Raw genomic sequence first — 115,343 nt, 5'->3', positions numbered from 1 at the left:
GCGGCCCGGGCCGTGTCTGCGGGCCAGTCGAGAAGGCACAGCATCGCGATGGCGTCCTCGGCCGCCAATCCAGCGGACATGCACGCCTGCGCCGACCCGAGTCCTTCACGCGGCTCCGGTTCGAGGTCGCTGGGACGGAGGTCGGTGGTGTGGAACGCGGGATGGTAGTCGGCCAGCGCGGTGTCGCGTTCGGAGAATCGTTCGGGGTCGTGGAACGCCGAGACGTGGGCGCGGCGGGCCTGGTGCACCGAGCAGAGCAGCCCTTGGGCGCGTTCCTCGTAGACGCAGGTGATCCGCACGGCGTGGGTGATGATCGCCCACGGATCGTTGGCCTCGCGGGTCGAGCGGTACTGCATCGCGTCGAACGCCGCCGTGACCGCTTCCCAGGTGTCGAGCTTGTGCTTCCTCGCGAGAGCGCGGTACTTGTCGGCGGCGAACTCCATCAGGTCGCGGGCCACCGGGTCGTGAACCCAGGCATCCTCGCCGCCCTCGGCGAGACGGTTGAGCAGGGCGCGCAGGCCCTCGCCGGTGGTGAAGTCCTCAGCTCCGTCGGCCGTCGGAGCGGTGCTGGTGCGGGTTGGTGTGGTCATGGTGTCGGCACCTCCTGGCAGGCAGGTGCGCACTCGCTCCCACGAATGCGTCCTTCCTGCCGATGCCGTCGCCACCATGACCTGTCACCACCGTCAACTCATCGAGACCCCGGAGCGGGACACCTGCGAGGCAGGTGCGGTGCTGCGCCCGAACGCCGAGATCGGCGGCAACCGCCGGGCGCGATCTCCGAGACGACGAACGCCGGCACCGATGGGGGTGCGGGTGCGGCGTGCGAGCTCGGCCTGAAAGTCGAGGCCACGACCGGCCGCGTGCGCCGAGTGCCGAGCGATCAAATCGGTCGGGCGCACCCACTCCACGCCGCGCCTGCGAACGAGCGCATGCTGCTTGTCGTCGCGGGCGACCTGCGCGGCCCGCACCGCCTCCGGTGTGCTCGTCACCTCGACGGGCTCGGGGCGCTCCCGGGGCGCCTCGGGCACCAGCCGTGCGGGATCGGGCCTCGCGGGATCGTTGCGCTGGGGGTTCCCAGTGGTGTTCATGGGGTCGTCTCCTCCCGCTCATCGGCGGTGTCAGTGGTGTCAGTGAGGTGCGCGACGGCGAACCAGCGGCCCACGGTCGAGGGATGCACCCCGAGTTCGCGGGCGATCCGCTTGTTCGACCAGCCCGCCTCGCGCAGCTCCCACCCCAGCGCCCGCCGATCCGCCACACCGTCATCTCGACGGGTGACCTCCGTCTCGCCAGACGGCAGCGCAGGCATCGACTTCGCAGGGGCGGCAAGTGCGGTGGCCGGGTCGGTGGTGCGGGTGAGGATCACGGTCAGGTGCGTGATGGCCAGCAGCACGACGGGCGGCACCGCTGCGACCGAGGCCGCGAGCATCCTTGGCACGTCGGCGTCTGCGGAGACGACGGCGTGAATGGCGTTCGCCGTCACCGACACGAGCGCGCCGCCGACCAGCAGCGCCCACGGGTACCAGGCCGAGCGTTGCCCGGCGAGCGCGACGACGGCGACCGTGGCGACGACGATGATGCCGTCCACGATCAGCGGCCACGCCCACGCTTGCCCCGATCCGATCCCGGAGCGAGCGGCCAGATCGGCGAGCGAGGTGAACGACAGCCAGAACGCCCCGGCGGCGATGAACACCGTCCCCGCGACCGCTGTCATGGCGGCCCAGCGCCGCCCGTCCGATTCACGCCTCACAGCCCGGCCCTCCCCAGCGCTGCGGATGGTGGGCTTTCCGCGCGACCGAACCAGCGACCCGCGCTCTGGCTCCGGCCGCCGGGCGTCACTTCGGATGCGGGCTGGGTGGCTCGGTAGGCGGAGCGAACGGTCGTGGTGATCTCGCGATCGCCCAGACCCGCCGACTGTGCCGCAGTCCCCAGAGCATCGAGCGCGTCCGTGGCCGAGACGCCGTTCTCGGCGAGGCGGCAGGCGGCCCAGAACAGGCTGCGGTTCCGCTCGCCCTCACTTCGCCCGGCGACCCACGCCGCCAGCCGCTTCCCATCCACGGCCACTGAGGTGCCCTCGGCGCGTGGTGGGGCGACGGGGCGCGGGTCGAGGAAGTCCCGCAGACGGCCCGCATCGACCGTGCCGACCGAGTGTGCGGCGATGTCGGCGACCTCGTAGAGCCTCACGTTCCCGTCGATGATTCGCCGGGACGGAGGGGCGATGATGTAGCCGCCGTCGCCCCGGAAATCGACGCCCACGTCAGCGGCCTGCCACGATCGCTGCTCCTTGCCCGGTGTCGCCGGGAAGTACACGTGCGTGCCTCCGGTGGGTGTGCGCGCCAGCAGACCCGCGCCGTCGACGAGTCCCGCGTCGGTGGCGCGCTGGTACGCCGCGCGGCCGTCGTGGGGGCCGTGGACATCGACGTCTACGACGACAACGCCCGATGCAGCGCCGGTCGGGATGCCGATGTTCGCGTTCGGTGTGCGCGACCACCATGCGGCAACCTGCTCCGGGTCGCTACTCGCGTCGAGGAACCCGCGGCGGGTCAGCGGACGCTTCCCCTCGACGACGCACGGAAACACGGGCACGCCAGCCCCCGCGAGGCTCCGAGCCGCTACCCCGAGGTTTGGTGAGCGATCCACGCGAATGAGCGCCGCCAGGACATCGAATGCTTCGGTCATCACAGCCCCCGCCCTGCCAGAGCTGGCACCTGCGCAGCACGCGGACGATCGGTCTCCACCGCAGGCGCAGACGTGCGGGAGGTGCGCGGACTGGCGTTGTCGCGTTCGAGGCCGGTCGGGGTGCCGTCGCCGACCTGGAGCGTGTCGAGCTGGTCGAGGATCGCCAGCGCGGTCTTCCGCACCCGCTCGCCGGTGGCCTGCACCACCTGGACGGGATCTTGGCCGTCCACGCGGACGGCCCAGGTCGAGACGTACGGGATCGTGTACCCGGCAGTGTCCATGCCGTGCGCCGCACCGACCATCAGAGCCACGGACTCGGCCTCGACCTCGCGGATGCCGCGATGCTGCCGCGCCTCCTCATCGTCGGGATCGTGCATCAGCACATGCGCCAGCTCGTGCGCGAGCGTCTTGACCTGCGCAGCAGGGTCCATGTTCTCCCGCACCGCCACCGAGCGCGCCTCATAGTCGGTCATGCCGTTCGCGCCGGAGATCATCCCCTCGTGCGGCACCCGCAGCACCTCGAACCCCGCGCCGCGAACCTGCCCCGCCAGCCCCTCCCACAGCCCCGACGGCGCTTCACCTTCCAGCAGCGCCGGAGCGGGCGGGACCGGCAGCGGTTCGCCGTCGGTCTGGGACGCATCCCACACGTAGGCCGGTCGCGCTCCGACCATTCGCGAGCGCACCACCTCGCCGGCCTTCGGCTTCTCCCGCGGACCGAGCCGACGCCACGAACCCGCATCGGCAGGAGTCGCGGTAGCGAACCGGCCCGTCACGGGCGCGAAGATCATGTATCCCGGCTGCCCTTTCATCACCTGCCGTCCCAGCCCCTGCCACTGCCGGTACCCGGCGACGAGGGTGGGGAAGGGTTCGGGCACGCGGCCTGCCTCGAACGCGGCCTCGTGCTGCACCCAGATCAGCATCGTGTTGTTGAATGACCGCGACCTGAACCGTGCTGCGAAGGCCAGCGCCTGCCGCCAGTCGTCACCGGAGACCAGCGACCCGACCGCGCCGGTCAGCTTCTCGTGCAGCTCGTCGAGCTTCGCCTCTCGCGCCGCGCGGGCGTCCTCGTTCGATGCCATGCTCCGGCCTCCTTTTCGGTGGGCCGCGGCGCGGTGGCGCGCGGCGGTACACCTGGCAGGTAGGCGCGAACACCCGCGCCCGGACCGTGAGCTGGACATCGTTCACCTCCTTGAGGCAGCCCGAGCCGAGACCGGGACGCCACGTTGAGCATGCTCAAAGTGTCCCGGAGTCCTGTTCTAACACCGACCGTTGAGCATGCGCAACCCTTGATTTGTGCATGCTCAACGAGTACGGTTGAGCATGCACAACCACCCTCCGGGTGGACTACATCGATGCCTTGCCCGTCGCGAAGGGAAGGGGGTCACCGCCATGACCGAAGACGAGAGCCAGGCTGCGGCCGAAGACCTCGCCAAACGTCTGCGGCTCCTGATGGACGTCGCTGTGGCCGAGTCCGGCACTGAGCCGACCTACTCGCAGATCGCCGACTACCTCCAAGAGCGAGGCACCAACCTGTCGCGGTCGCGCTGGACGTACATGGTCAACGGCCACCGCTACGTCCAAGACCCCGCAGTCTTCGAGGGGCTCGCCGCGTTCTTCGACGTGGACGCGGCGTTCCTGCTCGGCGAGGACGGTGCGGCCACTCCCGAGAAGGTCTCCGCTCAGCTCGATCTGGTTCGGTCCATGCGGGCCGCGAAGGTGAAGTCCTACGCAGCGCGCACCCTCGGCGACATCTCGCCGAAAGCCCTCCACGCCATCACCAAGTTCCTGGACGAGGAAATGACACACATGCCCGAGCACTGACCGGTACCGCGCGACACGGAGCCGCCACCGGTCCTGCTCCCCACAGACAAGGGGCGAACCGTGAATATCGAACAGACCGTATCGGCGGCCGTCGCGGGCCTTCAGCTCGGCAACACCTTCACCTTCGACAACCTCCGCCACACCGTCCAAGACCGCCGGCGCCGCCGGCTCCGCGTCGTCGAACTCGCAGACCTCGACGCCCACGACGGCCTTTGCGCGGCCTTGATCTCCACCGACGCCGAAGACTTCGTGCTCCATGCCCGCAGCGACTCCGCGCTGCACCGTCAGCAGTTCGTGCTCCACGAGCTTGCCCACATGATCCTCGGGCACTGCGACGGCGACGACTGCACCATCGACGAGGCACTACTGCCCAACATCCCGCCCTACACCCGCGCGCGCCTGCTCAGTCGGCAAGACCTCGACAGCGAAACCGAGATCGCCGCCGAGTCCCTCGCGGACCGGCTCGCCGCCGGCATCCGAGGGGCGGTGTTCGCCGAATCGGCCTACTCGGAGGTCTTCGGATGATCCAGACGCTCGTCGCGACGCTCATGTGGGCGCTCGTGGCGAGCCTGCTCATTTTCCGCCGGAAGCGCACCGACAGAAGCATCACCTACGCCGCGATCACCATTGCCATTGCGATGACGTTGAACGTCGATGGCATCTACGCGGTCGTCGATCCGCGCCTCGGCGGCACGAATATCGCGACGCTGATCGCGGACGCCCTGCTGATGACCGGGCTGTTCTTCCTCGGGCGCGGTGTCATGAAGTCCGGCGAGTACCGGCCCCGGCTTGTCCGTGCCGCCGTGAGCGCACCCGTCCTGCTCATCGCGCTGCTCGCAATCACCGCATCGTTCCTGTTCATCGACCGCGGCACCACCACGACACGATTCATGAGCGACCTCGGCGCACAGCCAGCAACAGCGGTCTACTCGATCATCAACTTCAGCTACGGAGCACTCGTCATCGCAACGATGCTCGTCCTCGCCGCACGGCAGTATCGACACAGCACAGGCATCCAGCGCCTCCCCGCCGCGCTGCTCAGCCTCGGATCAACCTTCGGCGTCGCCCTCTGCCTCGCCGTGATCGTCATGGACATCGCCCATGCAGCCGGTCAACTCGACCTCATGCACGCCATCCAGCCCGCCTACGATCCGCTCTCCGTCCTCACCTTCGTGTTCCTCTGCGCCGGGTTCGCGGTCCAGCCCGCCGTCCGCCGGGCGCAGCACCGCGCCCGGCGTCGGCACACGATCTCGTTCACGGCGGAGTTGGAACCACTCTGGCGTCGTGCGACTCACGCACGGCCTGGGCTGAGCCAGGCCGACCCCCTTGCCGCCAACAGCGACGACCCGGAGGGACACCTGCACCGAGTGATCGTGGAAATCCGCGACGCGATGATCGACCCCCGCATCACCTTCGACATCGAGGCCGATGACCGTGACCTGCTCGAACGCGCCGAGAGCCACCTCGTCGGAAACGACACCACCGTCGCAACGACGCTGCCCGTTCCAAACGTCGAGGAGCGTGGAGCGTGATCGGGCGCATCGCTCTCGGTGGTGGGATCGCGGCAGCAGCAGTCGGCGGGCTCGGGTGGGCAATCGCAAGGCGGCTCACCGCACCCGTCGGCCCGCGCACGTTTGACCTCCCCGTCCGAGGAGTCGAGCACGACGACGACGGTGACCTGATCGTGCTCGACCGCACCGACCAGACCACCGCGCACGGCATCTACAACCTCTGGTTCGAGCACGACCGCTGGGCACAGCTCTCCGCAGAGATCACCGATCGCGGACCTACTCGCGTCGCCCGCAGGATCACGGGCACCACATCGGGCTTCACTCCGAAGGTCGGCGACCGCGCCTCGTGGAGCGGCATCTACTACGCCACCCCAGCCGAGGCCGGACTTCATGCCCGCGAAATCGCCATCGCCGCTCCCGCAGGATCGTGCCCGGCCTGGCGCATCGACGGCGACCCTTCGACCTGGGCGATCCACATCCACGGCCTCGGCAGCTCCCGTGCCGGCACGCTTCGAGGCGTCCGCGTCGCGACCGAGCTCGGGTACACCTCACTGGTCGTCAGCTACCGCAACACAGCAGAAGGGCCACACGTTGGCACCGGCCGAGTGACCCTCGGCCGCACCGAGATGAGAGACGTTGACGAAGCCATCGGATGCGCCGTCCGACGCGGAGCCCAACGAATCGTGCTCTTCGGCTGGTCGATGGGTGCCGCGATTGCCCTCCAGCTCGCCGACCGGCCGCGACACGAGGGGTTGATCGCCGCGCTTGTGCTCGACTCACCAGTCCTGAACTGGCGCGAGGTCATCAAGTCCAACTGTGTTCGCAGCGGACTGCCCGCAGCAGCCGGACACCTCGCGATCCCGTGGCTCACCGTCACCCCGCTGGCGCGTGCAGTCGGGTTGCCGGGCAGCATCCCACTTCGCTCCTTCGACTGGACATCCCGAGCCGCAGACCTCGCCACGCCGACCCTGATCCTCCACGGCACCCGAGACGATTCCGCACCGATCCGGCTCTCACAAGGACTCCGAGACGCCCACCCGGACCTCGTCGAGCTGGAGACCTTCGACGCCGGCCACACCCTCTGCTGGAACACCGACCCCGACCGGTGGCACGAAACGGTGACTACCTGGCTAAACGCGCGTGTCCCACGCTGATCGGCAGAACGGAGCGACCACCCTCGGCACCCATCGCGTTCGGCCACGCCCGGAGAAACCCAACTCAAGCCGTACCTCCGCCGGTATCATCGTGAGTGTTGGCCTGCCTAGGCCATGGAGCGAGGGAGGACCAACGTGGCTGAGCCGTGGCTGTCCGCAGACGACATCGCCGCCCACCTCGGGGTCACCAAAGACACCGTCTACACCTGGATCGCCGAGAAGGCCATGCCCGCCCACAAGGTCGGACGCCTCTGGAAGTTCCAAGCCAGCGAGATCGACGACTGGGTGCGACGAGGCGGCGCCGCAGGAGACGACACCCCATGAAGGCTCGAATGTCAGAGGTTTCTGCTGAGATCGAACCTGCGATGAAGCCCATCGTGAGCGAGATTCGCAACGCCCCGCTCCGGGTGCGTGACTCGATGCGCGCGACCGGAAGGAGGACGACCGAGAGATGACGAGTTCACATGTCGCTGGGAGCGACTTCACGCTCGCCACGTTGCGGACGACCGCCAGCCATACGATTGGCATTCCCCACCTGGTGGAGCTCCTCCGCGAAGTGCCATCCGATGCGTCTGCCGACCAGTACCGCCAAGCAGTGGTCGAAGACAACATCCTCGGACGGCCAACTTTGGCCGGGCGGCAGCGTTCGTTCCGCCACCTGCGCGAGCTGTACTTCCTTGATCCGGGGCGCGTGGAATTCGCGGCCTTGCGGTCCCTCTGGGACATCGACCCCGCGGCACAGCCACTCCTTGCGGGGCTGCTGGCTTTCACCCGCGACGAGGTGCTCCGCGCCTCGTTCGCCGCGGTCGCGGACCTCCCAGTGGGATCGGGCGTGACATCGGCAGACCTCACCGCCGCGGTCGCCGCGCAGTTCGGCAACGAGATGTCGGAGTCAACCCTTGGAAAGACTGGGCGCAATACCGGGGCCTGTTGGACCCAGACCGGTCATCTCGCCGGTCGCGCCAAGAAGGTGCGCACTGAGGTGGAGGCCCGCCCGGTTGCCATCGCGTATGCGGCCTACCTCGGTCACCTCGCCGGCGGGCGTGGCCTCGGCGTGCTCGACAACCCCTGGTCGCAGATTCTGGGGCTGGCCCCTGGCCGCACGTTGGAGGCACTGCGTGACGCGCACACCCAAGGCCTCCTTGACTTGCTCGTTGCGGGCAACGTGGTGGATGTGTCCTTCCCGACTTTCGGCGGCGTCGCATGAGCCGCGTCTCCGATCTCGTCGACGCCTACAAGGCCGAGTTGCCGCTGGCGTGGAAGGACAATGTCTCGGGCGGTGAGCGCGTCTGGATGCTCGTCTACCCGCCCGACCTGGAACGCCAAATGCGGCACGCTCTGCCGAGCATCGAGTTGGCGACTACCCAGGCCGGCCGCGTCTGGGCTGTACTCGACGTCACCGACGACTTCGGGCGCTGGCTGTCCGCTCACCGGCATGCGGAAGCGTTCTACGAGGACCCGAGCGACCTCACTCAGTCGATCCTGGATCAGTTTGAGACAGCGCTTGTCGCGCGCATCCGCCAGGCTCTCGAAACGGCACCTGAAAACGCTGTCGTGGCACTCGTTGGCATCGGCTCGATCTTCCCGTTCCTGCGAGCATCGAGCGTAATCAAGTCCGTTGACTCCGCGGTCACCGGACGCCTTCTCGTTCTCTTCCCCGGGCTTCACGACCCGGAGACTCATTCATTCCGCTTGCTCGACGCGCGCGATGGGTTCAACTACCGCGCCCGTGTCATCGATCCACAGAAGGACATCGCGTGACGACCAACAATGACCTCTTCGTCCGGCCTCCACTCAGCTTCGAGATTCCGAACGACGGCGTAACCAATGTGGACCGTCCCGAGGACTCCAACCAGTGGGACGTCCTCAAGTACGAGCTGGAGAGCTTCGTCTGCGAGGGCGAGTACGAGCACGGCCTCCAGCGCATCCTCGATTCCTACACCGGACATCGGAATCGAACGACGCAGCCCGCTGTGTGGGTGTCGGGCTTCTATGGCAGCGGTAAGTCCCACCTCGTTCGAGTACTCCAGCACCTGTGGGCCGATACTAGGTTTCCGAACGGTGCGACCGCGCGCGGTCTGACGAACATCCCCCAGGGCATCCACGACCAGTTGACGGAGCTGACAACTCTCGGCCGCCGCGACGGTGCCGCACCGTGGGCGGCAGCAGGTGCACTCGATCGCAGCGGCGACACCCTCAACTCGGTGTTTCTCTCGATCGTCCTCGGCGCGGCAGGACTGCCGACGCGTGTCGCTCCCGCCCAGGTTGCGCTGTGGCTCGCGGGGAACGGGCACCTCGACGCTGTTCGCGATCACGTCGCGACCAACGGCGGCGACCTCGTCGAGGAACTGGGCGAGTACAACCTCAGCACGCTGCTCGCGAACGCGATCCTTGCAGCCGACCCGCAGTTTGCCGCGTCAGCCAAGGACGTGCGCGCCGCGCTGCGCAGCCAGTTCCCGCCCGATACCCGCTCGTTCTCCACGGACGAGACGATCGCGCTGCTCAAGAAAATTCTTGAGTACGTCGGCAATGGCCAGATCCCGCCGTCGCTGATCGTCCTCGACGAGGTGCAGCAGTACATCAGCAGTGACGGCGGCCGAGCGATGGAGGTGCAGAACCTCGTTGAGTCTGTGTCGCGCGAACTGAACGGTCGGGTGCTGCTTGTAGCTACGGGCCAGCAAGAGTTGACGGCTGATTCGACGCTTCAGAAGATTCAGGACCGTTTCACCGTCAAGGTCGTGCTCAAGAACCAGGACGTCGACGCCGTTGTCCGCCGTGTGCTCCTCAGCAAAGAACCCGCTAAGAAGCCTGCTCTTGACGCCACGTTGGCGTCGGTTTCCGGGCAGATTTCCCGCCAACTCATCGGCAGCAGGATTCAACACACCGCGGCGGATGACAAGGACCTCGCTGAGGACTACCCGTTGCTCCCGTTGCGTCGTCGTTTCTGGGAGAGCGTGCTCCGCCAGGCCGACGCTGGCCGCGCCGGTCAGCTACGCTCCCAGCTCCGCATCGTGCATGAGGCGAACCGCAAAGTCGCTCCCCAGTCGGTCGGCACTGTGGTCGGCGCCGATTTCCTCTACTCGCAGAAGAACGAAGACCTTAACGGCGCGGGCCTTCTTCTTAAGGAGACGCAGACGCTCATCCACGAGCAGGGGCAGAAGGACCCCCTGCGCGGCCGCATCCTCGGCCTGATCCACCTCATTGGTCTGCTCCCTACATCGGGCCACGGCGACATCGGCGTCCGCGCGACGGCAGACCATCTCGTCGACCTCCTCGTCGAGGACCTCGCCCACGACGGGGACCGGCTCCGGCAGCAGGTGCCTGCGGTGCTCGAAGCGCTCGCCGAAGAGGGCGTCATTCAGCAGGATGGCGAGGAGTTCCGCCTTCAAACTAAGGCGGGCCGCGAGTGGGACGAGGCATTCCGCAGGCACCACGCTCAAGTCACGGACAGTGAGGTAAGCACAGATCGTGATTCGCTGTTGCTCACTGAGGTCGGACGGTCGATACCCGCTTCGATCCAGCAGGGTCGTGCCAAGGAATCCCGCAAGCTCGCGCTGCACGCCGACGCCTCGCTTCCGCCGGAATCGGATGCGATCCCGGTGTGGCTGCGCTCCGAGTGGGACGAGGGTATAACCGCGAAGCAGTTCGACGAGGCCGCGCGCAGCCTCGGAGTTGACTCGCCGATCGTGCTCGTCCACCTTCCCCGACTCCAGGCTCCGGCGTTCGTAGCGGCAGTCCGTAACAAGCTCGCCGCGCAGAGAGTGATCGACCAGCAGGGAATCCCGCAGGATGATGAGGGCAAGCAGGCCCGAAGCGCGATGCAAACCCGCCTCAACCGGGCGACGGACCAGGTGAATGCCCATGTTCGTGACGTGATCTCCAAGGCGAACGTGCTCCTCGGGGGCGGCACGGCCCCGAACGGGCTCTCACTGCGCGAACGCATCGAAGCCGGCGCGCAGTCTGCCGCGACCCGCCTGTTCCCGCGGTTCTCCGAGGCTGACGACAACCGGTGGTCGATGGTTAGGGACCGAGTGAAGAACGGGTCGGCAGCTGACGCGCTGAAGGTGCTCCAGTTCGATGCCGACCCAGAGCAGCATCCCGTCGTCAAAGAGATTCTCGGCCACGTCGGCCCGGCAGGCACGTCCGCGAGTGAGGTCGAGAAGGCCGTGACATCGAAGCCGCTCGGCTGGCCGCGCGACGCACTCATGGCCTCCCTCGGCGTGCTCCTAGACACAGGAGTGATCCGTGCGACGCTCAACGGGAGCGACGCGACCACGGCCGATGTACTCAAGCAGACCCGCCTCGGCAACGTCCACCTCCGCCGCGAGGTCACGGTGCTCAAGCCCGCCGAGAAGATCCAAGCCCGCCAGTTGCTGAGCAACCTCGGCTTCCTGACCGACAACGACGGACTCGTCTCGGCCGTCGATCAGGCCGTCCAGTCGCTCGTCGACCGCGCGAAAGGCGTTAGCGGGCCTGCTCCGCTGCCTGACATCACAGTGCCAGGCAGCATCCAGGCGATCGTGGACTCGTCGGGAAACGACCGCGTGCACGCCCTGCTGGCAGCGAAGAGTGACCTCACGAGTTTCAACGACCAACTCGGAGACCTGGAACGTAGGCTCAAGAGTCGCACACCCTCGCTCGAACTGGCGCGTTCGCTTGCATCCTCGGCCACGGAGCTGGAGCCCGCCGCGGCGGCCCGTGAGCGGCTCGACGCACTGGCCGCGAGCCGTGATCTCCTCACCGAGGCCGATCCAGTCGCCCCGATCGTGAAGGAACTCGCCGAGGCGCTCCGCGATGCCATCCACGAAGCGGCAGTTGCGTTGCGCGACGCCCGCGCGACGGCTGTCGCCAGCCTCGAACAGCAGCCAGCATGGACGGCTCTCGACGAAGCGCAGCGCGAGGCGCTCCTCACGGAACATCATCTCGGCATCGAGGCGGAGCCCAACCTTGCAGATGCTGCTGCCGTCCTGAGTGCGGCGCAGACTCGCCCGCTCCAGGGGTGGACCGCTGAACTCGACGCCATCCCGCAACGGGCTTCGCGGGCGCTGGAAGCGGCCATTCACCTCACGACACCTGCGGCCAAGACGGCCACAGTGCGGGTTTCGACGGCGAGCCTGAGCAGCGCCGACGAGGTCGAGCGCTACATCACGGCCCTGCGGATGCAGCTTCTCGACGCCCTGAACAACGGTAGCGACACCGTGGTGGTGAAGGGCTGACATGACGACAGAAACGACGAAAGTCCTCAACTTCGACCAACGACGCTTTCTAGATGCCCAGACGCAGCGCGCCCGCGAGGCTGCACAACGCGCAGCCGAGGATGCTCTGCGCGCTCTCGCGGTTGCCGAGCCGAGCCGTCCGGGCTACCTGAGTGACGAGCAGAACAAGCTCCGGCTCGCGCTCCGCGACAAAGCACGGCAGCTCGGCGATGACACCGCATGCGCAGGTGCACCGCTCACCAACCTGGTGCACGACGTTGCCTACGAGCAGTGGCATCGCTTGCTGTTCGCGCGCTTCCTGGAAGTCAATGGCCTGCTCCGGCATCCGGATTACCGCGATATCCCGTTGTCATTGGAAGACTGCAGCGATCTCGCGTCTGACCTTGGCGAGCCGGATGCCTGGGCCGTTGCCGCGCGGTTCGCCTCAGAGATTCTGCCCGGCGTGTTCCGCCTCACCGACCCCGCGGTACAAGTCCAGTTCGCAGCCGAACACCGTAGTGCGCTGGAGCGCCTCCTTCTTGACATTCCGTCCGAGGTTTTCACGACGGAGGACGCGCTTGGCTGGGTCTACCAGTTCTGGCAGACGGCCGAGAAGAAGCGCGTCAACGAGTCAGGCGCCAAGATCGGCGGGGCCGACCTCTCGCCCGTCACACAGCTCTTCACCGAGAACTACATGGTTCGATTCCTGCTCGAGAACTCGCTCGGAGCATGGTGGGCCGCACGTCACCCCGAATCTGCTCTGCTTGACGGCTGGGAGTATCTCCGCCGCAATGAGGATGGCACTCCTGCCGCCGGTTCGTTCAGCGACTGGCCCGATCGTGCTGCCGACGTGACGGTGATGGACCCCTGCTGCGGCTCCGGTCACTTCCTTGTCGCGATGTTCGGCATGCTCTGGCGCATGCGCGCCGAGGAGGAGGGCCTCACGCCGGCCGAGGCACAAGATGCGGTCCTCCGCGACAACCTCCACGGGCTCGAACTGGACCCGCGCTGCACTCAGATCGCGACTTTCAACGTGGCGCTGGAGGCGTGGAAGCAGGGTGGGTTCCGTGAACTTCCTGCTCCGCAGATTGCATGCTCTGGTGTGCCTGTCCGCGGGGCTTCGCAGGAGTGGGAATCGCTCGCGGGCGATGACGACGAACTACGCAAGGCTATGCGCGGCCTCCATTCGCTGTTCCGTAACGCCGACAGCTTGGGGTCACTGCTTGACCCGCGGCCCACGGAGCAGCGCGATGGGCTATTCGGGCGCGACCTTACTATCGGGGTGTCGGCAGAGCGAGTGCGCAGCCTGCTCGCGACAGCCCTCCGAGTAGAGCGGCAGGACACGACGGTTCTCGGGCATGCTGCCGAGGATGTCATACATGCGGCAGGTCTGCTTGGCCGCGACTACACCCTGGTAGCCACCAATCCTCCATACCTGAGCACACAACGGATGGACGAGGCCACGGCCGAGTTCATCGCTGACCGCTTCCCGCGATCAAGCACGGAGCTTGCGACGGCAATGCTTGAGCGGTACCTCCCCGGAGAGAGCGGCACCATCGCGGCCGTTATGCCGATGAATTGGCTCTTCCTCAAGTCCTTCAGCTCACTTCGCGTGCACCTGCTCAATCACGCCGGATGGAACGTAGTGGCTCCGCTTGGACCGGGCGCATTCCAGACGATCACTGGCCAAGTCGTGCAGTCTGCTCTGGTGCTGCTCTCCGCGCGCCCTCAGAACGACATGATGTTCGTTGATGCACGCCAGCCAAGATCGGTAGATGCCAAAGCCGAAGTGCTCAGGGTTGGTGACTTTGACTTGGTCGCTTTTGCCGAGGTCCGCAAGCACCCGGGATCGGTGCTCGACGCGAGCGCGCTTGGCAAGAGTCTCCTGTCGAGCCGCGCAGCCAGTTGGCATGGCCTCGTGACTCGGGACTCGGGACGCTTCGTCCTCCACTTTTGGGAGGTCTCTGGTTCGCCCGCAGTTTGGGAGCGGTACGTGACATCGCCACTCTCGACCGGCCCGTACACTGGCCGTGAATATCTGCTTCGGTGGAATGGCGGGGGCGCCGAACTTGTCGAAGCCAAGGCGACCAACCTAACGCCTCCACACCTTCGTGGGAAGGTTGGAGTACTGGTAGGTCAGTCAGCGATCCGTGCGACTATCTACCGCGGGGAGATGTTCAACCACGCCACTGCGCCGGTGATCCCGATGAATGAGTCAGACCTCCCGGCTATGTGGGCGTACATGAGTTCTCCTGAGTACGTCGCCGACGTCAGACGAATAAATTCCAAGGTGATGGTTGATTCGGGCTACCTGGTCAAAGTGCCGTTTGACCGCGACCACTGGCAGAAGGTTGCTGAAGAGTCATACCCTCACGGACTCCCGTCTCCTCACTCCGACGACCCAACGCAGTGGCTGTTCGACGGTCAGGTCGCCTCCTCGACCCGACCTCTCCAGGTTGCGGTCGCGCGCCTCCTCGGCTATCGCTGGCCGGACCAGGCCGCCGACGCGCTCGACGCGCATGTCGACGCCGACGGCATCGTTGCCCTGCAATCACTCCCCGGCGAAGCCGACGCGACCACCCGCCTGCGCGCTCTGCTCGCCGATGCCTACGGCGACCGTTGGTCTGCCGCGTTGGAACGGCAACTGGTCACGGCGGCCGGTGGCAAGAACGCGCGCTTGGAGGACTGGCTACGCGACTCGTTCTTTACCCAACACGTCAAGGTCTTCGACAACCGGCCGTTCCTGTGGCACATCTGGGATGGCCGGAAGGACGGGTTCTCGGCAATTGTCAACTACCACCGTCTTGATCGGCCAACGCTTGAGAAGCTCACTTTTACCGTCCTTGGCGCATGGATCGACCGGCAGAAGCATGAGGCCCGCGCAGAGCGTCCAGGTGCCGATGCGCGGCTGGCTGCCGCCGAAGAACTTCAGCGCAGACTCCAGCTGATTCTTGGCGGCGAGCCGCCCTATGACGTGTACGTCCGGTGGAAGGAGATGGCCGAGCAGCCGATCGGGTGGGAGCCTGACGTTGATGACGGGGTTCGTTTGAACATCCGTCCGTTCGTGATCGCCGACGTGCTCCGGTCCAAGGTGAATGTCCACTGGCGAAAGGACCGTGGAACAAATCCCGACGGGTCGGAACGGCACAACGATCTGCACCCGACGCTTGAGGAGCGCCGTGCTGCCCGGCGCGATGCGGGGGACGCCAAATGACGCTTGTCCGTGCCGTCGTCGCGAAAGCCCTCCGTGACGCTGCTGCCTTCAACGCGGGGGCGAACTCTGCCCCAGCCGCTGTTCTGTGGGCCGATCCTGAGCGCACCTGGGAGCCGGTGATTCGCATCTTCCAAGAGGCAGTGCCCATCTTGGTGCTCGGAGAGTACGACCCCGCGGCTGCACGAGGTCCAGCGCTTTGGCTTCGAGCCGTTCTTGCCTCGCCCGAGTCCGTGGAACTCCCAGCTCATCTTGCCGAACGAGACGAGCGCAATCCGTGGGTGATCTACCTGCCGGGTGTCAGTCGAGGCTCCGTGGTAGAGGCAGCGGCGCTCGATGACTCGCTCGCGCCGTTGGCCGAGGTTGCGATCCGCTCGAACTGGTGGCCCTCTGCCCACGGTCAGACGCCCTGGACGCCGCACTCTTTCCTTGCGTCGAAGCAGGGTGCGGGGCTCGACATCGCGAGTGACAGTGCGACGAAGGCGGCCCTCGCTCAGGTGCTGGACAAGTTCCTCTTCGAGGACATCGACGATCTCAAACGTATGGGGCGCCTCGATTCGTCTCGCCTGCACCACCTCGTGCTCGATGACACGGTTCGCACCCTCCTCGAATGGATGAACGAGCCGGACGAGGTGAGGGCTTCGCTCGAAGGTGCGCAGTGGCAGGCCCTTGTCGCCTCCTGCAAGTCCGTCTACGGCATCAGCCCCGACAAGGACGGCGCTCTCACTGCAGCCAGTAAGCTCGGCGGCCGAACGGGTGAGTGGGGAGCTGTCTGGCAACGGTTTGCGGAGAACCCGAGCCGTTATCCGAACCTTCCTGCCTTGCTCGACCAGGCGCGGCCCTCTGTCGTGCCGCTCTTTGGAGACACCGACCCACACCCTGACTCGTGGCCTTCGTGGAACCGCGACCAGGAGGACGCGCTCAGGTCGGCACTCAATGCATTGGGCACTCATCCCGACCCGCGTGGTCGCGTTGAAGAGCTCGCTGCCGCGCACACGCCGCGCGAAGACAACGTATGGGCTGCTCTCGGTCAGGCGCCCCTTGCGAGGGCCGCCGGTCACCTCGCGGAACTGGCAAACCGTGTAGCGACCGCTTCGACAGCAACAGATCTCCAGAGTCAAGTTGCCTGGTACAGCCACGAGGGCCACGTGATTGACGACCTCGCACTGCGGACGATCGCGACGGCCAAGACCGCACAAGACAGGGCCGCTGTCACCCACGCTCTCGGCGCGATCTACGACCCGTGGGTCGATCAGTCGGCACGAGCATTCCAGAAGGCCGCAGTTGGCACCTACCTCGGCCAGACGGGCCTCGACGTAGCCGCCGGAACATGCGTGGTCTACGTCGATGCACTGCGCTACGACCTGGCCACCCGTGTTGCTCGCCGACTGTCGGGTCTCGCGGTAGTTGTGGAGCCGCGCCAGGCGGCTTTCCCCAGCGTCACGCCAACCGGCCAGCCGGCGGTGGCGCCGATCAGGATCAGCATGGCTGGCGGCGCGGCCTTCGACGCGGCCGACGATCAGGGGCGATCTGTGAAGGGTGCAGTGCTGCGATCGGCCCTCGCTGGGGCGGAGGTGCAGTTCCTCGACTGGGACACCGCTCAGGTCGGCGACCCGGCCGGAACAGCGTGGACGCAGACGAACATGATCGACTCGCTGGGCCACTCGCACGGGCATCAGATGGCGGACCTCATCGACCACCACCTCGACCTCATCGCCGAGCGCGTTCGTACGCTGCTTGACGCAGGGTGGCGGAAGGTCGTCGTGGTCACCGATCACGGGTTCCTCTTGCCCGGCCAGGCAGCGCAGAAGGTCACCCTCCCGATACAGGTGACGGAAGGTGATGCTGCCCGCAAACCGCGTGTGGCGCGGTTGAAAGCCGCCGCGGCCCGCCCGGATTTCCCGATCCTGCCCTGGACTTGGGACTCATCTGTCGACATGGTCAGCGCACCCGGAGCTGCCGCATTTGAAGCGGGCTGCCTGTACGAGCACGGCGGATTGAGTCTCCAGGAATGCGTGATTCCCTTCGTCACCGTGACCCGCGGCGACTCGGCCGCTGCGCCCGTCCAGATTGAAGCTGTTCGATGGACAGGACAGCGCTGCCGCATCGACTACGGCCCTGCCGAAGCCGAAGTGGCCGCCGAAGTTCGGCTTCACCCCGCCGACGCATCGAGCGCCGTCGGCGGCCCGAAGGCGCCCACCGAGCCGGGCGAGGTCAAGGTGCTCGTCGATGAGGAACAGGCTCCTGCTGGGGCGAGCGCCTGGGTTGTACTACTCGACCCGAGCGGTGGAATTCTAGCGCAAGCACAAACCACGGTAGGAGGCGTCGAATGACCGAGGCAATCGCGCTCGACGAGATCGACACGATCGCAGCATCCGCCTTCGAGGGGTACGTCGTTCGCAAGGACCTCGCCCAGCAGTTCAAGGGCGCGTATCCCGTCCCGACCTATGTCGGAGAGTTCCTCATCGGACGCTACTGCGCCACAACCGACCCGGAGGAGATCGAAGAAGGGCTCCAGGTCGTACGACGACTGCTCGCTGACCGCACTGTACGGGCAGGCGAAGAAGAGCTCTTCAAGTCACGCGCGCGTGAGCGCATGACTGTCAAGCTCATTGATCTCGTGAAGGCCCGACTCGATGCGAAGTCGAACGCCTACGTTGCCGAGCTGCCGAGCCTTGGGCTCCGAGACGTGCGCATCGACGATGACGTTGTCCGTGACAACGAGCGCATGCTGACCGGTGGCTTTTATGCCGAGGTTGATCTGTTCTACGACGCCGCGATCGCTGATGAGAACAACGGCAAGCCCTTCGCTATCGGGTCGCTCCGCCCTATCCAACTCTCGACCCGCGATTCACTATCGCGTCTAGCCGAAGGTCGCTCACGGTTCACTACGGCGCAGTGGAAGCACCTCCTGCTGCGGTCAGTGGGTTTCGAACCTGCGCAACTCACCGAGCGCGAACAAGACGTGCTGTTGCTCCGCATGGTCCCGTTCGTGCAGCGGAACTTCAACATGGTCGAACTAGGGCCTCGCGGCACCGGCAAGTCCCACCTGTTCCAACAGGTCTCGCCCTACGCGCACTTGATCTCCGGCGGCAAGGCCACCGTCGCCCGGATGTTCGTCAACAACGCCACTGGACAGCGCGGCCTTGTCGCGCAATACGACGTTGTGTGTTTCGACGAAGTCTCCGGCGTCTCCTTCGATCAGAAGGATGGCGTCAACATCATGAAGGGCTACATGGAGTCTGGCGAGTTCTCCCGCGGCCGTGAGTCCATCCGTGCTGACGGTTCGATCATGTTGGTCGGGAACTTCGACGTGGATGTCGCCCACCAGCAGCGGATCGGCCACCTGCTCTCTCCGCTGCCACCGGAGATGCGAGACGATACAGCGTTCATGGACCGTATCCACGCCTACCTGCCCGGCTGGGACGTTCCGAAGCTCAACCCGACCTACTTCACTCACCACTTCGGACTCGTGAGTGACTTCCTCTCCGAGTGCTGGTCGCGCCTTCGCGACCAGTCTCGCCTCACCTCGATCCAGGGGCGGGTCAACTACTCCGATGCACTGTCGGGCAGAGACCTGTCGGCCGTCAACAAGACGGTTGATGGCTTGCTCAAGCTCTTGTATCCCGACGCCGAAGCCACGATCTCCGACGAGGACCTCGAATGGGCGGTGCGCATCGCCCTGGAGTGCCGCCGTCGCGTCAAGGAACAACAGCGCCGCATCGGCGCAGCAGAGTTCCGTAACACCCAGTTCGGCTACCGCCTCGGCGAGGGAGTCGAGCAGTTCGTCTCGACTCCCGAACTCGCGAGCCCCGACTCGATCGGCCTTGATCCGCTGCCTCCCGGCCAGGTGTGGGCGATCTCCGAGGGCGGCGGCGACGTAGGCCCAGGGCTCTACCGAATCGAGGCGGCGGACACGCCCGGCTCTGGTGCACGCGGTCTACTCAACCAGGCCGCCCCCGCCACGCTCCGGGAAAGCTTCAAGGTCGCAGAGCAGAACCTCATCGCCCAGGCGAGGCAACTCGTGGGCGACCGCGACCCGCGCGAGCACAACCTCACCGCTCAGGTACGGGCGCTCGACGCTGCCAAGACCGGTGCCGGCCTAGGACTGCCGATCCTCCTCGCGCTGGCCTCGGCGATGCTCCAGCGGTCAATCCGGGGTGGCCTAATCGCTGTCGGCAATCTGTCGCTCGGCGGCGGCGTCGAGACGATCCTCAACGCGGCGCAACTCGCCGAGCACGCGATGGAGAAGGGAGCGACGGCCCTCTTGCTCCCGGTGTCTGCCCGCCGCCAACTCCTCGATGTCAGCGACGAGGTCGCTACGAAAGTCTCGTTCATTTTCTACAGTGACGCGCAGGACGCCCTCGTGAAAGCACTCGACGAATGAACGAGCAGACAGTCGGAGTATCCATGCGGCCGAACGAGTGGGTGATTTGATGGCCGGCGCTCATTGGGTTCGCGCCGCTCTGCCCTGGACCTGCATCGAATCCCGCAACGAGCTTTGTCGCTATGACCCCTTGCGACACTGTCGTCGCCATGGGGATAAGACCATAGCCTGACCATCCGCCAGTCTGATTGAGAGAAGTCACACCGTATGTCGTTCCAGACCCCGCGCAGCATCGAGGAGATGCTGACCGCTATCCACAAGCGCGAGTACCTGATGCCGGCGATCCAGCGCGAGTTCGTCTGGGGCGCCGACCAGATCACCAAGCTCGTCGACAGCCTCATGCGTGGGTACCCCGTCGGGTCCTTCCTGCTCTGGGACGTCAAGCCCGAGACGGCGCAGTCGTACACGTTCTATGAGTTTCTGACGAACTACCACGAGCGCGATAACCCCTACGCGGGCAAGGCGACTGTTCCCTCGGGGAGCGGCACGACGGCGGTGCTCGATGGGCAGCAGCGGCTCACCTCGCTGAACATCGCGCTGTACGGCAGCTTCGCGGAGAAGAAGAAGTACGCGTGGTGGAACAGCGCGGATGCGTTCCCCGTCATGCGCCTCTATCTCAACCTCGTCGACGACCCCGACGACGAGGAACTCGGCACCAAGTATGACCTGCGGTTCCTCACCGACCGGGAGGCGGCCCCGGCGGACGGCGAGGCCGACAAGTGGTTCCGGGTCGGCGCGGTCCTCGATCTTGCCAACGCCGGCCCTGCGATCATGCGGGAGCTGGAGCAACGGGGCATCGCCGGATCGGCTGACGCATTCCAGCGGCTCTACGACCTGTACGAGGCGGTGCGGGTTCTCAAGCCGATGAACTACTTCCTGGTCACCGATCAGGATGCCGACAAGGTGCTCGAAATCTTCGTCCGCGTCAACAGCGGCGGCACCACGCTCTCCTATTCCGACCTTCTGCTGTCGATGGCAACGAACCAGTGGCAGGAGCTGGACGCTCGTGAGGAGGTCCGCTCGCTGGTCTCCGAGATCAACAGCAACGCCGGCCGCCAGTTCTCGTTCTCCAAGGATGTGGTGCTGAAGACCGCGCTGACGATCGCGGACGTGGATGTGCGGTTCAAGGTCACCAACTTCACCCAGGGGAACATGGCCAGGGTGGAGGCCGCGTGGCCGCAGATCAAGGGAGCCTTGCTGCGTGCCGCTACGTTGCTTCAGCAGTTCGGGTACAACGAGCGCAACCTCACCGCGAACAGCGTGATCGTCCCGGTCGCGCACTACCTGCACCTCCGAGGTGCAGGCGACTCCTACCTCGACTCCACTGCGGACGCGGCCGACAGGCTCGCCCTGCAACGGTGGGTGACGCGCTCGCTGGTCAAGCGTGGCATCTGGGGGTCGGGGCTCGACACGCTCCTCACCCGCATCCGCGATGTCCTCCGCACCAACTCGCCCAATGGCTTCCCGGTCGCTGCGGTCGAGGAGGCGATGGCGGCCGTCGGCAAGAGCCTCGCGTTCGACAACGCCGAGATCGACGAGCTGCTCAACCTCAAGTACGCCGGTCAGCGGACGTTCTCAGTGCTGTCCGTGCTGTACCCGGGGCTGGACCTGAGCAAGAAGTTCCACGAAGACCACATCTTCCCCAAGTCCCGGTTCACCAGGAAGAAGCTCCTCGACGCAGGGATTCCGCTCGACAAGATTGACGACTACCTGGCGGCCGTGAACCTCCTGCCGAACCTCCAGCTGCTCGCCGGGACCGCCAACATCGAGAAGCAGGACAGCCTGCCTGCGGAGTGGATCGACACCGCCTTCCCGAGCGAGGACAAGCGAGCCACCTACCTCGCCGAGAACGACCTCGACGGTCTTCCGCTCGACCTGGCCGACTTCACGTCGTTCTTCGAGGAGCGCAAGCAGCGAATCCGGACCCGCCTACTTGCCGCTCTGGGAACAACACCGGGCGCACCGGAGGACGCGGCTCTCGCGTAGCCGACGTTCACGCGGCGAGCAGCGACAGTGCGGACACCGCCTGGAGAGGTAGCACTCCGTTGCCAAGCGCGGTGATCTGCTGGTTCTGCGTCAGCTCATGGGCATCGGTGACCCATCCAGCGGGCAAGCCCATCAGCCACTCCACGAACGCCGGTGCTGGGCGAGGGCCGTCGGCTTCGTTCAGGAGGGCTGGCGCTGGCGCGGGGCGTCTGGTGACGTGTTCCCAACGGGTGATGGCGTCGGCGTAGCGTCCCCAGCGCTGAACAGCCCGTCGATCAGGGACCACAGCGTTGACGGCGCTCAGCGAAATTCCTCAGAGTTGAAGTTGAAGTGGGGAATTTCAGTGAGCGCCGTCACCACTCGGGCTGGAGCGCGTCGATGGCTGCGGCCACGTGCGCCAAGAGCCCCGAGCGGGTACCCGGAGCGAGGCCGGCGCGCTTGCCTACCGTCGAAACGTCTTGGCACGGGAACCCGCCGATGAGGATGTCCACGGGCTCGACTTGACTCCAGTCGATGGTCGAGATGTCGCCGAGGTTCGGTGCATCTGGCTAGTGGTGGGAGAAGACGCGGGCGATGGGCGCGTTGAGTCCGGAGAACCACACGGTGTTGGCGGTGAAGACGTGCTCGACGGCGAGGTCGAGGCCGCCGTGGCCGCTGAGCAGCGACCCGATCCTGAGTCGCGATTCGCCGCTGACGGTGAGGTCGCACATGAAGTCTGCTCCGGTAACGGTCGCCCCCGGCATCCGTGCCTCACCGAGAACTGATGCCGAGCTGGCCACCTGTCAGGTGCACGACACCCACACGCGCCTACCGCCCGACTCCTCCACCTCCGGCCTTCGTTCCATCCGCCCTCGGAGGTCACACGCCTCTTGCAGGTCGAGGTAGAGCCAGGCGTCACCGCAGCAGAAGTCGCCAGGTGAGGGTGCTCACCTGCCTGACAGGAACGGAGACGAGAATGACGGTTTCGATGCGCGTGATGTCGGCAGGTGACGGCTACAAGTACCTGCTCAGGACCGTCGCGGCGGCCGACGGCAACCGGCCGCTTTCAACGCCGCTGACCCGCTACTACATGGAGGAAGGCACCCCGCCTGGTCGCTGGCTCGGCGCTGGCGTAGCGGCCCTTGGCAAGGGCGAGATTCAGGTGGGCGACCGAGTGTCAGAAGACCAGCTCCAGCTCCTGATGGGCACGGGATGTGATCCGATCACAGGTGACAAGCTCGGCCTGGGCTTCCCGGCGTACAAGAGCCAGGACGAGCGGATCGAGGCGCGGATCGCCGCTCTTGGCCAGACGCTGACGCCTGGGGCCAAGGGCGAGGCTGTCGCGCAGATCGTTGCCGAGGAGACTGCCCGCAGCACACGGCGTGCTGTGGCGGGCTTCGACTTCACCTTCTCCATCCCGAAGTCCACGAGCGTGCTGTGGGCAGTCGCGGACGCCGGGGTCCAAGCGCTCATCGGGGAGGCGCATCATCGAGCGGTTGCGGAGGTGGTTGCGTTCATGGAGCGCGAGGTTGCAGCCACCCGCACGGGCGCAACCGCCGGAGATGGCGCGGTTGCACAGGTCGACGTCACGGGGCTGATCGCGACCGCGTTCGATCACTTCGACTCCCGCGCCGGCGACCCCCACCTCCACACGCACGTGGTCATCAGCAACAAGGTCAAGACCGACTTCGATGGGAAGTGGCGTTCGCTCGACGGCAGGCCGATGCACGCCGCCGTGGTGGCGCTCTCCGAGCTACATGAAGCCGTGTTCGCCGACCATATGACGCGCACCTTCGGCGTCTCGTGGGAGGCCCGAGAGATGGGCCGCGACCACAACCCGGCATGGGCGATCACGGGAGTGCCCGAGGAACTGATCGCAGAGTTCTCGACCCGCGCCCGTCACATCGACGCCGAGACCGATCGCCTCATCGCTGAGTATGTTGCAGCGCACGGACGACGACCGGCACCAGCAGCCATCATGAAACTCCGAGCCCGAGCCACACTCGCGACCCGCCCCGAGAAGCAGGTCCGATCCTTGGCTGACCTCACCGCCGAATGGCGGGAGCGCGCCACGAAAGCGTTGGGGCGGGATGCGACGACATGGGCGCGCGAGGTGACCGACAACGACAAGCCGCTCCTGCTGCGTGCCGACGACGTGCCGCTCGATGTCATCGGTGAGATTGGGCGTTCAGTGGTCGAGGTGGTCGGTGAGAAGCGCTCGACCTGGCGACGCTGGAATCTCATGGCCGAGGCATCCCGGCAGACGATGGGCTGGCGGTTCGCCACCATTCAGGACCGGGAAGCCATCGTCGCGATGGTCGCCGACGCCGCCGAGCTCGTCTCGCTCCGCCTCACGCCACCTGAACTCGCCACCTCGCCCGTTGTGTTCCGTCGCCCCGACGGCACCTCAGTGTTCCGGCCGAAGAGCTCGACCGTGTTCACCTCCGAGTCCCAGCTCGCGGCCGAGGACAGACTCCTCGAACGCGCCGCCAACCTCAGCGCGCCGACTGTGCCGCTCACGACGGTCGAGAAGATCACGCGCAACCCCGACGCGGATGGCCGGATGCTCGGCGACGACCAAGCCGACGCCCTGACCCGCATCGCGGTGTCAGGACGCCTCCTCGATGTTCTCGTCGGCCCCGCCGGGGCGGGCAAGACCACCGCCATGAACGCACTCCGCCGCGCATGGGAAGCCGAACACGGGCCCGGCTCAGTCGTCGGCTTCGCCCCGTCAGCGGTCGCCGCACAGGTCCTCGCCGACGACCTCGGAATCGCGACCGAGAACACGGCGAAGTGGTGGCAGAACCACCTCATCCACGGCACCACCTTCGAAGCGGGCCAGCTCGTCATCATCGACGAAGCCTCCCTCGCCGGCACCCTGTCCCTGGACCGCATCACCCACCTCGCCCAGGACGCGGGCGCGAAGCTGCTGCTGGTCGGCGACTACGCCCAACTGCAATCCGTGGACGCCGGCGGAGCATTCGCGATGATCGCCAGAGACCGAGCCGACACCCCCGAACTCGCCGATGTTCACCGCTTCACCCACACCTGGGAGAAGACCGCCTCACTCGAGCTACGCCACGGACGCACCCGGGCCATCGAGACCTACCTCGCCCACCAGCGCATCACCGACGGCGACGCCGAGGCCATGACCGACACGGCCTACAACGCCTGGCGCGCCGACCGCGACGCCGGACTCACCTCGGTGCTGATCGCCGAAACCCACGAAGACGTGACCGTGCTGAACCGTCGCGCCCGCGCCGACCTGATCCTCAACAAGACATTGATCCCCGACCGCGAAGTCGAACTGCGCGACGGCACCGCCGCAGGCGTCGGCGACACCATCATCACCCGACGCAACAACCGGAACCTCCGCACCATGGCAGGGCGGGACTGGGTACGCAACGGCGACATATGGACCATCACCGCCGTCGGCGACGACGGGACAATCACCATCGCACGCGACTACGGCACCAGCACCACCATTCGCGACGACGGAACCATCAGGGCTCGCAGGCGAGGGCGCAGGTTCGGCGGCAGCATCGTCCTCCCAGCCTCGTACGTGGCCGAGCATGTCGATCTCGGCTACGCGGTCACCGCCTACCGCGCGCAAGGCATCACGACCGACACTGCGCACGTCCTGGTCGAACCGACTTCGACCCGAGAGACCTTCTACGTCGCGATGAGCCGAGGACGGCACGCGAACCATGCCTACGTGACGCTCGACCGCGCCGACGACCATGCCCAGCCGCACCCTGGTGACGACCCACACGCCACCGCGCGAAGCGTGCTCTACGGCGTTCTGCAGCACAGCGGCGCCGAACTCTCCGCGCACGAGACCATCGTGGCTGAGCAGGACCAGTGGGGCTCTATCGCTCAGCTCACCGCCGAGTATGAGACGATCGCCGCCGCCGCTCAGCACGACCGCTGGGCCACCCTCGTCCGTGGCTCCGGGCTCACCGACGAGCAGGCCGAGAGCGCCATAGAGTCCGAGGCGTTCGGCCCGCTCACGGCTGAACTCCGCCGGGCTGAAGCGAACCATCACGATGTCGATGCGTTGCTGCCGCGCCTCGTCACTGCGCGTGGATTCGGCGACGCGGACGACATCGCCGCCGTCCTCCACTACCGAGTCGAGCGGGCGACCGCCCGCCCGGCTGGCTCGGGCCGGACTCGCAAGCCACCGCGGCTCATCGCCGGCCTCATCCCACAGGCGCACGGGGCCATCGGCGCCGAAATGCGAGCAGCCCTCGACGAGCGAGAAGCACTGATCGAGGCACGCGCCGACGCCGTTCTCGAAGCCGCGCTCACGGAGAGCACGCCGTGGACGAACGCTCTTGGAGCAGCGCCCACCGACCGGCGACGAGCCGCGACCTGGCGCAAGGCTGCCCGCGTGGTCGCTGCCTACCGAGACCGCTACCGCGTCACCGACGACGCACCCCTCGGCGCCCCACCCGAGTCTGCGGCCCAGAGGATCGACGCTGCGCGGGCGCGTACAGCCCTGGACAGAACGATGAACCTCGCTCGCGTCGAACAAGATCAAGAACACTCCCGACACTCTCGGACCCAGCGAACCGGGCCGTCGCTGTGAGCCAGAACGAGCTTCGGAGCGCCGCGGCCGCTGTGTCGTCCGGCCCGACCCCCGACTCCTCAGGCATGATGGACAGCACCATGACAGTTCGAGCTGGATCGGCGACACGTATCTCCTGACACCGTTCGCCAGGACGGAGGCAGACGTGGCCGCTGAAGAGGTCTCGGTCAACTTGGGAGACGCGACGCCCCGACGCTTGCTCGTGGGTTGGGCGAACGGGCAGGACGCATGGGTGCGTCAGATCACTGCCGAAACGATCCTCTCTCGCCAGGCGCCGAGCGATGCCCTGCTGGACGCCGCCTACACCACCTTCCTTGCGGAGAAGGGGCTTGGCGATGGTGAGGCCCCGGAAGTTCCGAAGCTTGAACTCGTCGCCACGGATGCGGCGGAAGAGGAGACTCTTGAACTCGTCAGTCTGGCGAGCATCGAAGGCGTCAATGCGCTCGCCGCTGACCAAGAACTTGGCTTCGACCCGGAACTGACCGTGCTCTTTGGGCAGAACGGATCGGGGAAGACCGGGTATGCACGAATACTGAAGCGCATCTCGGCTGTTCGGACCGCTGAAGACATCCTGCCGAACGCGCACACCGCCTATCTCGACAGCCCGCCGTCGCCCAGCGCCACCATCCAGTACCGACTGTCTGGCATGGACTCCTCGGTGATGTGGAAGGACGAATCCGGCCTTGCGCCATTCACCCGCCTCAGCGTCTTCGACGCGAGCGCAGTCTCGTTGCACGTTGACAGCGATCTGGGTTACGTCTACACACCGGCCGAACTCGCACTGTTTGGTCACGTCGCTGCCGGGCTGCAAGGCATTCAGCAGCGGATCGCAACCGAGGTCAAGGCCTTGGCGCCGGGGAGCAACCCGCTGTTGTCGAGGTTCACGCGAGGTACGAAGGTGTATCCCGTGATCGAGACCCTGGGTGCCACCACAGACCTCGCGGAGCTTGACGCACTGGCAACGCTGCCTGACGGTGCCGAGGCCGACCGCGAGCGGCTCGAAGGTGAGATCGCGGCGCTCCGTTCCAACTCGCTCGACGCGATTCTCTCCAGCACACAGGAGACGGTACGTCACCTCAATCGGCTGCACGGCGTGCTTACAACGGCGATGAACTTCGATGCGGTCGTCTACGAGAAAGCCCGGGTGAAACTCCAGGAAGCGGAAGGTCGAAGGACAGAAGCGCGAGAGCAACTCTTCAGTCAGGATGAGCTGCCAGGCCCCGCAGATGGGGAATGGCAGGAGTTCATCGTTGCGGGAGACTCGTACCGCCAACACCTTGACCGCGAGCACTATCCAACTGCCGGAGACAAGTGTCTCTACTGCATGCAGGAGCTCAGCCCGACGGCCTTGAACCTGCTGACTCGCTATCGCACGTTCCTCGATGAAACGCTTGTCCGTCAGGTCGCGGACGCGAACACCGAGGTGCGCAACTCCAGCCTCAGGTTCGACGAAGCCGAGCTCACCCGCGCGAACGAGTTCGCCACAGAACAGCGGGATGGTGAAGACCCACCGGTATGGGCGAGCCAAGCATGTGACGTGCTCGCGGCGGCCCGAGCCGCAGCTCAGGACACCGCGAATGGGAAGCCCGTGACCGCAGGCACCCTCCGAGAGAGCGCGGAAGCAGTGGCCTCCAAAGTCGGAGCCGAACTGGCGACTGCACGGGCGGCCGTTCAGCAGATGTCGGAGGACAAAGCAAATGCGGCGAGCGCGCTCACCGGAAAGCAGAAGGAGCTTTCAGAACTCACGGCACGCATTGAATTGAACCGCAACATCGCCGCAGCCCGCGAGTATGTCCGACGTGCGCGAAGAGCGCAACAACTTGACAAGCTCTCACGGGTCATTTCAAGCGGCGCGTCGAAGCAACTCACGGTCCAGTCCAAGCTTGCCAGTGAAGACCTCGTGAACAAGAACTTCGAGACGCTGTTCGCCGAGGAGTGCGCTCGTCTTCGAGCGCCTCAGGTCGCACTTCGATTTCAGGGGCGTAGCGGACAGGCGCAACGCAAGAAGGCGGTCGCCTCCTACAAGCCCTCTGCGGTGCTCTCGGAAGGTGAGCAGAAGGTGTTGGCGCTGGCCGACTTTCTTGCCGAGAGTCGGATGCGAGGGACCAAAGCACCTCTGATCTTCGATGACCCGGTCACAAGTCTCGACTACCGCAGACTTGATGAGGTTGCTGCACGCATCCAGAATCTCGCCGAGACACATCAGGTTGTTGTCTTGACCCACAACATCATGTTCGCGTCAGCGCTGATGGCCGCCAGGCAGAACAAGAAGCTCAGGACGAAAATCTACGAGGTGCGCGACGGTGGAGAGGCCAAGGGAATCCTGGCTCCGGACGTCGAGCCGAGGCTCGATACGCCGGCCGATCTAGCCAAGCGGATCAACGTCAAACTTCAAGAGATGACCAGCGCGGAGCCCGTGGTCCAGGATGCACTCATCAAAGAGACCTACGACCTCATTCGCGCCTGGTGCGAAGCATTCGTTGAGCAGGAACTCCTGCAGAACGTCACACAGCGATATCGCAAGAACATCATGATGACCCGCCTGTCGAAGATCGACAGTTCTCGGCTCGATGCTGCCATCGCAGTCATTGAACCTCTCTTCGATCGTGCTTGCGAACGGATGACCGGACACTCTCACGCCGCCGAGTACATGAGCACCAAGCCGACTGTGAGCGAAGTGCAGGAGGACTGGGAGAAGGCGAAAGCAGCGCGCTCGGCATACATCGCCACTTGAGCGGCAGATCGTAGAAGCGGCTCGCAGGCAGCTACAGGGCGCGGGTGCTCATCGACTTCGTGGCTGTTGACGGCCGCCCTGAATCGCGGGAAGCCGCAGATGCCCGGATCGCGCTTGCGCCGTCACGTCCGCGTGGAGAGAGCAGGTCCGCGGCATCCGTCACCAGTGACGCGCCATCTCGCAGGAGTTGGTGCGGCCCGGCGCTCGCTGCGCTGGTCACCGGACCGGGAACAGCTCCGACGGTGCGGCCGAGTTCGTGCGCACGCCGGGCGACGGTCATCGATCCAGAGCGAACGCCAGCCTCGACAACGACGGTCGCTGCGGAGAGCGCGGCCATCAGCCGCGTCCGAGCGATGAAGCGATGGCGCGTCGGCACCGCGCCCGGCGGAACCTCACTGACCAGGAGGCCGAGGTCAGCCACCCGCTCAAGCAGTTCACGGTGCCCCATCGGGTAGGGGCGATCAACGCCGTTCGCCACGACCGCGATCGTGTCGCCGCCTGACGCGAGGGCCGCTCGATGAGCAGCACCTTCGATGCCGTACGCACCGCCGGCCACGATGATCCGCTCAGCGCTGGTGAGGTCGGAGGCAAGCTGTCCGGCCACATGCTCGCCGTAGGAGGTCGAGGCCCTCGCGCCGGTGATCGTGACGAGATCGTTGAGCGGTCGCGCGAGAAACGATGTCGTGCCACGAGTCCAGAGGACGTACGGCCGCCGGTCGCCAAGATCGTCGAGCGCGGAAGGCCATTCTTTGTCGCCGGGAATCAGCGCGGCGATACCGGCGCGCTCGGCTCCGACGAGGTTCTGTTCAAGTGTCCGAGTGTCTGAGCGCCGGAACTGGGCACGCCACACTTGAGCGTCAACGGTACTGAGCCCCGGCACCGAGTCTTCACCCTCGGCGAGCCGAAACAGCTCAAGCGCGCCGAGCTCGCCCAGGAGGCGACCGGTCACGGCATCGTCCGGTTCGACGAGTATCGACAGCGCCATCCGCGCCGTGCGTTCGTCCTGGACTACCTGGCTCAGGGTCGTCGTCACGTCGGGTCCTCTCACTCGTATAGAGAGGTGCGCGCGGCGACGCCGGGAGCCCGAGGGTTCCATGAACGCCGACCCCGGCGTACAGTGGATGGCGAGGCAGGTTCTCCTCATATTGCGGGTCCTCCGGGACGGCCTTCGGGCACTCATACACGTTCTGCCTCCTCGACGGAGTAACACGTGTGACGAGAGGCCCGTCATGTTCCGCCTTATCTGGACGCTCAGCGTTCGCACCCGCGACTACCTGCACCGCTACATGCCGAGCAACCGACTGCTCGCTGCCATCCGCACCCGGCGCGGACTCAAGTGGGGGATACCAGCGATGCTGGTCGCGCTTCCGTACATCCTGATCGCCAGCATCTGCTCTGGCTCGGCAGCCGACGGCGGCCCAGGCTGGCTCCACCTCATCGTGCTGTGGGCATGCTGGAACGCGCTCAAGTTCATCATCATGGGACCCGTGAGCGTCGCTCTGCTCATCCGTGCGCGCCTGCGCGAGGCCGCGGTCCGTCGTCACCAGCGCCACGACTCGCGCGGCGAGGCGAGCCTGCGTGAGCCAGCCCTCCGTGTCTAGGCTCAACCGCTCACGGCAGTGGATGCCGTGATGCGAGAACCACAGCGCCCGCCAGGCCGAATCACGACGCCGTGCGAAGCGAGCGCTCGCCGGACAGCCTGAGGCCCCGCCCCAACCTTCACGCCGACCTCTACCAGCGTCAACCCGCTGAGGTAGAGGTCGGCTGCTTCGTGGATGCGGGAGGGATCGAACCGTCCACGGCGGATCGTCACCTCCCGCCGGGTGAGGTGGGTGGCGACTGTGCGGCGGTTCACGCCGAACACGGATGCCAGTTCCACGAGCGTTGCGCCCTCGCGGTACTGCGCCACCAGATCGTCGACCTGCTCCGGGCGAAGGAGGGTTTGAGTCATCCCAAGTGATCGCACCACTCGCCCCCTGGAATCGGTAACGGTAGGCTCAGAGGAGCGCTGGTCGTGGTTGTAGAAGCCCCGTGACCTGCGCAAAGACAAGGTCTTGAGGTGTGGGCAGGGGTTCTCAAACTCTCTACGGAGGTCCACCATTTCAGACGTAGTCGAACCCCTGACATGGGTTTTCAGGCTTGCCGTGACGGCGAAGGGCTCCGCTAAGCGGAGGGTTGCTTCCTGGTCTTCGTTGATGTCGATGCCGGTGGTGAAGGTCTGGTTGGCCACGCGCTTACCCTGGGCGTCGGTGCTCTGCCACGCGTCTTGCACACGAGGTGTGAGCACGTGCGGAGAGAATTGATGCATGGCCTCTCCGCAGACACTTGACGACGCCGACCGGCGCCTTGTGGCGCTGTGGGCGGCCGACTGCGCCGAGCGGGTGCTGCCGATGTTCGAGGGTGAGGCTCCCGGTGACGATCGCGCGAGGGATGGCATCGAACGCACCCGCGCCTACGGCCGTGGTGAACTCAACGCCCGCCGGTGAGATCAAGCGGAGATTCGAAGCCGGACGCGCTGCCAGATCGGTGACGTCACCTGCAGCGGTAGCAGCCGCTCGCGCTGCTGGCCAAGCTTCGGGCGTGGCCCATATGGGAGCCCATGCTCTCGGTGCTGCCGCGTACGCGGCGAAGGCCGCTTCACTCGCAGCGGCCGAGCTACCAAGGACACGGCCGGCTCGCCGGGCGCAAGGCGCTGATCACCGGCGGTGACTCGGGCATTGGCCGTGCGGTTGCCATCGCGTATGCGCGGGAGGGCGCGGACCTTCCCACCGGGGGCCTGGACCGCGTGATACGCACGAACCTCTACGGTCTTTTGTTCGCGGCCCGCGCGGCCGTGCCGCACCTGAAGGCGGGCGCGTCGATCATCGTCACCGCGTCGATCCAAGCCTTTCAGCCCTCAGCCCGCCGAGTTGGCCGGCGCCCATGTCTATCTCGCATCCGAGGACGCGTCGTACGTGTCGGGGTCGGTGTTGGCGGTCACCGGCGGCAAGCCGCTCTGACGCCAGCGGACGGTTCCTGATATCGCCGACCTTGTCAACCCGGTCGCCGCGCGGGGGCAGCGGTGGCTACGGTGCGGGAATGGACGATGACAAGGCCGCGGGGCGCGGCGGGCGGCTTTTCGTGTTCTGGGCGTGGATGACGATCATCTTCGGTGGCCTCGCCGTGATGGTCATCATTCCCTTGGTGGGGCGGTGAGCACGGTGAGGCGATTCCTGCGCGACAACGGACTCAGCCTGTGCATGCTCGCGATCTTTCTGGCAGCGATCGTCGGGCAGTCGTTCGCCGGCTGGGCGGCCAACAACGAAGAGCTGATCGGACACAGCCGTCCGGCGATCGGATACGGCCAGTTCGTGAGTTCGTCGGCATTTCTCGTGGATGTCGCAGAGAACTGGCAATCGGAGTTTCTGCAGTTCTTCGTCTTCATCTTCGCGACGATCTGGCTCATTCAGCGGGGTTCCCCCGAATCCAAGAAGCCGGGAAATGCCGGCGTCGAGACCGATGAGCAGCAACTGGTGGGGGAGTATGCCCGGCCCGATTCGCCGCGATGGGCGAAAATGCGCGGCCTGCGCGGCTGGCTGTACGCCAACTCGCTGCTGATCACGATGGGGGCGATCTTTCTGTTGTCGTGGTTCGCCCAGTCGTTGGGCGGCATGGTCCAGATGAACGAGGAGAACGCCGAGCACGCTGCCGCAGCCGTCGACTGGGTCGGCTACGTGAGCTCGCCGGACTTCTGGAACCGGACGCTGCAGAACTGGCAGTCCGAGTTCCTCGCGGTGGGGGCGATGGTGGCCTTCACCATCTATCTGCGCCAGCGCGGCTCGAGCGAGTCAAAGCCGGTGGGCGTGCCGCACGCGACAAGTTCGGAAGAGGCCGAGTGAGCCCCCGCTGATGCCGCGTACGGTCCGCGGCGTCGGTCATGCGTTGGTGCCGTTAGCGGGCCCGGGCTGGGGGACCAGGCGCAGGCCAGACGGACTGTTGGCCACGCTGGCCAGCGCTTCGAGCCAATCCGGATCGAGCTGTGGCGACCGGCTGCCGTGGTATTTGAAGACGAGTGCAGAGGCAGCGTTGACCCACACTGTCGTGCGGCCGTCGCCGATGCTGGTGTCTTCACGCCAGCTGAAGGCAAACGACTCCGCTCGGCGCAGCTTGTCGAGGATCACCACCTGCAGATGTGCGAGCGCACGGTCTTCGATCTCTACGCTCACTGACTCTTGATAGATGAACTTGCCCATGAACCCTCCTGGATATGCCGGAAGAGGAACCTGCCGAATTGGATCGACGACGGCGCCACGCCTCACCATATCTGGCGGGGAGTCATCTGGCGCGCCATGTCAATCCCCTGGCGGCGCGCCTTGTCGGGGCGGTGTACTGAAAGAGACGAATCCCGTCAGCGCACGCTGCCATCAGTTCAGGGGGAACACATGTCACATCCGACGACCACCCACGCCGAGTGGGGTGCCGGCAATCCGCGACTGATCGTCTCGCGAGAAGATCGGCATCACGAAGAGGAGCTGCGGGGTGAACTCATCACCATCGGCTCAGCGGCCGACGCGGATATTCGCCTCGAGGGTGTCGATCCGATCGCGGGCGAAATCCGACACGACGACCGCGATGAGTTCGTCTTCGTGCCGCATGCGGCAGGCGAGACGAATGCGCGGCTGCAACCCATGTCAACAGCAGAAGGGCAGGACGGCGAGGTCTTGCGCACCGGTGCGCGCTTCACGCTGGGCGACTGGACCTTCGTCTTCATGCGAGAGGAGTTCGCTGATCATGGCCGCCCGTATGGCGGACGGGAGGGCGGCGAGGGACAGACGCAGCCCGAGCAGCCCGAACGCCCCGACTATTCGGATGGGCACCCCGCAGAAGACGCGCCCGAATGAGAAGAATCGAGGCCGCCGGCGCTTTCGTGCTGCGCGACGCCTAGGGTTACCTCATGGGCACTATGTACTACGGCGGGCCAAGCATGCCCATCCATATCGACGACCGCGCGCTGGCGCACCTCAAGGTCGTCATCGCCACGAAACTGCGGCGGGGTGAGAGCTTCACGCTGTCTTGGCAGCATCACGAAGACGAGCCGCGCGGCCGCTCGACCATCTGGCTCCATCCGTCGATTCCGCTGCGATTCGTCTTCAATGATCCCGAACCGCCCGAGCTGAGCCGGGAATGGATCCATGATCTGGCGAACTCGGCGAACACCTCGGGCGGCATTCAGCTGGTGGCCGAGCACATCGACGCAGGGCCGACCAGCGTCGAAGGATCGGCCACGGCGGTGTCGGCGACGACGTGACCCGATCACATCGTGCGTGCCAGCTCCTTGGCCTTGGCCGCCAGTTCTTCGCTGGTGTGCTGCTCCTGTTCGAGGTTGGCGGAGAGCAGATGCACCACCTGGGCCGGGTGCAGCCGCCGGGCGCTGGCGACCAGGCTCTGGTAGGCCGAGATCTCGTGGTGCTCTGCGCGTAGCGCTGCGGCGACGGCGATGTCGTCGCGCAGCTTCTCATCCGCCTTGCGCAGAAGCGCGTTGCCCTCCTTGACGAGCTTTTTCGTGGTGGGCGATCGCGCCTCGGTCATCGTCAGGCCGAGGACACGAAAGATCTCGTGCAGGTTGTCGATCTGGTCGCGTGTCTGGCTTGCGTGGTGTCGGAACATCTCCCTCACGTCTTCGGAGAGCGCCGCCTTCTCAAGGTCGGCGAGCATCTGAAGAGAATCGTTCTCCATCGTCAGGGCCGAACCGAGCCGATAGGCAAAGAGCTCTTCGGGCGTCTCGAAGCGCGCGAACATGGGGCATCCTTTCACTTGCCAGGCGGATACCTTCACACGATGCCACGCGTGGGGTGGGTTGGCTGCCCCCTTGACGACACGGCGTCGCGCACTCTTGCGAACTCAGTCGGCGTAGCTGCCCAACTCAGGACCGGGATGCAGCACGCCGTTCACTATCGCGCGGATGGCGAATTCGCTGGCCTCACCGAGTTCGACGGCGCTCTGGTCGAGGAGCCACTGCAGCTGAATACCGTCCATGACGGCGAGGATGCTGGCGGATGCCGCGGCGACGGTCGCGGGCTCTTTCACTCCGGCGCGCGCGCAGAGAACACGGAATGCGTCGGCCACCTCTCGGCGCAAGGTGGCGTATCGCTTCTCGAAGAACTCGCGCGCGGGGTGGTCGTCGGTCACGGACTCGGCGGAGAGCACCGTGTACACCTGGACGATGCCTGGTCGGTGCGCGTTCGCGAACGCTGTGCGCACGAGATGCAGGAACAACGCGGGGCCGTCGGGGATGTGCTTCTCATCGAGGTCTTCGACGTCGCTGGCATCGCGGTAGGAGAGCACCTCGAGCAGCAGATTCTGTTTCGATCCGAAGTGGTGCAGCACGCCGGCGTGGGTCATTCCCACCTGCTCGGCGATGTCGGCGAGCGTGCCGTTGGTGGATCCTTTCGCGCCGAACGTCTCGATCGCGGCCTTGAGGATCTCGGTGCGCTTGCGCTCGGTCTCGGGACGCGAGCGCACCCCACCGCCATGTGACCCGGGCATTCGGCCCCCTTCAGAAGTCGGACTTGACCACCCAACTTACTCTCCAGTAATCTCTCACCTAACTTACTGGCGAGAAAGTAAGTAACACAGCGGGGCAGCGGTTCGCCCCACCGAAAAAGGAGAAGCAATGAGGCTCAGATTCGCTCTCGCGGCGACGGGGATCGTCGCCGCACTCGCCTTGGCCGGCTGTTCCGGCGGGGGCGGGGGAAATGCGTCGCCCGAAGAGGGTGCCGCTCTCACCATCGCCAAGCCAGACGGCGCCATCACGACCGAGTCGAACAACCCGTTCATCAGCAACGCGTCGGCGATGACGCTCGGGTATGCCAACGCGATCTACGAGCCGCTGGCCATGGTCAATCTCGTGGGCAGCGATACCGAGATCACGCCATGGCTGGCCGAGAAGCTCGACTGGAACGACACGTACACGGCGCTCACGGTCACCGCCCGGTCGGGCGTGAAGTGGAGCGACGGCGAGGACTTCACCGCCGACGACATCGCATACACGTTCCAGCTACTCAAAGACAAGCCTCAACTCGACTTGACCGCGCTGGGGATCAAAGACGTCACTGAAGACGGTGACACCGCCACCATCACCTTCGACAACCCGATGTACGTGAAGCAAGACAAGGTCTTGCACAAGTTCATCGTTCCCAAGCACATCTGGGAGAAGGTCGCCGACCCGACCACCGAGACCAACAAAGATCCGGTGGGAACGGGCCCGTACGTGCTGTCGAAGTTCACCACGCAGAGTGTCGAGCTGACCGCCCGTGACGACTACTGGGGCGGAAAGCTCGCCGTGCCCACGCTGTACTACGTCTCGTACAACGACAACACGGCACTGACGACGGCACTGGCCAGCGGCGACGCCGATTGGGCGCAGGCGTTCATTCCGAACGTGCAGTCGGCCTTCATCGACAAGGATCCCGACCACAACGTGTATTGGGCTGCAGCCGGCCTGGGAATCGACGCGATGTTTGTGAACACGCAGACCAAACCCTTCGATGACGTGGCATTCCGCAAAGCAGTGAACATGGTCATGGATCGCGAGAAGCACGCCTCGATCGCGCGTGAAGGCGGCGTGCCGGTGCTCGACTCTGTCACCGCGCTGCCCAGTCCGGCCGGCGACAGCTGGATCTCGCCGGAGTTCCAGGGCAAGAAACTCACGGTCGATGTGGACGGCGCCAAGCAGGTGCTCACCGACGCTGGCTACACCTGGAAGAACGACAAGCTCGTTGACCCAGACGGTGAGGCCGTGACCTTCGAACTGAAGGTGCCGCAGGGGTGGAACGATTATGTGACCGGAATCAGCCTCATCTCCGACTCGGTGAAGGCTCTGGGTGTCGACGCGAGCGTGCAGACGCCCGATGCGGACAGCTGGCTCGACGCCATCGCCAAGGGCGACTTCCAGGCGATCCTGCACTGGACCGACACGGGGATGACCCCCTACGACCTGTACTCGAACATCATGGATGGGCGCTTCCTCAAGCCGAAGGGCGAAGTGGCCAACTACAACTTCGGCCGCTACGACAACAAGGAAGCCACCGCAGCGCTGCAGGCGTTCGCCACGGCGACCGATGACGCAACGCGCAAGGCCGCCCTGGAGAAGGTCCAGAAGATCTTCGTCGATGACGTGCCGGGCATGGCCGTGGGAACGCGACCGTTCATCGGACAGTACAACACGCGCAACTACGTCGGCTGGCCCAGTGCAGATGACCCGTACATCTCGCCGGACCCGACCCAGCCCACCGCGGCGCTGATCCTCACGAAGCTGAAGCCGGCGTCCTGACCCCCCGGTACGTGGAGGGCGGGCGGCATGCCCGCCCTCCACGTCGACCCCGAGAGAAGACCTGTGAACGACTCTGTGATCGATGATCCCGTGCTGACGGTGGCCGGGTACTCCATCGTCTACGACGTGGAACCGCCCGTCGAGGCGGTCCGCGACGTCTCGTTGACCCTGCGCCGCGGTGAGATCCTGGGCCTGGCCGGCGAGTCCGGCAGCGGCAAGACGACCCTCGCCTACGGCATCCAACGACTGCTGCGCCCTCCGGCCGTCATCACTGCCGGCAGCGTCACGTTCCACGACGCCGACGGTGGCAGCGTCGACATCAACGCCCTCGATGCGAGGGCGCTGCAGCAATTTCGGTGGGACAAGGTGTCGATGGTGTTCCAGGGCGCCATGAACGCCTTGAACCCGGTCGCCAACATCCGCAGCCAGCTTGTAGACGTGTTCGCTGTGCACCGGCCCGGAATGAGCAGGCGCGAACGGGTTGCGGCTGCGGGCGAGCTTCTCGATCTCGTCGGAGTGGGCAGCCAGCGCGCGCGTTCGTTCGCCCACGAGCTGTCGGGCGGGATGCGACAGCGCGTCATGATCGCGATGGCGTTGGCGCTGCGCCCCCAGCTGATGGTCATGGACGAGCCGACGACAGCGCTCGATGTTCTCGTGCAGCGGGAGATCCTGCAGAAGATCTCGGAACTGCGCCACCAGTTCGGCTTCTCGGTCATCTTCATCACGCACGACCTGCCCTTGCTGCTGGAGATCTCCGACCGGATAGCGGTCATGAAAGACGGCGCGATCGTCGAACTCGCCGCGGCCGAAGAGATGTATCGCCGGCCGCAGCATCCCTACACGCAACGACTGCTCTCGTCGTTCCCGAGCCTCACCGGGGCACGCGGCACGTATGCGGGCCGCGTCGGCGCAGGAACGGAGACGCGATGACCACCCTGGAGTTCTCACACGTCACCAAGAAGTATCGGGTCCGTGGGTCGGGGGAGCTTCTCGCCCTGAACGATGTCAGCTTCACACTCAACTCGGGGCAGACGATCGCGCTGGTCGGCCAGAGCGGCAGCGGCAAGTCCACGATCGCGAAGATCCTGACCCAGCTTGAGCGACCCACCAACGGCGACATCTTGATCGACGGCGTGCCGATCCCGCGCAGCGGCAAGGGATTGCGCAGGTACCGTCAGCAGCTGCGCATGGTCTTTCAGGACCCGTTCGCATCGCTGAACCCTGCGCGAACCATTCGCTACCACATTCAGCGGCCCCTGCAATTGGATCGCGTCGTTGCGGCAGACGAGGTCGAAGACGAAGTCATGCGGCTTCTCGAACGTGTGCAGCTCGACGCCCCGGCGGTCATCGATCGCCGTCCGCATGAACTGTCGGGCGGGCAGCGACAGCGGGTCGCGATAGCGCGCGCCCTGGCGTCGCGGCCGGCTCTGCTCGTCGCCGACGAACCGGTGTCGATGCTCGACGTCTCGTTGCGACTGGGTGTGCTCACGCTGCTGGCCGACCTGCAGCGCGAGTCGGGGCTGGGCGTGCTCTACATCACGCACGACCTGGCCACCGCGCGCCACTTCAGCGACGAGATCATGGTGCTGCACCACGGCGAGGTCGTTGAGCGCGGCCCTGCCGACGACGTGATCCTCGACCCGCAGCATCCCTACACCCGCGCCCTGCGCGATGCGTCCCCCGACCCGCACGCGCTGTTCGGTACCGCACAGGAGGGCCGGTCATGAGATTCTTCCTACGCCGCGCAGTGTTCTATTTGTTCACGGCATGGGCCGCCATCACCATCAACTTCTTCCTTCCGCGCATGATGAAGGGCGATCCGGTCAGCGCCTACATCGCCTCCAACCAGGGTCGGATAAGTCCCGAGGCCATCGACTCGCTGAAGATCCTGTTCGGACTCGACAACGACATGACGCTGTGGCAGCAGTACATCCAGTACTGGGGTCTGCTGCTGCACGGCGACCTCGGCAGGTCGTTCTCGCGCGGTCTGGCGCCGGTCACCGACGTCATCGGCGCCGCACTGCCGTGGACCGTGGGCTTGGTGGGCCTGGCGACGATCATCTCGTTCGTTCTGGGCACCGCTTTCGGCGCCATCATCGGCTGGCGGCGCGGCAGCAAGGCCGACCTTGTCGTGCCGTTCGCGACGTTCTTCTCCACGGTGCCGTACTTCTGGATGGGCCTGATTGCGATAGCGGTCTTCGCGTCGTCTCTGGGCTGGTTCCCGGCGTCTCACGCGTACGGAAAAGGGGCCGATCCTGCATTCACATTCCAGTTCATCGGCGATGTCATCGTCCATGGGACGCTTCCGGCGCTGACCATTGTCGTCGCGTCGCTGGGAGGCTGGATCTTGGGCATGCGCAACATGATGATCACCGTTCTCGACGAGGACTTCGTCACCGTCGCCCAGGCCAAGGGCCTGCCCCAAGGGCAGGTGTTGTGGCGATATGCGGCCCGCAATGCGATGCTGCCGCAGTTGTCGAGCTTCGCGCTGTCGCTCGGGTTCATCGTGGGCGGCACCATAGTGATGGAACTGGTGTTCTCGTATCCCGGCGTCGGAAAGCTGCTCCTGGATGCCACGACGGCGAAGGACTACCCGCTGATGCAGGGGCTGTTCCTGGTCATCACGCTGACGGTGCTCGTCGCGAACATCCTCGCAGACGTGGCCTACGCGATCCTCGATCCCCGCACTCGCCAGCTGGAGGGCTGAACCATGGCAGCAACGCAAGCCGCCGCACTGGCGGCATCAGACCGCAAGACGCTTCGCGGGCAGCTCGGGGCTGCCTTCTCGATGTTCCGCAACCCGAAGTCGGTGGTGGGGCTGGGCATTCTCGGCGTGTTCGTGCTCGTGGCGATCTTCCAGGATCTGCTCGCCCCGTACGGTCCGCTGGAGAAGGACTACACGGCGCTGCGGCAACCTCCCTCGTGGCACCACCTGCTGGGGACGACACACATGGGCGAGGACATCTTCAGCCAGATCATCTACGGCACCCGCGGTGTGCTCGTGGTCGGGTTCCTCGCCGGTATCATCGCGACCGCCATCGCGATCATCATCGGAGTGCTCTCGGGATACGTGCGTGGGTGGCGCAGCGAGTCGCTGTCGGCACTGACGAACGTGTTCCTCGTGATCCCCGGTCTGCCGCTGATCATCATCGTGGCCTCGCAGTTCGAGAATCCGCCGCTGCTGCTGATCTCGGCGGTGTTGGCGATCACCGGCTGGGCGTGGGGTGCACGCGTGCTCCGTGCGCAGACGATGTCGCTGCGCAACCGCGACTTCATCCAGGCGGCCCGTGCCAACGGTGAGCCACTTCGGCGCATCATCTTCATCGAGATGCTCCCCAACCTGTTGGCGATCATCGCATCGAGTTTCGTGGGCACCGTGACCGCGGCGGTGTTGAGTCTGACCACCCTCGCGTTCATCGGCGTCATCCCGATCACCAACCTCAACTGGGGCACGATTCTGTTCTGGGCGCAGCAGAACGGCGCATTCCCCGACTACTGGTGGTGGTACATCCCGGCCGGACTGTGCATTGCGCTGCTGGGCATGGCACTCTCGCTCATCAACTTCGGCATCGACGAATACGTGAATCCGCGGCTGCGGTCGGCGGGCGAACGCGCCCGCGCGCTGAAGAAGCGCGGGCTGAACGCGAACTCCGCCGTCACCGCCGTCAAGACATCACCCGGAACTGCAAGAGAAAGTCAGGCATGAGCCTCGTATCCGACACCCTCCCATACCTCGACTCCTCGTTGACGACCGCCGAGCGGGTCACCGACCTGCTCGCACGGATGACGCTCGAGGAGAAGATCGGGCAGATGCTGCAGCTCGACGCCCGCGGCGATCTCGACGACGCCGTGCTGCGCAGGCATGTCGGCTCGATCCTGCACACCTCGCCCGAGCGCATTGTGCAGGCGAACGAGCTGACCGCTCGTACTCGACTGCGGATTCCGCTGCTGGTGGCCGAGGACTGCATCCACGGGCACTCCTTCTGGCCCGGCGCGACGATCTTCCCCACTCAGCTGGGGCTCGCCGCGAGCTGGGACGCAGAACTGCTCGAGCGGGTCGCCCGCGTCACGGCCGTCGAAGTCGCGGCCACCGGCATCCACTGGACCTTCTCACCGGTGTTGTGCATCGCCCGCGATCTGCGCTGGGGTCGGGTGAACGAGACGTTCGGCGAAGACCCGTTTCTCATCGGCGAACTCGCCGCGGCGATGGTGCGCGGTTATCAGGGCTCGGGCCTGGCCGATGAGACCGCGATCCTGGCCACCGCGAAACACTTCGCCGGATACTCCGAGACGCAGGGTGGGCGCGACGCCAGCGAGGCAGACATCTCGCGCCGCAAGCTGCGCAGCTGGTTCCTGCCGCCGTTCGAAAAGGTGGCGCGAGAGGGATGCCGCACGTTCATGCTCGGCTACCAGAGCATGGACGGCGTGCCGATCACCGTCAACGAATGGCTGCTCACCGATGTGCTGAAGGGGGAGTGGGGCTACACCGGCACCCTTGTCACCGATTGGGACAATGTCGGGCGCATGGTGTGGGAACAGCATGTGCAGCCCGACGACACGCACGCGGCGGCCGCGGCCGTGCGTGCCGGCAACGACATGATCATGACGACACCGCGGTTCTTCGAGGGCGCCCTGGAGGCAGTGCGCAGCGGGATGCTGCCGCCCGACGCCTTCGACGATGCCGTGGCGCGCAACCTGACCCTGAAGTTCGATCTGGGCCTGTTCGAGAACCCCCGGCTGCCGCAACCCGGTCTGGAGAAGATCGTGGGTGCACCCGCGCACGCCACGCTCAACCTCGAAGCCGCCCGTCGTTCGATCGTGCTCCTGGAGAATGACGGGACGCTGCCCTTGCCCCCGCGCGCGGCGTCCATCGCGGTGGTGGGACCGCTCGCCGATGACGCCCAGTTCCAGCTGGGCGACTGGGCCGGCGGCTCGGGCCAGGTCGACTGGCTCGACGCACAGCCGCGCGAGCTGATCACCACGGTGCTCGACGGCATTCGCGACCTCGCCCCCGCCGGTTCCACGATCACGCATGTGCGCGGGGCCGACATCCTCACGATGCAGCCCGACCCGGCGGGTGCGACCTTCCCCGACGGGCAGCCGCGTCCGCCCATCGTGCACCCGTGTCTGCCCGACGAGGCGATGATCGCCGAAGCGGTGCAGGCCGCCACTGCCGCCGATGTCGTGGTGGCCGTCGTCGGCGACCACATCGAACTGGTCGGTGAGGGCCGCTCCACGGCCACGCTGGAGCTGATCGGTGGGCAGAACGCCCTGCTCGATGCGTTGATCGCCACCGGTACTCCGGTCGTCGTCGTGCTGCTGGCGTCCAAGCCGCTCGTGCTGCCGACATCGGTGCACGCTGCCGCCGGAGTGCTCTGGATCGCCAACCCCGGGATGCAGGGCGGCCGTGCGCTCGCCGAAATCCTCTTCGGCGAGGTCGAGCCCGCAGGCCGCCTGCCGATCTCGTTCGCGCGGCACGCGGGCCAGCTTCCGGTCTATTACAACCGGGTGCGCGGGCAGCACGGCGACCGCTACGCCGACCTGACGCAGTCGCCGACATGGGCGTTCGGGCAGGGACGCAGCTACACGACCGTCGAATACACAGATCTCGTGCTCGCGCGCACCGAGGTGGCGGTCACCGACGCCCTGGTCGCCGAGGTCACTGTGCGCAACACCGGAACCAGGCCGGTGCGCGAGACCGTGCAGCTGTACGTGCGCGACGAGATCACCTCGGTGAGCTGGGCCGAGAAGGAGCTCAAGGCGTACCGGCAGGTCGATGTCGCACCCGGCGCGAGCGCGCGCGTGCGCATCGAGTTGCCCGTCGCCGAGTGCACGATAGTGGATGCCGCCGGCCGGCGTGTGGTCGAGCCGGGGGCCTTCCACGCCCTGGTGGGCGCGTCATCGCGTGACGAGGACCTGCTGGCCGCGGAGTTCACCGTCACCGGGTGAGCGCGGCCAGCACCGCGGCCGTATCGGTCACCGTGATCTGCGGGGGATACAGGCCGAGCACGTGCAGCGCGGCTGCCTGATTCTCGGCGGTCGAGCCGGCGCAGGCATCGGCGACGATCCGCACGTGCGCGCCGGCATCGGCCGCCGGCAGCGCCGTGGAGATCACGCAGCAGTCGGTGGAGACCCCGCACAGCACAAGATGCGGTGCGGGTCCCGTGATCGCCGCGAGCTCGGGGCCCCACTTGCCGAAGGTGGGCAGGTCCAGCGTCGCGCGCGGTGACAGGCCCGCGGCATCCCGTACCAACCCGTAGAGCGGGTCGTCGGCGGGTACATCCGCGAACGGCCAGGCGGCGAAGTAGTCACCCCACGCCGTCGCGCGGTCGGCGGTGGGCAACCAGCGTGTGACCACGACGCGCGGGCCGAACGCTTCGGCCAGGGAGTGGATCTTCGTCATCGCCTCGGCGAAGAACGGTGATCCCCAGGCGGATTCGGGAGACGCGAAGATGTTCTGCGGGTCGATGACGACGAGCCAGGGCTGCGGCATGGCTCGGTCGCCAGCCGCGCCTCCGCTCAACGCCCCGTTCCCTCCTCTTGCCGCCGGATCGTGCCGGCGCGCGCAAACCAGGTCACGACGAACCCGATGACCAGGGCGAAGAAGACGCCGAGGTTCGCGTAAGCCCAGTCGCCGTCTTTGCCGCCGATGAGGAACAGGAAGTATCCCTGCCAGTTGTTCCAGGCAGCCTCATCGGCGAAGTTGTTGATCACGAAGCCCCAGCCGATGACCGAGCAGACGACCATCGTGATGATCGAGGTCCAGTCCCAGGAGCCGTAGCGGCCCTTGGCGTCGAAGAGGGCATCGTCGTCATAGTCGCGCCGCCGCCGCAGAATGTCAGCGATGAGGATGCCGGCCCAGGCGGCCAGCGGCACGCCCAGGGTGATCAAGAAGCTCTGGAAGGGGCCGAGGAAGCTCTGCGCGAAGAAGACCACCCAGATGGTGCCGAGGGTGAGGATGACGCCGTCGATCGCCGCAGCCGAGGGGCGCGGGATGCGGATGCCGAGGCTGAGCAGCGTGAGTCCCGACGAGTAGATGCCCAGCACCGCTCCCGACACGAGCGCGAGAATCGCCGTGATCAGGAACGGCACCAGCACCCACACCGGCAGGATCTGGGCGAGAGCGCCGATCGGATCGTTCGCGATACCGTCGGCGAGGTCGGCGTCGGAACCGCCCAGCAGCAGACCGAACACCACCAGGATCACCGGCGCTATCGCACCGCCGAAGGTGTTCCAGCCGATGATGGCGCCGTCGGAGGCGGTGCGCTTCTGATAGCGCGACCAGTCGGCGGCGATGTTTATCCAGCCCAGGCCGAAGCCGGTCATCACCATGACCAGAGCGCCGATGACCTGCCCGATGTTGCCGCCGGGCTGGGCGAGCACGGTGGCGAAGTCGATGTGCCCGATGGCGAGGATGATGTACAGGATCGTCACGATGCCGGTGATCCAGGTGAGCACCGACTGCAGCTTCATGATGGTGTGATAGCCCAGCACCGACGCGGTGACGATGAGGGCTGCCACGACCACGATGGCGATGATCTTGACGGCCACGCCACCGTCGCCGCCCAGCTGCGTGATGATCGTCGCGGTGGCCAGCACCGCCATGATCGCCAAGAACGTCTCCCAGCCGATCGAGGTCAGCCACGACACGATTCCGGGCACCTTCTGTCCGTGCACGCCGAAGGCGGCGCGGGAGAGCACCATTGTCGGCGCCGAGCCGCGCTTGCCGGCGATGGCGATCAGGCCGCACAAGAAGAACGAGACGACGATACCGATCACCGAGACGATCGTGGCCTGCCAGAACGAGATGCCGAAGCCGAGCACGAACGACCCGTACGACATGCCGAACACCGACACATTGGCGGCGAACCACGGCCAGAAGAGGTCGCGTGGTTTGGCGGTGCGCTGCGACTCGGGAATGATCTCGATGCCGGTGCGCTCGATGAGGGTGGATGCGGCGGGCAGGGTCTCGTCGGGTGCGGACACGGGTGCCTCCAAGGGCGGGGTCGGTGCGGCCATTCCTATCCTGGCACTTTCCTGTGAGCCAGGGCCAGCATTGCGCGCGGTCGGCGGGCGGGGGATGGTGGATGCGGGGGACCTATGCGCGCACGGATGGTTCGGATTCTTCTCGCGGCGACTCTTGCCGTGGCGCTGGTCGGGTGCGCACCGCAGGCGGCGCCCACGTCCAATGCGCCGTCGGAGACTGCGCCATCATCGACCGAGTCGGGCGGCACGGCGCCGTCGGGCGCCGCGCCCTCGACGATCGTCGACGGCCTCGCAGCGCCGTGGTCGATAGCGCTGCTGCCCGACGGCGGGGCGCTTGTCTCACAACGCGACGACGGCACCATCCTCGAGATCACCGCTGCGCACACCGTGCGCGAGGTGGGCGTCGTTCCGAGCGTGGTCGCCGACGGCGAAGCCGGCTTGAACGGCATCGCTGTGCACACCGACGGCGATACGACGTGGCTGTACGCCTACCACGCCGCGTCTTCCGACAACCGGGTCGTGCGGATGCCGCTGAGAGGCCGGGCCGGGTCGTACCGCCTGGGCGCGGTCGAGGTCGTGCTCAGCGGCATCCACAAGGCCACCTTTCACAACGGAGGCAGGATCGCCTTCGGGCCCGACGGAATGCTCTACGTGACCACCGGGGATGCCGGAAGCTCGACCGACTCGCAGGACACCTCGAGCCTCAACGGCAAGATCCTGCGGGTGACGCCGCAGGGCCAGAGCGCGCCGGGCAATCCGTTCGGCAACGCCGTGTACAGCTATGGGCATCGCAACGTGCAGGGCATTGCATGGACGGCCGACGGCACGATGTGGGCGAGCGAGTTCGGCCAGAACACGTGGGACGAGCTCAACGTGATCGTCCCCGGCGGCAACTATGGGTGGCCGGTCGTGGAAGGCATCGCCCACGACGACCGCTTTCGGGATCCTCTCGTGCAGTGGCCGACCGATCAGGCCAGCCCCAGCGGTCTGGCAGCCCGCGGAAGCGAGCTGTATCTTGCGAGCCTGCGGGGCGAACGACTGTGGCGCGTCGTGACCGACCGTGGCTCCGTGGTGGGTGATCCCTCGCCCGTGCTGTCGGGGTACGGCCGGCTGCGTGACGTCACCGTTGCGGCAGATGGAAGCCTGTGGATTCTGACGAACAACACCGACGGCCGCGGAAGCCCGCGCAGCGGGGATGATCGGCTGCTGCGGTTCGCAGTAGCGTGACGGCATGACCACACTCGGCGCGGCCGCCAGCCCGGCGGCACGCATCTCGTGGAGAACCAGCCCGACTGGCGCGTCGATGTCGACGAGTACGCCCTGAACCTTGCGCTCACACAGGCGGTGGATGCCTTCGGCGGCGGGTGGGCCGATGCCGAACTGCACGAGATCGGCGCACTCGTGGGCAGCGAGGACTTTCAGCGTGACGCGGTGCTCGCCCACCAGCATCCGCCCGTCGCGCACACCTTCGATCGCTGGGGCTTTCGGCTCGACGAGGTGGAGTACGACCCGTCGTATCACCGCGTCATCGCTGCCGCCGTGGCCCACGGTGCGCACACCTCGGCATGGGCCGATCCCCGCCCTGGCGCGGCGGTGGCGCGGGCGGCCGCCTTCATGCTGTTCGCGCAGATCGAGCCCGGTCATGCGTGTCCGATCTCGATGACCCACTCTGCGGTGGCCTCGCTGAAGGCTTCGCCGTGGATCGCCGACGACTGGCTGCCGCGGCTGTATGCGCGCAGCTACGAACACCGACTGCTGCCTGCTGACCAGAAGCCCAGTGCCCTCGTGGGTATGGCGATGACCGAGAAGCAGGGCGGTTCGGACGTGCGGGCCAACACCACGACCGGTGTGCACGTCAGCGGGCACAGCTACCAGCTCACCGGGCACAAGTGGTTCTGCTCGGCGCCGATGTCCGATGCCTTCCTGGTACTCGCCCAGACCCGGCGCGGCGCGACCGACGAGGGACTGTCGTGTCTGCTGGTGCCGCGGGTGATGCCGCACGGCGGGCGGAACGTGTTCCGCATCCAGCGGCTCAAAGACAAAGTCGGCAATCGCTCCAATGCCTCGGCCGAGATCGAATTCGACGGCACGGTCGGGTTGCTGCTGGGCGAGCCCGGTCGTGGGGTGCGCACGATCATCGAGATGGTGCAGCGCACGCGGCTGGACTGCGTGCTGGGAACGTCGGCGGGCATGCGCCAGAGCGTCGCCGAAGCCGTCTGGCATGCCCGTGGGCGGCGCGCGTTCGGTCGGGATCTGATCGATCAGCCCGCGATGACGGCGGTGCTCGCCGATCTCGCGTTGGAGTCAGAGGCGGCGATGCTGACCGGGCTGCGACTGGCGCAGGCGTTCGAAGCCGACGCCTCGGCCGCCGACATCGCCCTTCGGCGGCTGGCCACGCCGGTGGCCAAGTACTGGGTCTGCAAGCGCGGCCCGCAGCACGCATACGAGGCCATGGAGTGCCTCGGCGGCAACGGCTACATCGAGTCGTTCCCGCTGGGGCGGCGCTATCGCGAGCAGCCGGTCATGGCGATCTGGGAGGGCTCGGGCAACGTGATAGCGCTCGACGTGCTGCGGGCGCTGGCACGCGACCCCGACTCGGCGGCGGCGCTGCAGATTGAGCTGGAGAGCACGCACGGCGCGCATCCGCTGCTCGATGCGCACACTTCGCGCACGCTGGCGCTGCTGCGCGAGGTCTCGGGCGCCGATTTGGATGCCGCGGCCGCCGCGGCGCGCCGGCTCACCGAAGATCTCGCCCTGGCCCTGCAGGCCAGCATCATGCTTCGACACGCACCCGATGTCGACGCCGAGGCGTTCATCGGTGCACGACTGGGCGATGACCGCGGCTGGCAGTACGGTGTGCTGCCGCGCGGTACCGATGCCGCGGCCATCGTGGCGCGGCACTGAGACCTCTCGCGGCCCGGTCAGGGCTGGTTGTCAGGGGTACTTGCTGGGCATGCAGCACATCACCAGAAGGGCGATGCTGCCGCCGGGCACCACGCCCAAGAAGATGAATCCCCAGTGGAAGCCGGCGTCACGAAGACGTCGCACGAGCACCGCGAGCCCGGGGACCAGGACGGCGAGTTCCCACAGCACGAGCGCCAGCATCAGCAGTCCGCCGAACACCGACAGGGCGGCGAACCCCGACCGGCCCGAACCCGCGGTGGCGCCGGCGGCCGTGAAGATCAGCACCAACGCGATGACGTAGCACGCGACGGCGATCACGAGGTTCGCCAGCATCCACCACCAGTACTCGGCGCGACTGGCGCGGCCCTCGAAGCGTGCGTACTTGCTGAAGATCGTGCGGACCGCGTCGATGGGGTTCGACACGACGGGGCGGTCGTCGACGGGGGAGCGCCAGATGCCGATCGGTGCGGCGACGGGCGCACCCTGGGCATAGCTGGGGTAGCCCTGCTGGGTGTTGGGGTAGGTCTGCTGGGTTCCGGGGTAGCCCTGCTGGGTGTTCGGGTTGGTCTGCGGGGTGCCGGGGTAGCCCTGCTGGGTGCCGGGGTAGCCCTGCTGGGTGCCGGGGTAGGTCTGCTGGGTGCCGGGGTAGCCCTGTTGCGTAGTGCCGTAGCCCGGCTGTGCCCCCGGGTAGCCAACGGGGGCCGAAGGCTCAGCGGGCTGAGCATTCGGCGCGGCAGCGCGCGTCTCGGTCGACCAGGCCGCGCCGTTCCACCAGCGCTCACCGGTGCCGCCCTGCGGGTCGGGGTACCAGCCGGCGGGGGGCAGCGGGGTGTCGGTGCTCACGGTCGTGCGTCTCCTCTGTGGGATGAAAAAGCCGATATGACTACCGTATCGGGTGCATTCCCGGTGGTTTCGTGCGGTGTCGGGCGGGAGCGCACGTACTCTGCGTTCTTCGCGTGCACGTACTCTGCGCTCTTTGCGCGCACGTACTCTGCGCTCTTCGCGTGCACGTACTCAGTCTGAGCAGTGGGACCGAGAGCAGACAATGCCCACTTCGCGCGCCTGGGTGCCGTGCAGGCGGCCCCACAGACTGAGTTAGTGCTCGGTCGCGGCGAGCAGGCGCTGGCGCAGCGCGTTCGCGCGCGCCGCGAACGCGCGTTGGCGGCGCACATACTCGGCCTTGCCCTCGGCGGTCTCGATGCGCACCGGTTCACCTGCCCACGCGGCCATGTCGTAGGGCGATGCCTGCATATCGAGATAGCGGATGTCACGGGCCAGCTCAAAAGCATCCAGCAGCAGCTCGCCCGGAACGAGGGGACCGAGCTTGACCGCCCACTTGTAGAGGTCCATGTTCGCGTGCAGGCAGCCGGGCTGTTCGCTGGCGGCCTGACCATCGCGGGTGAGCGGTGCGGAATTGCGGGGGACAGCTTCGGAAGTGAAGAACCGGAACGCGTCGAAGTGCGTGCAGCGCAGGTCGTGGTCCTCGACGACGGCGTCGGTCTCGCTCTGGCCGAGGCGCAGGGGAACCGGATGCCGGTGCTCGCGCTGTCGGTAGACCATCGCCCACTCGTGCAGTCCGAAGCAGCCGAACCGGGCGGGGCGATCGACGGTGGCGCGCAGAAGTCGCGTGACAGCGTCGACGAGCGGGGCCTTGGCGGCGCGGTACGCGGCGGCGTCGACGCGGGCGCTGCCCGGCGTCGTCCCCTGTGTATACCAGCGCTTGTGCGCACGCTCCGCCGCATCTTCGAGCTGGATGCCGACGCCGGGATGCCACGTGCGCAGCACCGCCGGCTTGTATGAGTAGTAGGCGAAGAGAAAGTCCTCAACAGGATGCTTCTCGCCGCGTGCTGCTCGTTCACGATGGCCCGCCGTCAGGGCATCGGCGCGGGCGCGGTGTGCGGCCTCGAGCGCGCGCCACTCGACGCCGCTGAGCACGGCGGAAGGGGCGAGGGTCGTCATCCCTCCAGGGTAGGCGCGGTGTCTGGGACGCCGTCGGGGTAGAGCGGCGGCGTGGTGGCAGCGAGATCACGCCACAGTACGTACATGGGCGCGCCATCGTCCTCTTCGAACCAGGCCCCTTCGTCGGGCACGACGTCGGAGGGCACCGGTGCTCGATAGACGAAGACGATCTCGTGGCCGTTCTCGCCCTCAAAGGTGAAGATGTTCTCGGCCACCCCGAGGAACTCCAACTCGGTCACCGTGAACCGCAGCTCCTCGGCGACTTCGCGAATGGCCGCGTCGGCGGCCCTCTCGCCGAGCTCGATTGAGCCGCCCAAGAGTCGATGGAACAGTGCGGGCCCCGCTGCGGGGTCGACGGGATATCGACACACGAGCTCGCGATGCCGCGCGGCATCCACCAGTCGCACCATCGACTTGGTGCGGATGTAGGAGCGGTCAGCCGTACTCACTCGGCCGGCTCGATCAATTCGGGACCGTTGTTACGCACGTTGCCGACGGCCTTGGACACCGCAAAGTCGGTGAGGGTGTCGGCGACGTCGGGCGCCGCATCGATCGCGGCGTCGAGGATGTCGCCGACGTTCTCGGTGGTCGGGTCAAGCCAGGCATCGGCGAAATCGGGGTCGAGGAACAGTGGCATGCGATCGTGGATCGACCCGAGATGCCCGATCGCGTCGCGCGTGAGAATGGTGAAGCTGAGCACCCAGCGCGCGGGGTCATCATCGGGCAGCGCGGGGTTCTTCCACCACTCGTAGAGACTCGCAAAAAACATCGGAGAGTCATCGGCCGGGTGGATGTAGTGCGGGACCTTCAGGCCCTCGGCGGTTTTCCACTCGTAATAACCGGATGCCGGTACCACGGCGCGTCGCTTGATGAGGGCGTTGCGGAACATCGGTTTGTCTTCGACCTCTTCGGCGCGGGCGTTGAAGGCGCGAGAGCCGACTGAGAGGTCTTTGGCCCAGGAGGGGACAAGGCCCCAGCGTGCCGATTCGAGGCGACGGGTCGGCGGCTCGGTCTTGGCGGAGTCGAGCACTATCGCGGCCGGATCGGTCGGGGCGATGTTGTAGGAGGGGGCTGGCAGGTCGTCACCCTCCAGGTCGACGCGAAGCACGCCGACCAGCTCCGACCCGGCATCGGCAACCACGAACCGTCCGCACATGTGGCCAGCCTACGGGTGGGTACCGACATCGTGCGCTCGAGGCCGTGGCAGCGGGCATGAGGAATCGATTGTCGCATCACCTTGCTCCCTTCCGATCGTGAACACGTTCACCGACCCGAAGGACTCCTCGCCGGCAGATCCGTAAACAGCGACCAAAACGCACATCTCAATCAGCAGTCAAGGCGCCCCGGACGGTCGAGCGGCCAGTTCACAGGACCCACCGAAACAGCAATCAAGGTTCAGCCACACCCGACCCTCCCGGGCCACTCAAGAGCTTACGGATCGAGGCTTAGACAGGATCGGAACAACAGTGGTGCCGCGCCACCCGTGACCGGCGACGGGCTCGCCGCAACACGCGAGGAACGAAACCAACGAGTGACCGAGTGGTGGCGGACGACGTACGGTTGACCTAAATTTGTGGAGTGCCCCAAGTCAATCCTCTGGCCCCCGCTGTTCCCGACATCGCCTGGTCCGTGGCCACTGTTCTTGCAGTTGGGCTGGCAGTACTCGCACTCGCATTGCTGGCCAAAGCAGGGAGACGGCTCACCACCATGCAGGCGCTGGGGTGGGTGGTGGTTATCCTCCTCGTTCCTATCGTCGGACCATTGCTTTGGCTGTTGGTGAATCATAAGCCCGTCCGCGAGGGGCGCAGCAGGCAAGAGCAATAGCTCCTGGTGGTACCGAGCCCCGTCCTGAACTACTGCTCGAATATGTGGGCATGCTGGCGGGGTGAATGGTAGTCGGCCTCAATGTGGGAGTCGCGAAGGAAATGTGAGCGCTGCCGTCTACGGCGCAACCACGCCGTTGCTCCTTGCGCCCGATTCCAAACGCAAGGAGCAACGGCCGCGATTGTCAACTCCTAGTCGTCACGAGCTCACTTGAAGCCATTGGCCATCACCCATCCCGTGTTGTCGGCGCGCACACCCTCCAGGTCGACGCGAAGCACGCCGACCAGCTCCGACCCGGCATCGGCAACCACGAACCGTCCGCACATGCGGCCAGCCTACGGGTGGGTACCGACATCGTGCGCTCGAGGCCGTGGCAGCGGCATCCCGCAGCTCATTCGCGTCTGGCGACCCCGGCCTCTTCGAGCCGCTCCAGCAGGGCGGCGCCGTCGTCGCCGCTGACCCACGGCACGCCCGAGGCGGTGTGATCGTTGACCGTGGTGCGCCCGCCGGCCAGCACCGCCTGCGTCGACGACAGGCGCCGGATCGCGACCGCCGTCACGCTGCGCGGGTGCTCGCCGGCGAAGTCGGTGTACACCGCATCGTCGCGCTGCCCGTCGTCGCCGACCAGCAGCCACGACACGTCGGGGAACTCTTCGGCCAGGCGTTCGAGATTCGCGCGCTTGTGCTCGACCCCGCTGCGGAACCATCGATCGTGTGTGGGGCCCCAGTCGGTGAGCAGCAGTGCGCCCGAAGGAAACAGGTGCCTGCTCAGAAACCGCACGAGTGTGGGCCCGACGTTCCAGGCACCGGTGGACAGGTACACCACCGGGGCACCGGGGTGCTCGCGCACAAGGCGTTCGAGCAGCACCGACATGCCCGGAACAGGCTGGCGGGCATGCTCGTCGACGACGAACGAGTTCCACGCCGCCACCAGCGGTCGGGGCAACGCTGTGACCATCACGGTGTCGTCCACATCGCAGACCACGCCGAAGCGCACCTCGGGGCCGACGACGAACACGCGCGTCTCCACCGGGTCGCCGTCTTCGACCGACATCGCTATCGTGTGCCAGCCGGGGGAGAGGTCAGCCGGCAGCACCGTGTCGACGACACCTCCGCGATCGGCGACCACCTCGTGGGCGATGCCGGCGACGTGCACGGTCACCTGGGCGAAGCCGATCGGCACCGACAGAAAGCTGCGCCATCCGCGCACCGAGGCGTATTCGCTCTCGCTGGCCCGGCGTCGGGTCGGAGTGATGAGCACCCGGCCCAGCACCCGCACCCAGCCGGTGCCGCCGTAACCGGGAAAGGCTGCCACGGTAGGCGTGAGTCCGCGCTTGCGCATGCGCCGCTCGCGCCACGCGTGCAGACGGTACTCCAGGCGCGCGAGCCACAGCACATCGGCGCGCCGGGCGGCGGCGGTGTTCTCGGGCATCCGTCTCAGTCTCGCACGTGCGACGGGGCGGTGTCGGTCGACGCGGGCGCCATCGCCTCGGGTGCCGTCGCCGCGGGCGCGTCGGCGACGAGGTGTCGTCGCTCGATACGTTCGATGAGCTTCTTGCTGGCGATGACCACGAGCAGGAAGGCGACGATCACGCCGACGAAGATATAGCCCGCGAAGTGCAGGTTATCGGCGAGGTCGCGATACGTGCCGGCGGCGATGCTGGCGACCGTGACGTAGATGCCCGCCCAGACCACACACGCGGGCACTGTCCATGCCAAGAACCGGCGGTAGCGATACCCGCTCATCCCCACCGTCAGCGGCACGACCGAGTGCAAGACCGGAAGGAACCGCGAGATGAGGATCGCAAGGCCGCCGCGCCGGGCGAGGTAGCGCTCGGCTCGCTGCCAATGCGCCTCGCCGATCCAGCGTCCCAGCCACGAGTGGCGAATGCGGGGCCCGAGTACCCGGCCGAGCCAGAAGCCGATGCTCTCGCCGATCACCGAGCCCACGACGATAGCGGCGACAAGGGCTGCACCCTCCCAGAACGAACCGACCGCCGTGCCGGTCACGATCACTATCGTGTCGCCGGGAACGAACAATCCGACCAGCACGCTCGTCTCCAGCAGCATGGCCAGCCCGGCAAGCAGCACACGCCACACGGGCGCGATACTCTGCACGGCATCGAGCAGCCCGGTGAGCAGGTCGTTCACCTCGCCGAGCATAGAGCCGATTGCTCCCTCTAGCCTGGGAGCATGCCCCAGGTTCTCGAGCCGTCGGCGACGCTGCCGTCGTGCGATCCCGCCGCGGTGTTCGCGGTGCTTGCCGCGCACCATGACGGGGTGTTCTGGCTCGATGCCGGACCCGATGCCGATGCCGGGTTCAGCTGGATCGGCTGGGGTGAGCCCGACGACCCCCAGCACGTGAACGCCGCGCCGGTCACCGGAGCGAGCGCGTTCGAGGGCGGGTGGGTCGGCTGGATCGGGTACGAGCCGGGGGCGGATGCCGCGGGGGCACCGGTCGCGGCACCCGATGCCGATGTGCCCGCCGAACTGTGGCTGGCGGTGCGCGGGTTCGTCGCCTTCGACCATGCCCGACACACCGCTGTCTGCCACGGCGAGATCGATGTGGCCGAGGTGGCGCGACGTCGTGGCGACCTCTCGCCCGGGCCGGGCGGGCGGGACGAGGCATCCATCGCCCGCAGCCGTCACACGCCGATCGAGTACTCCGCGCTCATCGAACGCTGCCGCGAGGCCATTCGGGCCGGCGACGCCTACCAGCTGTGCCTGACGACTCGGTTCGACGTCGATGGCGAGATCGACCCGATCCGGGCGCACCAGGCGCTGCGGTACGCGACGCCCGCCCACCACGGCGGCATCATCCGATCGGGGCCGGTGGCGTTGATAAGCGCAAGCCCCGAGCGATTTCTCGAGGTGCGCGGCCGCACCGTGCGCACGCATCCCATCAAGGGGACCAGGCCCCGCGGAAGGGATGCCGCAGCCGACGCCGCGCTGGCCGCCGAACTCGTGGCAAGCCCCAAGGAGCGCGCCGAGAACGTGATGATCGTCGATCTCATGCGCAACGACCTTTCGCGCGTGTGCATGCCGGGCACCGTGACCGTCGAGCGTCTGCTCGAGGTGGAGAGCTACCCCGCCGTGCATCAGCTTGTCAGCACGGTGTCGGGTCGCCTGCCAGATGCGACCACGGTCGGTGAGCTGCTGGCGGCGGGGTTTCCGGCCGGCAGCATGACCGGCGCGCCCAAGCTGTCTGCGATGACGATCCTGCACGAGCTCGAGCGGGGGCCGCGGGGGGTCTTCTCGGGGTGCTTCGGGTGGATCGGCGCACGCGGCGGACTCGACCTGGCGATGGTGATCCGCTCGATTGTGACGCATCCGGGCGGCGCATACGTGGGCGCCGGCGGCGGCATCACGTGGCTCTCGGATGCCGCGGAGGAGGTCGCCGAGGTCGGGTTGAAGGCCCGCGCGCCGCTGCGCGCTGTGGGCGCGGTGCCGCCCACGGGATGGTGAGATGCCGCTGGTACCCTGAAGGATGCGCGTTTCGCGCGGCATCCCGACATGATCCGATTGGCTCCATCCGTGTCTCAGACCACCGCTACCGACGCCCACACCGAGGGCGGCTACGACCCGCACGCCATTCAGGCGAAGTGGCAGCAGCTCTGGGCCGAGCGCGATCCGTTCCGCGCCGGCGGCGATGACGATGCCCGGCCGCGCAAATACGTGCTGGCGATGTTCCCGTACCCCTCGGGCGATCTGCACATGGGGCACGCCGAGAACTACCTGTACTCCGACATCGTGGCGCGCTATTGGCGGCACCGCGGCCACAACGTGCTCAATCCGATCGGGTGGGACTCGTTCGGGCTGCCGGCCGAGAATGCGGCAATCGTGCGCGGCGCGGACCCGCGAAAGTGGACGTACGCGAATATCGATCAGCAGAAGGCGGGCTTCCGTCAGTACGGCGTCTCGTTCGACTGGAGCCGTGAGCTGCACACCAGCGACCCCGAGTACTACCGGTGGAACCAGTGGCTGTTCCAGCGCCTGTACGAGCGGGGACTGGCTTACCGCAAGTCGAGCCCGGTGAACTGGTGCCCGAACGACCAGACCGTGCTGGCCAACGAGCAGGTGGTCGATGGGCACTGCGAGCGCTGTGGCGCCGAGGTCGTCAAGAAGAAGCTCACGCAGTGGTATTTCCGCATCACCGACTACGCCGATCGGCTGCTCGACGACCTCGACACGCTGGAAGGCCACTGGCCGAGCAAGGTGCTGCAGATGCAGCGCAACTGGATCGGCCGGTCCACGGGAGCCGACATCCACTTCGAGATCGAGGGTCGCGCGGCGAAGGTCTCGGTGTTCTCCACGCGCCCTGACACGCTGTACGGGGCGACGTTCTTCGTCGTGGCGCCCGACTCGGATCTGGCCGCAGAACTCGTCGCCGAGGCATCCGCCGATGTTCGTATGCAGTTTCAGGCATATCTCGAGAAGGTGCAGAAGCAGACCGACATCGAGCGGCAGAGCACCGACCGGCCCAAGACCGGCGTCTTCCTCGGGCGGTACGCCATCAACCCCGTCAACGGTGAGCGGCTGCCGATCTGGGCCGCGGACTACGTGCTCGCCGACTACGGCCACGGCGCCGTCATGGCGGTGCCTGCGCACGACCAGCGCGATCTGGATTTCGCCCGTGCTTTCAACCTGCCGGTGCGGATCGTGGTCGACACGACCGTCGGCGGCGGCCCCACACTCGATGAGCTCGATCCGGTGGCCACCGGCGCTGCCTTGTCCGGCGAAGGGCGCATGATCAACTCCGGTCCGCTCGATGGCCTGGGCAAGAAAGATGCCATCGCCGGCATGATCGCCGAGCTCGAGAAGCGCGAAGCCGGTCACGCCGCCACCACGTTCCGCCTGCGCGACTGGCTCATCTCGCGGCAGCGGTTCTGGGGCACGCCGATTCCGATGATCCACACCGACGCCGGGCAGATCGTGCCCGTGCCCGAGGAGCAGCTGCCCGTGTTGCTGCCGAATGTCGAGGGCCTCGACCTGAAGCCCAAGGGTCAGTCCCCGCTGGGAGCTGCCACCGAGTGGGTCACGACCGCAGATCCGACCACCGGCGCGCCCGCGCGGCGCGACGCCGACACCATGGACACCTTCGTCGACAGTTCGTGGTACTTCCTGCGCTTCCTCTCGCCCAGCTCCGAGGAGCATGCTTTTCCGCCGGAGGCCGCGAAGCAGTGGGCGCCGGTCGACTTCTACATCGGCGGCGTCGAGCACGCGATCCTGCATCTGCTGTACGCGCGCTTCATCACGAAGGTGCTGCACGACATGGGCCTGGTCGACTTCGACGAGCCGTTCTCGAGCCTGATCAACCAGGGCATGGTGATCCTCAACGGCGCGAAGATGTCGAAGTCCAAGGGCAACCTCGTGCTGTTCAACGAAGAGCTCGACGCGCACGGTGCCGACGCGCTGCGCACGGCCCTCGCCTTCGCCGGCCCGGTGGAAGACGACAAGGACTGGGCCGATGTCTCGGCGACGGGTGCGACGAAGTTCTTGGCGCGCGCGCTGCGTGTGGCGCATGACGTGACCAGCGAGCCGGGGACGGATGCCGCAGCCGGCGACGCGGCGCTGCGCCGCGTGACGCACCGCGTGCTGGCGGATGCCCCGGGCCTGGTCGAGCAGACGAAGTTCAACGTGGTCGTCGCTCGGCTCATGGAGCTGGTCAACGCGACCCGCAAGGCGATCGACTCCGGCGCGGGCGCCGGCGACCCCGCCGTGCGCGAAGCGGCCGAGGTCACCGCGCAGGTGCTTGACCTGATCGCCCCGCACACCGCCGAAGAGATGTGGGCGGTCCTCGGGCACGAGCCGTTCGTCGGCCTGGTCGAGTGGCCCGCCGCCGACCCGGCGCTGCTTGTCGATGACACCGTCACTGCCGTCGTGCAGATCGACGGCAAGGTGCGGGCCAAGCTCGAGGTCGCTTCCGACATCACCCCCGATGAGCTCGAGCGCCTGGCGCGTGACGACGACCAGGTCAAGCGCTCGCTCGGCGAGCGCGCCGTCACCCGCGCGATCGTCCGCGCACCGAAGATCGTGAGCTTCTCGACGAAGTGACGATTCGCTCGCGGCAGCGGGGAGCCGGGCGCGGGGACGCATCACGGCGTCGGGGGTAGTGCCGTCCGACTGTGTCGCTTGCGGGTGTGGATGCGGCAGTTTGGGCCGGCGGACGGGTGACGGGGTCGGCGCTGTCGTCGGCTTGGCGTGGTGCCGTCCGGGATGGTCGCTTGCGGGTGCGGATGCGGCGGTTTGGGCCGGCGTACGGCTGAGTGCTCCGGCGTGCCGTCCGAGTGTGTCGCTTGCGGGTGTGGATGCGGCAGTTTGGGCCGGCGGGACGGGTGGCGGGGTCGGCTTCGACCTCGGCTTGGGCGTAGTGCCGTCCGGGATTGTCGCTTGCGCGTGTGGATGCGGCAGTTTGGGCCGGCGGGACGGGTGGCGGGGTCGGCTTCGACCTCGGCTTGGGCGTAGTACCGTCCGGGATTGTCGCTTGCGGGTGCGGATGCGGCAGTTTGGGCCGGCGTACGGGTAACGGGGTCGGCTTCGACCTCGGCTTGGGCGTAGTACCGTCCGAGAGTGTCGCTTGCGGGTGTGGATGCGGCAGTTTGGGCCGGCGGGACGGGTGGCGGGGTCGGCTTCGACCTCGGCTTGGGCGTAGTGCCGTCCGGGAATGTCGCTTGCGCGTGTGGATGCGGCAGTTTGGGACGGCGTGCGCGGCGACACCGCGTCTCCTCCCCAACCGCGGAGGCGCGGTGAGTTGTCCACCGATCGCACGCAACAGCCCCGCGTGGCCCGCCCCCGCGCCTAGCGTGGTGCGGTGTCACCTGCCGCATCCGATCAGCGCGCACCGGCCCGTCACAGGCTTGGGCTGGGCGCGGTGGTCGTGGTCGTGCTGGTGGCGTTGGCGGTCACCGTCGGCATCGGCATCTTCCGTGGCCAGTCGGCACCCACCCAGGCGGTGACCATCGACGAGTCGCCGGCGGCCACACCCGGCACCGGCGACATGTACGTGCACGTGGCCGGGGCGGTACGCCAGCCCGGCCTGTATCTGCTGCCCGACGGATCGAGGCTCGTCGACGCGGTCGCCGCCGCCGGAGGGTTCGCGAAAGACGCCGCGCGTGACGGCGTGAACCTGGCGCGACCGGTCTCCGACGGCGAGCAGGTCGTCGTGCCTCGGGAGGGAGAAGAACCTGAGGATGCGGCATCCGGCACCGCCCCCGATGGAACCGTGAACCTGAACACCGCCGATCAGGCTGCGCTGGAAACGCTGCCGCGCATCGGCCCAGCCCTGGCGCAGCGGATCATCCAATGGCGCGAGCAGAACGGGCGTTTCACAAGCGTCGATGATCTGCTGGCGGTCTCGGGCATCGGCGAGAAGCTGCTGGCGGGCATTCGCGATCAGGTGACGATCTGACATGCGGGTGCGCGATCTGCGGCTCGTGCCGGTCGCCGCTGCCGCCTGGGGCGGGGCAGCCGCCGCGGTGATGCTGCCGGATGCCACGCCGTGGATAGCGCTGGGGCTGTGGGCGGGCGGCCTGGCATTCGTCGCTGTCACCGCGCATCGGCGGCGTACGGCATGGGCGCTGGTGGCCATCAGTCTCGCAGTCGCCGCGGCTGCGGCATCCCACGTCGCGCTGGTCCAGCCTGCTCGCCAGGCGGCAGCCAACCTGGCGATCGGTGGAGGACGCGCCATCGCCGTGCACGCCACCGTCGTCGGCAAAGCAGACCGCACGGCGTCGGGCGATGTCGCCTTCGATGCACGCGCCGACCAGATCGACATCGGTGCGCGCGCCGTGCGCGTCGAGGTGCCGGTGGTCATCCGGGCAGAGGAGGGGGCGGATGTCGGAGCCCGCGTGATCGCGGAAGGAACGGCGTTCGCCGCAGATCCGGGGGAACGCGCGGTTCTGGTCGTGCGCGCCGCACGCGGGCTGGAGATCGTTGCCCAGCCCTCCGGCCCCGAGGCTGTGGCCGCCCGGCTTCGACACGACCTCGCCTCGGCCACCGAGGGGTTGCCGCAGCCGGCCGCGGGACTCATTCCCGGGCTGGCAGTCGGCGACACCGGTGGGGGTGACGAGCGAGTTGGATGCCGCGATGAAGGCGAGTTCGCTGTCGCATCTGACGGCGGTGTCGGGGGCGAACTGCGCGATAGTGGTGGGTCTCGCATTCGGTGCGGCAGCCCTGTGCCGGGCGCGGAGGAGTGTGCGGGTGGCCGCCGGCGTGGGGGCGCTGGCGGGCTTCGTGCTGCTGGTCACTCCCGAGCCGAGTGTCGTTCGGGCGGCGGCGATGGCCGGCATCGCGATGCTCGGCGTGCTGTTGGGCCGGGTCGGGGCCGGCGTGTCGCTGCTGGCGCTGGCGGTGGTGGCGGTGCTGGTGGCCGATCCGTGGCTGGCGGTGTCGATGGGGTTCGCGCTGTCGGCGGCGGCCACCGGGGCGCTGCTCGTGCTGGCTGCCCCGCTGGCGCGCGGCATGGCGCGGATGCTGCCCGAGGCCATCGCCCTGGGGCTGGCCGTGCCGCTGGCTGCGCAGCTGGTGTGCGGGCCGCTGCTCATCCTCATCAACCCCACAGTGCCGTTGTACGGTGTCGCCGCAAACCTGCTTGCGGCACCGGCTGCGCCGATCGCCACGGTGTTGGGCCTCGCCGCGTGCGTGGCCGCGCCGATTCCCGTGCTCGCGTCGGGACTTGTCGCCCTCACCTGGCTGCCCGCCGCGTGGATCAGCGGGACGGCGCTGGTCAGCGTGCAGCTGCCGTCGGCGGCACTGCCCTGGCCCGAAGGCTGGGTGGGTGCGCTGGCCCTGGCGGTCGTGGGCGCGGCGGTGGTCGTGCTGCTGTTGCCACGGATCGAGCATCGATCGTGGCAGGCCGCCCGGGTGTCGGCGGCGGTGCTGCTGGCGGTACTGGTCGGCGTGCAAACGGGCACGGCCGCGTTGCGCACGGCCGTGGGTACGCTCACGATCCCCGGTGATTGGGCGATAGCGCTGTGCGACGTCGGGCAGGGTGATGCGATCCTCATCAAGTCGTCCGCAGCTGTTGCTCTCATCGACACCGGGCCTGACCCGGTACCGCTGCGCGCGTGCCTGGACAGGTTCGGCATCCACCGCCTCGACCTGCTCGTGCTCACCCACTACGACCAGGACCATATCGGCGGGCTGGCCGCGGTCGACGATCGCGCCGACGTGGTGCTGCATGGTCCGCCCGGCAGCGCCGCCGACGAACGCACGCTCGCTCGGCTGAACGCCGCGGGCGCGCGAGTGATAGCCGCGACCGCCGGCATGACCGGGACCCTCGGCGCAGCGACCTGGACGGTGCTCTGGCCTCGCGCCGACGATCGGGCGTTCCCCAGCGGCAATGAGGCGAGCGTCGTGCTCGACGTGCGCGGCGGCGGGGTTCCGGCATCCCTGTTTCTCGGAGACATGGATGCCGCCGCCCAGCGGGCCCTGCGCGCTTCTGGTGTGCTGCGACCGCCGTACGCCGTCGTCAAAGTCGCCCATCACGGCAGCGCCGATCAGGATGCCGAGCTGTACCGCACCCTCGGGGGTGCGGTCGCGCTCATCTCGGTGGGCGCTGGCAACGACTACGGTCATCCGCGCGCCGAGACCCTGGCGCTTCTGCAGGCCGACGGCTACACCATCGCGCGCACCGACCAGTCTGGCGTGGTAGCCGTCACGGGCGATTCCGATCGCCTCGAGGTGTGGCGTGAGAGGTCTCCTCCGGTGGGGTCGGATCGCCCCTCCGCTGTCGGCGGCGCACTCTAGGCTGGAGGCATGCCCGCACGTCGTCCCGCCGCCCGCGCAAAGAGCGCGATCCCGCAGCTCGACTGGCGCAGCCCGCAGCCGGCACCGATGGTGCTGGTGTCGGGGCCCGAAGAGGTGTGCGCCGAGCGCGCCATCGCCGCCGTCCGAGACTACTTGCGCGCTGAAGACGCGAGTCTGGAGGTCTCCGACCTGCGGGCAGACGACTACGAGTCGGGCACGTTGATGGGTCTCACCTCGCCGTCGCTGTTCGGTGAGCCTCGCCTGGTGCGTGTGACCGGGGGCGAGAAGATGTCCGACGCCTTCCTCGCCGAGGCGCTGAGCTACCTCGAGCATCCGCAAGACGGCGCGACCGTCGTGCTGCGGCACACGGGCGCGACGGTGCGGGGCAAGAAGCTGCTCGATGCGATCCGGGCGGCCACCGGCACCGCCGTCGAGGTGCCGTGTGTGGCGGTCAAGCGCGATGGCGATCGGTATGACTTCGCGGCGGGGGAGTTCCAGGCCGCGCGCAAGAAGGTCGCCCCCGCAGCGTTGCGCGCCCTGACGCAGGCGTTCGCCGACGATCTCACCGAACTCGCTGCGGCGTGCCAGCAGCTCATCTCGGACGTTCCCGGGGATGTCACGGCCGAGATCGTGCAGCGCTATTACGGCGGCCGCGTCGAAACGACCGCATTCACCGTCGCCGACACCGCGATCGCCGGTCGCTATGGCGACGCGCTGCTCGCGCTGCGCCACGCGCTCGACTCCGGCGCCGACCCGGTGCCGCTGGTCGCGGCGGTTGCGATGAAGCTGCGCACGATGGCCCGGGTGGCCGGGCGGCGTGGCTCGTCCGCGGCGCTGGCCGCCGAGATCGGAATGAAGGACTGGCAGGTCGATCGGGCCCGCCGTGACCTGTCGGGGTGGAACGAAGAGAGTCTGGGCCGGGCGATCCAGGCGACGGCGCGGGCGGATGCCGAGGTCAAGGGCGGCTCACGCGACGCGGTGTTCGCCTTGGAACGCATGATCACCGTCATCGCCACGCGCGCTCCCTTTGGCGGCTGACCGGGGACGCCGGCGTCGAAACCGGGGATTCCTGCCCAGACCCGGGGCGACGCCCTTGGTCTCGGCGAGAATCCCTTGTTTCGGCGACTTCGCGTTCAGGGCGGCGCGGCGTGGGGGCGGCGCCACAGATGCAACATCGCGACATCCCGGCACAGCGACATCCCGGCACAACGACGAAGCCCGCCCCTTTCGGGACGGGCTTCAGAGCATACGGCGCGGGTCAGAGCGCGGCGACCTGCTTCGCAATGGCCGACTTGCGGTTCGCAGCCTGGTTGCTGTGGATGACACCCTTGCTGACGGCCTTGTCGAGCTTCTTGCTCGCGTGGGCCAGAGCCTTCTCGGCGGCAGCCTTGTCACCGGCGGCGACGGCTTCACGGGTGCGACGCACCGAGGTCTTCAGCTCGCTCTTGACAGCCTTGTTGCGCTCGCGCGCCTTCTCGTTGGTCTTGTTGCGCTTGATCTGCGACTTGATGTTTGCCACGTGTGGACGTTCTTTCGTTCAGGTGATCGGTTGAGTGCCGTTCGGCAGAGAGGGCGCCGTCGGGCGATGTGCGGGAAAAACCCACACGCAAGCCAAGGACCGAGTCTACCAGGAAACACGCCCGGCTCCGATTCGCGCAACCGGCGTGCATGAACGATGATGTCAGCACCCGAATCACTCGCACGACGATGAGCGAGGAGTACCCATGTCCGAGGTGACACTCGATCAGCGCGCCCTGGCGGCGCGTTTTCCCGCGCCCTTCCGGTGGTCAGCCGCGACCTCGTCGTTTCAGATAGAGGGCGCCCGTCGCGGCGACGGGCGCGGCCGCAGCATCTGGGACGCCCAGGTCGAGGTGCCCGACTGGGTCAAAGACGGCGCGACGGCCGAACCCGGCCCCGACAGTTATCACCGGTTCGGTGACGACGTCGCTCTGCTGCGCGGTCTCGGTGTGGATCGTTACCGGTTCTCGCTGTCGTGGGTGCGCATCCAGCCTGAAGGAACCGGCCCGGCCGAGCCGCGGGGGCTCGACTACTACGACCGACTCGTCGATGCACTGCTGGATGCCGGTGTCACGCCGTTTCCCACGCTCTACCACTGGGATCACCCGCAGGCGCTCGAAGAGGCCGGCGGCTGGCTCGCACGGGAGATGGCCGACCGCTTCGCCGACTACACGCAACTGGTCATCGACCGGCTCGGCGATCGTGTGCACCACTGGTACACGCTCAACGAGCCCGTATCGATGACGCTGCAGGGCTACGGGGTGGGCACTCTCGCACCGGCCAGACAGCTGGTGATCGAGGCGCTGCCCACCGTGCACCACCAGCTGCTCGCGCACGGCCGAGCCGTGCAGGTGCTGCGCGCGGGCGGGGCCGCCGAGATCGGCATCCCGAACAATCACACGCTCGTGCGCGCGCTGCGCGACGATGACGGCGCGGCCGTGGCCACTTACGACCTGCTGCACAACCGCATCTTCGCCGATCCGATCCTGACGGGGGCCTACCCCGATCTGGAGATGTACGGTCTGCCGCCGATGCCGGTGCACGACGGCGATCTTGCACTCATTTCGGCGCCGCTCGACTTCTATGGGATCAATTTCTACAACCCGACCACGGTGACGCAGGCGAGCAGCCCCGGCCCACTGCCCTTCGAGATCGTGCCCACGCCGGGGTTGCCGGTGACCGGGTTCGGGCCGGAGTGGCCGATCGACCCGGCAGCTCTGCGGGAGCTGCTGATCGACTTTCGCGACCGCTACGGCGCGGCATTGCCGCCGATCGTGATCGGCGAGAACGGCGCATCGTTCCCCGAACCCGATGAGGCGGTCCGTGTGCAGGACGACGACCGGATCGCGTACCTGGCCGGACACATCGCCGCTGTCGCCGACGCCATCGAGGCCGGCGTCGATGTGCGCGAGTACACCGTCTGGTCGCTGCTGGACAACTTCGAGTGGGCCGAGGGGTTCACCCAGCGCTTCGGGCTCGTGCATGTCGACCAGCGCACGTCGGACCGCACCCCCAAAGCGTCGTACGACTGGTATCGCGCGCTGATCCGAGAGGCACACGCATGACGCTCCTGCGCACCGCCAAGGTCGGACGGCTCTGGTTTCTGCTGTTCACGCTCGCCTGGCTCGCCATCTGGACGGTGCAGCTCACGCCGGTGCAGCTGCTGCTGCCCGACCAGCTCGACACCCCGGGCGCGGCCAACACGTGGGTGTCGGGGGTGGTGTACTCGGGAATCGTGCTCGGCGTCGGAGGACTGGCCGGAATCGTCGCCGGCCCGCTGTCAGGCTCCCTGTCCGACCGCACACGCTCCCGATGGGGGCGCCGTCGTCCCTGGGCGATGGGCGCGAGTTGGCTGACCGCCGTCTGCCTCGTGCTCACCGGGCTCGCACAGGGACCGTGGGTGATCGGGCTGGCGTGGACCGGTGTGTCGATCGGCGTGGCGGTGGCCTCTGCCGCGTTCACCGCCCTGATCGCCGACCAGTTGCCCGAGTCGCAACGCGGGGCCGCGTCGGCGTCGGCGAGCTCGTCTCAGGCCGTCGGCATCGTGGTGGGTGTCGGAGCCGTGGTGCTGCTGGGCCTGAGCGTGGTCGCCGGCTATGTGGCCCTTGCCGGCTTCATCGCGATGATCGGAACGCTCACCGCCGCCCTGCTGCCCGATCCGCGGCCGGATGCCGCGCAGCAGCCGGTGCGCGAGCGTCGCGGGCTGCCCTGGGAGTCGCTGCGCGACCGCGATTTCGCCTGGGTGGTCTGGGGGCGGTTCGTCACCAACGTCGGCAACGCCCTGCCGACCACGCTGTTCCTGTTCTTTCTCATGTACGGCCTCGGGCAGCCCAAGGCGCAGGCCGAAGACAGCCTGCTGCTGATCATCGTCGTGTACACGGTGTTCGTGGTGATCGCCTCGGTGCTGGCCGGCTGGTGGTCCGATCGCACCGGTGCACGGCGCGGGCTCACGGTGATCTCTGCCCTCGTGCAGGCCGCCGCCGCGATCGTCATCATCGTGGCTCCGTCGCAGACCACCACGATGATTGCGGCGGCCGTGCTCGGCGTCGGCTATGGGGCGTTCTCGACCGTCGGCCTCGCCTTCGCCACCGATCTGCTGCCGCATCCCGACGACCACGCCCGTGATCTGGGCTTGGTGAACACCTCGGCCGCCCTCGGCCAGCTGGTCGGCCCACTGATCGGCGCGCTGCTGGTGGCGCTCGTGGGCGGCTTCTGGCTGCTGCTGGTGGCGAGCCTTGTGCTGTCGGCCGTCGGCGGAGTCATGTCGGGGTTCGCGCGGGATCGGCGCTCTGCAGCGTCGCGGCAGCAAGATCCAGCACCGCATTGAACACGCGCGGGCGCATGGCGGTGACAAGATGCGTCGTGCGCGGCACGACGATGAGCTCGGCGTGCGGCACGAGCCGGCAGAAGACCTGCTCGTTCACGCGCAGCTGATCGTATTGGCCGTTGACGAACCACGTCGGCACACTGATGCGCCGAAGCGCTGCGGGCAGGTCGAGGGCGGCAAGGCTCTTTAGCGCCGTGTTCTGTGCGAAGAAGGCGTATCCGCCGGCGCCGAAGTCGGCCCGTGTCTCCAGCGGCAGGGTCGCCTCGAGCACGCGGTCGGCGATCCAGCGGCCCTGATCGGGCAGCGCGGTCAATGCGTGCGTGGCCAGGCGGTACGCGGCAAGGCCGGCGCCGCGCGGAAACGCCGTGCACGAGGCGGCGATGAAGCCGGCGACCGGCGGCGGATCCTCGCGCCCGGCATAGGCGATCGAGAGAAGTCCGCCCATGGAATGCCCCACCAGCAGCACGGGCCCGCGGGTTGCGGCATCCCGCACCGCCGCATCTATCGTGGCGAACGCCTCGTCGAGCACGAAGGCCTCGAGAATGCGGGTGCCGTGCGCCGGAAGATCCACGGCGACCGAGGGGATGCCGCGCTCGGCCAGATGCCCCACCTGTGCACGCCACATCGTCGACGAGGTGCGAATACCGTGTACGAAGACCGCCTGCAGCACCATGAGATCAGGGTAAGACAGCGCACCCCCGTAGAATCGACGGGACATGTCCCCACGCGCCACACAGCCCCTCGAGCCGTCGCAGACGCCCCCGGAGCTCATCCGCAACTTCTGCATCATCGCCCACATCGATCACGGCAAGTCGACTCTTGCCGACCGCATGCTGCAGATCACCGGGGTGGTCTCCGACCGCGACATGCGCGCGCAGTACCTCGACCGCATGGATATCGAACGTGAGCGCGGCATCACGATCAAGAGCCAGGCCGTGCGCATGCCGTGGGCCGGCGCCGGCACGACCTACGCGCTGAACATGATCGACACCCCCGGTCACGTCGACTTCACCTACGAGGTGTCACGGTCGCTGGCCGCGTGCGAAGGCGCCATTCTGCTGGTGGATGCCGCGCAGGGCATCGAAGCGCAGACCCTTGCGAACCTCTACCTGGCACTGGAGAACGATCTGCAGATCATCCCGGTGCTGAACAAGATCGATCTGCCCGCCGCCGACCCCGACAAGTTCGCTGCCGAGCTCGCGAACCTCATCGGGGGCAGCCCTGACGATGTGCTGCGCGTGTCAGGCAAGACCGGCCAGGGCGTCGAAGAGCTGCTCGACCGCATCGTCGAGCGCATTCCCGCGCCCTCCGGTGATGCCGACGCACCGGCCCGTGCCATGATCTTCGACTCTGTGTACGACGCGTATCGCGGTGTGGTCACCTACGTGCGCATGGTCGACGGCACACTGCAACCGCGTCAACGCGTGCAGATGATGTCGACGCGTGCCACCCACGAACTGCTCGAGATCGGCGTGTCCAGCCCCGAACCGGTGCCCTCGAAGGGGCTTGGCGTCGGCGAGGTCGGCTACCTGATCACCGGCGTGAAAGACGTGCGCCAGTCGAAGGTGGGCGATACCGTCACCGACGCGCGCAAGCCGGCGGTGGCCGCTCTGGCCGGCTACACCGACCCCAAACCCATGGTGTTCTCGGGCCTGTACCCGATCGATGCGAGTGACTACTCCGAACTGCGCGAGGCCCTCGACAAGCTGAAGCTCTCGGATGCCGCACTCGTGTACGAGCCCGAGACCTCGGTCGCGCTCGGCTTCGGATTCCGCTGCGGGTTCCTGGGGCTGTTGCACCTGGAGATCGTCACCGAGCGGCTCGCCCGCGAGTTCGACCTCGACCTGATCACCACCGCGCCGAGCGTCATCTACGAGGTGACCACCGACACCGGCGACCAGGTCACGGTGACCAACCCCAGCGAGTACCCCGACGGCCGGGTGGCCACCGTGTCCGAGCCGATGGTGAAGGCCGCGATCCTGCTGCCCAAGGACTACGTGGGCGCGGTCATGGAGCTGTGCCAGAACCGACGGGGGAGCCTGCTGGGCATGGAGTACTTCTCCGAGGAGCGTGTCGAGCTGCGCTACAACATGCCGCTCGGCGAGATCGTGTTCGACTTCTTCGACCAGCTCAAGTCGCGCACGCAGGGATACGCCTCACTCGACTACGAGCCCAACGGCGGGCAAGAGGCCGACCTGGTGAAGGTCGACATTCTGCTGCAGGGCGAGCGGGTGGATGCCTTCAGCTCGATCGTGCATCGCGACAAGGCGTACGCCTACGGAACGATGATGACCGAGCGGCTGCGCAAGCTCATTCCGCGCCAGCAGTTCGAGGTGCCCATCCAGGCCGCCATCGGCGCCCGGATCATCGCCCGTGAGAACATCCGCGCCATCCGCAAAGACGTTCTGGCCAAGTGCTACGGCGGCGACATCACCCGCAAGCGCAAGCTGCTCGAGAAGCAGAAAGAGGGCAAGAAGCGCATGAAGATGGTCGGCCGTGTCGAGGTGCCTCAAGAGGCGTTCATCGCCGCGCTCTCGGGCGACGTCGAAGGCAAAGACAAGAAGTAGGCCCGCGCCTTCGGCAGCCGCACGACGAGCCACACCGCCGCGGCCAGGAGCAGCACGTCGGCGGCCAGGCCCGACCACACGCCGGGCAGCACCATGTCGGCAACGATCCCGGCGACTACGAGCACCAACGGCCAGAATGAGATCAGCCGTGCGCGCAGTAGGCCGATGACGACCAGACAGATACCGGCTTCGGCGACGAACATCAGTGCCATGATCAGTGCGCCGCTGAGCGGATCGGCGTTCATCGCCTGCGCCGCCGCGAATCCCGCATCCTGATCTGGCATACCCGCGAGGACGGACAGGAAGATCCCGCCGCCGGCCGACCAGGCGAACCCGAGCACGCCCAGCAGGCAGAAGATCGCGCCGATGGTCGCGACAGCCCCGCCCCGTGCGCGCACCACCCAGGTCACAGCCGCGAAGGCGGCAAGACTGATGGCGAACCCCAGGCCCTCGACGATCGATTCCAGCAGCAGCATCCACGGCTGCGCAGCCATCGCGTCGAACGCCGCACGCATGCCGCCGGGCGGCTCAGGGATGATGAACGCGTTCGAGGTCACGAGCAGTGCCGGACCGAGAATGAGACCCGTCAGAATGAGCCGCCACCGCGTGGCGAGGGTCGTCGTGGTTGTCATGATGGCCTCCTTGCAGGACCGGATGTCCCGTGTCGCTGTCAGTGTGGTCCCGGCACGCGCGCAGCGCGTCGTCGAAATGTCCACGGTGTCTCTGCCGATCGACGGAGTGGGCATCCCTCGTGAGACAGAGGCGTGACCGGCCGGGAGAGGGCTACCGTGGTGCCATGCACGGTGCGTGGCGTCGAGCGGGATGGCGGGGAACAGTCTTCGATGTGGCGCCGGCGGCCGGACTGTGGGTGGCCGGAGTACTGGACATTGTCTTCGGCCTGAGCGAGAGCGTGGGCGCCGCGCCGGTGGCGTCGTCGTTCGTGCCGATGACGGTCATCTGCGCGCTGCTCGTGCTGCGTCGCCGGTTCGCACTCCTCGTGCAGATCGGCGTGGCCGTGGTGATCGCCGTGCCGGTCTGGGTGGTGCCGCTGGCTCTGGGCTATTGGGGCGAGTTCATCCCATGGCTGGTGGCTCTGTATTCCTGCGCACGGCATGAAGAGCGGATGGTGCGCCAGATCGCCGGCGCAGTCGTCAGCGCCGTGACGTTGACGGTCATCTCGCTGCGGTTTCCCGAGATGGCAGATCCCGGAGACCTGCTCTATGACGGCGTTCTGCTGGCTGCCGCCTTCACGCTCGGATTGTTCGCACGAAGCTGGGCGCGATATCGCGACGGCGCCCTGCGGCAAGAGCTTGAGCGCGCCCAGGCCGACGAACGCGCCGCAACCCAGGAACGCGCGCGCATCGCCCGCGAGCTGCACGATGTCATCTCGCACACCATCACCGTGATCGTGATGCAGGCCGGCGGGGCACGCCTGGCGGCGGCATCCGACCCGTCAGTGGCCGTCGAGGCACTCGCGCGTATCGAAGGGCTCGGCCGCGAGTCGCTGAACGAGCTGCGCACTCTGCTCGAGGTGCTGCGCGAAGACGGCCAGGCGCCAGAGGGCACCGCACCGCAGCCGACGCTGTCGGACGTCGATGCGCTGTGCGCGCAGATGCGCGAGCTCGGACTGCCCGTGCAGCTGCACACCGAAGGCGTCGGCGCGGCGCTCGCGCCCAGCATCCAACTCGCGGGATATCGCATCGTGCAGGAAGGACTGACGAACGTGCTCAAACACGCCGGAAACGTCGACACCGGGGTGCGGCTGGCCTCGTCGGGCGGCGTCATGACCATCGAGGTGTCGTGCGCGCCCGGCGCAGGCGGAAGTTCACTGGGCGGCACGGATCACGGCCTGCTCGGCCTGCGCGAACGTGTGGCTGCCCTCGGCGGCACTCTGATGACCGGGCCGCGCGCCGACGGAGGTTATCTGCTGCGTGCGGAACTGCCGCTGGAACAGCGGGTCTCATGAACGACATCTCCGTCGCCATCGCCGACGATCAGCCGCTCATTCTGGCCGGGCTGCGCATGGTGGTCGAATCGCAGCCCGATATGCGACTCGTGGGCGAGGCCGGCGATGGTGCGCAGGCGGTGGCGCTGGCGCGCGCGACATCGCCCGACGTCATGCTCATGGATGTGCGGATGCCGGGGATGGACGGAATTCAGGCGACCGCGGGCATTCTCGCGGCAGGCGTGACGACCCGAGTGCTCATGCTGACCACGTTCGATGTCGACGGCTACGTGTACGACTCCCTGCGTGCGGGGGCCAGCGGCTTTCTGCTCAAAGACACTGGTCCCGAGCAGTTGATCGCCGGAATCCACACCGTCGCCGCGGGAGACATGCTGCTCGCACCGGTGCTGACACGCCGGCTGATAGAAGGGTACGTGCACCGGCGTCGGGTTGTTGAGGGCCGCCCCGGTCCGCTTGCTCAGCTCACCGACCGGGAACGCGACGTGCTGAGGGCCATCGCCGATGGGCTCAGCAACGTCGAGATCGGTCGAAGGCTGTTCGTCTCCGAGGGAACCGTGAAGACGCATGTGAGCCGCATCCTCGCCAAACTCGGGCTGCGTGATCGGGTGCAGGCGGTGATCGCCGCGTATGAGTACGGACTTGTCGAGCCCGGGCGCCCCGGCGCGTGAGCCACGCGTGCACTCCGCTCACAGCCTGGCCTCGCTAGGCTGAAACGCATGCGTCGAGGGACCTTCCGTGACGAGACGGTGGACTATGCAGCGGTCGGAGCGACCCAGGCGCCCGATCTCATGCAGTACCCGCCCGAGCGCAGTCGTCCGGCGCAGGAATCCTGGCGGCTGGGCAGTGGCGAAGATCGCTTTCGTACGGCCTCGGAGGCCGTGCTGTCGTGGCGCGCGCAGCGGGACGGCGGGTTGAGCGTGACCGACGTGCGTCCGGCTGCCGGACCGATGTACTCCGGCGTGAGTTTCGACGCCGAAGGCAACGCGATAGCGCCCAGCAAACTCGAGGCCGATCAACGCTTCGACGCCGATGGCACACCGTGGGTGAGCTCGGGGGCCACCGTGCACCTGCGCGGCCGGGTCAAAGGGCTCAAGGCCGGCGGCGAGCTGCGGGTGATCCTTGCCATCGAAGAGCCGCGCCGCGTCGGGTTTCTCCTGGGCACTGTGAGCGACACCGTCGTCAGTGGCGAGGAGTCGTTCATGGTCGAGTGGTATGAGAACGACGAAGTGTGGTTCACCGTGCGTGCGTTCGACGCGCCGCGGTCGTTCTTCTACAAGGTGATGCCGTGGCTGATCACCCGCCGGCGCAAGGCGCTGTTCCAGCGCTACCTGCGCGCGATCTCGCCCCTGTACGCGACTCCGGCCTGATGGGCTCGGCTCTGCCGATCGGCGACCCCGCCCCCGCCGACGGCTTGCTGCCGGCAGACCTGCCGGTCGACGCCGCCGCGCCCTTCAGCGTGTATCTGCACGTGCCGTTCTGCCGGGTGCGCTGCGGCTACTGCGACTTCAACACCTACACCGCCACCGAGTTGCGCGGCGCGCGGCAGGATCAGTACGCCGACACCCTGCTGCGCGAGATCGGCTTGGCGCGCGCAGTGCTGGATGCTGCCCACGGCCGGCGCGCGGCATCCACTGTCTTCTTCGGGGGAGGGACGCCGACGCTTTTGCCGCCTGGAGACCTCGCGCGCATGCTCGCCGGCGTACGCGACGCGTTCGGAATCGCCGAGGGGGCCGAGGTCACCGTCGAGGCGAACCCCGACACCGTGACCGACGCGGTGGTCGACGAGCTGGCGGCGGCGGGGGTGACCAGGCTCTCGGTGGGCATGCAGTCGTCGGTGCCGCACGTGCTGGCAGCGCTGGATCGCACGCACGACCCGGCCAATGTGCGCACGGCGGTCCGGGCCGCGCGGCGCGCGGGCCTGGATGTCAGCGTCGACCTCATCTACGGGGCGCCGGGGGAGTCGCTGGAAGACTGGCGCAGCTCGGTGACCACGGCCGTGGCGCTGGAGCCCGACCACATCTCGGCGTACGCGCTGATCATCGAAGAGGGCACAAAGCTCGCGCGGCAGATCCGCCGCGGCGAGGTGCCGGCGCCCGACGACGATCTGCAGGCAGACATGTACGAGCTCGCCGACGCGGCTCTGGCCGAGGCGGGCTTCGACTGGTACGAGGTGTCGAACTGGGCGCGCGGTGAACGGCACCGCTCGCGCCACAATCTCGCGTACTGGCGCGGCCACGACTGGTGGGGGTTCGGCCCCGGGGCCCACAGTCACATCGTGGGACTGCGGTGGTGGAACGTGAAGCATCCCGCCGCCTATGCGCAACGGCTCGCGGCCGGCACGTCGCCGGCGGCCGGGCGAGAGAGACCCGATGCTGTGGCCCGCACTCTGGAATCGGTGCTGTTGCGCACCCGGATTCGGGAGGGGATGCCGCTGGTCGAGCTCGATGCGGCACATCGGGATGCCGTGGCCGGTCTGATCGCCGACGGCCTTGTCTCGGGTGCTGACGCCGTGCGCGGGCGCATCGTGCTCACGGTGAAGGGACGCCTGCTCGCCGACGCCGTCGTGCGGGCGCTGACCGACTGACGAGATTCATGCGACGCGCGGTGCGCGCGTGGCCGAGCGATCCCCCAGGCGCACTCGCTAGAATTGGCACTCGAACCGGATGAGTGCCAGCAGAGAAAGGAGCACCCATGGTCACCGAGCGCGGACTGCAGGTGCTCCAAGCCATCGTGCAGGACTACGTCGAGACCCGTGAGCCTGTCGGCAGCAAGCGCATCGTCGACCGGCACGCGTTCGGCGTTTCGGCGGCCACGATCCGCAACGACATGGCGCTGCTCGAAGACGAAGAGCTGATCGCCGCCCCGCACACCTCGTCGGGGCGGGTGCCCACCGACAAGGGCTACCGCGTCTTCGTCGACCATCTGGCCGAACTGCGGCCGCTGAGCCCGGCGCAGCGCTCGGCGATCACGACTTTTCTCGACGGCTCGACCGACCTCGACGACGTGCTCACCCGCACGGTCCGGGCCCTCACACGGCTGACCGGACAGGTCGCCATCGTGCAGTACCCGTCGTTCGCGCAGGCCAACGTCACGCACGTCGAGCTCGTCGATCTGGGCGCCGCACGGCTGTTGGTGATTCTCGTCACCGACACCGGGCGCGTCTCGCAGCGCATCGTGACGCTGCCCGTCGAACTTGACGAGGTGGATGTCGCGCAGCTGCGCGCCCGCGTCTCGGTGTTGATCACCGGCCACAGCGTGGGCGACGGGGCACAGGCTGTCGGTGGGCTGCTGGCCGCGATCGCCGGCGCGGCGGCGCCGACGCGCCTGGATCCCGCGCTGCAGACGGTGCTCGGTCTCGTCTCCGAAGAACTCGAGGAGTTCCGGCAAGACCGCCTGCTGATGGCCGGCACCGCCAACCTCGCGCGTGACGAGGCCGACTTCCGTGGCTCGATCTACCCGCTGCTCGAAGCCATCGAGGAGCAGGTGACACTGCTGCGCCTGATGAGCGAGATGGTCGCCGATCAAGAGGGGCTGGCCGCGTCGATCGGTCGCGAGAACGCGCCGTTCGGCCTGGCCGAGGCATCCCTCGTCGTCGGCGATTACGACGCGGCACGTGCGCGGGGAAGAGTCGGTGTGCTCGGCCCCACTCGCATGGACTATCCCACCAACCTCGCGGCGGTGCGAGCCGTCGCGCACTACTTGAGCACGTTGCTCGAAGAAGACGAGTCGGGGCACTGACCCCGGCGCAGACGAACCCGCGGCGCTGGCGCGGGCAGGAAGGCGAATGTGGCTGACCAGGACCACTACCAGGTGCTCGGCGTGTCGCGCGAGGCGACCCCCGACGAGATCAAGAAGGCATACCGGCGACTCGCTCGTGAGCTGCATCCCGATGTGAACCCGGGTGCGGAGGCCGAAGAGAAGTTCAAGCTCGTCACGCACGCCTACGACGTGCTCAGTGACCCCGAGCAGCGTCGTCGCTATGACATGGGCGGTGACTCTCCCTTCGGTGGTCAGGGCGGCTTCGGCGGCTTCGGCGACATCTTCGAGACGTTCTTCGGCGCAGCCGGCGGCGGCGGGCGGGGCGGGCAGCCACGGTCGCGCCGTGAGCGTGGGCAAGATGCCCTCGTGCGGGTGACCCTCGAGCTGGGTGACGTCGTGTTCGGCGTGCACCGCGACATCGAGGTCGACACCGCCGTGCTCTGTGAGACGTGCGACGGCTCATGCTGCCAGCCGGGCACCTCGCCGGTCACCTGTGAGATCTGCCACGGTTCCGGTCACGTGCAGCGTACGGTGCGCAGCCTGCTGGGCAACGTGGTCACGAGCGCCCCGTGCACCGTCTGCCAGGGCTATGGCACCACCATCCCGTACCCGTGCGCCACGTGCCAGGGGCAGGGTCGGGTGCGGGCGCGTCGGACGGTGTCAGTGGACATTCCGGCGGGCGTCGAATCAGGGCTGCGGTTGCAGATGCCCGGGTCGGGTGAAGTGGGTCCGGCAGGTGGCCCGAACGGCGACCTCTACCTCGAGATCACCGTCGCCCATCACGACGTGTTCAGCCGAGAGGGCGATGACCTGCTCGCCACTCTCGACGTGTCGATGCCCGACGCCATCCTCGGCACCACGACCACCATCGAGTCGCTTGACGGACCTGTCGATCTCGAAGTGCGCCCCGGCGTGCAAAGCGGCGACATCCTCACGATCAAGGGACGTGGCATCACGCCCCTGCGCGGTTCGGGGCGTGGCGACCTGCGCGTCGGTGTGCACGTGGTGACCCCCACGCGCCTCGACGCGAAAGAGCGGGCGCTCATCGTCGACTTCAAGAAGAAGACGAAGGCGCCCGACCCGAAGCTCGCCGAATTTCAACAGGGGCTTTTCGCGCGCCTGCGCGATCGCTTCCGGAACAGCTGATCCGTGGCGCTGCACTTCGTGGTGGATGAGGCCACCGACGCCCGCGTCGGCGACCGTGTCATGCTCACCGGTGCAGAAGCACACCATGCCGCCACGGTGCGACGCGTGCGCGCGGGCGAGACGATCACCCTCGGCGACGGGCGGGGGGCGTGGCTCACGGCGGTGTGCGAAGACGTCACGCCACAGCAGGTCGCGGTGCGGGTGACCGCCCGCGAAGACGTACCGGCCGCCTCCCCGCGTGTCGTGCTGGTCCAGGCGCTGGCGAAGGGCGATCGTGACGAGCTGGCCGTGCAGGCGGCCACCGAGCTCGGTGTCGACGAGATCGTGCCGTGGCAGGCTGCCCGCAGCATCTCGCGCTGGGAGGGCGCCAAACAGGCCAAGGGCCGCACTCGCTGGCAGAGCATCGCCCGCGAGGCAGCCAAGCAGGCGCACCGCGCCTGGATTCCCGAGGTCGCCGAGGTCATCACGACCCGTGCGCTGATCGGCCGAGCTGCGGCATCCCGCCTGGTCGTCCTCGACCCTGCGGGTACGGTGCCGCTGAGCGGGCTCGACGTCGGCGACGGCCGAGACATCGTGCTGGTGGTCGGCCCGGAGGGCGGCATCGCGGCCGAGGAACTGTCCGCGTTCGCCGAAGCCGGTGCCGTGATCGCCGCGCTCGGTTCGACCGTGCTGCGTACCTCGACCGCAGGCCCGGCGGCCCTCGCGGTGGTGAGCACCCGCCTCGGGCGCTGGTGATGCTCGCTCAATGACCGATGGCGGCTCATAGACTGGACCCATGAGCGAACCCTCGATCTTCACGCGCATCCTCAACGGCGAGATCCCGTCTGAGATCGTCGCGCAGACCGACACTCTCTTCGCCATCCGTGATATCGCACCCAAGGCGCCGGTGCACCTTCTCGTGATCCCGAAGACGCAGCAGTACCGCGATGTCACCGAGCTCGCCGCCGGCGACCCGGCGCTGCTGGTGCAGATGATCGAGCTGGCGAACACGCTGGCCGCCGAGCACTCCGACGGCGACTTCCGCCTCATCTTCAACACCGGTGCGAACGCGGGACAGACCGTGTTCCACGTGCACGCGCACGTATTGGCCGGGGGCCTGGACGAATCGAGCATGAATGCCGGATGACGCAGCCGCCGTCGAGCGGATCTACGCCGACGGCATCGCCATGGTGCAGCTGCTCGGGCCGCAGGACCGACTGCTGCGCGTTGTGGAGCGCGAGCACCCCGATGTTGACGTGCACGTGCGCGGCAACGAGATCACGCTGTCCGGCGACGCGCCCGCGGTGGCCGCCGCCCGCACCCTTGTGGAGGAACTCATCGCCATGGCCCGCGCCGGTCAAGGGCTCGACCCGCTCGACGTCGTCTCGTCGAACCGGATGCTGCAGTCCGACGCCAACCTGCGCCCGTCAGAGGTGCTCGGCGAGGCGATCCTGTCCTCGCGCGGCAAGGTGATCCGCCCCAAGACCGCCGGGCAGAAGGCATACGTCGACGCCATCGACGAGAACACCATCGTGTTCGGCATCGGCCCCGCCGGCACCGGCAAGACCTACCTGGCGATGGCCAAAGCCGTGCAGGCCCTGCAGCGCAAAGAGGTCAGCCGTATCATCCTGAGTCGTCCCGCCATCGAGGCGGGGGAGCGGCTCGGCTTTCTGCCGGGCACCCTCACCGACAAGATCGACCCGTACCTGCGGCCGCTGTACGACGCGCTCAACGAGATGATGGACCCTGAACTGGTCCCGAAGCTCATCGCGAGCGGCACGATCGAGGTGGCACCGCTGGCGTACATGCGCGGGCGCACCTTGAACGACTCGTTCGTCGTGCTCGACGAGGCACAGAACACCACGCCCGAGCAGATGAAGATGTTCCTCACCCGGCTCGGGTTCGGCACGCGCATGGTCGTCACCGGCGACATCACCCAGATCGACCTGCCACAGTCGGCGTCGGGGCTGCGCCTTGTCACCCGGGTGCTCAAAGACATCGACGACATCCACTTCGCGACCCTGACCAGCCAAGACGTCGTCCGGCACACACTGGTGGGGCGCATCGTGGACGCCTACACCGAATACGACGAGCGCCGTCTGGCCTCACGCCGTGAGCGCGATGAAGCCGAAGAGTTCGCCAATCGTGCCGAGCGACGCGGCGCGCTGCACCCGCGCGCACCGCGTGACCACCAGCAGAGGCGAGGACGAGCATGACCATCGAGATCACGAACGAATCGGGTTTCGTCGTCGACGAGGCCAAACTGCTGCGGTTGACCGAGCACAACCTCGCGCAGCTGCACGTCAGCCCCGACGCCGACGTGGCCATCCTCATCGTCGACGAGGGTGCCATGGAAGCACTGCACGTGCAGTGGATGGACGAACCGGGGCCAACCGACGTGCTGAGCTTTCCGATGGACGAGCTGCGTCCGGGCACCGCCGACATGCCGACACCGGCGGGACTTCTCGGCGACATCGTGCTGTGCCCGCAGGTCGCTGAGACCCAGGCCGAGCAGGCGGGCCACTCCACTCTCGACGAACTCATGCTTCTGACCACCCACGGGCTGCTGCACCTGCTGGGCTTCGACCACGCCGAACCCGACGAAGAGCGCGAGATGTTCGGCCTGCAGCGCGATCTGCTGCTGAGCTTCCATACCGCGGAGCGCCGCAACCGCTCATGACGGCCGTTCTCCTGCTCATCGCAGCCGTGCTGCTGGTGGCATTCGGCGGTCTCATGGCCGCCATCGACGCGGCCATGGGCGTGACCAGCCGGCAGGACCTCGTCGATCTGGCCGACGAAGACGAGCGGGGAGCGCCCCAGCTGCGCCGCATCGCCGACGACGCCGATGCCCACCTGCAGGCCGTCACGTTCATCCGCGTGCTGGCAGAGACCGGCGCCGCCGTGCTGGTCACCGTCGCCTTCACGATCCTGTTCCAGAGCATCTGGTGGGCGATGCTTGCCGCGGTCCTGCTGATGACGGCGATCTCGTTCGTCCTGGTGGGCGCGAGCCCGCGCTCGGTGGGCCGCCGGCACGCGCAGGGGCTGTTGCGCGGCAGCGCACGGGTGGTGCGCGGCATCCGGATCATTCTCGGCCCCATCGTGCACGGCCTGATAGCTTTCGGCGACAAGGTGACCCCCGGCGGGGCACGCGGCGCATCGTTCTCGAGCGAAGAGCAACTGCTGAGCATGGTCGACGAGGCAGCCTCGCAAGACCTCATCGAGCAGGACGACCGCGACCTCATCCACTCGGTGTTCGACTTCACCGACACCTTCGTGCGCGAGGTGATGGTGCCGCGCACAGACATGGTGACCGTCGACGCCGACACCACGGCCCGCGATGCCATGAGCGTGTTCTTGGACAAGGGGGTCTCGCGTGTGCCCGTCGTCGACGATGAGGCCGACGACGTGGTGGGCGTGCTGTACCTCAAAGACCTCGTGCTGATCGGCTATCGCGACACCGAGGCGGCGTGGCAGGACGCCCTGGTCACTCGCATTGCCCGGCCCCCGGTGTTCGTGCCCGAGTCGATGCGCGTGGAGACCTTGCTGCAGCAGATGAAGCGCGACGCCGTGCACGTGTGCCTGGTCGTCGACGAGTACGGCAGCGTCGCCGGGCTGGTCACCCTCGAAGACATCATCGAGGAGCTCGTCGGCGAGATCGCCGACGAATACGATCCGCGCGCCACCGAGGTCGTCGAGCTCGAGCCGGGCCGGTACCGGGTCAGCTCACGACTTCCGGTGTCGGATGTGGGCGACCTTTTCGACATCGAACTCGACGACGAAGACGTCGACTCGATCGGCGGTCTGCTCGGCAAGCTGATCGGGCGCGTGCCACAGCCCGGTGCCACGGCCGTGCACGACGGTCTCACTCTCACCGGAGGGGCGTCCCGCGGGCGCGGTCGCGGCATCGCGACCGTGTTCGTCGAGCGCACCCGCACTGACAAGGAGCAGCAACGATGACCGACATCCGATGCGGGTTCGTGACCTTCGTGGGGCGGCCGAACGTGGGCAAGTCCACGCTGACCAACGCGCTGGTCGGCGAGAAAGTCGCCATCACCAGCGAAAAGCCCCAGACGACGCGGCGGGCCATCCGCGGCATCCTGAACCGCCCCGACGGACAGCTGATCATCGTCGACACCCCGGGCATCCACCGGCCCCGCACTCTTCTCGGCCAGCGGCTGAACGATCTGGTCGAGACGGTGCTGGGCGATGTCGACGTCATAGCGTTCTGCGTGCCGGCGACCGAGAAGGTGGGGCCGGGCGATCGCCGGATCGCGGCCTCGCTCGACGGCTACTCGCGCGCGAAGAAGATCGCCCTGGTCACCAAGACCGACGCCGCAACCCGGGAACAGATCACCGAGCGCCTTCTCGAGGTCGACCAGCTGCGCGAGGACTGGGCAGCGGTGATCCCGCTGTCGGCGCTGACCCATGACCAGCTCGACGTGCTCACCGACGAGCTGCTGGGCCTCATGCCCACCGGCCCGGCGCTGTATCCCGATGACATCGTCACCGACGAGAGCATCGACGACCGCATCGCCGAGATCATCCGCGAGGCCGCGCTCGAGGGGGTGCGCGACGAACTGCCGCACTCGATCGCCGTGGTCGTGCAAGACATCGCGCCGCGTGAAGACAGCGATCTCACCGATGTGTTCGCCGATATCGTCGTGGAGCGCGACAGCCAGAAGGCGATCATCATCGGGCACAAGGGATCGCGGCTGCGGGATGTCGGAGCCCGGGCGCGCGCGCAGATCGAGCCGCTGATCGGCTCGAGGATCTTCCTGTCGCTGCACGTCCGGGTCGCCAAGGAATGGCAACGTGACCCGAAGCAGCTGGGACGCCTCGGTTTCTGACACCGTGTTCCGGCCCGTCGCGGCACGGGTGTACTCTGTTTTCATGCGCGCAGGCTTGGTGCTTCTCCTTAGCTGCCGCGGCGAGTCCTCGTTCTAGGGCCATCCTCGTCGCGGAGCTTGTCGTCGGCCCGCTTTCCAGACGAAGAGAAGAAGCCGCATCATGAAGAACAATCAGAAGCCTTCGGCCATGCCGATCCACAAGTATCGGCCGTTCCACGAGCAGATCCGGGTCGATCTGCCCGATCGCACCTGGCCGACGAAGCACATCACCACCGCACCGCGCTGGTGCGCCGTCGATCTGCGTGACGGCAACCAGGCCCTGATCGACCCGATGAGTCCCGAGCGCAAGCGCATCATGTTCGACCTGCTCGTGCGCATGGGGTACAAAGAGATCGAGGTCGGCTTTCCCAGCGCCAGCCAGACCGACTTCGACTTCGTGCGGCAGCTGATCGAAGAAGATCTCATTCCCGACGACGTCACCATCCAGGTGCTGACCCAGGCGCGTGAGCACCTGATCGAGCGCACCTACCAGGCGATCGCAGGGGCGAAGCAGGCGATCGTCCACCTGTACAACTCGACGAGCATCCTGCAGCGCGAGGTGGTGTTCCGCACCGACAAGCAGGGCGTCATCGACATCGCCCTGGAGGGCGCACGACTGTGCCGCGAGTTCGAGAAGCGCGTGCCTGAGACGGTGGTCTACTACGAGTACTCGCCCGAGAGCTACACCGGCACCGAGCTCTCCTTCGCCGCCGACATCTGCAACCAGGTGCTGGAGATCTTCGAGCCGACCCCCGAGCGCAAGGTCATCATCAACCTGCCGGCCACCGTCGAGATGGCCACCCCCAACGTGTACGCCGACTCGATCGAGTGGATGAACCGGCACCTGAACAACCGCGAGAACGTGATTCTGTCGCTGCATCCGCACAATGACCGCGGTACCGCCGTCGCGGCCGCCGAGCTCGGATATATGGCCGGCGCCGACCGCATCGAGGGATGCCTGTTCGGCAATGGAGAGCGCACCGGCAACGTCGACCTGGTCACCCTGGGCGTCAACCTTTTCACACAGGGCATCGACCCGCAGATCGACTTCAGCGACATCGACCAGATCAAGCGCACCGTCGAACACTGCAACCAGCTGCCGGTGCCCGAACGGTCGCCGTGGGGCGGCGATCTGGTCTTCACCGCGTTCAGCGGCTCGCACCAGGACGCCATCAAGAAGGGATTCGAGTCGATGCAGGCCCGTGCTGACGAAGCGGGCGTGGGCGTCGACGACATCGAGTGGGGCGTGCCCTACCTGCCCGTCGACCCCAAAGACCTGGGACGGTCGTACGAGGCGGTCATCCGCGTCAACTCGCAGTCGGGCAAGGGTGGTGTCGCCTACCTGCTGAAGACCGACCATGCCCTCGACCTGCCGCGCAGGCTGCAGATCGAGTTCTCCGGCGTGGTGCAGGCCAAGACCGATGCCGAAGGCGGCGAGGTCACCAGCGGCCAGATCTGGGACATCTTCACCGACGAATATCTGCCCGCCGACATCGACGATGCCCGCTGGGGCCGGTTCGAACTGCTGAGCACCCGCACCTCGAGCGACATGACCGGCGATGTCGTTCTCGACGTCAAGCTGCGCGACGGCGATGCCGAGGTGCAGACGCAGGCCACCGGCAATGGCCCGGTTGCGGCGTTCGTCGAGGTGCTGCGCGCGGAGGGCATCGACGTCACAGTGTACGACTACGTCGAGCACGCGCTCTCGACCGGGGGCGACGCCCAGGCCGCCTCCTACGTCGAGCTGCAGGTCGACGGGCAACGGCTGTGGGGCGTCGGCATCGACGGTGACATCTCGACGGCGAGCCTGAAGGCGATAGTGTCGGGCGTGAACCGCGCGATCCGCACCCGGCAGGCGTCACCGGCACTCGCGGGGGTCTGAGCCCGTCGGGTCTTGAGCCAGCCGCGCAGCGACGAGTCGAAACGTCGCCAGCGGTGGTTCACCGCGCTTGGGCGGCTCAGCGGCCGGAGTCCTCGTTCCTGATGATCTTTATCGCCGCCGTTTCCACCGCGACCTTGCGGCGGTGCAGCATCCGCTGCTCGGGCAGAGAGACATCGAAGACCACGGCCAGCACGCGGATCACCGCGGTCACCACGATTCCGATCACGGCGGCCGCGATCATCGGCACGCCGAACGCGTGCGAGACGGCCAGGACCAGGCATCCCGCCGCCGCTGCAACCGCATAGAGCGAACCGACGTGCATGATCGCGACGGGAAGTCCCACGAGGATGTCGCGCAGCACACCGCCGCCCACGGCTGCGCAGGCTCCGATGAACACCGCAGGCACGAGCGGGAGGCCCAGCGTCAGGGCCTTACTCGTTCCGAACGCGCCGAACAGGGCGATCACGATGGCATCAAGACCCACGATGACACCATTCGCCTTGCTCAAGAACCCCGCCAGCAGCATCCCCAGAAGAGATGCCGCTGTCGCCGTGAGCAGATACCAGTTGCTCTGCAGCGTGACCGGGGTGACGTTCAGCAGCAGATCGCGGATGAGCCCGCCGCCCATGCCGACCATGATTCCGATGATGGCCACCCCGAGAAAGTCGAGGCGGCGCTGCCCGCGGAACCCCGCGGCGAAAAGGGCGCCCTGAATGCCGCCCAGGCCCACGGCGGTCAGGTCCGCCCACAGCGGAATGATGAGGATCGGCTCGTTCACGCCCTCCATTCTCGCGCGGTGCCGGGATAATGAACGAGTGCCCACCTACCGTGATGAAGTCGTGGTTCTGCGCACCCACAAGTTGGGTGAAGCAGACCGCATCGTCACGTGCCTGAGCCGGCGGCACGGCAAGGTGCGCGCGGTCGCGAAGGGCGTGCGGCGCACCTCGTCACGATTCGGCGCACGGCTCGAGCCGTTCATGGTCGCCGACGTGCAGTTGTACCAGGGGCGCAGTCTCGACATCATCCAGCAGGCTGAGTCGCTGGGCGCGTACGGCGCCCAGATCGCGACGCACTATGACCGGTACACGGCCGCCAGCGCGATGGTGGAGACCGCCGACCGGCTCAACGAGGCCGAGACCACACCGCAGCAGTACCTGCTGCTGGTGGGCGGGCTGCGTGCGCTGGCCCGTGGCGAGCACGCGGCGCGCAGCATCCTGGACTCCTACCTGCTGCGCGCGATGTCGATGTCGGGGTGGGCTCCGGGACTGGGAGACTGCGCACGGTGCGGCCTGCCCGGACCGCATCTGAACTTCGTCGCGCAGCTGGGCGGCGTGGTGTGTCAGAACTGCGCACCGGCCGGTTCGGTGCGTGTCGACATGGCGACCACCGGGCTGCTGCAGGCGCTTATCGCGGGGGAGTGGGACATCGTGGATGCCGCGGCCCCGGCGGCCACCGCAGCCGCATCGGGTCTCGTCTCGGCGTATGCGCAGTTCCATCTCGAGCGCGGCATCCGCGCTCTCGAACATGTGCTGTCAGAGCCCGCGCCGCCCGAGGAAGTCCACCTGTGAGCCCCCAGCCCTACACGCACAAGGATGCCGTCGCCTACCGTCCGATCGACTGGACGGGTGTGTACCCGCCCGCGTACCCGAAGGGGGCCGTCCCGAATCACGTCGCTATCGTCATGGACGGCAACGGCCGCTGGGCGAACCGCCGCGGCCTCACCCGCATCGAGGGGCACCGCGCCGGTGAAGCGTCGCTGCTCGACGTGGTGGCAGGTGCCGTGCAGGCCGGCGTGAAGCACCTGTCGGTGTACGCCTTCTCGACCGAGAACTGGACGCGCTCGCCCGACGAGGTGCGGTTTCTGATGGGATTCAACCGCGAAGTGCTGCATCGGCGCCGCGACCAGCTCAACGAGTGGGGAGTGCGGGTGCGGTGGGCGGGCCGCAGGCCACGCCTGTGGGGGTCGGTCATCAAAGAACTGCAATACGCCGAGAAGCTCACCGCGCACAACGACGTGCTCACCCTCACGATGTGCGTCAACTACGGCGGGCGCGTCGAGCTCGTCGACGCGATGCGCTCGATCGCCGACGACGTGGCGGCCAAGCGGCTGCGGTCGTCGGCGGTGACCGAGAAGCTGATCCGGCGGCGCTTGTACATCGCCGACATGCCCGATGTCGACCTTTTCGTGCGCTCGTCGGGGGAGCAGCGCACCTCGAACTTTCTGCTGTGGGAGTCGGCGTATGCCGAGTTCGTGTTCCTCGACACGCTGTGGCCCGACTTCACCCGGCAAGACCTCTGGCACGCCATCGATCTGTACCTGGATCGCGACCGGCGTTTCGGTGGCGCGGTCGACACGCCCGACGACGCGCTCTGACATATGCGCAGGAATACACCCGGGGCCTGTGGAGGTTGTACCCATTGTGACTGAACCCATCTCGATCGACGTCTGGTCCGACATCGCCTGCCCGTGGTGCTACATCGGCAAGCGCAACCTGGAAAGAGGACTGGCTGCGGCATCCGCCGGGGACGACGCCCCTGAGGTGGAGGTGGTGTTCCACTCCTTCGAGCTCTCGCCCGATACCCCCGTTGACTTCGACGGCGACGAGTACGACTTTCTCGCCGACCACAAGGGGATGGGCCGCGAGCAGGTGGAGCAGATGCTCAAGCGGGTCACGGGTGTGGCCGCCGAGGCGGGCCTGGAGTACCGCTTCGACATCCTCAAGCACACCAACACCGTGAAGGCGCACGAGCTGCTGCACTTCGCCAAGGAACACGGACGCCAGCACGAGATGGAAGAGCGGCTCATGGCCGGCTACTTCACCGAGGGACGCCACGTCGGGCGCATCGATGAGTTGGTCGCGCTGGCTGAAGAGGTTGGTCTGGATGCCGCATCCGCCCGCGAAGCGCTCGAATCCGATCGCTACCTGCCTGCTGTGCGCGCCGACCAAGCGCAGGCGAGCGCGTACGGCATCAGCGGTGTGCCGTTCTTCGTCATCGACGGCAAGTACGGGGTCAGCGGCGCGCAGCCGCCCGAGGCGTTCGCGCAGATCGCCCGCCAGGTGTGGGACGAGCACCGCGCGGCGGTCGCGGCATCCTGAGGCCCCACCTGCGTGAGCCCTCTTAGGGCCGTGTCACAGAAGGTGTGGGTGTTTCGCCGGGAGGTCGCCGCTTGTGTGACACGCAGCTTTGCGCCGCCGTGTCACAGAAGGTGCGGCTGTTCCGCCGGGAGGTCGCCGCTTGTGTGACACGCGTGCGGGGTGCGGCACGGCGCGAGCCGCCTCCGCGGCGGTGCGTCGCAGTTTGAGCGACCCACCGCTCGGCGCGGCCGTGTCACAGTAGGTGCGGGTGGTCCGCCGGGAGGTCGCCGTTTGTGTGACGCGCATGGTGGCCGTGTCGCAGAAGGTGCGGCTGTTCCGCCGGGAAGTCGCCGTTTGTGTGACGCGCATGGTGGCCGTGTCACAGAAGGTGCGGCTGTTCCGCCGGGAAGTCGCCGCTTGTGTGACACGCGTGCGGGGTGCGTCGCGGCGCGAGCCGCCTCCGCGGCGGTGCGTTGCACTTTGAGCGACCCACCGCTCGGCGCCGCCGTGTCACAGTTTGTGCGGGTGTTCGGCCTGGAGGCCGCTCCTTGTGTGACACGCGTGGCGACGGTGTCACAGTAGGTGTGGCTGTTCGGCCTGGAGGCCGCTCCTTGTGTGACACGCGTGGTGGCCGTGTCACAGTAGGTGTGGCTGTTCGGCCTGGAGGTCGCCGTTTGTGTGACACGCGTGGCGACGGTGTCACAGAAGGTGTGGGTGTTTCGCCGGGAGGGCGCCGTTTCTGTGACAGTGCCTCCGCAACCGGCGGATGCCCCGCCGAAGGCGCCGCTCAGCCAGGCAGATTCTGCTCGATCACCGCGATCACGGCCGGGTCGTCGGGTGTGGTCTGCGGGCGGAAGCGGTGCACAGCGCCGTCGGGCGTGACGAGGAACTTCTCGAAGTTCCAGGCGACCGGCCCCCGCTGGCCATCCGGGTCCTCGACCTTCGTCAGTTCCTGATAAAGCGGCGCCGCGTCGGGACCGTTGACCTCGAGCTTGTCGAACACGGGAAAGGTGACTCCCCACGTGGTCGAGCAGTACTCGAGAATCTCGTCGATCGACCCCGGCTCCTGACCATGGAACTGGTTGCAGGGAAATCCGAGAACGGTGAATCCGCGCTCACCATAGACACGTTGCAGCTGTTCGAGCTGTTCGTACTGCGGGGTCAGTCCGCACTTCGAGGCGACATTGACGATCATCAGCACCCTGCCGTCGAAATCAGCCAACGTGGCCGTGGCGCCGTCGGCGGTTCTGAAAGGGATCTCGCGCAGATCTGTGCGGACAGTTTCGCTCATCTCCACAGCCTAAGCGCGCACGACCACGCGGGTGTCGCCGTCTGGGAGAATAGAGGGGTGACCACCCTCGCCGCTCCCGCCCGCACCTTGCGCATCGGGCCCATCGAGCTCGACGCGCCGGTGGTGCTGGCGCCGATGGCCGGCATCACGAACGCCGCATTCCGCCGGTTGTGCCGCGAATACGGGGCGGGGCTCTACGTCAGCGAGATGATCACGACCCGCGCCCTCGTCGAGCGCAATGCCGTGACCATGCGGCTGATCACCCACCACGAGTCCGAGTCGCTGCGCTCGATCCAGCTGTACGGCGTCGACCCGGTGACGGTCGAAAACGCCGTGAAGATCCTCGTCGACGAAGACCGGGCCGATCACATCGACATGAACTTCGGATGCCCCGTGCCCAAGGTCACGCGCAAGGGCGGCGGATCGGCCCTGCCGTGGAAGCTCGACCTCTTCGAGGCCATCGTCACGCGCGCCGTGAAAGCCGCGGGCACCATCCCGGTCACGATCAAGATGCGCAAGGGTATCGACGACACCCACCTCACCTACCTCGACGCGGCCCGCATCGCCGAAGACGCCGGTGTCTCGGCCATAGCCCTGCACGCGCGCACGGCGAGCCAGTACTACTCGGGGCATGCCGACTGGTCGGCCATCGCCACGCTCAAGCAGGCCATCACCAGCATCCCGGTGCTCGGCAACGGCGACATCTGGTCGGCCGGCGATGCGCAGCGCATGATGGCCGAGACCGGTTGCGATGGCGTCGTGGTAGGACGTGGATGCCTCGGCCGGCCGTGGCTGTTCGGCGATCTGGCCCGCGCGCTCGGTGAGCCGGGGGCGGCGACCGCCGAGCCTGTGGATGCAACCCTGGGCTTCGTCGCCCGCGCGTTCCGGCGGCATGCAGAACTGCTCGTCGAGTTCTTCGAAGACGAAGACCGGGGATGCCGCGACATCCGCAAGCACGTGGCGTGGTATTTCAAGGGTTACCCGGTCGGGGGCGAGCTGCGTGCGCGGCTGGCGACATCGTCGAGTCTGGCCGAGATCGACGAGCTTCTGGCCGAGATGGACCTCGACGCCCCCTACCCGGGAGCATCGGCCGAGGGGCAGCGGGGGCGGGCGGGTTCGCCCAAGCGCACCGTGCTGCCCGAGGGGTGGCTCGACTCGCGCGAGATCGGCGCACATGCGGCATCCCTCACCGAATCGGAGGCCGACACGAGTGGCGGCTGAGGGGGCGTCCGCGGTCGGCGTCGCCCCGGGCCGGCCGAGCGGATACGACGAGGCGGATGCCGCGCGGTACTTCGGGGAGCGGCATCGCTCGCAGCGTGACGACTTCGCCCGCGACCGCGCCCGGGTGCTGCATTCGGCGGCACTGCGGCGACTGGCCGCCAAGACCCAGGTGCTCAGCCCCGCCTCGCCGGCTGACTTCGCCCGCAACCGCCTGACCCACTCTCTCGAGGTGGCGCAGGTGGGCCGCGAGCTGGCCACCGCCCTGCGGCTGTCGCCCGACGTCGTCGACACCGCGTGCTTGAACCACGACTTGGGGCATCCGCCGTTCGGGCACAACGGCGAGCGGGCGCTCAACGACTGGGCCGAAGACATCGGCGGATTCGAGGGCAACGCGCAGACCCTGCGGATCATCACGCGCCTCGAACCCAAGGTGCTCGGGCCCGACGGCGCCAGCTACGGGCTCAACCTCACCCGCGCGAGCCTGGATGCCACCTGCAAGTACCCGTGGACCGCCGCGCACCCCCTGCCCGACGCCGGCGGCCGGTTGAAATTCGGGGTGTACGCCGACGACGAAGAGATCTTCCACTGGATGCGCGCGGGCGCGCCGGGGCGCGTGCGCTGCATCGAAGCTGAGGTCATGGACCTCTCCGACGACATCGCCTACTCCGTGCACGACTTCGAAGACGCCATCGTCAACGGCTACCTCGACCCGGCGCGGCTGACCGCGTCCGGTGAGCACGAGGCGCTGCTCGATGCTATCCAGACCTGGGTGGGCTACGACTTCCACCGCGACGAACTCGCCGACGCCCTGCACCGGCTGACCCAGCTCAGTGATTGGCTGACCTCGTTCGATGGCACTCGTGCCGCACTGGCACGTTTGAAGAACCTCACCAGCGACCTCATCGGCCGCTTCGCCCGCGCGGCGACATCGGCCACGCGCGAGGCGTACGACACCCCGGTGCTCACCCGCTATCGCGCCCATGTCGTGGTGCCGCGCGTGATCGAGGTCGAGATGGCCGTGCTCAAAGGCATCATCGGCGCCTTCGTCGTCTCGATCGAGGGGCGCAAACAGCTGTACAAGGAGCAGCGCCGGGTGCTCAAGCGCATCGCCGATGCACTGTGGGAGCGTCCCGAGCACCTCACGCCGGTCTATGCCGAGGACTTCGCCTCTGCGACCACGGATGCCGCGGCCCGTCGTGCCGTCGTCGACCAGGTCGCCAGCCTGACCGATCAGCTGGCGATCTCTTGGCATCGCCGTCTCGTGGGCGAGGTCGATGCCGCATCGCTGGGCGTCTGGTCGCCCGACCATGTGGGGGTGCCCTGATGCCGGGGCGCATCGCGCAGGCCGACATCGACGAGGTCAAGGCACGCGTGAACATCGCCGATGTGATCGGCGAGCGGGTCGCGCTCAAGCCGGCCGGCATCGGGTCGATGAAGGGCCTGTGCCCGTTCCACGACGAGAAGAGCCCGAGCTTCAACGTGCGCCCACAGGTGGGCTTCTATCACTGCTTCGGATGCGGTGAGTCGGGCGACGTGTACACCTTCTTGCGGCAGATGGACCACCTCTCGTTCACTGAAGCCGTCGAGCGCCTTGCGGCGCGCATCGGTTTCACCCTGCACTACGAAGAGGGCGGCGCCGCACCCGAGACCTCGGGTCGCACGCGCCTGTACGCCGCCAACGCCGCGGCAGCCGAGTGGTTCCGACAGCAGCTGATGACGCCCGAGGCCGATGCGGGTCGGCGTTTTCTCGGCCAGCGCGGCTTCGATGCCGGCGCAGCGGCGCACTTCGGGGTCGGCTACGCGCCCAAGGGCTGGTCGGGGTTGCTCGACGCGATGACGAAGCAGGGCTTCACGCGTGACGAGCTGATCGCTGCCGGCCTCGTCTCGCAGGGGCAGCGCGGCGTGTACGACCGGTTCCGCGGTCGGGTCGTGTGGCCGATCCGCGACATCACCGGGCAGACGCTCGGCTTCGGCGCACGTCGGCTGTTCGATGACGACAACGGCCCGAAGTACCTCAACACCCCCGAGACCGTGCTCTACAAGAAGACGCAGGTGCTCTACGGCCTCGACCTGGCCAAGCGCGACATCTCCCGGGGCGAACCACGCCGCGTGGTGGTCGTCGAGGGCTACACCGATGTGATGGCCTGTCATCTGGCCGGTGTCACCACCGCCGTGGCCACCTGTGGCACGGCGTTCGGCGCCGACCACATGAACATCCTGCGCCGCGTGATCGGCGATGACGGCACGGCCGAGGTCGTGTTCACATTCGACCCGGATGCCGCCGGTCAGAAGGCCGCGGTGCGCGCTTTCGCGTCGACGAAGTCACTGAAGGCGCAGAGCTTCGTGGCTACCGGCCCGCAGGGCCTGGACCCTTGCGATCTGCGTCTGCAGCGGGGGGATGCCGCTGTTCGCTCGCTGATGGACGCCAAGGTGCCGATGTTCGAGTTCGTCATCGATCAGCGGGTGGCGGGGTTCGACCTGGCCACCGTCGAGGGGCGCATCGGCGGGCTTCGGGCGGCGGCGCCGATCGTCGCCGAGTTGCGCGACCCGATCATCCGCCGCGAGTACGAGCGGGTTCTGGCCCGTCGGCTGGGCATGGACACCGGCGAGGTGCACCGTGAGGTCGACCGCGCTGCGCACGCCGAGGCGAGCGCGGCCCGCGCGCCGCAGCGTGCTGAGCCTGCGGCATCCGCCCCCTCACCAGAACTCCGGGTGACGCTGGCCACTCTGCCGCGCACCCCCGACGTGGGCCTCGAGCGCGACGCGATGATGGGGTTTCTGCAGTACGGCCATCGCATCGATCCCGATCTGCGGCAACGAGCCGTGGCGCTCGAGATGCGCAATCCTGCGCTCGAGGCCGTGCGGCAGAGCGTGGCCGCGGCCACCGACGTCAGCCGCCCGGGCTGGGCGGTCGAGGCCGTCTCGGCGGTGCGCGAGCCGTATCGCTCGCTGGCAGCAGAGCTTCTCACCGGCGAATTTCCCGCGCGCGACGACGACCACGCCGTGGTCTCGGCACACGACCTGGCCCGTCGCTTGGTCACCCGCTCGCTCGACGGCCGAAAGCGCGAACTGCTGGGGGCCATTCAGCGCGTTCCGGCCGACTCCGAGCAGGGCCGCGCGGTGCGCATCGAACTGCGCGAGCTCGACGCCGAACGGCAGCGTCTGCTGGCCGAATCGTAGGCTCGGGTGGCGCCGGTGCTCGTGGCACGGCAGGATGAGGGACATGGCCCGCCGACGCGACGCCGAAGTCGCCATTCAGTGCACTGATCTGTCGATCGCCCGGGCCTCAGCCCGCGGCGACGCCGCGCGCGTGATCGACGGTGTCGACGCGACGCTGCCGCATGGCGGTGCCCTGGCAGTGCTGGGTCCCACCGGTGCCGGCAAGTCGAGCCTGGCTGCCGTGCTCGCGGGCGCCGACGAGCCTGGGCTCGCGGTCGTTGGTGGCGACGCCCTGGTCGAGGGGATTCCTGTGCGCCGTCCAGGGCGTGCGCACCGTGTGCACACCTATCTGACGGGGTACCTGGCGCAGGGCGCCGGTGCGCGGCTGCCGTCACGACTGACCGTGGAAGAGGTGATCTCGGCGCCCATCACCAGCCGATCACGCAAGGTCGACAAACGGGCCCTGGCGATCCGGGTGGCGGCGCTGCTGGATGAGTTGAAGCTGCCGCTCGGGCTGAACGTGAAGTACCCCTACGAGCTCAGTGCCGGCATGCGTCAGCGTGTCGCTGTCGCCCGATCCCTCATGCTCGAACCGCGCGTGTTCATCGCCGACGATCTCATGGCCAATCTCGACATCTCATCGCGGGATGCCGTGCTCGACGCTCTTCGTCGGCGCCGCGAGGCGTATGGGATGTCGACCCTGCTGGTGGGCAACGATCGCGAAGCGGTGGAGGGGCTGGGCGCACGGGTGCTCGTGCTGCGGGCCGGGCACGTCGTCGCCTTCGGCGAGAGCGTCGGCGACGTGTTGTGGAGCCCGAACGTTGAGGCCGATCATCGCCTGATCGCGTCGTGAGCACCCCGAGAAGTTTGCTAAGCTAGTCGGGCTGCCCGCCCCAACGCGGAGCACATTCCTCCATAGCTCAATTGGCAGAGCAGCCGGCTGTTAACCGGCAGGTTCTTGGTTCGAGTCCAAGTGGGGGAGCGAAGGCCTCGAGGCTCCACCCTCGGGGCCTTTTTTCACGCGCGGAAGGGCCGATATGACCGACAGCTACACCCTCGCGACCGACGGCGCCTGCTCGGGCAACCCCGGGCCGACCGGCTGGGCATGGGTGGGCGCCGATGGGCAGTGGGCGGCCGGATCTCTCGTGCAGGGCACGAACAACATCGGTGAGCTGCTCGCGCTGCTCAACGCCATCCGCGATCACCGTGATGTGAACGCGCTCACGGTGCAAGCCGACTCGAAATACGCCATCGACACGTACGAGAAGTGGATGGATGCGCACGCGCGACGTGGCTGGAAGACGAGCACGGGCGCACCCACCAAGAATGTCGACATCCTCAAGGACCTCATCGCCGAGCGCGACGCGCGTCGCGAGCACGGGCTTGCGGATGTCGTGCTCGAGCACGTGCGAGGGCATGCCGGCCACCGGCTGAACAGCTGGGCCGATGAGCGGGCAGTGCGCGCCGCGAAGCACGCGGCGACCGGAACCGCGAGCCGGTGGTCATCGCTTGATGGCCAGGAGCCCATCGACATCGCCCTCGACCCGCCGCGCCTCGGTCGTTGAGCGACGAGCGCAGCCGCCACCCCGCTCGTTGAGCGACGAGCGCCGCGAGGAGTCGAAACGCGCCCTTATGCGTCGATGTCGTCGACGCCGGGGGTCCACGCCTGTCCGGGCTTGCCCCACCCGCGCTTGCGCGCGATCTTCTGCGTGGTCTTCCAGTCGCTGTCGCCCAGGCGGTCGATGTAGAGGATGCCGTCCAGGTGATCGAACTCGTGCTGCATGATGCGTGCGCGCCACCCGTCGACCTGAATGCGCACCGGCTTGCCCTCGACGTCGATCCCGGTCACGAGCACTTCGTCAGAGCGGCGCAACGGAAATCGCTCCCCGGGAAATGACAGGCACCCTTCCGACTCATCGTCGGGGTCGGGCGAGCCCGGTTCGGCGGGCTTCATCCACAGCACGGGGTTGATGATCTCGCCACGCCAGGGTGCGCCATCGTCATCCTGGTAGGTGTACACGTAGATGCGCAGGCCGACTCCCACCTGGGGTGCTGCCAGGCCCACGCCGGGTGCGGCATCCATCGTCTCGTACATGTCGGCGACCAGCTGACGGATCTCGTCACTTATCTCGTCCACCGTGGAGGCGGGGGCATGAAGCACGGGATCGCCCATGATGCGGATCGGGAGAATGGCCACGTCTTCAGCCTACCGGGGGGCCTGCGCGGCTAATGTCGAAGGGTGATCGCGACAGACATGCCGCTGGCCGACGTCACCGACCAGCTGGTCGGGGTGTTCGGCGATCCGAAGATCCTGATCGGCATTCCGCTCGCACTGCTGGGTGCGGTGTTCATGTCGTTCGGCGCGCAGTACCAGTACCGCGGCGTCAACAAGGTCGAGCGGATCACCGGTACGAGCGGCAGCGAGGGGTTGAGCGGCCGGCAGCTGCTGAGCCTGCTGCGTCGTCCGTCGTGGGTGATCGGCACCCTGATGCTGGGACTTGCCATCGTGTGCCAGTTGAGTGCGCTGGTGTTCGCCCCGCTGATTCTCGTGCAGCCGCTGGGGGCGATTTCGCTGGTGATCACGACGCTGTTGAATGCTCGGGTCTCGGGTCACGCACCCACCCGGCAATCGATGACGTCGATCGTCGCGTGCATCGGCGGCATTCTGGTGTTCGTCACCATCGCCGCTTTCGTCGCGACCGAGACGCCGCTGACCACGGGGCAGATTCTCACCGTGGCGATCATGCTCGCGGTGATCCTCGTGCTGGCGGCGACCACGTGGGCGCTGGTGCGCAAACGCGCGCATCCGCTGTTCTACATCGTCACCTCGGGCATTCTCTACGGATTCGTCGCAACGCTTGCCAAGATCGTGATCAAGCGTGTGCAGGCCGCCGATTTCGGATGGCTGACAGTGGTCTGCGCGGTGGGGCTGCTGCTCGCCGTCGCCCTGGGCGCGTATTTCGTGCAGACCGCCTACTCGGTGGGCCCTCCCGATCTTGTCATCGCCGGGCTCACCGTCATCGATCCGATGGTGGCGGTGCTCATCGGTCTGCTCGTGCTCAAAGAAGCGGCGACGGCGAACATCTGGGCATTCGTGGGATTCCTCGCGGCAGGACTCATCGCGGTCTACGGCGTCTTCTCGCTCGCCCGCAATCATCCGCAGGTGATCAGCGAGAGCCAGGAGCTGCCGATCCGAAGAGGCAGCCATGGGATGCCGGGTGACAAGCCGAAGCCGTAGCCTTCAGGCCGGCTCACCGACGCATCGACGATGAGGATGAGGGATGCCGCAGTCGCGCCGGCGACGACGACGTGTGCCGTCACGCCCAGAAGATGATCGAGGCATGCCCGCGATCGCGATAGGCTCGTCGTACGAGGGGCGGTGGCCAAGCTGGTGAAGGCAGCGGGCTCATAACCCGACGATCGTGGGTTCAAGTCCCACCCGCCCTACTCTGACCACGCGCCCTACCCGGATGACCGGCGACAGCGCGCGACGTCACGGGCGCGGCGGTCGGGGAATCACTCGACGGTGAGCACGAGTTTGCCCCGCACCACTCCGGCCTCACCGATCCGGTGTGCCTCGGCGATCTGACTGAGGGGGAACGTACCGCCGACGGTGATGGTGAACCGTCCTTCTTCGGCCATTCGCGCGACCTGTGCCAGCGCGTACGTGGCGCGGCCGCTGTCGCCGCGACTGAAGCGAACGCCGGTCTGCTGTGCGCCGACGAAGTCGGCGACGGTGACGACCCTTTGCGCGCTGCCGGTGAGATCCACGAGTTCGGGGAGCACTCCGCTGCCGGCCACGTCGAGGGCGACATCGACCCCAGATTCGGCGATCGCCCGCACCCGCTCGGGCATCCCGTCGCCGTAGGCCACCGGTTCGGCGCCGAGCTCGCGCAGCATGTCGTGCGTCGCCGGACTCGCCGTGCCGATCACCCGTGCGCCGCGGTCGACGGCGAGTTGCACCGCGGCACTGCCGACGCTCCCCGAGGCGCCGTTGATCAGCAGTGTGCTGCCGGCGGTGACGCCGAGCTCATCGAGCGCGCGGGCGGCCGTCTCGGCCGCTGCCGGAATCGCCGCAGCGTGCACCTCGTCGAGTGCGGCTGGAATGGGCGCCCAGAACGAGAGCACCGCCGACTCGGCTTGCGCGGCGCCATACGGCGAAGCTCCGAAGACCCGATCGCCGACGGCGACCCCCGAGACCTCGTCGCCGATCTCATCGACGACCCCCGCAGCCTCGTAGCCCAGGGTCTGCGGCAATTCTTGATCCATCAGGCCCTGGCGCTTCTTCCAGTCGCTCGCGTTGACGCCGGCGGCATGCACGGCGATGCGAATCTCTCCGACTCCGGGATGCGGATCGGGCAGCTCAACGATCTCGAGCACCTCGGGTCCGCCGAAACGGCTGAACTGTGCAGCCTTCATGACACACTCCTCCACGAAAAGAAGTGGCAGGCCATCCGGACCGCGTGTGCGCGTGCTCCGGCCCCGCGCTTCGCGCGGGGCCGGAGCACGTTTTTACTCCGATATGTCGACCCTACGCGCGGTGGGTTCGGAACGCACCCGCTGCACGGCCCGGCATGCACCGGCACAGCGCGCCGTGGTCAGGGCACCTGAAGAACGGGAGTCGTGTTCGCCAGTTGCTCGCCGAGCCCGATGTCGACCAATCGCACCTCACCGGCGTACGCGACGGCCGGCCCGCGCAGCAATCCGGCCTTGTGCGCACCGAAGGTCACCGTGAGATCGGCCGGCAGCACCGTCGCGTCGGGCACGGTGCCATCGTCGGGGTTGACGCCGCTGGGAATGTCGACGGCCACGACCGCCGGGGCACGGTCACCGGTGAGCGCGGGCAGTACGGCAGTGACGACCTCGCGCCCCCGTCCGCGCAGGGCGGGGGAGTCCGCGGCGCCGGTGCCGAGGATCCCATCCACGATGACGTCGGCGGATGCCGCGGCAGCGGCGGCGTCCGGCACGATGACCGCCCCCGCTTGACGCGCGGCGGCCAGCCCTTCTTCGTGAATGCGTGAACCGACGTCAATGATCGACACCTGGCAGCCATCCGCCGCCAGTGCCGCCCCCGCGAACAGCGCATCACCGCCGTTGTTGCCCGAACCCACCAGAAGGAGCACGCGGCCGGGCGCGGCATCCCGCCCCTGCAGTACCTCGCGCACGACGTCGGCGAGCCCTGTGGCCGCGCGTGCCATAAGGGGCACGCCCGCCGCGAGCAGCGGCGCCTCGGCCGAGCGGATCTGCTGTGCGGTGTACCCCGAGCGCATGTCGTCGACACTACCGCCGCGTCCACCGCGCGACACGAGAATCACAGGCTTGTCATTCTCGAGCAACCAGGCGATAATGGCCGTGACAACCGAACAGCACGCCGCCACGCGGATCCGGTCAGGTCGTAGGGGAAGACGCACCTGACGAAACGGAGAGACCATGGCGACGACACAGGCGCGCGGAGTGATCCTTATCCACTCGGCGCCACGCGCGTTGTGCCCACACCTGGAGTGGGCGGTAGGGCGTGCCCTGGGGCGTGCTGTCAACTTCGAGTGGGTGGAACAGCCGGTTCTCTCGGGCAGTCGGCGCGCCGAATTCTATTGGGAGGCCCCGGCCGGCACCGGCGCGGCGCTGGCCACGGCCATTCGGGGCTGGGAGCACCTGCGCTTCGAGGTGACCGAAGACCCGAGTGCGCGCAGCGACGGCGGGCGATGGATGCACACCCCGGGGCTGGGCATCCACTACGCACAGACGGATGCCGCCGGCAACGTCGTGATCGGCGAAGACCGCCTGCGCTATGCGATGGAGGTCGCCGCCGGCGACGTGGCCGAACTCGAGCGCGAGCTGCAGATCGCCTTGGGCGCGGCATGGGATGAGGAACTGGAGCCGTTCCGGCACGCGAGCGACGACGCGCCGGTGGTCTGGTTGCACAAGGTCGGGTAGATCCTCGGGCGGTCAGGCGCCACTACCGGTCATCGGCGGAGACAGAACCCGGAGACTGAGAACGCGAATGACCGCCCGATACAACGAAGACGCCCCGCGGAGGCTTCCCGCGGGGCGTCTTGGGTTTTGCGACGGTCAGGGCGTGGCGATAGCGACGACGGCGTTGTGTCCGCCGAAGCCGAACGAATTGCTGATGGCCAGCTGCGGGCCGTCGCTGAGGGGCTGCTCGTCACCGGAGATGCGGAAGGGCACCTCGGGGTCTTGCTCGGTGATGTTGATCGTCGGCGGGGCGATCCGATCGCGCAGCGCGAGCACGGTGAACACGGCCTCGAGGGCTCCCGTCCCGCCCAGCAGGTGACCGGTGGACGCCTTGGTGGCCGACACCGGGATATCGTCGATGCGGGCACCGAACACCTGCTTGAGCGCCTGATACTCGTTCGGGTCGCCGACCGGCGTCGACGTGGCGTGCGCGTTGATGTGCGTCACGTCGTCGGGCGACGCGCCCGCCTCGCCGAGTGCCAAACGCACCGCGCGGGCCGCGCCATGACCTTCGGGATCGTTCGCGGTGATGTGATACGAGTCGGCCGTGACCCCGCCGCCGGCGATGACGGCATAGATCTTCGCGCCGCGCGCCTTGGCGTGCTCTTCGCTTTCGAGCACCAGCGCGGCAGCGCCTTCACCCATGACGAAGCCGTCACGGTCGACGCTGCCCGGGCGCGAGGCATGCGCGGGGTCGTCGTTGCGGCGCGAGAGCGCCTGCATCGACGCGAACGACGCGATGGTGATGGGGTGGATCGCCGATTCGGTTCCGCCTGCGATCACGATGTCGGCCAGGCCGTCACGGATGTGCTCATAAGCGTTGACGATCGACTCGGTGCTCGAGGCGCAGGCGCTGGCGACAGTGCGTGCGAATGCCCGCGCACCGAAGTGCAACGACAGGTTGCCGGCCGCAGCGTTGGGCATCAGCATCGGGACCGTCATCGGCATGACACGTCGCGGGCCCTTTTCGCGCAGGGCGTCCCAGGCGTCCAGCAGCGTCCAGACGCCGCCGATGCCGGTGGCGAAGTCGATGCCGAAACGATCGGCGTCCACCTCGGGGCTGCCGGCATCGGCCCATGCTTCCTTTGCCGCGACGAGCGCGAACTGGGAAGACGGGTCGAGTCGCTTCGCGATGGGACGTTCCAGGACGGTGTCGGGGCGCACGATGCCCTCGGCCGCGAACGTGACGGGAAGGTTGTACTTCTCGACCCATTCGTGTTCGAGCGTGCGGGTGCCGCTGACGCCGGCGCGCAGGGCGGACCAGCTGTCGGGCGCGGTGCCCCCCAGGGGCGACGACGCGCCGATGCCGGTGACGACGATGCGGGACGTGCTCATTGTGGGATTCCTCGGGGTTCGGGGGTGCCGGTGGGGGCGTGATGCCCCCACCGTGAAGGTCACGCCTGGTGGGAGGTGATGAAGGTGACGGCGTCGCCGACGGTCTTGAGGTTCTTGACCTCGTCGTCGGGGATGGTCACGCCGAACTTCTCCTCGGCGTTGACGACGATGGTCATCATCGAGATCGAGTCGATGTCCAGGTCGTCGGTGAACGACTTCTCAGCGGCCACCTCGTCGGCGGCGATGCCCGTCTCGTCGGTGATCAGTTCGGCCAGGCCGGCCAGGACCTCGTCGTTGGTGAGTGCCATTTCTGCTCCTTGTTGTTGGGTTCGCTTCCGGCCCGGCGGGCCGTGGACAAGTCTAGGGTCGGGCGGCTGCGGCTCAGGGGAGGACCACGACCTGTGCGCCGAACACGAGTCCTGCGCCGAAGCCGATCTGCAGGGCCAATCCGCCGGACAGCTCGGGGTGTTCTTCGAGCAGCCGATGCGTGGCCAGCGGGATGGATGCCGCCGAGGTGTTGCCGGTCGTCTCGATGTCGTGGCCGACCACGACGGTCTCGGGCAGCTTGAGCTGCTTGGCGAACTCGTCGACGATGCGCAGGTTGGCCTGGTGGGGGATGAACGCCGCGAGATCGTCGGCGGTCACGCCGGCCGCCTCGAGGGCGCGACGGGCGACCTTGACCATCTCCCACACCGCCCAGCGGAAGACGCTCGGCCCCTCCTGACGCAGGGTCGGCCAGGGCGCTTTGCCGTCGCGGAACTCGGTGAGGGTGGCGTTCATGCCCACCAGCTCTGCCTTCGAGCCGTCAGAGCCCCAGACCGTGGGACCGATGCCGGCGAAATCGCTCGGGCCCACCACCGCGGCACCGGCGCCGTCGCCGAGCAGGAACGAGATGCTCCGATCGGTGGGGTCGACGATGTCGCTGAGCTTCTCGGCGCCGATGACGACCGCGTAGTGGGCGGCCCCGGCGCGGATGAGCGCGTCGGCCTGCGCGATGGCGTACGCGAACCCCGCGCAGGCGGCATTGACGTCGTAGGCCGCCGCCGGGTTCGCCCCGATGCGGTCGGCGACGATGGCGGCCACCGACGGCGTCTGCTTCGGATTGCTGATCGTGGCGATGATGACCGCGTCGATCTTCTCAGGCGCGATGCCCGAGCGCTCGACAGCCTCGCGAGCCGCTTCGGTCGACAGATCGATGGCACTTGTCTCGGGATTGGCGCGGGCGCGCGTGATGATGCCGGTGCGCTGCCGGATCCACTCGTCGCTTGAGTTGATCGGCCCGACGAGGTCATCATTGGGCACGGCGTTCTCGCCGCGCGCGGCGCCGTAGGCGTACACCCGGGTGTACGCGGGGCCGGTGGACTGGTTCAACGTGATGCTCATGCACTCTCTCCGGTCAGCAGCGCGACAGCCGCCTCAAGATCGTCAGGGGTCTTCACCGCCACGGATGGCACCCCGCGCAGCGCGCGCTTGGCCAGTCCGACGAGCGTGCCGGCGGGGGCGAGCTCGATGATTCCGGTGACGGAGTGCTCGGCGAACGACTGCATGCACAGATCCCAGCGCACCGGTGAGGCGACCTGCGCCACCATCAGGTCGAGGGCCGCGCGTCCCGAGTCGACGACGCTGCCGTCACGGTTCGTCCACAGGGTGAGAGAGGGGTCGGATGCCGCGACGGACGCCGCTGCCGACCGCAGCGTGTCGACCGCAGGTGCCATGTACCGAGTGTGGAAGGCCCCGGCCACCTGCAGGGGGATCACCCGGGTGCCACGTGGCGGGTCGGCGGCGAGTTCGGCCAGGTCGCCGAGAGCTCCGGCGGCGACGATCTGCCCGCCGCCGTTGTGATTGGCCGCGGTCAGGTTCGCCGCGGTCAGGCGTGCCAGCACATCATCGGCCGCACCGCCCACCACAGCGCTCATACCGGTCTGCTCCGTGGCGGCGGCCGCGGCCATCGCGCGCCCGCGGATGCCGACCAGCCGCAGCGCTTCAGCGTCGGTGAGCACGTGTGCGGCGGCCAGCGCCGCCAGTTCGCCTACGGAGTGCCCGGCGACGCCGCCCGGCGCCGTGCCTGCGGCATCCACCACCGCCTGATACGACAGCAGACTCGCCGCCACGATCAGCGGCTGGGCGACCTTTGTGTCGCGGATGCGGTCGGCATCCCACTCGGTACCGGCGGCGACCAGGTCGACCCGGGCCTGATCCGAGAACTCGGCGAGGCGCCCGCGGGCTCCGTCGCGTTCGAGCCAGGGGGAGAGGAACCCGGGGGTCTGCGAGCCCTGTCCGGGGAAGACGGCGATGATCACCATCCCATCCTGCCAAACCCGAGGACGTCCAACTGGCCACCGGCACACAAGAATGCCGACATCGTTTGTGCGGGTCCTACACGCCATGCGGGGGTCGGCGTTGCGCGCTCGGGCTGCGCCGGCGTGTCGCATCCGTGCCGATGGCACCCAGGATGAGGGCCGTCTGCAGGATCAGCGCTTCACGGGGGCCAGTGGCATCCCAGCCGATGACATCGGTGACGCGTTTGAGGCGATAGCGCACCGTGTTCGGATGCACGAACAGCTCGCGAGCGGTGGCTTCCAACGATCGGCCGTTGTCGAGGTAGCTCCACAGCGTCGTGACCAGATCGGTGCTGTGGGACTGCAACGGACGAAAGACCTTCTCCACGAGGGTCTGCTTGGCCAGCGGGTCGCCGGCCAGAGCGCGTTCGGGCAGCAGGTCGTCGGCGTCGACGGGGCGGGGCGCATGGCGCCATGACCGGGCCACGGCGAACCCCGCCAGGGCGGCGCGGGCACTCTGGCCGGCTTCGACGAGCGCCGGCACGGCGGGCCCGAGTACCAGATGGCCGGGACCGAAGCCAGGCTCCAGGTGCCGGGCTATCTGCAGGAATGGCAGGCCCGGTTCCTCGGTATTGCGCTCGGGATGCTCGGCGCGCCCGAGCACCAGCACGAGGCGCGAGCCCTGCACGCCGATCAGGGCGTCGACCCCGAGCTTGCGCGCAGCGCGGCGCAGCTGGTCGACGTCGAACTGCGTCGGCGTCGTGCCCACCAGCACCGCGACCTCGCCATGCCCGTGCCAGCCGAGCGCGGCGATGCGGCTGGGCAGTTCGTCATCGGCACCGCCCGTGAGGATGGAGTCGACGACGAGGGCCTCGAGGCGGGCATCCCACAGCCCCCGAGCCTCGGCGGCACGCGCATAGACGTCGGCCGCGGTGAAGGCGACCTCGCGCGAGTACAGCAGAATAGCCTCGCGCAGATGCACCCCGCGGTTCGCGACCTTCTCCTCGGTGACCTCGACGGTCACGCGAATCAGTTGCAGGGTCTGGGTGAGGCTGACGCTGCGCAAGAGTTCACGCGGGGCGGCATCGAAGATGTCGGCGGCGATCGACGGCGTCGAGTTCGGGTCGTCGTACCACTGGATGAACGAGGTGATGCCGGCTTGGGCGACCAGGCCGACCGCCGAGCGTCGCGCCGGCGGCATGTCGGAGTACCAGGGCAGCGTCTTCTCCAGGCGACCCAGCGTTGCTGTGGCAAGGTCTCCGGAGATGCGACGGAGCCATGCCAGGGTCTCTGCCTTGTCTTTCGGAGTCTCGTCACCGCTCATGGTCACTCAGCTCTCTCCACCCGCATTGCCGCTGGTGCCGGCGTTCACGTCGTGCAGACGGTACTTCTCGATCGCCTGGGCAGACAGCGACCGGTCGACGATGCCGTCTTCGGCCAGTGCCTGCAGGGTGCGCACGACAATCGACGGTCCGTCGATCTTGAAGAAGCGCCGCGCCGCGGGACGCGTGTCGCTGAAGCCGAAGCCGTCGGCGCCGAGGGTGGCGAACCGGTTCGGCACCCACGGGCGGATCTGGTCCTGCACCGCGTGCATGAAGTCGCTCACGGCGACGACGGGGCCGTCGGCACCGCGCAGCTTCTGCGTGATGTAGGCCGTGCGCGGCTGGTCATCAGGGTGCAGGAAGTTGTGCTCGTCGGCGGCCAGGCCGTCACGGCGCAGCTCGGACCAGCTGGTCACGCTCCACACGTCGGCGATCACGCCCCAGTCGTCGCGCAGAAGTTGCTGCGCCTCCAGGGCCCAGGGCACGCCGACGCCCGACGCGAGAAGCTGGGCGCGCGGGCCGTCGCCGGAGCCTTCGGCGATACGGTGGATGCCGCGCACGATGCCGTCCACGTCGACGCCCTCCGGCTCGGCCGGCTGGACCATCGGCTCGTTGTAGACCGTGAGGTAGTACATGACGTTCGGGTCGGGGTGCTCTCCGCCGTACATGCGCTCGAGGCCGTCGCGCACGATGTGCGCGATCTCGTAGCCGTAGGCGGGGTCGTACGACACCGTTGCGGGGTTCGTTGAGGCCAGCAGCGGAGAGTGCCCGTCGGCGTGCTGCAGACCTTCGCCGGTGAGCGTAGTGCGCCCCGCCGTCGCGCCGATCACGAAGCCGCGGGTCATCTGGTCGCCGGCGGCCCAGTTCGCGTCTCCGGTGCGCTGGAAGCCGAACATTGAGTAGAAGATGTAGACCGGGATGAGCGGCTCGCCGTGGGTGGAATATGAGGTGCCGGCGGCGGTGAAGGCGGCGATGGCGCCGGCCTCGTTGATGCCCACGTGCACGATCTGGCCCTGAGCGCTTTCCTTGTAAGCCAGAAGCAGCTCGCGGTCGACGGAGGTGTAGTGCTGGCCGTTCGGGTTGTAGATCTTCGCGGTCGGGAAGAACGCGTCGATGCCGAAGGTGCGCGCCTCGTCGGGGATGATCGGCACGATCCGGTGCCCGAAATCCTTCGCGCGCAGCAGATCCTTGAGCAGCCGCACGAACGCCATCGTGGTGGCGACTTCCTGAGTGCCTGACCCCTTCTTGGGCAGGGCGTAGGCGGAATCGCCCGGCAGGGCCAGGTCGACGTGCGTGGTGCGCCGCTCGGGAACGAAGCCGCCGAGTTCGCGGCGGCGATCGAGCATGTACTGGATCGTCTCGTCCTGCGGGCCCGGGTTGTAATACGGCGGCAGATACGGGTTCTCTTCCAGCGTGGCATCCGTCACCGGAATGTGCATCGCGTCGCGGAACTGCTTGAGGTCCTCGAGGGTCATCTTCTTCATCTGGTGCGTCGCATTGCGCCCGGCGAAGTGCGGCCCCAGGCCGTAGCCCTTGATGGTCTTGGCCAGGATCACGGTGGGCTGGCCTTTGTGCTCGACGGCCGCCTTGAACGCCGCGTACACCTTGCGGTAGTCATGGCCGCCGCGACGCAGGTTCCAGATCTGATCGTCGGTGAAGTCCTTGACCAGGGCCAGGGCGCGCTCGTCCTTGCCGAAGAAGTGCTCGCGCACGTAGGCGCCGTTCTCGGCCTTGTAGGTCTGGTAGTCCCCGTCGGGTGTGACGTTCATGACGTTCAGCAGGGCGCCATCGACGTCGCGGGCCAGCAGGTCGTCCCACTCACGGCCCCAGACCACCTTGATGACGTTCCATCCGGCACCGCGGAAGAAGCTCTCCAGCTCTTGGATGATCTTGCCGTTGCCGCGCACCGGACCGTCGAGCCGCTGCAGGTTGCAGTTGACGACGAAGGTCAGGTTGTCGAGCCCCTCGTTGGCGGCCACTTGCAGCTGTCCGCGGCTTTCGACCTCGTCGAGCTCGCCGTCGCCGAGGAACGCCCACACCCGAGAGTCGGAGAGGTCTTTGATGCCCCGGTTGGTGAGGTACTTGTTCGTCATCGCCTGGTAGATGGCGTTGATCGGCCCGATCCCCATCGACACCGTCGGGAACTGCCAGAACTCGGGCATCAGGCGGGGGTGCGGATAGGAGGGGATGCCGTGCGGTGCGCGCGACTTCTCCTGGCGGAATCCGTCGAGCTGCTGTTCGGTGAGCCGCCCCTCGAGGAACGCACGCGCGTACATGCCGGGCGAGGCGTGCCCTTGGAAGAAGACCTGATCGCCGCCCGAGGGGTGGTCCTGGCCCCGGAAGAAGTGGTTGAACCCGACCTCGTACAGCGAGGCAGACGAGGCGTAGGTCGAGATGTGCCCGCCGACGGCGATTCCGGGCCGCTGCGCGCGGTGCACGGTCAGCGCGGCGTTCCATCGGATCCACGAGCGGTAGCGGCGCTCGAGCTCTTCGTCGCCGGGGAAGGGTGCCTCGTTCTCGGGCGCGATGGTGTTGATGTAGTCGGTGGTCGGCACCGCGGGTACGCCCAGGTGCAGTTCCTTGGACGTTTTGAGCAGGCTGAGCATGATCTCGCGCCCGCGGCCGGCTCCCTTGGCCTGAACGAGCTGCTGCAGGGATTCCTGCCATTCGCTCGTCTCGTCGGGGTCGCTGTCGAGCGGGCCCTGGGAGTACGGATCCTGGTCGTGAACAGTCACGGGAGGCCTTTCTTCGTCTGGCGGGTCACGTCAGAGACGGGCGGATGCTGCGCCGTGGGTCTGACTCGGCGCACACCGTGCACAAGCCTAGCGATATGGCGGGTCGGCGATGGGACATAGACTTTCGGCAGGGGCCTTTAGCTCAGCTGGTAGAGCGCCACGTTTACACCGTGGATGTCGTCGGTTCGAACCCGGCAGGGCCCACCGGAGAGTTCCCGACAGCGTTCCCTGGGTGAGGGGGCCCGACGCGGATACGCGATCGGGCGCGCACAGGTAGGTTGGAACTGTGAACGCGACCCCCGCACAGCAGAAGGCGCTGCTTGACGTCGCCGACCTTGATACCCGCATCCGTCAGGCCGATCAGGCACGTCGCAATCCGGCGCAGGCGGCTCGGGTGCACGAACTCGTCACGCGACGCCAGCAGCTGACCCAGGAACTGACAGCCCGCCAGGGCGTGCGCGATGATCTGCGCACTGAGCTCAAGCGCATCGAGTCGGATGTGGCGGTCGTGGATGCCCGGCGCGAACGCGATCTCGAGCGTCTGAACGCGGCATCCAACTCGAAAGACGCCCAGGGGCTCGAGAGCGAGCTGGCCTCGCTCGCCCGGCGCAAGAGCGATCTCGAAGACGGCGAGCTCGAGGTCATGGACAAGCTCGAGCAGGCTGAGGCCGCCGTCGCCGAGATCGAGGCGCAGATCGCCGAGGTCAACGACGAGGGTGCTCGCCTCAGCAGTGCGGGAAAGGCAGAGGTCGCCGAGGCGACCTCGCGGTTCGAGACCGCCACACGTGATCGTGCGGCGGTGGCCGGCACTCTGCCCGCCGAGCTGGTGGCGTTCTACGACAAGGTGGCCACCCGCAGCGTCGGGGCGGCGCTGCTGCGCCGCCAGACGTGCGAGGGATGCCGCATGATGCTCTCGGGCACCGACCTCAGCGTCATCCGCCAGGCCGCGGAAGACGCCGTGCTGACCTGCCCCGAGTGCGGGTGCATTCTGGTGCGCACCGAGGAGTCGGGGTTGTGAGAGTGCCGCACCCGCCACGGCGGTGATCGCCGAGGCGACGGCGATGGTCGCCGTCGGCACCGACGGCGACGGCATCGCTTGCGCGCAGCTGGACGCCGAGGGCACGGTGCTGCGCCGCGAGAGCATCGATCGCGTCGCGCTTTCCGGCCTGGCTCGGACCGCCGTCGACGTGCGGTGGGTCTGGTCTGACACGGCGCACTGGTACCCGTCGCTGTTGGATGCCGGGGTACGGGTGCGGCGTTGCCGCGATCTGCGGCTGTGCCACGCGATCCTGCGTGACAGCACCCTGGTCGCCGAGCCTGCGGCGGTGCGGGCCGCGCGCGCGTGGGATGTCGCGGCCGAGGTAGACAGCGGCGCTGCGCCTCCGGCCCTGTTCGCCATCGCCGAGAGCGCGGGTGAGGCGGCGCCGCCGCACGATCTCGACGAGGTGCTGGCTGAGCTGGCCCGGCAGCGCGATGCGGTGGCATCGGCCGCAGAGCGCGGACGCCTCGAACTGCTGTGCGCGGCCGAGTCGGCCGGTGCGCTGGTGGCGGCGGAGATGAGGGCGGCTGGATTGCCGTGGGATGTCGCGGCTCACGAGCGCATTCTCGAAGACGTGCTCGGGCGTCGGCCGGCAGGTGGCGGGATGCCCGAGCACATGACGGCGCTGGCCGCCGAGATCCGTCGACACCTCGGCGATGCGCAGGCGAGCCTGGACTCGCCCGCGAAGCTGCTGCGCAGTCTGCACCGGATCGGCGTGCAGGCGGAGTCGACGTCGCGGTGGGAACTGCGGCGGTTCGAGCACCCCGTTATCGCGCCGCTGCTGGAGTACAAGCGGCAGAGTCGGCTGCTGGTGGCCAACGGCTGGGCATGGCTCGATGAGTGGGTGCACGACGGCCGGTTCCGCCCGGTGTACGTACCAGCCGGGGTGGTCACCGGCCGCTGGGCGTCGTCGGGCGGGGGAGCGCTGCAGATCCCGCGGCTGCTGCGCGAGGCGGTGCGCGCTGACGACGGCTGGACGTTCGTCGTCGCCGATGTCGCGCAGCTTGAACCGCGCGTGCTCGCGGGGATGTCCAGCGATGCCGCTCTTGCCCGCGCCGCTTTCGGCCGTGATCTCTACGCGGGCATCGTCGACAGCGGCGCTGTGGCCACCCGGGCCGAGGCGAAGGTGGCCATGCTCGGTGCGATGTACGGGGCGACCACCGGCGAGAGCGGTCGGCTTGTGCCGCGGCTGCGGCGCGCCTACCCGCGGGCGATGAAGCTCGTCGACGACGCTGCTCGCACCGGCGAGCTCGGGGGCGTCGTCTCCACCTGGTTGGGACGGTCGTGCCCGCCGGCATCGGAGGGCTGGCAGCGCGCACAGCGACAGGCTGCGGGCGAGACCGGAAGCGCGATGGACCGGGACCGGGCGCGACGGGCGGCCGGCGATCGCGGCCGATTCACGCGCAATTTCGTTGTGCAGGGTACTGCCGCCGAGTGGGCGCTGGCCTGGCTGGGGGAGGTACGCTCACGGCTTGAGAGCCTGGGCTCGGTCGGCGCGGGCGAGACGGCGCCACGGTCGGGTCCGGCGATGGCCGATCGCGCCCACCTGGCCTTCTTTCTGCACGATGAGCTGATCGTGCACACACCGGTGCGGCAGGCGGATGCCGCGGCGGCGATCGTGCGTGAGGCTGCGGCATCCGCGGGTCGGCTGCTGTTCGGCGGGTTCGCCATCGACTTTCCGCTCGACCTCAAGATCGCGCCCACTGCGGCGAAGGAGTGAAGGTCAGTCGCAGGACAGCGCGCCCGTGGCGATGGCGGGGTCGCTGAGCATCGGCGTGTGCACGATGTGCACGGCCTCGCCGCTGTCGACGACGAAACGGAACGCCAACACGTTCGTCTCGCCGGGCTGCGGATTCACGTGAGCGATGCTCGTGGGGTGTCCCTCGGCATCCACGTTCGCCGACGACGCGAGCTGTCCGTCGATGCGCACTCCCTCGAAGAACGCGCCAGGCGGCGCCGCCACCGACACGTTCATTCCGATGTCGCCGGTGGCCACCCCCCAGATTCCGCCGCCGGTCATGCTCGACGGAAACGAGCCGGCATCCTTGGGGGCAGTGCTGGTGAGTGACACGGCAACCTCGACGGTGTGCTTGCCGTCGCTGCGGCAGATGCCCTGCGCGGTGGTGATGGAAGTCTGCATGTACCCGGCCATCTTGCCGCCGGTGTTGTCGTTGAAGTAGACGGCGTAGGTGCCCGCGCCGGCCAGCTTCTGCCGCACGAGCGGGCCGCCGACAGGTCCTACTTCGACGGCCTTCTGCGTGGTCGGATCTGAGCTCCACACCGAAATCCGCCCGTCGTGGATCGGCTGGGCAAGAGCCTCGGCCCACTGCACCGGCGAGAGTCCGTGATCGAACAGCCGCGTGAAGACGGCCGTCGTCGCCTGAGCGAAGAACGCGCTCTGCTGCTCGGATGTCATTGTCATGTAAGGGTCGACCAGCAGACGCTGGACAAGGTTGTCTGCCGTCAGCTCGCTGCCGTCGGCAAGCGTGACGGGACCGGCCACGCGCAAGAGGGATTGCAGCACGATCGGATCGATGGAGATCACGGCGTTCGGCGCGGCACCGCCGTGCTCGGTCCACCAAGCGGAGGCCAGCGACGCGGTCGTCGTGAAATCGGCTGGGATCGAGGCATCCTGCACGAAACGACCGACGACGTCGCCGTACAGCGACGTCAGTCCCTCAGGAATCGGCATGATCGGCGAGGTGCGGTAAGAGAATGCTGTGGAATCTGCCATCTTCTGCAGGTGGAGCTTTCCACCGTCAGCGCGCACCTGCACGAACGTGCCGGTGATCCCGCCCCCGAGCGCAGCTCGGCGGGGTTCTGAATCATGACCAGCAGTGTCTGGGGCGAGTCTGTGCCCAGAAGCGCCGGGAGCACCTGCGCCGACGACGCGAGGGGCTGCAGTGTCGCATCGGCGGTGGTGATGACATCGCTGAGCCGGTTCACGCCGGAGGCGACCGGATACAGCAGTTCGCCGCGCGGGATGGCTGCCAGCTGCTGGGCGGCATGGTGCAGCGCAGCGGCCGACCGGTCGAGCGGCCCGCCCGCGGCCACGGCGGCGCCCAGTGCGGCGCTGTCGGCGTCGGCGAGGCCGGTGGCGGTGCGCAGGATGGGGGCAACGACCTGGGTGCTGACGGCGTCGACCGCACCGACCGCGACGCGCACGGCGCCAAGATTCACGCCGACGAACGGCAGGTGCTCGGCGGTGGTCCACAGCGGATCGGACGACAGGGCCACTGCCTGCTCGGTATGCGATGCCAGCTGTGCGTTGACCTCGCCCAGAGCGTTGAGATCGCGGTCGGCCACCGCCGTGCTGAGCTGAGCGGTGAGCGCATCGATGGCGTCTACCTGGGACTTGATCAGCACGGCGCGCACCCCCACCCAGGCCGCCGCACCGGCCAGGACGCACAGCGCCAGGACCAGTCCGAGCGCATGCCACGGCACGCGGCGTCGCGCCGCGGTGTCGGTCATCGGTCAGCTGTGCTGGCGACGGCGAGCCAGCACAAGGCCGGCGCCGGCCAACAGCACGATGCCTCCGCCGATCGCGATCGGGATGACCGGCACGTTCAGCCCGGTGACCGGAAGGATGCCGGCGGAGTCGGCCGGGACCGACGCGGGTGCGGCGCAGGCACTCGTCGCGGCCGGGTACGACAGCGGCACCTGCAGCGACGGGTTCACCTCGAGCGTCGCGGTGACGTGCGTTCCGCGCGTCCACGCGTAGTTGCCGGTGGTCGGTACCAGGTGGTCACCCGTGCCGGTCCAGCCGGGCCAGGCGATGCCGTGACCGCTCGAGTCGACATCGGCGCCCGGCCACAGGATCTTGCCCGTCAGCTTGTCGTTGACCAGCGCGCCCAGATCGATCGTCAGGGTGTGCGTCCCGTCGGTGAGAACCAGGCGCACTTCGTGGCCAGTGGCGACGTTGTCGGGATCGGTCATGGTGACCGAGAACGAGATCCACGGGGCATCCCCGATGCACACGCCGCTGGCGGTCGAACCGGCCAGTGTTGGAACGGTGGGCGTTCGTGGTGTGTAGTTCGAACCGCCGCCGGTGTCGTCGGCGAAGGCGGTCGACGCCCCGCCGAGAATCAAAAGTGCGGCCACTGCCACGGCCGCCATGGACTTGCGAAACATCGCTGCCCTCCCCAGTAAGGCATCTTGTCGGCCACCCCTGGCCGATCACACACCCGCCCCAGACGGATGTACCTGGATTCTAGCGCACAATCGGCTGGCGGACGAGGACCGTGAGCAGAGTGTTGCGGGAGCGGATAGGCTCGATATGCGAATGGGTCGGCTGGATGGTCGCGTCGCGCACGGCTTGCCGTGTCGCGCCGAGGAACGTCCGGGCTCCACAGGGCAGGGCGGTGGTCAACAGCCACCCGGAGTGATCCGCGAGACAGTGCCACAGAGAGCAGACCGCCGGCGCAAGCCGGTAAGGGTGAAAGGGCGGTGTAAGAGACCACCGGGGTCGCGGCGACGCGACTCGCACGGCAAACCTCGCCCGGAGCAAGGTCAGACAGGGGATGATGACGCGGCCCGCCGAGTCCCCGGGTAGACCGCTGGAGCGGCACGGCAACGTGTCGCCGAGAGAGATGACCATCCACGGGGCTTCGGCCCCCGGACAGAACCCGGCGTACAGGCCGGCCCATTCGCCCGCCCCCACCCCGGAAATTCCATATGGAATTTCCTCGACCACATCAAACCGGCGACAGATTGATGTGGTCTTGGAAATTCGATATGGAATTTCCGGGCCGCGAGCGCCGGGGCCGCGAGCGCCGGGGCCGCGAGCGCCGGGGCCGCGAGAGGCCGGCGGCGGGGTGCGGATGCCGCGGACGCGACCTCAGTCGGCGGCCAGGGCCGCAGCGCCGATGATCCCGGCGTTGTTGCGGTGCACAGCCGGAACGATGGGCGTGCGCAGGTCGAGCAGCGGCAGGAACTCGTCAGCGTGCTTGGAGACACCACCGCCGACGACGAACAGGTCGGGGCTGAAGAGGAACTCCAGGTGGTCGTAGTACTTCTGCAGGCGCTTGGCCCACTTCTTCCAGGTGAGCTCGTCCCGTTCCATCGCGGAATAGGCGGTCCACGCCTCGAAGTCGGTCTTGTGCTCGGCCCGCTGCAGGTGCCCCAGCTCGGTGTTGGGAACCAGCGTTCCGTTGTGGATGAGCGCCGTGCCGATGCCCGTGCCCAGGGTGGTCAGAAGCACGATGCCGTCTTTGCCCTTGGCGGCGCCGTACCGCACTTCGGCCACGCCGGCGACATCGGCGTCATTGGCGAAGTGGATGTCGCGGCCCAGGCCCTCTTCGAAGAAGTTCTCTGCCTCGAAACCGATCCAGTCGTGCGAGACGTTGGCCGCCGAGAGGGTCTTGCCGTTTTTGACAATCGCGGGAAACGCCACACCCAGCGGCATGTCGTCGTCGTCGCTCACCTCAAGGGTGGCCAGCACCTCTTTGACGGCCGCCAGCACATCATCGGGGCGTGCACCCGAGGGCGTTGAGACCTTGATCCGGTCGCTGAGCAGTGTGCCCGTCTCGAGGTCGACGATGCCGCCCTTGATACCGGTGCCGCCGATGTCCACGCCGACGGCGCGTGTGGTTCCAGATGCCATGTGCACCAGCCTATCCAAGGGCGCGTCGGAGGCCACGCCATGTGTCACCTTCTCAGTAGGATCGAGGGTGTGGCCCGGCATGCGGGCGACACCGCAGCGGTACGCCGCAACAGCTTCGTGGGAGGCGCCATGGCCGACAACGACGACAAGTACTGGTACAACCTGAAGACCCGGCAGGTGGAGCGCGGAATGCAGTCACCCGCCCCCGACCGTGCGGGCCCGTTCGACACGGCCGAAGAGGCCGAGCGGGCGCCGGAGATCATGCGCGAGCGGTCGCGACAGTGGCAAGAAGACGAGCGCCGGGAAGACTCCTGGGGCTCGGGAGCACCCGACACGGGAATCGAAGGCTGACGCCCGCGGGCGCGACCGGCTGAGGAGAGAGCATGGACAAACAGCGCGACTTCGTGCTGCGCACGATCGAAGAACGCGGAGTGAAGTTCGTCCGGCTATGGTTCACCGACGTGGTGGGCACGCTGAAGTCGGTGGCGATCGCTCCGGCCGAGGTGGAGGGAGCCTTCACCGAGGGAATCGGGTTCGACGGCTCGGCGATCGAAGGACTGACCCGCTCCTACGAGTCGGACCTCTTGGCAAACCCCGACCCCACCACGTTCCAGATTCTGCCGTGGCGCGGTGAGATCGATCCCACCGCGCGAATGTTCTGCGACATCACGACGCCTGACGGTCAGCCCGCCGTCGCCGATCCGCGAAACGTCCTCAAGCGCACTCTCGCCAAAGCCAGTGATGCGGGCTTCACGTTCTACACGCATCCCGAGATCGAGTTCTACCTGCTCAAATCGAGCCGGTACGGGCCAGAAGGTCCCGAACCCGTCGACTCGGCAGGCTACTTCGACAACGTCCCTGGGGGGACCGCGCATGATTTCCGGCGCCGCTCGGTACGGATGCTGGAAGACCTGGGCATCTCGGTGGAGTACAGCCACCACGAGGGCGGGCCGGGTCAGAACGAGATCGACCTTCGCTACGCCGACGCTCTGACCACGGCCGACAACATCCAGACGTTCCGTACCGTGGTCAAAGAAGTGGCCATCGAGCAGGGCGTGTACGCGACGTTCATGCCCAAGCCTCTCAGCGAGCAGCCCGGCAGCGGCATGCACACGCACATGTCGCTTTTCGAGGGCGATGTGAACGCCTTCTACGAAGAGGGCGCGCAGTACCAGCTCTCGCGTGTGGGAAGACAGTTCATCGCCGGCCTGCTGCGCCATGCCAACGAGATCTCCGCTGTGACGAACCAGTTCGTCAACTCGTACAAGCGGCTGTGGGGTGGCGACGAAGCGCCCAGCTTCATCTGCTGGGGGCACAACAACCGCTCCGCGCTGGTGCGCGTACCGATGTACAAGCCGAACAAAGGGCAGTCCTCGCGCGTCGAGTATCGTGCCCTGGACTCGGCTGCCAACCCGTACCTGGCCTTCGCCCTCATGCTGGCGGCAGGTCTGAAGGGCATCGAAGAGGAGTACGAGCTGCCCGCCGAGGCCGAAGACAACGTGTGGTCGCTCACACCGGGTGAGCGCCGGGCACTGGGCTTCGCTCCGCTTCCGTCGAGTCTCGAGCACGCTCTGGAGTACCTCGAAGAGTCAGAGCTGGTCGCCGAGACGCTGGGGGAGCAGGTGTTCAACTACGTGCTGCTGAACAAGCGGCGCGAGTGGGAGGAGTATCGCTCACAGGTGACGCCGTTCGAACTGCGGCGCAATCTGGAGATGCTCTGATTCGGCCATGGCCGATCGCGCCTCGGGTCTGACCGCCCTCGCCCGACTCGGGTTCACCGCGCTGGCCGAAGCTGACGCGCGGCTCGACGAGCTCTCGCAGGCGACCCGGCTCGATCGTGACGTCCTGGCGGCGGGCGCCTCGGCGGCCGCCGACCCCGACGGCGCGCTCGAGGGAGTGCTGCAGATAGCTCGGCGCGACGATAGCGCCGTGCGGCAGGTGCTCGGCAACGCCGACCGCGCGCGCGGGGCATGGGCATTGCTGGGAGCCTCACGTGGGTTCGTCGATTTCTATCTGCGGCATCCCGAAGAGCTCGCCGAGCTTGCGCCCTCGGGCACCCCCCTGCCCACCGCCGACGACATGCGCACCGCGCTGCTCGAATCGGTGGCGGCGCGCGATGGCTTCGCCGCCGACGGGTCAGAGGCGGCCTGGGTGGCGCTGCGGGTGCGGTATCGCCGGATGCTGGCGGCCATCGCCGTGCACGATCTCGGTGCCGACGACCCTGTGGATGCGGTGAAGGATGTCGCGGCCGCCCTGGCCGACGCGGCCGGTGCCGCGCTGGAGGCGTCGCTGTGCGTGGCACGCACCCGGCTGACCGACACCCTCTCGATGTTTCCGCGCGCCGACGTGGCGGCGACCTCGTTCGCGGTCATCGGCATGGGCAAGTGCGGCGCCCGCGAACTGAACTACGTCAGCGACGTCGACGTGATCTTCGTCGGCGGACCGGCCGACGACAGCATCGGTGAGTCGCGTGCCGTGGATGTCGCCACCCGGCTGGCCGTGCAGACGATGAACGGCATCGCGGGGATGGAAGTGGAGCCCCCACTCTGGGAGGTGGATGCCAACCTGCGCCCCGAGGGCAAACAGGGCGCCCTGGTGCGCACGCTCGAGTCGCACCTGTCGTACTACGACCGATGGGCGCACAGCTGGGAGTTCCAGGCGCTGCTGAAGGCTCGCCACGTCGCCGGAGATGCCGATCTCGGCAACCGCTACGTGCAGGCGGTGCAGGAACGGGTGTGGTCCAGCGCCGCCCGCGAGAATTTCGTCGACAGCGTGCAGCACATGCGCGAGCGGGTCACCGACAACATCCCCGCCGATGAGATCGCCCTGCAGATAAAGCTCGGTCCCGGCGGCATCCGTGACATCGAGTTCACCGTGCAGCTGCTGCAGCTCGTGCACGGGCTCACCGACGAGGGCATTCGGCAGCGGGGCACTCTCGACGCCCTGCGGGCCCTTGTCGCCGAGGGCTATATCGGCCGGGAGGATGCCGCGGCTTTCGACCGCGATTACCGGATGCTGCGGGTGCTCGAGCATCGCGTGCAGCTGCGCGGGCTGCGCCGCACGCACCTGATGCCCGAACGCCCGGAGGAGCTGCGGGTGCTCTCCCGCGCGAGCGGACTCGCCGAGACCGGCGACGGTGTCTGGAGGCTCTGGGAGCGGGTCAAGCGCGAGGTGCGCGACATCCATGTGCGGCTCTTCTACCGCCCGCTGCTGTCGGCGGTGGCCGCGCTTCCCGAAGAGGAGCGCACCCTCTCGGCGGCGCAGGCGCACGATCGTCTTGCCGCGATCGGCTTCACCGACCCGGCCGGCGCCCTGCGCCACATCGGAGCCCTCACGACCGGGATAAGTCGCAAGGCGCAGATTCAGCGCCACCTCATGCCGATCATGCTGCGCTGGTTCGCCGACGGTGTCGACCCCGATTATGGGCTGCTCGCCTTCCGGCGGATCAGTGAACGGCTGGGCGACACGCCCTGGTTCCTGCGGATGCTGCGGGACTCGTCGGGAGCGGCCGAGAGCTTGACCCGCGTGCTGTCGGGCTCGCGCTACATCGGCGAACTCATGGAGTGGATCCCCGAGTCGGTGGCCTGGCTGGATGGGGATGCCGCGCTGAAGCCGCGTACGCCCTCGGCGCTCGCCCAGGAGGCCACCGCCATCCACACCCGTCATGCGGATGCCGCGGCGGCAGCGCGTGCGGTGCGCGGGCTGCGCCGCCGCGAACTGCTGCGCACCGCGATGGCGGCGGTCTTGGGCGTGATCACCGTGGAGGAGCTGGCGGCAGCGCTGACGACGATCACCGATGTGACGCTG

104 protein-coding genes, 3 tRNA genes, 1 other RNA gene and 1 pseudogene (2 of these 109 only partly in view) are annotated in these 115,343 nt (G+C 67.6%); 70 read left to right on the top strand and 39 right to left on the bottom strand.

Annotation, left to right across the window (positions count from 1 at the left end; translation table 11 throughout):
* The 5 genes from ET475_RS16500 to ET475_RS16480 all read right to left on the bottom strand — a co-directional run.
* Positions 1–590, bottom strand: partial view of a hypothetical protein gene (locus ET475_RS16500; RefSeq protein ID WP_129392793.1) — the 5' portion only. Its footprint begins 298 nt before the window's first position; the window shows 590 of its 888 coding nt (coding positions 1–590); it begins with the start codon at positions 588–590; the stop codon falls past the left edge of the window.
* A 93-nt stretch (positions 591–683) separates the two neighbouring features.
* Positions 684–1,088, bottom strand: a complete 405-nt coding sequence (locus ET475_RS16495; RefSeq protein WP_129392790.1) for a hypothetical protein — start codon at positions 1,086–1,088, stop codon at positions 684–686.
* Complete coding sequence (locus ET475_RS16490) at positions 1,085–1,711, bottom strand: DUF2637 domain-containing protein (protein ID WP_129394097.1); 627 nt, start codon at positions 1,709–1,711, stop codon at positions 1,085–1,087. Before ET475_RS16490 ends, ET475_RS16495 begins: the two co-directional genes overlap by 4 nt.
* Positions 1,712–1,743: 32 nt before the next feature.
* Complete coding sequence (locus tag ET475_RS16485) at positions 1,744–2,676, bottom strand: bifunctional DNA primase/polymerase (protein ID WP_129392787.1); 933 nt, start codon at positions 2,674–2,676, stop codon at positions 1,744–1,746.
* Positions 2,676–3,755 carry an ArdC-like ssDNA-binding domain-containing protein gene (locus ET475_RS16480; RefSeq protein WP_129392784.1) on the bottom strand — a complete coding sequence of 360 codons (1,080 nt, stop codon included), beginning with the start codon at positions 3,753–3,755 and terminating at the stop codon, positions 2,676–2,678. Before ET475_RS16480 ends, ET475_RS16485 begins: the two co-directional genes overlap by 1 nt.
* 310 nt (positions 3,756–4,065) lie before the next feature.
* Here ET475_RS16480 and ET475_RS16475 point away from each other — a divergent pair, with 310 nt between their 5' ends.
* The 12 genes from ET475_RS16475 to ET475_RS16420 all read left to right on the top strand — a co-directional run bounded on the left by ET475_RS16475 (position 4,066) and on the right by ET475_RS16420 (position 21,941).
* Complete coding sequence (locus ET475_RS16475; protein ID WP_129392781.1) at positions 4,066–4,497, top strand: hypothetical protein; 432 nt, start codon at positions 4,066–4,068, stop codon at positions 4,495–4,497.
* A gap of 60 nt (positions 4,498–4,557) precedes the next feature.
* Positions 4,558–5,022: a hypothetical protein gene (locus ET475_RS16470; protein ID WP_129392778.1), complete on the top strand. Its 465-nt coding sequence runs from the start codon at positions 4,558–4,560 to the stop codon at positions 5,020–5,022.
* On the top strand, positions 5,019–6,029 hold the full coding sequence (locus ET475_RS16465; protein WP_129392776.1) for an MAB_1171c family putative transporter: 1,011 nt from the start codon (positions 5,019–5,021) through the stop codon (positions 6,027–6,029). The genes ET475_RS16470 and ET475_RS16465 overlap by 4 nt, the downstream gene beginning before the upstream one ends.
* Entirely contained in the window at positions 6,026–7,162 is a 1,137-nt protein-coding gene (locus ET475_RS16460; protein ID WP_129392773.1) for an alpha/beta hydrolase family protein, read from the top strand. The genes ET475_RS16465 and ET475_RS16460 overlap by 4 nt, the downstream gene beginning before the upstream one ends.
* Positions 7,163–7,297: 135 nt before the next feature.
* Entirely contained in the window at positions 7,298–7,486 is a 189-nt protein-coding gene (locus tag ET475_RS16455; protein ID WP_129392770.1) for a helix-turn-helix domain-containing protein, read from the top strand.
* A 172-nt stretch (positions 7,487–7,658) separates the two neighbouring features.
* Positions 7,659–8,369 carry a hypothetical protein gene (locus ET475_RS16450; protein ID WP_129392767.1) on the top strand — a complete coding sequence of 237 codons (711 nt, stop codon included), beginning with the start codon at positions 7,659–7,661 and terminating at the stop codon, positions 8,367–8,369.
* Entirely contained in the window at positions 8,366–8,923 is a 558-nt protein-coding gene (locus tag ET475_RS16445; protein ID WP_129392764.1) for a BREX protein BrxB domain-containing protein, read from the top strand. Before ET475_RS16450 ends, ET475_RS16445 begins: the two co-directional genes overlap by 4 nt.
* Complete coding sequence (gene brxC / locus ET475_RS16440) at positions 8,920–12,378, top strand: BREX system P-loop protein BrxC (RefSeq protein ID WP_165310971.1); 3,459 nt, start codon at positions 8,920–8,922, stop codon at positions 12,376–12,378. The genes ET475_RS16445 and brxC overlap by 4 nt, the downstream gene beginning before the upstream one ends.
* A gap of 1 nt (position 12,379) precedes the next feature.
* A complete protein-coding gene (locus ET475_RS16435) occupies positions 12,380–15,571 on the top strand; it encodes a BREX-1 system adenine-specific DNA-methyltransferase PglX (RefSeq protein WP_129392758.1) in 3,192 nt (1,063 codons plus the stop codon).
* Entirely contained in the window at positions 15,568–17,901 is a 2,334-nt protein-coding gene (gene pglZ / locus ET475_RS16430; RefSeq protein WP_129392755.1) for a BREX-1 system phosphatase PglZ type B, read from the top strand. The genes ET475_RS16435 and pglZ overlap by 4 nt, the downstream gene beginning before the upstream one ends.
* The gene (gene brxL / locus ET475_RS16425; protein WP_207205373.1) at positions 17,898–19,955 is read left to right on the top strand and encodes a protease Lon-related BREX system protein BrxL; all 2,058 of its coding nucleotides are present in this window, start codon (positions 17,898–17,900) and stop codon (positions 19,953–19,955) included. The genes pglZ and brxL overlap by 4 nt, the downstream gene beginning before the upstream one ends.
* Positions 19,956–20,162: 207 nt before the next feature.
* Positions 20,163–21,941: a DUF262 domain-containing protein gene (locus ET475_RS16420; protein ID WP_129392752.1), complete on the top strand. Its 1,779-nt coding sequence runs from the start codon at positions 20,163–20,165 to the stop codon at positions 21,939–21,941.
* A gap of 7 nt (positions 21,942–21,948) precedes the next feature.
* On the opposite strand, the gene ET475_RS18300 is transcribed toward ET475_RS16420, so the two are convergent.
* The 3 genes from ET475_RS18300 to ET475_RS18200 form a co-directional block, all read right to left on the bottom strand.
* Positions 21,949–22,074, bottom strand: coding sequence for a hypothetical protein (locus tag ET475_RS18300; protein ID WP_277985761.1), 126 nt, complete (start codon positions 22,072–22,074; stop codon positions 21,949–21,951).
* A gap of 220 nt (positions 22,075–22,294) precedes the next feature.
* Positions 22,295–22,432 carry a DNA cytosine methyltransferase gene (locus ET475_RS18205; RefSeq protein WP_242497679.1) on the bottom strand — a complete coding sequence of 46 codons (138 nt, stop codon included), beginning with the start codon at positions 22,430–22,432 and terminating at the stop codon, positions 22,295–22,297.
* 57 nt (positions 22,433–22,489) lie between these two features.
* Positions 22,490–22,651 (bottom strand): hypothetical protein, encoded by a 162-nt coding sequence (locus tag ET475_RS18200; RefSeq protein ID WP_227007193.1) that lies wholly within the window; start codon positions 22,649–22,651, stop codon positions 22,490–22,492.
* A 245-nt stretch (positions 22,652–22,896) separates the two neighbouring features.
* Between ET475_RS18200 and mobF the strand changes: the two genes are divergently transcribed.
* Both mobF and ET475_RS16400 read left to right on the top strand, forming a co-directional pair.
* Positions 22,897–26,508, top strand: a complete 3,612-nt coding sequence (gene mobF / locus ET475_RS16405; protein ID WP_242497870.1) for a MobF family relaxase — start codon at positions 22,897–22,899, stop codon at positions 26,506–26,508.
* Between the two features lie 145 nt (positions 26,509–26,653).
* A complete protein-coding gene (locus ET475_RS16400; RefSeq protein ID WP_129392749.1) occupies positions 26,654–29,242 on the top strand; it encodes an AAA family ATPase in 2,589 nt (862 codons plus the stop codon).
* A gap of 31 nt (positions 29,243–29,273) precedes the next feature.
* On the opposite strand, the gene dprA is transcribed toward ET475_RS16400, so the two are convergent.
* Positions 29,274–30,275, bottom strand: a complete 1,002-nt coding sequence (gene dprA / locus ET475_RS16395) for a DNA-processing protein DprA (protein WP_242497678.1) — start codon at positions 30,273–30,275, stop codon at positions 29,274–29,276.
* A gap of 196 nt (positions 30,276–30,471) precedes the next feature.
* Here dprA and ET475_RS16390 point away from each other — a divergent pair, with 196 nt between their 5' ends.
* Positions 30,472–30,843 carry a sulfate permease gene (locus ET475_RS16390; protein WP_129392746.1) on the top strand — a complete coding sequence of 124 codons (372 nt, stop codon included), beginning with the start codon at positions 30,472–30,474 and terminating at the stop codon, positions 30,841–30,843.
* 2 nt (positions 30,844–30,845) lie between these two features.
* On the opposite strand, the gene ET475_RS16385 is transcribed toward ET475_RS16390, so the two are convergent.
* Positions 30,846–31,472, bottom strand: coding sequence for a hypothetical protein (locus tag ET475_RS16385; RefSeq protein ID WP_242497677.1), 627 nt, complete (start codon positions 31,470–31,472; stop codon positions 30,846–30,848).
* Positions 31,473–31,548: 76 nt separating this feature from the next.
* Between ET475_RS16385 and ET475_RS18340 the strand changes: the two genes are divergently transcribed.
* The 4 genes and pseudogenes from ET475_RS18340 to ET475_RS16370 all read left to right on the top strand — a co-directional run bounded on the left by ET475_RS18340 (position 31,549) and on the right by ET475_RS16370 (position 33,120).
* Positions 31,549–31,728: a putative immunity protein gene (locus ET475_RS18340; protein ID WP_340638589.1), complete on the top strand. Its 180-nt coding sequence runs from the start codon at positions 31,549–31,551 to the stop codon at positions 31,726–31,728.
* Positions 31,673–31,951 carry a putative immunity protein gene (locus tag ET475_RS18335; RefSeq protein WP_340638588.1) on the top strand — a complete coding sequence of 93 codons (279 nt, stop codon included), beginning with the start codon at positions 31,673–31,675 and terminating at the stop codon, positions 31,949–31,951. Before ET475_RS18340 ends, ET475_RS18335 begins: the two co-directional genes overlap by 56 nt.
* Positions 31,842–32,241 (top strand): annotated as a pseudogene (locus tag ET475_RS18195) (Rossmann-fold NAD(P)-binding domain-containing protein). Before ET475_RS18335 ends, ET475_RS18195 begins: the two are co-directional and overlap by 110 nt.
* Positions 32,242–32,433: 192 nt before the next feature.
* Positions 32,434–33,120 (top strand): DUF6766 family protein, encoded by a 687-nt coding sequence (locus ET475_RS16370; protein ID WP_165310969.1) that lies wholly within the window; start codon positions 32,434–32,436, stop codon positions 33,118–33,120.
* A gap of 36 nt (positions 33,121–33,156) precedes the next feature.
* On the opposite strand, the gene ET475_RS16365 is transcribed toward ET475_RS16370, so the two are convergent.
* Positions 33,157–33,474, bottom strand: a complete 318-nt coding sequence (locus tag ET475_RS16365; RefSeq protein WP_129392743.1) for a DUF7882 family protein — start codon at positions 33,472–33,474, stop codon at positions 33,157–33,159.
* Between the two features lie 189 nt (positions 33,475–33,663).
* Between ET475_RS16365 and ET475_RS16360 the strand changes: the two genes are divergently transcribed.
* Positions 33,664–34,122 carry an FHA domain-containing protein gene (locus ET475_RS16360; RefSeq protein WP_129392740.1) on the top strand — a complete coding sequence of 153 codons (459 nt, stop codon included), beginning with the start codon at positions 33,664–33,666 and terminating at the stop codon, positions 34,120–34,122.
* A 53-nt stretch (positions 34,123–34,175) separates the two neighbouring features.
* A complete protein-coding gene (locus ET475_RS16355; RefSeq protein ID WP_129392737.1) occupies positions 34,176–34,529 on the top strand; it encodes a DUF7882 family protein in 354 nt (117 codons plus the stop codon).
* A 5-nt stretch (positions 34,530–34,534) separates the two neighbouring features.
* On the opposite strand, the gene ET475_RS16350 is transcribed toward ET475_RS16355, so the two are convergent.
* Together ET475_RS16350 and ET475_RS16345 are read right to left on the bottom strand one after the other, a co-directional pair.
* Complete coding sequence (locus tag ET475_RS16350; RefSeq protein ID WP_129392734.1) at positions 34,535–35,020, bottom strand: YciE/YciF ferroxidase family protein; 486 nt, start codon at positions 35,018–35,020, stop codon at positions 34,535–34,537.
* Between the two features lie 102 nt (positions 35,021–35,122).
* A complete protein-coding gene (locus ET475_RS16345) occupies positions 35,123–35,767 on the bottom strand; it encodes a TetR/AcrR family transcriptional regulator (protein ID WP_129392731.1) in 645 nt (214 codons plus the stop codon).
* A 127-nt stretch (positions 35,768–35,894) separates the two neighbouring features.
* Between ET475_RS16345 and ET475_RS16340 the strand changes: the two genes are divergently transcribed.
* The 6 genes from ET475_RS16340 to ET475_RS16315 are packed head-to-tail and all read left to right on the top strand — an operon-like array spanning position 35,895 to position 43,502.
* Positions 35,895–37,553, top strand: coding sequence for an ABC transporter substrate-binding protein (locus ET475_RS16340; RefSeq protein ID WP_129392728.1), 1,659 nt, complete (start codon positions 35,895–35,897; stop codon positions 37,551–37,553).
* 27 nt (positions 37,554–37,580) lie between these two features.
* Complete coding sequence (locus ET475_RS16335) at positions 37,581–38,483, top strand: ABC transporter ATP-binding protein (RefSeq protein ID WP_422879922.1); 903 nt, start codon at positions 37,581–37,583, stop codon at positions 38,481–38,483.
* Positions 38,480–39,280, top strand: a complete 801-nt coding sequence (locus tag ET475_RS16330) for an ABC transporter ATP-binding protein (RefSeq protein WP_129392725.1) — start codon at positions 38,480–38,482, stop codon at positions 39,278–39,280. Before ET475_RS16335 ends, ET475_RS16330 begins: the two co-directional genes overlap by 4 nt.
* Positions 39,277–40,260 carry an ABC transporter permease gene (locus ET475_RS16325; RefSeq protein WP_129392722.1) on the top strand — a complete coding sequence of 328 codons (984 nt, stop codon included), beginning with the start codon at positions 39,277–39,279 and terminating at the stop codon, positions 40,258–40,260. The genes ET475_RS16330 and ET475_RS16325 overlap by 4 nt, the downstream gene beginning before the upstream one ends.
* A 3-nt stretch (positions 40,261–40,263) precedes the next feature.
* Positions 40,264–41,259, top strand: a complete 996-nt coding sequence (locus ET475_RS16320) for an ABC transporter permease (protein ID WP_129392719.1) — start codon at positions 40,264–40,266, stop codon at positions 41,257–41,259.
* The gene (locus ET475_RS16315) at positions 41,256–43,502 is read left to right on the top strand and encodes an exo-beta-d-1,3/1,6-glucosidase (RefSeq protein WP_129392716.1); all 2,247 of its coding nucleotides are present in this window, start codon (positions 41,256–41,258) and stop codon (positions 43,500–43,502) included. Before ET475_RS16320 ends, ET475_RS16315 begins: the two co-directional genes overlap by 4 nt.
* On the opposite strand, the gene ET475_RS16310 is transcribed toward ET475_RS16315, so the two are convergent.
* On the bottom strand, positions 43,492–44,046 hold the full coding sequence (locus tag ET475_RS16310) for a cysteine hydrolase family protein (protein ID WP_129392713.1): 555 nt from the start codon (positions 44,044–44,046) through the stop codon (positions 43,492–43,494). The genes ET475_RS16315 and ET475_RS16310 overlap by 11 nt on opposite strands.
* A gap of 26 nt (positions 44,047–44,072) precedes the next feature.
* Positions 44,073–45,572, bottom strand: coding sequence for a purine-cytosine permease family protein (locus ET475_RS16305; RefSeq protein ID WP_129392710.1), 1,500 nt, complete (start codon positions 45,570–45,572; stop codon positions 44,073–44,075).
* A 93-nt stretch (positions 45,573–45,665) separates the two neighbouring features.
* On the opposite strand from ET475_RS16305, the gene ET475_RS16300 reads away from it, so the two are divergent.
* Both ET475_RS16300 and ET475_RS16295 read left to right on the top strand, forming a co-directional pair.
* On the top strand, positions 45,666–46,766 hold the full coding sequence (locus ET475_RS16300) for a PQQ-dependent sugar dehydrogenase (RefSeq protein ID WP_242497676.1): 1,101 nt from the start codon (positions 45,666–45,668) through the stop codon (positions 46,764–46,766).
* A gap of 48 nt (positions 46,767–46,814) precedes the next feature.
* A complete protein-coding gene (locus tag ET475_RS16295) occupies positions 46,815–48,443 on the top strand; it encodes an acyl-CoA dehydrogenase family protein (RefSeq protein WP_129392704.1) in 1,629 nt (542 codons plus the stop codon).
* Positions 48,444–48,473: 30 nt separating this feature from the next.
* Here ET475_RS16295 and ET475_RS16290 read toward each other — a convergent pair whose 3' ends face one another.
* From ET475_RS16290 to ET475_RS16275, 4 genes are all read right to left on the bottom strand, one after another.
* Positions 48,474–49,286 (bottom strand): DUF805 domain-containing protein, encoded by an 813-nt coding sequence (locus tag ET475_RS16290; protein ID WP_129392701.1) that lies wholly within the window; start codon positions 49,284–49,286, stop codon positions 48,474–48,476.
* 252 nt (positions 49,287–49,538) lie between these two features.
* Entirely contained in the window at positions 49,539–50,402 is an 864-nt protein-coding gene (locus tag ET475_RS16285; protein WP_129392698.1) for a 3-methyladenine DNA glycosylase, read from the bottom strand.
* Positions 50,399–50,851, bottom strand: coding sequence for an NUDIX hydrolase (locus tag ET475_RS16280; protein WP_207205372.1), 453 nt, complete (start codon positions 50,849–50,851; stop codon positions 50,399–50,401). Before ET475_RS16280 ends, ET475_RS16285 begins: the two co-directional genes overlap by 4 nt.
* Positions 50,848–51,558 carry an SOS response-associated peptidase gene (locus ET475_RS16275; RefSeq protein WP_129392695.1) on the bottom strand — a complete coding sequence of 237 codons (711 nt, stop codon included), beginning with the start codon at positions 51,556–51,558 and terminating at the stop codon, positions 50,848–50,850. The genes ET475_RS16280 and ET475_RS16275 overlap by 4 nt, the downstream gene beginning before the upstream one ends.
* Positions 51,559–51,980: 422 nt before the next feature.
* Here ET475_RS16275 and ET475_RS18295 point away from each other — a divergent pair, with 422 nt between their 5' ends.
* Positions 51,981–52,226 carry a PLDc N-terminal domain-containing protein gene (locus ET475_RS18295; protein ID WP_129392691.1) on the top strand — a complete coding sequence of 82 codons (246 nt, stop codon included), beginning with the start codon at positions 51,981–51,983 and terminating at the stop codon, positions 52,224–52,226.
* A gap of 391 nt (positions 52,227–52,617) precedes the next feature.
* Here the strand turns inward: ET475_RS18295 and ET475_RS16260 are convergent, their stop codons facing one another.
* Both ET475_RS16260 and ET475_RS16255 read right to left on the bottom strand, forming a co-directional pair.
* Positions 52,618–53,658 carry an App1 family protein gene (locus tag ET475_RS16260; protein WP_129392688.1) on the bottom strand — a complete coding sequence of 347 codons (1,041 nt, stop codon included), beginning with the start codon at positions 53,656–53,658 and terminating at the stop codon, positions 52,618–52,620.
* Between the two features lie 5 nt (positions 53,659–53,663).
* A complete protein-coding gene (locus tag ET475_RS16255) occupies positions 53,664–54,377 on the bottom strand; it encodes a DedA family protein (RefSeq protein WP_129392685.1) in 714 nt (237 codons plus the stop codon).
* A 42-nt stretch (positions 54,378–54,419) separates the two neighbouring features.
* Here ET475_RS16255 and ET475_RS16250 point away from each other — a divergent pair, with 42 nt between their 5' ends.
* The 5 genes from ET475_RS16250 (at position 54,420) to holA (ending at position 63,011) form a co-directional block, all read left to right on the top strand.
* Positions 54,420–55,691, top strand: coding sequence for an anthranilate synthase component I family protein (locus ET475_RS16250; RefSeq protein WP_129392682.1), 1,272 nt, complete (start codon positions 54,420–54,422; stop codon positions 55,689–55,691).
* Positions 55,692–55,739: 48 nt separating this feature from the next.
* Positions 55,740–58,280, top strand: coding sequence for a leucine--tRNA ligase (gene leuS, locus ET475_RS16245; RefSeq protein WP_129392679.1), 2,541 nt, complete (start codon positions 55,740–55,742; stop codon positions 58,278–58,280).
* A gap of 757 nt (positions 58,281–59,037) precedes the next feature.
* Complete coding sequence (locus ET475_RS16240) at positions 59,038–59,634, top strand: ComEA family DNA-binding protein (RefSeq protein WP_242497674.1); 597 nt, start codon at positions 59,038–59,040, stop codon at positions 59,632–59,634.
* Between the two features lie 647 nt (positions 59,635–60,281).
* Positions 60,282–61,973, top strand: a complete 1,692-nt coding sequence (locus tag ET475_RS16235) for a ComEC/Rec2 family competence protein (RefSeq protein WP_242497673.1) — start codon at positions 60,282–60,284, stop codon at positions 61,971–61,973.
* 9 nt (positions 61,974–61,982) lie between these two features.
* Positions 61,983–63,011, top strand: coding sequence for a DNA polymerase III subunit delta (holA, locus tag ET475_RS16230; protein ID WP_129392676.1), 1,029 nt, complete (start codon positions 61,983–61,985; stop codon positions 63,009–63,011).
* A 220-nt stretch (positions 63,012–63,231) separates the two neighbouring features.
* Here holA and rpsT read toward each other — a convergent pair whose 3' ends face one another.
* Positions 63,232–63,492 (bottom strand): 30S ribosomal protein S20, encoded by a 261-nt coding sequence (rpsT, locus tag ET475_RS16225; RefSeq protein ID WP_129392673.1) that lies wholly within the window; start codon positions 63,490–63,492, stop codon positions 63,232–63,234.
* Between the two features lie 205 nt (positions 63,493–63,697).
* Here rpsT and ET475_RS16220 point away from each other — a divergent pair, with 205 nt between their 5' ends.
* Positions 63,698–65,056, top strand: coding sequence for a GH1 family beta-glucosidase (locus ET475_RS16220; RefSeq protein WP_129392670.1), 1,359 nt, complete (start codon positions 63,698–63,700; stop codon positions 65,054–65,056).
* Positions 65,053–66,318 carry an MFS transporter gene (locus tag ET475_RS16215; RefSeq protein WP_129392667.1) on the top strand — a complete coding sequence of 422 codons (1,266 nt, stop codon included), beginning with the start codon at positions 65,053–65,055 and terminating at the stop codon, positions 66,316–66,318. Before ET475_RS16220 ends, ET475_RS16215 begins: the two co-directional genes overlap by 4 nt.
* On the opposite strand, the gene ET475_RS16210 is transcribed toward ET475_RS16215, so the two are convergent.
* Entirely contained in the window at positions 66,251–66,991 is a 741-nt protein-coding gene (locus tag ET475_RS16210) for an alpha/beta fold hydrolase (RefSeq protein ID WP_129392663.1), read from the bottom strand. The two genes, ET475_RS16215 and ET475_RS16210, sit on opposite strands and share 68 nt — an antisense overlap.
* A 43-nt stretch (positions 66,992–67,034) precedes the next feature.
* Here ET475_RS16210 and lepA point away from each other — a divergent pair, with 43 nt between their 5' ends.
* Positions 67,035–68,885, top strand: a complete 1,851-nt coding sequence (gene lepA, locus ET475_RS16205) for a translation elongation factor 4 (protein ID WP_129392660.1) — start codon at positions 67,035–67,037, stop codon at positions 68,883–68,885.
* On the opposite strand, the gene ET475_RS16200 is transcribed toward lepA, so the two are convergent.
* Positions 68,828–69,517 (bottom strand): hypothetical protein, encoded by a 690-nt coding sequence (locus ET475_RS16200; RefSeq protein ID WP_129392657.1) that lies wholly within the window; start codon positions 69,515–69,517, stop codon positions 68,828–68,830. The genes lepA and ET475_RS16200 overlap by 58 nt on opposite strands.
* Before the next feature lie 164 nt (positions 69,518–69,681).
* Here ET475_RS16200 and ET475_RS16195 point away from each other — a divergent pair, with 164 nt between their 5' ends.
* From ET475_RS16195 to leuA, 13 genes are all read left to right on the top strand, one after another.
* Positions 69,682–70,851 (top strand): sensor histidine kinase, encoded by a 1,170-nt coding sequence (locus ET475_RS16195; protein ID WP_129392654.1) that lies wholly within the window; start codon positions 69,682–69,684, stop codon positions 70,849–70,851.
* Complete coding sequence (locus tag ET475_RS16190) at positions 70,848–71,519, top strand: response regulator (RefSeq protein WP_129392651.1); 672 nt, start codon at positions 70,848–70,850, stop codon at positions 71,517–71,519. The genes ET475_RS16195 and ET475_RS16190 overlap by 4 nt, the downstream gene beginning before the upstream one ends.
* A 48-nt stretch (positions 71,520–71,567) precedes the next feature.
* Entirely contained in the window at positions 71,568–72,218 is a 651-nt protein-coding gene (locus tag ET475_RS16185; RefSeq protein ID WP_129392648.1) for a DUF1990 family protein, read from the top strand.
* Positions 72,218–73,435, top strand: a complete 1,218-nt coding sequence (gene hemW / locus ET475_RS16180) for a radical SAM family heme chaperone HemW (RefSeq protein WP_129392645.1) — start codon at positions 72,218–72,220, stop codon at positions 73,433–73,435. The genes ET475_RS16185 and hemW overlap by 1 nt, the downstream gene beginning before the upstream one ends.
* Before the next feature lie 107 nt (positions 73,436–73,542).
* Positions 73,543–74,589 carry a heat-inducible transcriptional repressor HrcA gene (hrcA, locus tag ET475_RS16175; protein WP_129392642.1) on the top strand — a complete coding sequence of 349 codons (1,047 nt, stop codon included), beginning with the start codon at positions 73,543–73,545 and terminating at the stop codon, positions 74,587–74,589.
* Between the two features lie 48 nt (positions 74,590–74,637).
* A complete protein-coding gene (gene dnaJ, locus ET475_RS16170; RefSeq protein ID WP_129392639.1) occupies positions 74,638–75,756 on the top strand; it encodes a molecular chaperone DnaJ in 1,119 nt (372 codons plus the stop codon).
* A 3-nt stretch (positions 75,757–75,759) separates the two neighbouring features.
* Entirely contained in the window at positions 75,760–76,491 is a 732-nt protein-coding gene (locus tag ET475_RS16165; RefSeq protein ID WP_129392636.1) for a 16S rRNA (uracil(1498)-N(3))-methyltransferase, read from the top strand.
* Positions 76,492–76,531: 40 nt separating this feature from the next.
* Complete coding sequence (locus ET475_RS16160; RefSeq protein ID WP_129392633.1) at positions 76,532–76,882, top strand: HIT domain-containing protein; 351 nt, start codon at positions 76,532–76,534, stop codon at positions 76,880–76,882.
* A complete protein-coding gene (locus ET475_RS16155) occupies positions 76,872–77,951 on the top strand; it encodes a PhoH family protein (protein WP_129392630.1) in 1,080 nt (359 codons plus the stop codon). The genes ET475_RS16160 and ET475_RS16155 overlap by 11 nt, the downstream gene beginning before the upstream one ends.
* Positions 77,948–78,415 (top strand): rRNA maturation RNase YbeY, encoded by a 468-nt coding sequence (ybeY, locus tag ET475_RS16150; protein WP_129392627.1) that lies wholly within the window; start codon positions 77,948–77,950, stop codon positions 78,413–78,415. Before ET475_RS16155 ends, ybeY begins: the two co-directional genes overlap by 4 nt.
* On the top strand, positions 78,412–79,692 hold the full coding sequence (locus tag ET475_RS16145; protein WP_129392624.1) for a hemolysin family protein: 1,281 nt from the start codon (positions 78,412–78,414) through the stop codon (positions 79,690–79,692). The genes ybeY and ET475_RS16145 overlap by 4 nt, the downstream gene beginning before the upstream one ends.
* Positions 79,689–80,582 carry a GTPase Era gene (era, locus tag ET475_RS16140; RefSeq protein WP_129392621.1) on the top strand — a complete coding sequence of 298 codons (894 nt, stop codon included), beginning with the start codon at positions 79,689–79,691 and terminating at the stop codon, positions 80,580–80,582. The genes ET475_RS16145 and era overlap by 4 nt, the downstream gene beginning before the upstream one ends.
* 160 nt (positions 80,583–80,742) lie before the next feature.
* The gene (gene leuA, locus ET475_RS16135) at positions 80,743–82,503 is read left to right on the top strand and encodes a 2-isopropylmalate synthase (RefSeq protein WP_129392618.1); all 1,761 of its coding nucleotides are present in this window, start codon (positions 80,743–80,745) and stop codon (positions 82,501–82,503) included.
* A gap of 76 nt (positions 82,504–82,579) precedes the next feature.
* Here leuA and ET475_RS16130 read toward each other — a convergent pair whose 3' ends face one another.
* Entirely contained in the window at positions 82,580–83,281 is a 702-nt protein-coding gene (locus ET475_RS16130) for a trimeric intracellular cation channel family protein (protein WP_129392616.1), read from the bottom strand.
* Between the two features lie 37 nt (positions 83,282–83,318).
* On the opposite strand from ET475_RS16130, the gene recO reads away from it, so the two are divergent.
* Genes recO through ET475_RS16115 form a run of 3 tightly spaced genes read left to right on the top strand, consistent with a single transcriptional unit; the run spans position 83,319 to position 85,601 of the window.
* Positions 83,319–84,071: a DNA repair protein RecO gene (recO, locus tag ET475_RS16125; RefSeq protein ID WP_129392613.1), complete on the top strand. Its 753-nt coding sequence runs from the start codon at positions 83,319–83,321 to the stop codon at positions 84,069–84,071.
* A complete protein-coding gene (locus tag ET475_RS16120; protein ID WP_129392610.1) occupies positions 84,068–84,877 on the top strand; it encodes an isoprenyl transferase in 810 nt (269 codons plus the stop codon). The genes recO and ET475_RS16120 overlap by 4 nt, the downstream gene beginning before the upstream one ends.
* Before the next feature lie 46 nt (positions 84,878–84,923).
* The gene (locus ET475_RS16115; RefSeq protein WP_129392607.1) at positions 84,924–85,601 is read left to right on the top strand and encodes a DsbA family oxidoreductase; all 678 of its coding nucleotides are present in this window, start codon (positions 84,924–84,926) and stop codon (positions 85,599–85,601) included.
* 766 nt (positions 85,602–86,367) lie between these two features.
* Here the strand turns inward: ET475_RS16115 and ET475_RS16105 are convergent.
* Positions 86,368–86,871 (bottom strand): glutathione peroxidase, encoded by a 504-nt coding sequence (locus ET475_RS16105; protein ID WP_129392600.1) that lies wholly within the window; start codon positions 86,869–86,871, stop codon positions 86,368–86,370.
* A 57-nt stretch (positions 86,872–86,928) separates the two neighbouring features.
* On the opposite strand from ET475_RS16105, the gene dusB reads away from it, so the two are divergent.
* The 6 genes from dusB (at position 86,929) to ET475_RS16075 (ending at position 92,816) form a co-directional block, all read left to right on the top strand.
* A complete protein-coding gene (dusB, locus tag ET475_RS16100; RefSeq protein WP_129392597.1) occupies positions 86,929–88,092 on the top strand; it encodes a tRNA dihydrouridine synthase DusB in 1,164 nt (387 codons plus the stop codon).
* Positions 88,046–89,416, top strand: a complete 1,371-nt coding sequence (locus ET475_RS16095; RefSeq protein WP_165310967.1) for a deoxyguanosinetriphosphate triphosphohydrolase — start codon at positions 88,046–88,048, stop codon at positions 89,414–89,416. Before dusB ends, ET475_RS16095 begins: the two co-directional genes overlap by 47 nt.
* Positions 89,416–91,272, top strand: coding sequence for a DNA primase (gene dnaG, locus ET475_RS16090; RefSeq protein ID WP_129392591.1), 1,857 nt, complete (start codon positions 89,416–89,418; stop codon positions 91,270–91,272). The genes ET475_RS16095 and dnaG overlap by 1 nt, the downstream gene beginning before the upstream one ends.
* Positions 91,273–91,315: 43 nt before the next feature.
* Entirely contained in the window at positions 91,316–92,104 is a 789-nt protein-coding gene (locus ET475_RS16085; protein ID WP_129392589.1) for an ATP-binding cassette domain-containing protein, read from the top strand.
* Positions 92,105–92,160: 56 nt separating this feature from the next.
* A tRNA-Asn gene (locus ET475_RS16080) sits at positions 92,161–92,233 on the top strand.
* 55 nt (positions 92,234–92,288) lie between these two features.
* Complete coding sequence (locus tag ET475_RS16075; protein ID WP_129392586.1) at positions 92,289–92,816, top strand: ribonuclease H family protein; 528 nt, start codon at positions 92,289–92,291, stop codon at positions 92,814–92,816.
* Positions 92,817–92,881: 65 nt separating this feature from the next.
* Here ET475_RS16075 and def read toward each other — a convergent pair whose 3' ends face one another.
* Positions 92,882–93,448 (bottom strand): peptide deformylase, encoded by a 567-nt coding sequence (gene def / locus ET475_RS16070; RefSeq protein WP_129392583.1) that lies wholly within the window; start codon positions 93,446–93,448, stop codon positions 92,882–92,884.
* Between the two features lie 57 nt (positions 93,449–93,505).
* Here def and ET475_RS16065 point away from each other — a divergent pair, with 57 nt between their 5' ends.
* The gene (locus ET475_RS16065; protein WP_129394080.1) at positions 93,506–94,489 is read left to right on the top strand and encodes a DMT family transporter; all 984 of its coding nucleotides are present in this window, start codon (positions 93,506–93,508) and stop codon (positions 94,487–94,489) included.
* Positions 94,490–94,624: 135 nt separating this feature from the next.
* A tRNA-Ile gene (locus ET475_RS16060) sits at positions 94,625–94,698 on the top strand.
* Between the two features lie 69 nt (positions 94,699–94,767).
* Here the strand turns inward: ET475_RS16060 and ET475_RS16055 are convergent.
* Both ET475_RS16055 and ET475_RS16050 read right to left on the bottom strand, forming a co-directional pair.
* Positions 94,768–95,670 (bottom strand): NADP-dependent oxidoreductase, encoded by a 903-nt coding sequence (locus tag ET475_RS16055; protein ID WP_129392579.1) that lies wholly within the window; start codon positions 95,668–95,670, stop codon positions 94,768–94,770.
* 179 nt (positions 95,671–95,849) lie between these two features.
* Entirely contained in the window at positions 95,850–96,521 is a 672-nt protein-coding gene (locus tag ET475_RS16050) for an NAD(P)H-hydrate epimerase (RefSeq protein WP_129392577.1), read from the bottom strand.
* 160 nt (positions 96,522–96,681) lie between these two features.
* On the opposite strand from ET475_RS16050, the gene ET475_RS16045 reads away from it, so the two are divergent.
* A complete protein-coding gene (locus ET475_RS16045) occupies positions 96,682–97,185 on the top strand; it encodes a DUF3145 domain-containing protein (protein ID WP_129392574.1) in 504 nt (167 codons plus the stop codon).
* A 135-nt stretch (positions 97,186–97,320) separates the two neighbouring features.
* Here the strand turns inward: ET475_RS16045 and ET475_RS16040 are convergent, their stop codons facing one another.
* From ET475_RS16040 to aceE, 6 genes are all read right to left on the bottom strand, one after another.
* Positions 97,321–98,559, bottom strand: coding sequence for a beta-ketoacyl-[acyl-carrier-protein] synthase family protein (locus tag ET475_RS16040; RefSeq protein ID WP_129392571.1), 1,239 nt, complete (start codon positions 98,557–98,559; stop codon positions 97,321–97,323).
* A gap of 59 nt (positions 98,560–98,618) precedes the next feature.
* On the bottom strand, positions 98,619–98,867 hold the full coding sequence (locus ET475_RS16035; protein WP_129392568.1) for an acyl carrier protein: 249 nt from the start codon (positions 98,865–98,867) through the stop codon (positions 98,619–98,621).
* 73 nt (positions 98,868–98,940) lie between these two features.
* Complete coding sequence (locus ET475_RS16030) at positions 98,941–99,942, bottom strand: beta-ketoacyl-ACP synthase III (RefSeq protein WP_129392565.1); 1,002 nt, start codon at positions 99,940–99,942, stop codon at positions 98,941–98,943.
* Entirely contained in the window at positions 99,939–100,859 is a 921-nt protein-coding gene (locus ET475_RS16025; protein ID WP_129394078.1) for an ACP S-malonyltransferase, read from the bottom strand. Before ET475_RS16025 ends, ET475_RS16030 begins: the two co-directional genes overlap by 4 nt.
* Before the next feature lie 76 nt (positions 100,860–100,935).
* Positions 100,936–102,162 (bottom strand): PucR family transcriptional regulator, encoded by a 1,227-nt coding sequence (locus ET475_RS16020; RefSeq protein ID WP_129392562.1) that lies wholly within the window; start codon positions 102,160–102,162, stop codon positions 100,936–100,938.
* A 6-nt stretch (positions 102,163–102,168) separates the two neighbouring features.
* A complete protein-coding gene (gene aceE, locus ET475_RS16015; RefSeq protein WP_129392559.1) occupies positions 102,169–104,895 on the bottom strand; it encodes a pyruvate dehydrogenase (acetyl-transferring), homodimeric type in 2,727 nt (908 codons plus the stop codon).
* Positions 104,896–105,026: 131 nt separating this feature from the next.
* Here aceE and ET475_RS16010 point away from each other — a divergent pair.
* The 3 genes from ET475_RS16010 (at position 105,027) to ET475_RS16000 (ending at position 107,654) form a co-directional block, all read left to right on the top strand.
* Positions 105,027–105,099, top strand: a tRNA-Val gene (locus tag ET475_RS16010).
* 82 nt (positions 105,100–105,181) lie between these two features.
* Entirely contained in the window at positions 105,182–105,913 is a 732-nt protein-coding gene (locus tag ET475_RS16005; protein ID WP_129392556.1) for a zinc ribbon domain-containing protein, read from the top strand.
* A gap of 43 nt (positions 105,914–105,956) precedes the next feature.
* Positions 105,957–107,654, top strand: a complete 1,698-nt coding sequence (locus tag ET475_RS16000) for a bifunctional 3'-5' exonuclease/DNA polymerase (RefSeq protein ID WP_129392552.1) — start codon at positions 105,957–105,959, stop codon at positions 107,652–107,654.
* 3 nt (positions 107,655–107,657) lie between these two features.
* Here the strand turns inward: ET475_RS16000 and ET475_RS17930 are convergent, their stop codons facing one another.
* From ET475_RS17930 to ET475_RS15990, 3 genes are read right to left on the bottom strand one after another with little or no spacing between them, the layout of a single operon-like run.
* Positions 107,658–108,704: a DUF4012 domain-containing protein gene (locus tag ET475_RS17930; protein WP_165310965.1), complete on the bottom strand. Its 1,047-nt coding sequence runs from the start codon at positions 108,702–108,704 to the stop codon at positions 107,658–107,660.
* On the bottom strand, positions 108,605–109,405 hold the full coding sequence (locus ET475_RS17925; protein ID WP_165310963.1) for a hypothetical protein: 801 nt from the start codon (positions 109,403–109,405) through the stop codon (positions 108,605–108,607). Before ET475_RS17925 ends, ET475_RS17930 begins: the two co-directional genes overlap by 100 nt.
* Positions 109,406–109,408: 3 nt before the next feature.
* Positions 109,409–110,065 carry an LPXTG cell wall anchor domain-containing protein gene (locus tag ET475_RS15990; protein ID WP_242497672.1) on the bottom strand — a complete coding sequence of 219 codons (657 nt, stop codon included), beginning with the start codon at positions 110,063–110,065 and terminating at the stop codon, positions 109,409–109,411.
* A 152-nt stretch (positions 110,066–110,217) separates the two neighbouring features.
* Between ET475_RS15990 and rnpB the strand changes: the two genes are divergently transcribed.
* An RNA gene (gene rnpB, locus ET475_RS15985) (RNase P RNA component class A) lies at positions 110,218–110,583 on the top strand.
* A 188-nt stretch (positions 110,584–110,771) separates the two neighbouring features.
* Here rnpB and ppgK read toward each other — a convergent pair.
* A complete protein-coding gene (gene ppgK, locus ET475_RS15980; protein ID WP_129392546.1) occupies positions 110,772–111,536 on the bottom strand; it encodes a polyphosphate--glucose phosphotransferase in 765 nt (254 codons plus the stop codon).
* 69 nt (positions 111,537–111,605) lie between these two features.
* Between ppgK and ET475_RS15975 the strand changes: the two genes are divergently transcribed.
* The 3 genes in view from ET475_RS15975 to ET475_RS15965 are tightly spaced (at most 32 nt apart) and all read left to right on the top strand, a layout consistent with a single transcriptional unit that may run on beyond the window.
* Positions 111,606–111,887 (top strand): hypothetical protein, encoded by a 282-nt coding sequence (locus tag ET475_RS15975; protein WP_242497671.1) that lies wholly within the window; start codon positions 111,606–111,608, stop codon positions 111,885–111,887.
* Positions 111,888–111,919: 32 nt separating this feature from the next.
* Complete coding sequence (gene glnA, locus ET475_RS15970) at positions 111,920–113,257, top strand: type I glutamate--ammonia ligase (protein ID WP_129392543.1); 1,338 nt, start codon at positions 111,920–111,922, stop codon at positions 113,255–113,257.
* Between the two features lie 7 nt (positions 113,258–113,264).
* Positions 113,265–115,343, top strand: the 5' portion of a protein-coding gene (locus ET475_RS15965) for a bifunctional [glutamine synthetase] adenylyltransferase/[glutamine synthetase]-adenylyl-L-tyrosine phosphorylase (RefSeq protein ID WP_129392540.1). 900 nt of this gene lie beyond the right edge of the window; the window shows 2,079 of its 2,979 coding nt (coding positions 1–2,079); its start codon is at positions 113,265–113,267; its stop codon lies beyond the right edge, outside the window.

The sequence above is a fragment of the Microbacterium protaetiae genome (assembly GCF_004135285.1).
In the GTDB taxonomy this organism is placed as follows: Bacteria; Actinomycetota; Actinomycetes; order Actinomycetales; family Microbacteriaceae; genus Microbacterium; species Microbacterium protaetiae.
Note: the sequence above shows the minus strand (reverse complement) of the source record. Positions and strands in the feature narration are given on the sequence as shown.

Excerpts from the sequence above, each read along its gene's own strand:
- ET475_RS16340 (WP_129392728.1), top strand. The coding sequence starts at position 35,895 with ATGAGGCTCAGATTCGCTCTCGCGGCGACGGGGATCGTCGCCGCACTC.
- holA (WP_129392676.1), top strand. The coding sequence starts at position 61,983 with ATGCCCGCACGTCGTCCCGCCGCCCGCGCAAAGAGCGCGATCCCGCAG.
- ET475_RS16285 (WP_129392698.1), bottom strand. The coding sequence starts at position 50,402 with ATGACGACCCTCGCCCCTTCCGCCGTGCTCAGCGGCGTCGAGTGGCGC.
- ET475_RS16495 (WP_129392790.1), bottom strand. The coding sequence starts at position 1,088 with ATGAACACCACTGGGAACCCCCAGCGCAACGATCCCGCGAGGCCCGAT.
- ET475_RS16325 (WP_129392722.1), top strand. The coding sequence starts at position 39,277 with ATGAGATTCTTCCTACGCCGCGCAGTGTTCTATTTGTTCACGGCATGG.
- leuA (WP_129392618.1), top strand. The coding sequence starts at position 80,743 with ATGAAGAACAATCAGAAGCCTTCGGCCATGCCGATCCACAAGTATCGG.
- ET475_RS16300 (WP_242497676.1), top strand. The coding sequence starts at position 45,666 with ATGGTTCGGATTCTTCTCGCGGCGACTCTTGCCGTGGCGCTGGTCGGG.
- ET475_RS18300 (WP_277985761.1), bottom strand. The coding sequence starts at position 22,074 with ATGGGCTTGCCCGCTGGATGGGTCACCGATGCCCATGAGCTGACGCAG.
- ET475_RS16200 (WP_129392657.1), bottom strand. The coding sequence starts at position 69,517 with ATGACAACCACGACGACCCTCGCCACGCGGTGGCGGCTCATTCTGACG.
- ET475_RS16185 (WP_129392648.1), top strand. The coding sequence starts at position 71,568 with ATGCGTCGAGGGACCTTCCGTGACGAGACGGTGGACTATGCAGCGGTC.
- brxL (WP_207205373.1), top strand. The coding sequence starts at position 17,898 with ATGACCGAGGCAATCGCGCTCGACGAGATCGACACGATCGCAGCATCC.
- ET475_RS16210 (WP_129392663.1), bottom strand. The coding sequence starts at position 66,991 with ATGGTGCTGCAGGCGGTCTTCGTACACGGTATTCGCACCTCGTCGACG.
- ET475_RS16315 (WP_129392716.1), top strand. The coding sequence starts at position 41,256 with ATGAGCCTCGTATCCGACACCCTCCCATACCTCGACTCCTCGTTGACG.
- mobF (WP_242497870.1), top strand. The coding sequence starts at position 22,897 with ATGACGGTTTCGATGCGCGTGATGTCGGCAGGTGACGGCTACAAGTAC.
- ET475_RS16095 (WP_165310967.1), top strand. The coding sequence starts at position 88,046 with ATGCGGCATCCCTCACCGAATCGGAGGCCGACACGAGTGGCGGCTGAG.
- ET475_RS16220 (WP_129392670.1), top strand. The coding sequence starts at position 63,698 with ATGTCCGAGGTGACACTCGATCAGCGCGCCCTGGCGGCGCGTTTTCCC.
- ET475_RS16055 (WP_129392579.1), bottom strand. The coding sequence starts at position 95,670 with ATGAAGGCTGCACAGTTCAGCCGTTTCGGCGGACCCGAGGTGCTCGAG.
- hrcA (WP_129392642.1), top strand. The coding sequence starts at position 73,543 with ATGGTCACCGAGCGCGGACTGCAGGTGCTCCAAGCCATCGTGCAGGAC.
- ET475_RS16480 (WP_129392784.1), bottom strand. The coding sequence starts at position 3,755 with ATGGCATCGAACGAGGACGCCCGCGCGGCGCGAGAGGCGAAGCTCGAC.
- ET475_RS16215 (WP_129392667.1), top strand. The coding sequence starts at position 65,053 with ATGACGCTCCTGCGCACCGCCAAGGTCGGACGGCTCTGGTTTCTGCTG.
- era (WP_129392621.1), top strand. The coding sequence starts at position 79,689 with ATGACCGACATCCGATGCGGGTTCGTGACCTTCGTGGGGCGGCCGAAC.
- ET475_RS16155 (WP_129392630.1), top strand. The coding sequence starts at position 76,872 with ATGCCGGATGACGCAGCCGCCGTCGAGCGGATCTACGCCGACGGCATC.
- ET475_RS17925 (WP_165310963.1), bottom strand. The coding sequence starts at position 109,405 with ATGACCGACACCGCGGCGCGACGCCGCGTGCCGTGGCATGCGCTCGGA.
- ET475_RS16335 (WP_422879922.1), top strand. The coding sequence starts at position 37,581 with ATGCCCGCCCTCCACGTCGACCCCGAGAGAAGACCTGTGAACGACTCT.
- ET475_RS16490 (WP_129394097.1), bottom strand. The coding sequence starts at position 1,711 with ATGACAGCGGTCGCGGGGACGGTGTTCATCGCCGCCGGGGCGTTCTGG.
- ET475_RS16075 (WP_129392586.1), top strand. The coding sequence starts at position 92,289 with ATGACCGACAGCTACACCCTCGCGACCGACGGCGCCTGCTCGGGCAAC.
- ET475_RS16030 (WP_129392565.1), bottom strand. The coding sequence starts at position 99,942 with ATGAGCATCACGTTGAACCAGTCCACCGGCCCCGCGTACACCCGGGTG.
- ET475_RS16045 (WP_129392574.1), top strand. The coding sequence starts at position 96,682 with ATGGCGACGACACAGGCGCGCGGAGTGATCCTTATCCACTCGGCGCCA.
- ET475_RS16330 (WP_129392725.1), top strand. The coding sequence starts at position 38,480 with ATGACCACCCTGGAGTTCTCACACGTCACCAAGAAGTATCGGGTCCGT.
- ybeY (WP_129392627.1), top strand. The coding sequence starts at position 77,948 with ATGACCATCGAGATCACGAACGAATCGGGTTTCGTCGTCGACGAGGCC.
- dnaG (WP_129392591.1), top strand. The coding sequence starts at position 89,416 with ATGCCGGGGCGCATCGCGCAGGCCGACATCGACGAGGTCAAGGCACGC.
- ET475_RS18335 (WP_340638588.1), top strand. The coding sequence starts at position 31,673 with ATGGCATCGAACGCACCCGCGCCTACGGCCGTGGTGAACTCAACGCCC.
- pglZ (WP_129392755.1), top strand. The coding sequence starts at position 15,568 with ATGACGCTTGTCCGTGCCGTCGTCGCGAAAGCCCTCCGTGACGCTGCT.
- ET475_RS16145 (WP_129392624.1), top strand. The coding sequence starts at position 78,412 with ATGACGGCCGTTCTCCTGCTCATCGCAGCCGTGCTGCTGGTGGCATTC.
- ET475_RS16350 (WP_129392734.1), bottom strand. The coding sequence starts at position 35,020 with ATGTTCGCGCGCTTCGAGACGCCCGAAGAGCTCTTTGCCTATCGGCTC.
- ET475_RS16195 (WP_129392654.1), top strand. The coding sequence starts at position 69,682 with ATGCACGGTGCGTGGCGTCGAGCGGGATGGCGGGGAACAGTCTTCGAT.
- ET475_RS16035 (WP_129392568.1), bottom strand. The coding sequence starts at position 98,867 with ATGGCACTCACCAACGACGAGGTCCTGGCCGGCCTGGCCGAACTGATC.
- ET475_RS16320 (WP_129392719.1), top strand. The coding sequence starts at position 40,264 with ATGGCAGCAACGCAAGCCGCCGCACTGGCGGCATCAGACCGCAAGACG.
- ET475_RS16360 (WP_129392740.1), top strand. The coding sequence starts at position 33,664 with ATGTCACATCCGACGACCACCCACGCCGAGTGGGGTGCCGGCAATCCG.
- ET475_RS16305 (WP_129392710.1), bottom strand. The coding sequence starts at position 45,572 with ATGGCCGCACCGACCCCGCCCTTGGAGGCACCCGTGTCCGCACCCGAC.
- ET475_RS16475 (WP_129392781.1), top strand. The coding sequence starts at position 4,066 with ATGACCGAAGACGAGAGCCAGGCTGCGGCCGAAGACCTCGCCAAACGT.
- leuS (WP_129392679.1), top strand. The coding sequence starts at position 55,740 with ATGATCCGATTGGCTCCATCCGTGTCTCAGACCACCGCTACCGACGCC.
- ET475_RS16050 (WP_129392577.1), bottom strand. The coding sequence starts at position 96,521 with ATGCGCTCGGGGTACACCGCACAGCAGATCCGCTCGGCCGAGGCGCCG.
- ET475_RS16040 (WP_129392571.1), bottom strand. The coding sequence starts at position 98,559 with ATGAGCACGTCCCGCATCGTCGTCACCGGCATCGGCGCGTCGTCGCCC.
- ET475_RS16065 (WP_129394080.1), top strand. The coding sequence starts at position 93,506 with ATGCCGCTGGCCGACGTCACCGACCAGCTGGTCGGGGTGTTCGGCGAT.
- ET475_RS16435 (WP_129392758.1), top strand. The coding sequence starts at position 12,380 with ATGACGACAGAAACGACGAAAGTCCTCAACTTCGACCAACGACGCTTT.
- ET475_RS16160 (WP_129392633.1), top strand. The coding sequence starts at position 76,532 with ATGAGCGAACCCTCGATCTTCACGCGCATCCTCAACGGCGAGATCCCG.
- ET475_RS16420 (WP_129392752.1), top strand. The coding sequence starts at position 20,163 with ATGTCGTTCCAGACCCCGCGCAGCATCGAGGAGATGCTGACCGCTATC.
- ET475_RS16345 (WP_129392731.1), bottom strand. The coding sequence starts at position 35,767 with ATGCCCGGGTCACATGGCGGTGGGGTGCGCTCGCGTCCCGAGACCGAG.
- ET475_RS16310 (WP_129392713.1), bottom strand. The coding sequence starts at position 44,046 with ATGCCGCAGCCCTGGCTCGTCGTCATCGACCCGCAGAACATCTTCGCG.
- ET475_RS16260 (WP_129392688.1), bottom strand. The coding sequence starts at position 53,658 with ATGCCCGAGAACACCGCCGCCGCCCGGCGCGCCGATGTGCTGTGGCTC.
- ET475_RS16250 (WP_129392682.1), top strand. The coding sequence starts at position 54,420 with ATGCCCCAGGTTCTCGAGCCGTCGGCGACGCTGCCGTCGTGCGATCCC.
- ET475_RS15990 (WP_242497672.1), bottom strand. The coding sequence starts at position 110,065 with ATGTTTCGCAAGTCCATGGCGGCCGTGGCAGTGGCCGCACTTTTGATT.
- ppgK (WP_129392546.1), bottom strand. The coding sequence starts at position 111,536 with ATGGCATCTGGAACCACACGCGCCGTCGGCGTGGACATCGGCGGCACC.
- hemW (WP_129392645.1), top strand. The coding sequence starts at position 72,218 with ATGGGCTCGGCTCTGCCGATCGGCGACCCCGCCCCCGCCGACGGCTTG.
- ET475_RS16190 (WP_129392651.1), top strand. The coding sequence starts at position 70,848 with ATGAACGACATCTCCGTCGCCATCGCCGACGATCAGCCGCTCATTCTG.
- ET475_RS18200 (WP_227007193.1), bottom strand. The coding sequence starts at position 22,651 with ATGTGCGACCTCACCGTCAGCGGCGAATCGCGACTCAGGATCGGGTCG.
- ET475_RS16020 (WP_129392562.1), bottom strand. The coding sequence starts at position 102,162 with ATGAGCGGTGACGAGACTCCGAAAGACAAGGCAGAGACCCTGGCATGG.
- ET475_RS16275 (WP_129392695.1), bottom strand. The coding sequence starts at position 51,558 with ATGTGCGGACGGTTCGTGGTTGCCGATGCCGGGTCGGAGCTGGTCGGC.
- lepA (WP_129392660.1), top strand. The coding sequence starts at position 67,035 with ATGTCCCCACGCGCCACACAGCCCCTCGAGCCGTCGCAGACGCCCCCG.
- ET475_RS16465 (WP_129392776.1), top strand. The coding sequence starts at position 5,019 with ATGATCCAGACGCTCGTCGCGACGCTCATGTGGGCGCTCGTGGCGAGC.
- glnA (WP_129392543.1), top strand. The coding sequence starts at position 111,920 with ATGGACAAACAGCGCGACTTCGTGCTGCGCACGATCGAAGAACGCGGA.
- ET475_RS16355 (WP_129392737.1), top strand. The coding sequence starts at position 34,176 with ATGGGCACTATGTACTACGGCGGGCCAAGCATGCCCATCCATATCGAC.
- ET475_RS16105 (WP_129392600.1), bottom strand. The coding sequence starts at position 86,871 with ATGAGCGAAACTGTCCGCACAGATCTGCGCGAGATCCCTTTCAGAACC.
- ET475_RS16445 (WP_129392764.1), top strand. The coding sequence starts at position 8,366 with ATGAGCCGCGTCTCCGATCTCGTCGACGCCTACAAGGCCGAGTTGCCG.
- ET475_RS16085 (WP_129392589.1), top strand. The coding sequence starts at position 91,316 with ATGGCCCGCCGACGCGACGCCGAAGTCGCCATTCAGTGCACTGATCTG.
- ET475_RS16365 (WP_129392743.1), bottom strand. The coding sequence starts at position 33,474 with ATGGGCAAGTTCATCTATCAAGAGTCAGTGAGCGTAGAGATCGAAGAC.
- ET475_RS16485 (WP_129392787.1), bottom strand. The coding sequence starts at position 2,676 with ATGACCGAAGCATTCGATGTCCTGGCGGCGCTCATTCGCGTGGATCGC.
- ET475_RS18340 (WP_340638589.1), top strand. The coding sequence starts at position 31,549 with ATGGCCTCTCCGCAGACACTTGACGACGCCGACCGGCGCCTTGTGGCG.
- ET475_RS16000 (WP_129392552.1), top strand. The coding sequence starts at position 105,957 with ATGGTCGCCGTCGGCACCGACGGCGACGGCATCGCTTGCGCGCAGCTG.
- ET475_RS16390 (WP_129392746.1), top strand. The coding sequence starts at position 30,472 with ATGTTCCGCCTTATCTGGACGCTCAGCGTTCGCACCCGCGACTACCTG.